This is a genomic window from Pseudoalteromonas sp. NGC95 (assembly GCF_015864705.1).
Classification (GTDB): domain Bacteria; phylum Pseudomonadota; class Gammaproteobacteria; order Enterobacterales; family Alteromonadaceae; genus Pseudoalteromonas; species Pseudoalteromonas arctica.
Genome location: NZ_JADYWR010000008.1, coordinates 57,672 through 173,014 on the forward strand (window position 1 = coordinate 57,672; position 115,343 = coordinate 173,014).

General features: G+C 39.2%; 99 protein-coding genes (2 of these 99 cut by a window edge). 65 read left to right on the forward strand and 34 right to left on the reverse strand.

Going from position 1 to position 115,343, the window contains the following annotated elements; translation table 11 throughout:
- The 3 genes in view from I6E70_RS09220 to I6E70_RS09230 are tightly spaced (at most 52 nt apart) and all read right to left on the reverse strand, a layout consistent with a single transcriptional unit that may run on beyond the window.
- A protein-coding gene (locus I6E70_RS09220; protein WP_197188571.1) for a vWA domain-containing protein crosses the window boundary here: on the reverse strand, positions 1-360 show its beginning. The gene continues 828 nt to the left of window position 1, outside the view; 360 of the gene's 1,188 nt are visible here — the first part of the coding sequence; it begins with the start codon at positions 358-360; its stop codon lies off the left edge, out of view.
- Between the two features lies 1 nt (position 361).
- Positions 362-1,210: an AAA family ATPase gene (locus I6E70_RS09225; protein ID WP_010554437.1), complete on the reverse strand. Its 849-nt coding sequence runs from the start codon at positions 1,208-1,210 to the stop codon at positions 362-364.
- A 52-nt stretch (positions 1,211-1,262) separates the two neighbouring features.
- Positions 1,263-1,502, reverse strand: coding sequence for a DUF1653 domain-containing protein (locus I6E70_RS09230; RefSeq protein ID WP_010554438.1), 240 nt, complete (start codon positions 1,500-1,502; stop codon positions 1,263-1,265).
- 60 nt (positions 1,503-1,562) lie between these two features.
- Here I6E70_RS09230 and I6E70_RS09235 point away from each other — a divergent pair, with 60 nt between their 5' ends.
- The 11 genes from I6E70_RS09235 (at position 1,563) to rpoS (ending at position 9,148) form a co-directional block, all read left to right on the forward strand.
- Positions 1,563-2,042 (forward strand): DUF2947 domain-containing protein, encoded by a 480-nt coding sequence (locus I6E70_RS09235; RefSeq protein ID WP_010554439.1) that lies wholly within the window; start codon positions 1,563-1,565, stop codon positions 2,040-2,042.
- A gap of 74 nt (positions 2,043-2,116) precedes the next feature.
- Entirely contained in the window at positions 2,117-2,752 is a 636-nt protein-coding gene (locus tag I6E70_RS09240; protein ID WP_197188572.1) for a hypothetical protein, read from the forward strand.
- A 37-nt stretch (positions 2,753-2,789) separates the two neighbouring features.
- Entirely contained in the window at positions 2,790-3,077 is a 288-nt protein-coding gene (gene ftsB / locus I6E70_RS09245; RefSeq protein WP_007584772.1) for a cell division protein FtsB, read from the forward strand.
- Positions 3,067-3,768, forward strand: a complete 702-nt coding sequence (ispD, locus tag I6E70_RS09250) for a 2-C-methyl-D-erythritol 4-phosphate cytidylyltransferase (protein ID WP_197188573.1) — start codon at positions 3,067-3,069, stop codon at positions 3,766-3,768. The genes ftsB and ispD overlap by 11 nt, the downstream gene beginning before the upstream one ends.
- On the forward strand, positions 3,765-4,262 hold the full coding sequence (gene ispF / locus I6E70_RS09255; protein ID WP_010554441.1) for a 2-C-methyl-D-erythritol 2,4-cyclodiphosphate synthase: 498 nt from the start codon (positions 3,765-3,767) through the stop codon (positions 4,260-4,262). Before ispD ends, ispF begins: the two co-directional genes overlap by 4 nt.
- The gene (gene truD, locus I6E70_RS09260) at positions 4,259-5,311 is read left to right on the forward strand and encodes a tRNA pseudouridine(13) synthase TruD (RefSeq protein ID WP_024591481.1); all 1,053 of its coding nucleotides are present in this window, start codon (positions 4,259-4,261) and stop codon (positions 5,309-5,311) included. Before ispF ends, truD begins: the two co-directional genes overlap by 4 nt.
- Positions 5,292-6,056 (forward strand): 5'/3'-nucleotidase SurE, encoded by a 765-nt coding sequence (surE, locus tag I6E70_RS09265; protein WP_007584778.1) that lies wholly within the window; start codon positions 5,292-5,294, stop codon positions 6,054-6,056. Before truD ends, surE begins: the two co-directional genes overlap by 20 nt.
- Positions 6,046-6,684: a protein-L-isoaspartate(D-aspartate) O-methyltransferase gene (locus I6E70_RS09270; RefSeq protein ID WP_197188574.1), complete on the forward strand. Its 639-nt coding sequence runs from the start codon at positions 6,046-6,048 to the stop codon at positions 6,682-6,684. The genes surE and I6E70_RS09270 overlap by 11 nt, the downstream gene beginning before the upstream one ends.
- Positions 6,685-6,693: 9 nt before the next feature.
- Complete coding sequence (locus I6E70_RS09275; protein ID WP_007584782.1) at positions 6,694-7,272, forward strand: YqaA family protein; 579 nt, start codon at positions 6,694-6,696, stop codon at positions 7,270-7,272.
- A 41-nt stretch (positions 7,273-7,313) separates the two neighbouring features.
- The gene (locus I6E70_RS09280) at positions 7,314-8,138 is read left to right on the forward strand and encodes a peptidoglycan DD-metalloendopeptidase family protein (RefSeq protein ID WP_197188575.1); all 825 of its coding nucleotides are present in this window, start codon (positions 7,314-7,316) and stop codon (positions 8,136-8,138) included.
- Between the two features lie 35 nt (positions 8,139-8,173).
- Positions 8,174-9,148 (forward strand): RNA polymerase sigma factor RpoS, encoded by a 975-nt coding sequence (rpoS, locus tag I6E70_RS09285; RefSeq protein ID WP_007584786.1) that lies wholly within the window; start codon positions 8,174-8,176, stop codon positions 9,146-9,148.
- A gap of 91 nt (positions 9,149-9,239) precedes the next feature.
- On the opposite strand, the gene mutS is transcribed toward rpoS, so the two are convergent.
- Positions 9,240-11,825, reverse strand: a complete 2,586-nt coding sequence (gene mutS, locus I6E70_RS09290; RefSeq protein ID WP_197188576.1) for a DNA mismatch repair protein MutS — start codon at positions 11,823-11,825, stop codon at positions 9,240-9,242.
- Positions 11,826-11,846: 21 nt separating this feature from the next.
- On the opposite strand from mutS, the gene I6E70_RS09295 reads away from it, so the two are divergent.
- Together I6E70_RS09295 and recA are read left to right on the forward strand one after the other, a co-directional pair.
- A complete protein-coding gene (locus I6E70_RS09295; RefSeq protein WP_197188577.1) occupies positions 11,847-12,335 on the forward strand; it encodes a CinA family protein in 489 nt (162 codons plus the stop codon).
- A gap of 68 nt (positions 12,336-12,403) precedes the next feature.
- The gene (recA, locus tag I6E70_RS09300; protein ID WP_007584792.1) at positions 12,404-13,447 is read left to right on the forward strand and encodes a recombinase RecA; all 1,044 of its coding nucleotides are present in this window, start codon (positions 12,404-12,406) and stop codon (positions 13,445-13,447) included.
- 564 nt (positions 13,448-14,011) lie between these two features.
- On the opposite strand, the gene I6E70_RS09305 is transcribed toward recA, so the two are convergent.
- Both I6E70_RS09305 and I6E70_RS09310 read right to left on the reverse strand, forming a co-directional pair.
- Positions 14,012-16,120 carry a TonB-dependent siderophore receptor gene (locus tag I6E70_RS09305; RefSeq protein ID WP_197188578.1) on the reverse strand — a complete coding sequence of 703 codons (2,109 nt, stop codon included), beginning with the start codon at positions 16,118-16,120 and terminating at the stop codon, positions 14,012-14,014.
- 269 nt (positions 16,121-16,389) lie between these two features.
- Positions 16,390-17,556: a DcaP family trimeric outer membrane transporter gene (locus tag I6E70_RS09310; protein ID WP_010554447.1), complete on the reverse strand. Its 1,167-nt coding sequence runs from the start codon at positions 17,554-17,556 to the stop codon at positions 16,390-16,392.
- 440 nt (positions 17,557-17,996) lie between these two features.
- Here I6E70_RS09310 and acs point away from each other — a divergent pair, with 440 nt between their 5' ends.
- The 3 genes from acs to I6E70_RS09325 all read left to right on the forward strand — a co-directional run bounded on the left by acs (position 17,997) and on the right by I6E70_RS09325 (position 22,218).
- Complete coding sequence (gene acs / locus I6E70_RS09315) at positions 17,997-19,937, forward strand: acetate--CoA ligase (RefSeq protein ID WP_197188579.1); 1,941 nt, start codon at positions 17,997-17,999, stop codon at positions 19,935-19,937.
- Positions 19,938-20,041: 104 nt separating this feature from the next.
- Positions 20,042-20,692 (forward strand): response regulator transcription factor, encoded by a 651-nt coding sequence (locus I6E70_RS09320; RefSeq protein WP_007584799.1) that lies wholly within the window; start codon positions 20,042-20,044, stop codon positions 20,690-20,692.
- Positions 20,693-20,844: 152 nt separating this feature from the next.
- On the forward strand, positions 20,845-22,218 hold the full coding sequence (locus I6E70_RS09325) for an amidohydrolase family protein (protein ID WP_197188580.1): 1,374 nt from the start codon (positions 20,845-20,847) through the stop codon (positions 22,216-22,218).
- Positions 22,219-22,355: 137 nt separating this feature from the next.
- On the opposite strand, the gene purU is transcribed toward I6E70_RS09325, so the two are convergent.
- Positions 22,356-23,186 carry a formyltetrahydrofolate deformylase gene (gene purU, locus I6E70_RS09330; RefSeq protein ID WP_197174148.1) on the reverse strand — a complete coding sequence of 277 codons (831 nt, stop codon included), beginning with the start codon at positions 23,184-23,186 and terminating at the stop codon, positions 22,356-22,358.
- Between the two features lie 213 nt (positions 23,187-23,399).
- Positions 23,400-25,286 (reverse strand): hypothetical protein, encoded by a 1,887-nt coding sequence (locus I6E70_RS09335; RefSeq protein WP_197174149.1) that lies wholly within the window; start codon positions 25,284-25,286, stop codon positions 23,400-23,402.
- Positions 25,287-25,503: 217 nt separating this feature from the next.
- Here I6E70_RS09335 and I6E70_RS09340 point away from each other — a divergent pair, with 217 nt between their 5' ends.
- Complete coding sequence (locus tag I6E70_RS09340) at positions 25,504-26,478, forward strand: DNA topoisomerase IB (protein ID WP_010554450.1); 975 nt, start codon at positions 25,504-25,506, stop codon at positions 26,476-26,478.
- A 48-nt stretch (positions 26,479-26,526) separates the two neighbouring features.
- Here I6E70_RS09340 and pelG read toward each other — a convergent pair whose 3' ends face one another.
- Genes pelG through I6E70_RS09375 form a run of 7 tightly spaced genes read right to left on the reverse strand, consistent with a single transcriptional unit; the run spans position 26,527 to position 38,183 of the window.
- Positions 26,527-27,891 carry an exopolysaccharide Pel transporter PelG gene (gene pelG / locus I6E70_RS09345; protein WP_197188581.1) on the reverse strand — a complete coding sequence of 455 codons (1,365 nt, stop codon included), beginning with the start codon at positions 27,889-27,891 and terminating at the stop codon, positions 26,527-26,529.
- Positions 27,879-29,396, reverse strand: coding sequence for a GT4 family glycosyltransferase PelF (pelF, locus tag I6E70_RS09350; protein ID WP_165722858.1), 1,518 nt, complete (start codon positions 29,394-29,396; stop codon positions 27,879-27,881). The genes pelG and pelF overlap by 13 nt, the downstream gene beginning before the upstream one ends.
- Positions 29,389-30,372, reverse strand: a complete 984-nt coding sequence (locus I6E70_RS09355; RefSeq protein ID WP_197188582.1) for a HEAT repeat domain-containing protein — start codon at positions 30,370-30,372, stop codon at positions 29,389-29,391. Before I6E70_RS09355 ends, pelF begins: the two co-directional genes overlap by 8 nt.
- On the reverse strand, positions 30,369-31,667 hold the full coding sequence (locus I6E70_RS20860) for a PelD GGDEF domain-containing protein (protein ID WP_007584806.1): 1,299 nt from the start codon (positions 31,665-31,667) through the stop codon (positions 30,369-30,371). The genes I6E70_RS09355 and I6E70_RS20860 overlap by 4 nt, the downstream gene beginning before the upstream one ends.
- Positions 31,664-32,179, reverse strand: a complete 516-nt coding sequence (locus I6E70_RS09365; protein WP_007584808.1) for a hypothetical protein — start codon at positions 32,177-32,179, stop codon at positions 31,664-31,666. The genes I6E70_RS20860 and I6E70_RS09365 overlap by 4 nt, the downstream gene beginning before the upstream one ends.
- 14 nt (positions 32,180-32,193) lie before the next feature.
- Positions 32,194-35,475: a tetratricopeptide repeat protein gene (locus I6E70_RS09370; protein WP_197188583.1), complete on the reverse strand. Its 3,282-nt coding sequence runs from the start codon at positions 35,473-35,475 to the stop codon at positions 32,194-32,196.
- Complete coding sequence (locus I6E70_RS09375; protein ID WP_024591498.1) at positions 35,475-38,183, reverse strand: endo alpha-1,4 polygalactosaminidase; 2,709 nt, start codon at positions 38,181-38,183, stop codon at positions 35,475-35,477. The genes I6E70_RS09370 and I6E70_RS09375 overlap by 1 nt, the downstream gene beginning before the upstream one ends.
- A gap of 487 nt (positions 38,184-38,670) precedes the next feature.
- Between I6E70_RS09375 and I6E70_RS09380 the strand changes: the two genes are divergently transcribed.
- From I6E70_RS09380 to I6E70_RS09400, 5 genes are all read left to right on the forward strand, one after another.
- The gene (locus I6E70_RS09380) at positions 38,671-40,338 is read left to right on the forward strand and encodes a methyl-accepting chemotaxis protein (RefSeq protein ID WP_010554456.1); all 1,668 of its coding nucleotides are present in this window, start codon (positions 38,671-38,673) and stop codon (positions 40,336-40,338) included.
- 120 nt (positions 40,339-40,458) lie between these two features.
- Complete coding sequence (locus I6E70_RS09385; RefSeq protein WP_231611873.1) at positions 40,459-40,992, forward strand: MarR family winged helix-turn-helix transcriptional regulator; 534 nt, start codon at positions 40,459-40,461, stop codon at positions 40,990-40,992.
- Positions 40,993-41,109: 117 nt separating this feature from the next.
- Positions 41,110-41,859: a hypothetical protein gene (locus tag I6E70_RS09390; protein ID WP_007584826.1), complete on the forward strand. Its 750-nt coding sequence runs from the start codon at positions 41,110-41,112 to the stop codon at positions 41,857-41,859.
- 314 nt (positions 41,860-42,173) lie between these two features.
- Entirely contained in the window at positions 42,174-43,526 is a 1,353-nt protein-coding gene (locus I6E70_RS09395; RefSeq protein ID WP_007584828.1) for a magnesium transporter, read from the forward strand.
- Positions 43,527-43,711: 185 nt separating this feature from the next.
- Positions 43,712-44,773, forward strand: a complete 1,062-nt coding sequence (locus tag I6E70_RS09400) for a DUF21 domain-containing protein (RefSeq protein WP_197188584.1) — start codon at positions 43,712-43,714, stop codon at positions 44,771-44,773.
- A gap of 33 nt (positions 44,774-44,806) precedes the next feature.
- On the opposite strand, the gene I6E70_RS09405 is transcribed toward I6E70_RS09400, so the two are convergent.
- On the reverse strand, positions 44,807-45,412 hold the full coding sequence (locus I6E70_RS09405) for a TIGR04211 family SH3 domain-containing protein (protein WP_007584830.1): 606 nt from the start codon (positions 45,410-45,412) through the stop codon (positions 44,807-44,809).
- A 294-nt stretch (positions 45,413-45,706) separates the two neighbouring features.
- Between I6E70_RS09405 and I6E70_RS09410 the strand changes: the two genes are divergently transcribed.
- The 4 genes from I6E70_RS09410 to I6E70_RS09425 all read left to right on the forward strand — a co-directional run bounded on the left by I6E70_RS09410 (position 45,707) and on the right by I6E70_RS09425 (position 50,681).
- Positions 45,707-47,230: a CYTH and CHAD domain-containing protein gene (locus tag I6E70_RS09410; protein WP_007584831.1), complete on the forward strand. Its 1,524-nt coding sequence runs from the start codon at positions 45,707-45,709 to the stop codon at positions 47,228-47,230.
- On the forward strand, positions 47,231-47,461 hold the full coding sequence (locus tag I6E70_RS09415) for a hypothetical protein (protein ID WP_231620089.1): 231 nt from the start codon (positions 47,231-47,233) through the stop codon (positions 47,459-47,461).
- Positions 47,462-47,653: 192 nt separating this feature from the next.
- Positions 47,654-48,463, forward strand: coding sequence for a phosphate/phosphite/phosphonate ABC transporter substrate-binding protein (locus I6E70_RS09420; RefSeq protein ID WP_197188585.1), 810 nt, complete (start codon positions 47,654-47,656; stop codon positions 48,461-48,463).
- Positions 48,450-50,681, forward strand: a complete 2,232-nt coding sequence (locus I6E70_RS09425) for an ATP-binding protein (protein ID WP_197188586.1) — start codon at positions 48,450-48,452, stop codon at positions 50,679-50,681. Before I6E70_RS09420 ends, I6E70_RS09425 begins: the two co-directional genes overlap by 14 nt.
- Positions 50,682-50,720: 39 nt before the next feature.
- On the opposite strand, the gene I6E70_RS09430 is transcribed toward I6E70_RS09425, so the two are convergent.
- The gene (locus I6E70_RS09430) at positions 50,721-52,238 is read right to left on the reverse strand and encodes a S10 family peptidase (RefSeq protein WP_197188587.1); all 1,518 of its coding nucleotides are present in this window, start codon (positions 52,236-52,238) and stop codon (positions 50,721-50,723) included.
- Between the two features lie 365 nt (positions 52,239-52,603).
- On the opposite strand from I6E70_RS09430, the gene I6E70_RS09435 reads away from it, so the two are divergent.
- From I6E70_RS09435 to mrcB, 4 genes are all read left to right on the forward strand, one after another.
- Positions 52,604-53,827 carry a diguanylate cyclase domain-containing protein gene (locus tag I6E70_RS09435; protein ID WP_007584842.1) on the forward strand — a complete coding sequence of 408 codons (1,224 nt, stop codon included), beginning with the start codon at positions 52,604-52,606 and terminating at the stop codon, positions 53,825-53,827.
- A 220-nt stretch (positions 53,828-54,047) separates the two neighbouring features.
- Positions 54,048-54,386: a P-II family nitrogen regulator gene (locus I6E70_RS09440; RefSeq protein ID WP_004587162.1), complete on the forward strand. Its 339-nt coding sequence runs from the start codon at positions 54,048-54,050 to the stop codon at positions 54,384-54,386.
- Between the two features lie 9 nt (positions 54,387-54,395).
- Entirely contained in the window at positions 54,396-55,625 is a 1,230-nt protein-coding gene (locus tag I6E70_RS09445) for an ammonium transporter (RefSeq protein ID WP_010555509.1), read from the forward strand.
- Positions 55,626-55,775: 150 nt separating this feature from the next.
- On the forward strand, positions 55,776-58,118 hold the full coding sequence (gene mrcB, locus I6E70_RS09450) for a penicillin-binding protein 1B (protein WP_010555510.1): 2,343 nt from the start codon (positions 55,776-55,778) through the stop codon (positions 58,116-58,118).
- A gap of 65 nt (positions 58,119-58,183) precedes the next feature.
- Here the strand turns inward: mrcB and I6E70_RS09455 are convergent, their stop codons facing one another.
- The 5 genes from I6E70_RS09455 to I6E70_RS09475 form a co-directional block, all read right to left on the reverse strand.
- Positions 58,184-60,025, reverse strand: coding sequence for a methyl-accepting chemotaxis protein (locus tag I6E70_RS09455; RefSeq protein ID WP_197188588.1), 1,842 nt, complete (start codon positions 60,023-60,025; stop codon positions 58,184-58,186).
- A gap of 178 nt (positions 60,026-60,203) precedes the next feature.
- Entirely contained in the window at positions 60,204-61,484 is a 1,281-nt protein-coding gene (hemL, locus tag I6E70_RS09460; RefSeq protein WP_024589288.1) for a glutamate-1-semialdehyde 2,1-aminomutase, read from the reverse strand.
- Positions 61,485-61,517: 33 nt separating this feature from the next.
- On the reverse strand, positions 61,518-62,534 hold the full coding sequence (locus tag I6E70_RS09465; protein WP_007584862.1) for an aspartate carbamoyltransferase: 1,017 nt from the start codon (positions 62,532-62,534) through the stop codon (positions 61,518-61,520).
- 114 nt (positions 62,535-62,648) lie between these two features.
- Positions 62,649-63,083: a CopD family protein gene (locus I6E70_RS09470; RefSeq protein WP_007584864.1), complete on the reverse strand. Its 435-nt coding sequence runs from the start codon at positions 63,081-63,083 to the stop codon at positions 62,649-62,651.
- Positions 63,084-63,098: 15 nt separating this feature from the next.
- Positions 63,099-64,781 carry a chloride channel protein gene (locus I6E70_RS09475; protein WP_007584866.1) on the reverse strand — a complete coding sequence of 561 codons (1,683 nt, stop codon included), beginning with the start codon at positions 64,779-64,781 and terminating at the stop codon, positions 63,099-63,101.
- Positions 64,782-65,103: 322 nt separating this feature from the next.
- On the opposite strand from I6E70_RS09475, the gene erpA reads away from it, so the two are divergent.
- Entirely contained in the window at positions 65,104-65,442 is a 339-nt protein-coding gene (gene erpA, locus I6E70_RS09480) for an iron-sulfur cluster insertion protein ErpA (protein WP_002958911.1), read from the forward strand.
- Positions 65,443-65,491: 49 nt separating this feature from the next.
- Here the strand turns inward: erpA and I6E70_RS09485 are convergent, their stop codons facing one another.
- A complete protein-coding gene (locus tag I6E70_RS09485) occupies positions 65,492-65,680 on the reverse strand; it encodes a hypothetical protein (protein WP_010555198.1) in 189 nt (62 codons plus the stop codon).
- A gap of 452 nt (positions 65,681-66,132) precedes the next feature.
- On the opposite strand from I6E70_RS09485, the gene I6E70_RS09490 reads away from it, so the two are divergent.
- On the forward strand, positions 66,133-66,372 hold the full coding sequence (locus tag I6E70_RS09490; protein ID WP_007584874.1) for a helix-turn-helix domain-containing protein: 240 nt from the start codon (positions 66,133-66,135) through the stop codon (positions 66,370-66,372).
- Positions 66,373-66,442: 70 nt separating this feature from the next.
- Here I6E70_RS09490 and I6E70_RS09495 read toward each other — a convergent pair whose 3' ends face one another.
- The 4 genes from I6E70_RS09495 to I6E70_RS09510 are packed head-to-tail and all read right to left on the reverse strand — an operon-like array spanning position 66,443 to position 70,199.
- Positions 66,443-67,822, reverse strand: a complete 1,380-nt coding sequence (locus I6E70_RS09495; protein WP_197188589.1) for an AmpG family muropeptide MFS transporter — start codon at positions 67,820-67,822, stop codon at positions 66,443-66,445.
- Positions 67,823-67,872: 50 nt separating this feature from the next.
- Entirely contained in the window at positions 67,873-68,493 is a 621-nt protein-coding gene (locus I6E70_RS09500; protein ID WP_007584880.1) for a peptidylprolyl isomerase, read from the reverse strand.
- A 2-nt stretch (positions 68,494-68,495) separates the two neighbouring features.
- Positions 68,496-69,056: a YajG family lipoprotein gene (locus I6E70_RS09505; RefSeq protein ID WP_024608761.1), complete on the reverse strand. Its 561-nt coding sequence runs from the start codon at positions 69,054-69,056 to the stop codon at positions 68,496-68,498.
- Positions 69,057-70,199: a methyltransferase gene (locus I6E70_RS09510; protein ID WP_010555194.1), complete on the reverse strand. Its 1,143-nt coding sequence runs from the start codon at positions 70,197-70,199 to the stop codon at positions 69,057-69,059.
- A 42-nt stretch (positions 70,200-70,241) separates the two neighbouring features.
- On the opposite strand from I6E70_RS09510, the gene I6E70_RS09515 reads away from it, so the two are divergent.
- The 17 genes from I6E70_RS09515 to cyoE all read left to right on the forward strand — a co-directional run bounded on the left by I6E70_RS09515 (position 70,242) and on the right by cyoE (position 87,035).
- Positions 70,242-70,853, forward strand: coding sequence for an alpha-ketoglutarate-dependent dioxygenase AlkB family protein (locus tag I6E70_RS09515; protein WP_024589283.1), 612 nt, complete (start codon positions 70,242-70,244; stop codon positions 70,851-70,853).
- A 62-nt stretch (positions 70,854-70,915) separates the two neighbouring features.
- The gene (locus I6E70_RS09520; protein ID WP_165721276.1) at positions 70,916-71,227 is read left to right on the forward strand and encodes a BolA family protein; all 312 of its coding nucleotides are present in this window, start codon (positions 70,916-70,918) and stop codon (positions 71,225-71,227) included.
- Between the two features lie 107 nt (positions 71,228-71,334).
- The gene (fabV, locus tag I6E70_RS09525; RefSeq protein ID WP_165726552.1) at positions 71,335-72,528 is read left to right on the forward strand and encodes an enoyl-ACP reductase FabV; all 1,194 of its coding nucleotides are present in this window, start codon (positions 71,335-71,337) and stop codon (positions 72,526-72,528) included.
- Positions 72,529-73,157: 629 nt separating this feature from the next.
- Complete coding sequence (locus tag I6E70_RS09530; RefSeq protein WP_197188590.1) at positions 73,158-74,501, forward strand: Na(+)-translocating NADH-quinone reductase subunit A; 1,344 nt, start codon at positions 73,158-73,160, stop codon at positions 74,499-74,501.
- 4 nt (positions 74,502-74,505) lie between these two features.
- A complete protein-coding gene (locus I6E70_RS09535) occupies positions 74,506-75,708 on the forward strand; it encodes an NADH:ubiquinone reductase (Na(+)-transporting) subunit B (RefSeq protein ID WP_007584889.1) in 1,203 nt (400 codons plus the stop codon).
- Positions 75,701-76,453 (forward strand): Na(+)-translocating NADH-quinone reductase subunit C, encoded by a 753-nt coding sequence (locus tag I6E70_RS09540; protein ID WP_007584890.1) that lies wholly within the window; start codon positions 75,701-75,703, stop codon positions 76,451-76,453. Before I6E70_RS09535 ends, I6E70_RS09540 begins: the two co-directional genes overlap by 8 nt.
- Complete coding sequence (locus I6E70_RS09545; RefSeq protein WP_007584891.1) at positions 76,453-77,085, forward strand: NADH:ubiquinone reductase (Na(+)-transporting) subunit D; 633 nt, start codon at positions 76,453-76,455, stop codon at positions 77,083-77,085. Before I6E70_RS09540 ends, I6E70_RS09545 begins: the two co-directional genes overlap by 1 nt.
- 10 nt (positions 77,086-77,095) lie before the next feature.
- Complete coding sequence (gene nqrE / locus I6E70_RS09550; RefSeq protein ID WP_007584892.1) at positions 77,096-77,704, forward strand: NADH:ubiquinone reductase (Na(+)-transporting) subunit E; 609 nt, start codon at positions 77,096-77,098, stop codon at positions 77,702-77,704.
- Between the two features lie 19 nt (positions 77,705-77,723).
- Positions 77,724-78,953: an NADH:ubiquinone reductase (Na(+)-transporting) subunit F gene (gene nqrF / locus I6E70_RS09555; protein ID WP_007584893.1), complete on the forward strand. Its 1,230-nt coding sequence runs from the start codon at positions 77,724-77,726 to the stop codon at positions 78,951-78,953.
- A 109-nt stretch (positions 78,954-79,062) separates the two neighbouring features.
- On the forward strand, positions 79,063-80,094 hold the full coding sequence (locus I6E70_RS09560; RefSeq protein WP_197188591.1) for an FAD:protein FMN transferase: 1,032 nt from the start codon (positions 79,063-79,065) through the stop codon (positions 80,092-80,094).
- Between the two features lie 101 nt (positions 80,095-80,195).
- Positions 80,196-80,408, forward strand: coding sequence for a (Na+)-NQR maturation NqrM (gene nqrM / locus I6E70_RS09565; RefSeq protein WP_007376137.1), 213 nt, complete (start codon positions 80,196-80,198; stop codon positions 80,406-80,408).
- Positions 80,409-81,472: 1,064 nt separating this feature from the next.
- Positions 81,473-81,892: a hypothetical protein gene (locus tag I6E70_RS09570; RefSeq protein WP_007581161.1), complete on the forward strand. Its 420-nt coding sequence runs from the start codon at positions 81,473-81,475 to the stop codon at positions 81,890-81,892.
- Between the two features lie 319 nt (positions 81,893-82,211).
- A complete protein-coding gene (gene cyoA / locus I6E70_RS09575; RefSeq protein ID WP_197188592.1) occupies positions 82,212-83,171 on the forward strand; it encodes a ubiquinol oxidase subunit II in 960 nt (319 codons plus the stop codon).
- A gap of 2 nt (positions 83,172-83,173) precedes the next feature.
- The gene (gene cyoB / locus I6E70_RS09580; protein ID WP_007581166.1) at positions 83,174-85,162 is read left to right on the forward strand and encodes a cytochrome o ubiquinol oxidase subunit I; all 1,989 of its coding nucleotides are present in this window, start codon (positions 83,174-83,176) and stop codon (positions 85,160-85,162) included.
- Positions 85,159-85,785 carry a cytochrome o ubiquinol oxidase subunit III gene (cyoC, locus tag I6E70_RS09585; RefSeq protein ID WP_007581168.1) on the forward strand — a complete coding sequence of 209 codons (627 nt, stop codon included), beginning with the start codon at positions 85,159-85,161 and terminating at the stop codon, positions 85,783-85,785. The genes cyoB and cyoC overlap by 4 nt, the downstream gene beginning before the upstream one ends.
- Positions 85,785-86,141 carry a cytochrome o ubiquinol oxidase subunit IV gene (cyoD, locus tag I6E70_RS09590; protein ID WP_024589276.1) on the forward strand — a complete coding sequence of 119 codons (357 nt, stop codon included), beginning with the start codon at positions 85,785-85,787 and terminating at the stop codon, positions 86,139-86,141. The genes cyoC and cyoD overlap by 1 nt, the downstream gene beginning before the upstream one ends.
- Before the next feature lie 9 nt (positions 86,142-86,150).
- Positions 86,151-87,035, forward strand: coding sequence for a heme o synthase (gene cyoE, locus I6E70_RS09595; protein ID WP_197188593.1), 885 nt, complete (start codon positions 86,151-86,153; stop codon positions 87,033-87,035).
- 100 nt (positions 87,036-87,135) lie between these two features.
- Here the strand turns inward: cyoE and I6E70_RS09600 are convergent, their stop codons facing one another.
- From I6E70_RS09600 to ettA, 5 genes are all read right to left on the reverse strand, one after another.
- Positions 87,136-87,801: a hypothetical protein gene (locus I6E70_RS09600; protein WP_010555183.1), complete on the reverse strand. Its 666-nt coding sequence runs from the start codon at positions 87,799-87,801 to the stop codon at positions 87,136-87,138.
- 82 nt (positions 87,802-87,883) lie between these two features.
- Positions 87,884-88,381, reverse strand: coding sequence for a TlpA family protein disulfide reductase (locus tag I6E70_RS09605; protein WP_197188594.1), 498 nt, complete (start codon positions 88,379-88,381; stop codon positions 87,884-87,886).
- A gap of 62 nt (positions 88,382-88,443) precedes the next feature.
- Positions 88,444-89,352, reverse strand: coding sequence for a histone deacetylase family protein (locus tag I6E70_RS09610; protein ID WP_197188595.1), 909 nt, complete (start codon positions 89,350-89,352; stop codon positions 88,444-88,446).
- 53 nt (positions 89,353-89,405) lie between these two features.
- The gene (locus I6E70_RS09615) at positions 89,406-89,774 is read right to left on the reverse strand and encodes a PilZ domain-containing protein (RefSeq protein WP_007581201.1); all 369 of its coding nucleotides are present in this window, start codon (positions 89,772-89,774) and stop codon (positions 89,406-89,408) included.
- A 156-nt stretch (positions 89,775-89,930) separates the two neighbouring features.
- Positions 89,931-91,604 (reverse strand): energy-dependent translational throttle protein EttA, encoded by a 1,674-nt coding sequence (gene ettA, locus I6E70_RS09620; protein WP_007581203.1) that lies wholly within the window; start codon positions 91,602-91,604, stop codon positions 89,931-89,933.
- A 174-nt stretch (positions 91,605-91,778) separates the two neighbouring features.
- Between ettA and I6E70_RS09625 the strand changes: the two genes are divergently transcribed.
- The 9 genes from I6E70_RS09625 (at position 91,779) to I6E70_RS09665 (ending at position 106,187) form a co-directional block, all read left to right on the forward strand.
- Positions 91,779-93,080, forward strand: a complete 1,302-nt coding sequence (locus tag I6E70_RS09625; protein ID WP_197188596.1) for a M24 family metallopeptidase — start codon at positions 91,779-91,781, stop codon at positions 93,078-93,080.
- A 189-nt stretch (positions 93,081-93,269) separates the two neighbouring features.
- Complete coding sequence (locus I6E70_RS09630) at positions 93,270-94,217, forward strand: homoserine O-succinyltransferase (RefSeq protein ID WP_007376156.1); 948 nt, start codon at positions 93,270-93,272, stop codon at positions 94,215-94,217.
- Positions 94,207-95,280, forward strand: a complete 1,074-nt coding sequence (locus I6E70_RS09635) for a homocysteine S-methyltransferase family protein (protein ID WP_197188597.1) — start codon at positions 94,207-94,209, stop codon at positions 95,278-95,280. Before I6E70_RS09630 ends, I6E70_RS09635 begins: the two co-directional genes overlap by 11 nt.
- Before the next feature lie 9 nt (positions 95,281-95,289).
- Complete coding sequence (gene metH, locus I6E70_RS09640) at positions 95,290-97,920, forward strand: methionine synthase (RefSeq protein ID WP_197188598.1); 2,631 nt, start codon at positions 95,290-95,292, stop codon at positions 97,918-97,920.
- 143 nt (positions 97,921-98,063) lie between these two features.
- On the forward strand, positions 98,064-98,822 hold the full coding sequence (locus I6E70_RS09645) for a HEPN domain-containing protein (RefSeq protein ID WP_101163018.1): 759 nt from the start codon (positions 98,064-98,066) through the stop codon (positions 98,820-98,822).
- Between the two features lie 2 nt (positions 98,823-98,824).
- Positions 98,825-99,580 carry a hypothetical protein gene (locus I6E70_RS09650; RefSeq protein WP_197188599.1) on the forward strand — a complete coding sequence of 252 codons (756 nt, stop codon included), beginning with the start codon at positions 98,825-98,827 and terminating at the stop codon, positions 99,578-99,580.
- Between the two features lie 209 nt (positions 99,581-99,789).
- Complete coding sequence (locus I6E70_RS09655; RefSeq protein WP_197188600.1) at positions 99,790-102,888, forward strand: Ig-like domain-containing protein; 3,099 nt, start codon at positions 99,790-99,792, stop codon at positions 102,886-102,888.
- Between the two features lie 543 nt (positions 102,889-103,431).
- A complete protein-coding gene (locus tag I6E70_RS09660; protein WP_197188601.1) occupies positions 103,432-103,929 on the forward strand; it encodes a (2Fe-2S)-binding protein in 498 nt (165 codons plus the stop codon).
- Positions 103,926-106,187 carry a xanthine dehydrogenase family protein molybdopterin-binding subunit gene (locus tag I6E70_RS09665; RefSeq protein WP_197188602.1) on the forward strand — a complete coding sequence of 754 codons (2,262 nt, stop codon included), beginning with the start codon at positions 103,926-103,928 and terminating at the stop codon, positions 106,185-106,187. Before I6E70_RS09660 ends, I6E70_RS09665 begins: the two co-directional genes overlap by 4 nt.
- A 68-nt stretch (positions 106,188-106,255) precedes the next feature.
- On the opposite strand, the gene I6E70_RS09670 is transcribed toward I6E70_RS09665, so the two are convergent.
- Positions 106,256-106,453 carry a CsbD family protein gene (locus I6E70_RS09670; RefSeq protein WP_007581220.1) on the reverse strand — a complete coding sequence of 66 codons (198 nt, stop codon included), beginning with the start codon at positions 106,451-106,453 and terminating at the stop codon, positions 106,256-106,258.
- A 280-nt stretch (positions 106,454-106,733) separates the two neighbouring features.
- On the opposite strand from I6E70_RS09670, the gene I6E70_RS09675 reads away from it, so the two are divergent.
- The 5 genes from I6E70_RS09675 to I6E70_RS09695 all read left to right on the forward strand — a co-directional run bounded on the left by I6E70_RS09675 (position 106,734) and on the right by I6E70_RS09695 (position 112,539).
- Positions 106,734-107,147 (forward strand): group II truncated hemoglobin, encoded by a 414-nt coding sequence (locus tag I6E70_RS09675; RefSeq protein ID WP_197188603.1) that lies wholly within the window; start codon positions 106,734-106,736, stop codon positions 107,145-107,147.
- Positions 107,148-107,230: 83 nt separating this feature from the next.
- Positions 107,231-109,657 (forward strand): ATP-dependent helicase HrpB, encoded by a 2,427-nt coding sequence (gene hrpB / locus I6E70_RS09680; RefSeq protein ID WP_197188604.1) that lies wholly within the window; start codon positions 107,231-107,233, stop codon positions 109,655-109,657.
- A 94-nt stretch (positions 109,658-109,751) separates the two neighbouring features.
- A complete protein-coding gene (locus I6E70_RS09685; protein WP_197188605.1) occupies positions 109,752-110,216 on the forward strand; it encodes a nuclear transport factor 2 family protein in 465 nt (154 codons plus the stop codon).
- Between the two features lie 15 nt (positions 110,217-110,231).
- The gene (locus tag I6E70_RS09690; RefSeq protein WP_197188606.1) at positions 110,232-110,576 is read left to right on the forward strand and encodes a DUF6694 family lipoprotein; all 345 of its coding nucleotides are present in this window, start codon (positions 110,232-110,234) and stop codon (positions 110,574-110,576) included.
- A 397-nt stretch (positions 110,577-110,973) separates the two neighbouring features.
- Positions 110,974-112,539 (forward strand): diguanylate cyclase domain-containing protein, encoded by a 1,566-nt coding sequence (locus I6E70_RS09695; protein WP_231620090.1) that lies wholly within the window; start codon positions 110,974-110,976, stop codon positions 112,537-112,539.
- Between the two features lie 48 nt (positions 112,540-112,587).
- Here I6E70_RS09695 and I6E70_RS09700 read toward each other — a convergent pair whose 3' ends face one another.
- Entirely contained in the window at positions 112,588-112,803 is a 216-nt protein-coding gene (locus I6E70_RS09700) for a hypothetical protein (protein WP_002958138.1), read from the reverse strand.
- 170 nt (positions 112,804-112,973) lie between these two features.
- On the opposite strand from I6E70_RS09700, the gene I6E70_RS09705 reads away from it, so the two are divergent.
- Positions 112,974-114,881: a DUF1800 domain-containing protein gene (locus I6E70_RS09705; protein WP_197188607.1), complete on the forward strand. Its 1,908-nt coding sequence runs from the start codon at positions 112,974-112,976 to the stop codon at positions 114,879-114,881.
- A gap of 9 nt (positions 114,882-114,890) precedes the next feature.
- On the forward strand, positions 114,891-115,343 hold the 5' portion of the coding sequence (locus tag I6E70_RS09710) for a DUF1501 domain-containing protein (protein ID WP_169059986.1). Its footprint extends 888 nt past the window's final position; the window shows 453 of its 1,341 coding nt (coding positions 1-453); it begins with the start codon at positions 114,891-114,893; the stop codon falls past the right edge of the window.

The following is a 115,343-nucleotide window of genomic DNA, read 5'->3' on the forward strand; positions in this document are numbered from 1 at the left end:
CTCTTTTAGGGTTTTCATAAGCTCGTCGAGTCCGCCCATAGCTTTAAGTTGGGCTTTTTCTTCCTCGCTTAGGTTTTTTTCGAATTCTTTACGTAGCCAGTCTTCAGGTAAGTTGTGCTGTTGCTTTAAGCTCTCGAGCAAATCGAGGTCAGCAATACCACTAAAATAGTCGCTAAAGGCTTTGTCAAATCGGTCAAAGTGCGTTTCATCTTTTACCATTATGGTGCGTGCTAAATGGTAAAAGGCGTCTACGTCGGCAAATATAACGCCTTTTTTTAAGGCGTTTATTAAATCGAGTAGCTCGCGCAGGCTTACAGGCAAGCGGTATTCACGCAGTTTGAAGAAAAACGCAATCAACATATTAACGGCGGCTCATAAAGGCGAGTTTTTCGATTAGGCTTATGTCTTGCTCATTTTTAAGTAATGCGCCAAACATGGGCATTAATCCGCCTTTTTTAGCTTTGTCGTGCAGTGTTTTAGCGTCTATGTCTTCTGCCATAAGTAGTTTAAGCCAGTCGAGTAATTCGCTGGTGGATGGCTTCTTTTTAAGGCCGTTAGCTTCGCGCAGGTTAAAAAACACTTCGAGTGCTTGGCGTACTAAATCTTGCTTAACGTTAGGGTAGTGCACGTCAATAATTTGCTGCATTTCGTCGCTGCTAGGAAAATCAATGTAATGAAAAAAGCAGCGGCGTAAAAATGCGTCCGGTAATTCTTTTTCGTTATTTGATGTGATGATCACAATAGGGCGCTCTTTTGCGACAATGCGTTCATTAGTTTCGTAAACATGAAACTCCATTTTATCAAGCTCAAGTAGTAAGTCGTTTGGGAACTCTATGTCGGCTTTGTCTATTTCATCAATTAAAAGCACTGGGCGTTTGCCGTTAAGCTCTGCATATGTAAACGCTTGCCAAAGCTTACCTTTAACGATGTAGTTGCCAATATTGTGTACACGCTCGTCACCTAATTGGCTGTCGCGCAGGCGCGAAACCGCGTCGTACTCGTATAAGCCTTGCTGTGCTTTAGTAGTCGATTTTATGTGCCACTGAATAAGCGTGGTATCTAGGCTTTTAGCCAACTCCTCAGCCAGCATAGTTTTACCTGTGCCAGGTTCGCCTTTAATTAAAAGTGGTTTTTCGAGCATAATGGCAGCATTTACAGCTTGTTTAAGCGCGCTACTCGCTATGTAATTGTCAGTTGAATTAAATTGCACGGTGTACCCTTGTCTGGTCTGAGGAGTAAGTTATTTTGTTATAATGCCATAGTTAAACGGCAGGTCCAAGGTAGGCAAAACGCGGTATGACCTCACCTTCTTTTTCAACAGTTTCTAAAAACATACTAAGTGGGCGCGCCCACATACCAAATTCACCATATAGCGCTTGATAAATCACAAGCTGCTCCTCGGTTTCGCTATGGGTGGCAACATGAACAACTTTGTATTGCGGCCCTTTGTAGTGTTGGTATATGCCTGGTTTGAGTGAAAGTGGTTTTATTGCTGTAGTCATGTTTTGATCTCTTGTATAATTTGGCTTTGCACTTTTAATGTTAACTAATTTGCCAATACTATGAACTATATTTCGCTAGATGATTACAAAAAAGCATGGGTTTTTCGTCATAAAGACTTACCTGTATCAGATGAAGACGCAGTAAAAATAAAGCCTATGGGAGATGAGCGCGCAGCCGTACTTTGGACAACCATGGTAAGCCGTGAGTTTGATCACCCAGATTTTTTTGAAGACACCGATTGGTGTGGCCAAGAAAAAAGCTTTAGCCAAGAAGTAGATTGGCAAGATGCGTGGGAAAATGGGGATGCGCAACCTCCAGAAGCAATCTTAACGTTTTTAGATTGGGAAGCTAACACCACTGTTTATTTTTGTATGGCACGCGATAATATTATCGAAACAACATTTGATGTATTTAAACGCAATTGGCAAAACTTTATGTTTTTAGCTGATGGCAGTTTACTAATTGGTAAAAAGCGTAATACGGTTGTGCAATTTTTAGAATCAGGTAAAGCAAAATTAGGTGAAAAGCCAAGCGCTTAATTAGTGCGCTGCGCTTAAAAAATATTCAATACTGTGTTATAAAACATTTATCTGAATATTTTTGAGTACAGCTTTTGGTCGCTAAAAATCAGTCACTTGGTGCTCAGCAGCAAGTTGAAATTTGGCAAACTGATGCACAAAAAGTGTTGTATGCACAATTGTGCAATGCGTTTTATCAGCGTGAGGTTCAGCGATTAGTTGCAGAGCCTAATGCCGATAAACTGCGCCGTCAGTTAAAAAGCCTACCTTATTATATTGAGCGAGCTGCAACGTTAGTTGCCAATGGTGACACGCCTTTTACGCTGGACGCGCAAAATGGTACGTGGCTTGAAAAGCAAAAACCGACCCCACCCGATGTGAATGTTCAAGCTAATGAACTTTTTTATCAAACGTATGCCAAAGTGGGGCTTATAGTGCCCGTTATATTACATGGCTACGATCAGGTGCATCTTAGAATAGACAGTATCGATCAGTTAGGCGAAAATAAGCTGCATTGTAACGAGCTTGGTTGGTTTGATTTTTTAGGAAATGGGCTAGAACAGCAAAATGCTCAGTTAATAAAGCCAAGTAAAGTGAGTTTAACCGCTGCATGTTGCGGGCATCAGTGGCAATTTTCGAAGCGTTGTATGCCACGGGTTTTATCACTACGCGAAATGCTTTTAGCGGGTAGTATTAATTGGCGCAATTTAAAGCGCCCCTTAGCGTATTAAAGTTAAGGTATTTGGAATTTAAAATAAGGAGTGTTAAATGCGTATTTTTCAAGTTGGCTTACTGTGCTTAGCACTGTTTGTACAATACAGATTATGGTTTGGTCATAATGGTTTACAAGACTACACACGGCTAAAAGGTGCTGTAGCGTCGCATCAAGAAACCAACGAAAAGCTCATTAAACGTAATAAAGTACTTAAAGCAGATATTGAAGACTTAAAGCTTGGCCAAGAAGGCATTGAAGAGCGTGCACGCAACGAATTGGGAATGATTAAACCGGACGAAACATTTATTCGTGTTTTACCGGGCAAACAATATGACAAATAAACAGACTATTGCAGCAATTGTACCTGCTGCGGGCGTTGGCAGTAGAATGCAGCACAATGCGCCTAAGCAATATATACAATTAGCCGGTAAAACCATTTTAGAACACACCTTAGCTAAACTTTCTCAATTATCTCAATTACGCACTATTGTTGTTGCCCTTAGCGACAGCGACCCCTATTTTGACGAACTCCCAACACTTGATAAGCGCATTGTTCGCGCCAGTGGCGGTAAAGAGCGTGCAGATTCAGTACTTAATAGCTTGCTTTTTTTAGCGCCTAACCCGCCTACATGGGTGTTGGTGCACGATGCTGCGCGTCCGCTAGTTAATATTAGTGATATAGAACGTTTAATTGATGAATGTATACGCGCTGATGAAGGCGGTATTTTAGCTAGCAAAGTAAAAGACACCATAAAGCGCGGCCACACTCATGCCCTACAAACTGTGTCACGAGACGATTTATGGCAAGCACTTACCCCCCAATTTTTTAAATATGACGAGCTTAAAAATGCACTTCAAGGCGCATTAGCAAGTGGGGCAACTATTACAGACGAAGCAAGTGCAATTGAATGGACGGGTAAGCCAGTAAAGCTTGTAGCAGGTCGCAGCGATAATATTAAAATAACCACGCCAGAGGATTTAGACTTGGCTGGGTTTTTATTACATAAACAACAAAACGAGAGTGCATTATGATACGAATTGGCCATGGTTTTGACGTACATAAATTTGGCGGCGAAGGCCCGTTAACTATTTGTGGTGAAAAAATTGATTATCCACAAGGCTTTTTAGCGCACTCAGATGGCGATGTTGCTATTCATGCATTATGTGATGCTATTTTAGGCTCGCTTGCAATGGGTGATATTGGTAAGCACTTTCCAGATACGGCTAGCGAGTATGAAAATATCGACAGCCGTATTTTACTTCGCCATGTGGTGAGCTTAGCTAAAGAGCAAGGTTATGTAATTGGCAATGGCGATGTGACTATTGTTGCACAAGCGCCAAAAATGCTGCCACACATTCAAGCTATGCGTGCTAATTTAGCCAGCGATTTAAATTGTGACCTTAGCCAAATTAACGTTAAAGCCACTACTACCGAAAAGCTAGGCTTTGAAGGGCGCAGGGAAGGCATTTCTAGCCATGCGGTGGTTATTATGAGTAAAGAGCTTGCGAGTACAAAAAACGCATGAGCGATTTAAATTATTTATACGGTGCACCGCTTTCTAAAGCTGATTTTAAAACCACTGCTGAAGACTTTATGGTTGATGAAGACCTAGGTATAGAATTTACCGGCAGTGGCGAACACGTGTGTTTACAGGTGGTTAAAAAAGGCGAAAATACGCAATACGTTGCAAAGCTAATTGCACAACGTGCGGGTGTTTCACCGCGAGACGTAAGTTACGCCGGCATGAAAGATCGCCACGGAGTGTGCTCACAGTGGTTTAGTGTAAAAGTACCGATTAAAAAGCCTATCGATTTTAGCGATTTAAATAGCGAGAGTATTTTTATTGTGTCGCAACAGCGCCACGACCGTAAATTACGTACGGGTTGCCACAAAGGTAATAGATTTACTATTACGCTTCGTAATGTAACCAAGCCCCTTGATATTTTATGCCGTATTAATGCAGTACGCGCAGGTGTGCCTAATTACTTTGGTGAACAACGCTTTGGGCATGGCGGTCATAACTTAGTAATGGCTGAAAAAATGTTTGCTGGGGAGCGCATTCGCGATAAAAAACTGCGCGGCATTATTATTTCAGCAGCGCGTTCTCATGTGTTTAATCAAATAGTAAATTTACGTGTTAAAGAGCATGGTTTAGCTAAAACAATGCACCGTGAAGTATTTATGCTCAGCGGCAGTAATGCATTTTTTGAAGATGCAATTAACGACGAAAACATAGAACGATTAGCCACTGGCGATATTATGATGTCGGCACCTATGGTGGGGAAAAGCGAAAAAGGTTTGACCGAACAAGAAAAAATATGGCTTGAACCTTTCCAAACATGGTGCGATGGCTTAGGTGAGCTAGGCCTTAAAAATGAGCGCAGAATGCTGCGTTTAATTCCGCAAAACTTAACGGTTGAGACCATAGATGAAACCAGTTTAAAACTGAGTTTTGGTTTGCCAAAAGGGTGTTTTGCAACTGCATTATTACGTGAGCTGGTGGATTATAAAGATGCTAGCCCTCGAGAGCGTAAAGAAAAGGATAATGACATAAATGAAGATACTGTTAAGTAACGATGATGGCGTAAATGCTAAAGGCATTGCGGTTTTATATCAGGCGCTTATACAAATTGCAGATGTAACCCTTGTTGCACCTGATCGCAACTGTAGTGGCGCAAGTAATTCTTTAACATTAATGAACCCGCTACGAGCGACTACACTCGAAAATGGTTTTATGTCGGTTAATGGCACACCTACTGATTGTGTGCATTTAGGTGTAAATCAGTTAGCTGATGAAAAACCAGACCTTGTTGTTGCAGGTATTAACCATGGTGCTAATTTAGGCGATGACACGCTTTATTCCGGTACTGTTGCCGCTGCAACTGAAGGTCGCCATTTGGGGCTGCCTGCAATTGCAGTATCGCTTTGCTCACATAAGGGCGAGCATTTTGAAACAGCCGCTGCTGTTACCGTAAATATTATTAAAGGTTTGGCTTCGCATCCGCTTCCAAAAGATCAAATAATAAATATAAATGTGCCAGATATTCCATTAAGTGAATTAAAAGGGGTGCAAGTAACACGTTTAGGTGCTCGTCATAAAGCAGAAACCATGACCAAACAAACCGATCCTTGGGGTCGAGATATTTATTGGTATGGGTCGCTGGGCATAGAAAGTGATGCAGGTGAGGGTACCGACTTTTATGCAATCAATAACGGTTATGCTTCAGTTACGCCATTAAGTGTTGATATGACAGCCAAAGACAGCCTAAAAGCAGTAGGAGACTGGTTAGCCGATTTGGAGATTAATCGTGCTCGCTAATTATACCCGCAGTGCAAAAGCGCTATCTGACTTACTAAAGCGCGAAGGCGTTGAAGATACACAAGTACTGAGTGCTATAGCTGATATTCCGCGACATATATTCGTAGACGATGTGCTAAAACACAAAGCTTATGAAAATACGGCGCTACCTATTGGGCAAGGGCAAACTATTTCCCAGCCTTATATAGTAGCGCGCATGACAGAGCTACTTCGCTTAGCTGGTGTACGCAATAAAGTGCTGGAAATTGGTACTGGCTCTGGATATCAAACTGCAATATTAGCCAAAACGTTTACAAAAGTTTATTCGGTAGAGCGTATTAAAACGCTTCAGTGGCAGGCAAAGCGTCGATTGCAACAACTCGATTTATATAATGTAACCATGAAGCATGGTGATGGTTGGCAAGGCTGGCAATCACAAGCACCTTTTGATGGTATTATAGTGACTGCTGCGGCTTCTAAAGTTCCGCAAGACTTACTTGCTCAGTTAGTCGATGGAGGCGTGTTATTAGCGCCCATTGGTGAGAGCGATCAAAAATTAGTAATGGTTATTCGCGAAGGCGATAATTATAAAGAGCATGTTATTGCTCCCGTTAGATTTGTGCCGTTAGTACCTGGCGATATTGAATAGGAATTCATTTTGAAGTTGTTTACCAAGTTATACGATATGGCCCTAGTGTGGGCAAAGCACCGCCATGCGGAACGTTATTTAGCTGCAATGAGCTTTGCAGAGTCAGTTTTTTTTCCGATACCACCCGATGTAATGCTTGCACCTATGTCGCTTGCACAGCCCAAAAAAGCGTGGCGTTTTGCAAGCTTTGCCACAATAGCATCGGTTGTTGGTGGAGTAGTTGGTTACTTGCTTGGGTTTTGGCTATTTGAACCCGTTGTTGAGCCATTGATTGCACAAATGCACTGGCAAGAAAAGTTTGATATCGCATTAAATTGGTTTAAAGATTACGGTGTTTGGGTTGTGTTTTTAGCTGGTTTTTCGCCTATACCATATAAAGTATTTACCATTGGCGCAGGTGTTTTACAAATGGCATTTTTGCCATTTTTACTCGCATCAGCGATTGGACGTGGTGCGCGATTCTTTTTAGTTTCAGCCTTAATGAAGTGGGGCGGGGCTAAAATGGAAGCAAAATTACGTCAATATATTGAAATACTTGGTTGGGGATTAGTGGTATTAATTGCGCTAGCGTACTTTTTATTGCGTTAAGCGTTAAAAATATCAATTGTCTAATTTGGGAGAAAAATACAATGAATAAACAGTTTTTACTGTATGTAACTATATTTGTTGGTGTTTTTCTTTCTGGTTGCTCTTCTCGCCATATTCCAGCGCCTGTTAGCAGCCTAAATAATAATGTTAATGATTTAGGTCACACCATTAACATAAATGGCGATATTTATAAGGTGCAAAAAGGTGATACGCTCTATTCGATAGCCTTTAGCGCCGGTAAAGATTTTAGATTACTTGCAAAAAACAATTCAATTCCATCACCTTACACAATTTTCCCTGGGCAAAACATCTCCTTAATCCCCAAGCCCGAAAAAACAAAAAGGGATGAAAAATATACGAATTCGAGTAAAAAGTCTACAAAAAACACACAAAAAAATAACATAATATTAAAGAAAGAGCTTGATCCTCCAAAACAACGAGAGTATGTTCAGAAACAAGCCAGTAACAAAGTTAGTAATGCTAAACGTTTGTCGAGCAGTAAAGTTAATTGGTTTTGGCCTGCAAAGGGCAAAATTACAAAACGCTTTTCTAATAAGGAAAACGGTTATAAAGGTTTACAGATTACTAATCGTAAAGGGGCTTCAGTCTTAGCTGCGGCACAAGGAACAGTGGTATACGCGGGTAACGCTCTACGAGGTTATGGTAGTTTAATCATATTGAAACATAATGATGATTACCTAAGTGCTTATGCACATAACTCGAAATTACTTGTTAAAGAAAAGCAGAAGGTTAAGGCAGGACAAAAAATAGCAGAAATTGGTAATTCAGAATCTCCGGTCACCGCGCTTCGTTTTGAAATTCGCTACCGAGGGCAAGCTGTCAATCCTGCTAAATACCTACCCTAATTTTCAGGTATTGATAATTGCTCGGGAGAAGGCTTATGGCTAGCGCAGCAAAACTTGACAAACACACTACGACTGACGAAAAATTCGATGACATCGCTGCTGATGAAAGCACAACTTTACTAGATAAAGTAGAAGACGATGAAATCTTTGCAAAAGAAGAAGTAACTAAAAACCTTGATGCAACCCAACTTTATTTAGGCGAAATTGGTTTTTCTCCTTTGCTTAGCGCAGAAGAAGAAGTGTTTTTTTCTCGCAAATCACTTCGAGGTTGTGAAGCCTCACGCAAACGTATGATTGAAAGTAACTTACGTTTAGTTGTTAAAATAGCACGCCGTTACAATAACCGTGGCCTTGCTCTACTCGATTTAATTGAAGAAGGTAACTTAGGCTTAATTCGCGCTGTTGAAAAATTTGACCCTGAACGTGGCTTTAGATTTTCTACTTACGCTACATGGTGGATACGTCAAACAATTGAACGTGCCATTATGAATCAAACTCGCACCATTCGCTTACCTATCCATGTAGTTAAAGAGCTTAATGTTTACTTACGTACAGCACGTGAATTAACTCAAAAGCTTGACCATGAGCCAACAGCTGACGAAATTGCAGCTTGCCTAGACAGACCCGTTGAAGACGTAACTAAAATGCTACGTTTAAACGAGAGAATAGCATCGGTTGATATGCCGATTGGTGGTGAAAACGACAGTGTACTGCTTGATATCATCCCAGATGAAAAAAGTGCAGGCCCTGAAGGCGAAGTACAAAATAATGATATTAATAAACATATTGTAGATTGGTTAGGTGAATTAAACCCTAAACAACGCGAAGTGTTAGCTCGTCGATTTGGATTACTTGGCTACGAGCCATCTACACTTGAAGATGTAGGTCGTGAAATAGGCTTAACACGTGAGCGTGTAAGACAAATTCAGGTAGAAGCATTACGTCGTTTGAAAGACATTTTGCAACAAGAAGGTTTAAGTACAGATAGCTTGTTTAATCAGTTTTCGTAACGGGTTAAATAGTTTAAGAGACTATGTGTGTTAAAAAGCCGAAGAATTTATTCTTCGGCTTTTTTTATGCTTGTAAATTAGATGATATAAATTACAACAATGCTTTTAGTTTATATAATAAATCGTGCGCTTGGCGTGGCGATAAATTATCAGGGTCAATTGCGCTTAATTGTTCTTCTACTTCTGAAGGTGTATTTTGAGCAACTTCATTATTAAAAGTAAAGGCTTGTTGCTCAGTATTTGGTGCAGTAACGCTTTGATGATTTTCAAGTAACTTAAGTTTTTGCTTTGCTTGTGCAATAACAGCTTTTGGCACACCCGCAAGAGCAGCTACCTGTAAGCCAAAGCTCTTGCTTGCTGCGCCATCAAGTACTGTATGCATAAAGGCGATTGTATCGTTATGCTCTATTGCATCAAGGTGCACGTTTACCAGGCCTGTTGTTTGTTCAGCAAGTTCTGTTAACTCAAAGTAGTGCGTAGCAAATAATGTTTTAGCTGATATTTTTGACGCTAAATGATCGGCTGTTGCATACGCAAGCGAGAGCCCATCGTAGGTACTTGTACCGCGACCAATTTCATCCATTAACACTAAAGACTGCGCCGTGGCATTATTTAAAATAGTCGCTGTTTCGGTCATTTCTACCATGAAGGTTGAGCGACCTGATGCTAAATCATCGCTAGCACCAATACGTGTAAATATGCGGTCAATATTACCTATTTTAGCGCTGTCTGCAGGTACATAACTGCCAATGTGAGCCATTAGTACAATAAGTGCTGTTTGGCGCATATAGGTTGATTTACCGCCCATGTTTGGACCCGTAATAATCAACATTTTACGTTGGCTGTTTAATTCAACAGGGTTAGCAATAAACGGTTCTTTCATTACTTGTTCAACAACAGGGTGACGACCTTGCTTAATGCTTATATTGTCGTTATCGCACAGTTCTGGTTTTGCATAATTGAGTGCAAATGCACGTTCGGCCAAGTTATTTAACACGTCTAAATCGGCCAGTGCTGCTGCCATCATTTGCAGCTGTTCAATATGTGGAGCGATAAATCTGAACAGCTCTTCGTATAGTTGCTTTTCAAGCGCTAAGGCTTTTGATTGGCTACCAAGTACCTTATCTTCGTGCTCTTTAAGCTCAGGAATAATATAGCGTTCGTTATTTTTGAGCGTTTGGCGACGAATGTAGTCGGCTGGCACTAAGTGGGCATTGGCGCGGCTTACTTCAATAAAAAAGCCATGTACGCGGTTATAACCAATTTTAAGCGTACTAATACCCGTGCGTTCGCGTTCACGTAACTCTAGTTGATCAAGTACATCGGTTGCACCTTTACTTAAGTTACGCCACTCATCTAGTTCGCTGTTGTAACCAGGGGCAATAACGCCACCGTCACGAATAAGTACCGGTGGGTTTTCTATCACTGCACGTTCTAATAACTCTTGTAAATCAGGGAGCTCAGGCGAGTGCTTGATAATACCTGTAATACGAGGATCGTTAGCATCACCTAACAAAGTATGCAGTGGCGCAAGTGCTTGTAATGCGCTGCGAAGGCGAGTTAAATCGCGCGGGCGAGCTGTGCATAAAGCTAGGCGTGCAATAACACGCTCTACATCACCAATCTCTTTTAATGATTCGTGTAATTCGCCGCACAGTTGTACATCTAAAATAGCGCTAATTGCATTTAAGCGAGAATTTAGCTCGTCTTTATTACGTACAGGTGTATGAATACGGCGCTTAAGTAAACGAGAGCCCATAGGTGTTGCTGTTTTATCAAGTACCTGGGCAAGTGTATTTTCAAACCCACCTGATAAATTAACGGTAAGTTCTAAGTTTTTACGAGTAGCGGCATCTAAAATAACAGCGTGTTCGTTGTGCTCAAGTGTAATTGCACGAATATGTGGCAGTGCAATACGTTGTGTATCTTTTACGTATTGCATTAAACAACCGGCAGCAACAAGCGCGCTGTGGGCTTTATCAACACCAAAACCAACTAAATCTTTAGTACCAAACTGATCGCATAATAAGTGCTCGGCCGTATCTAAGTCGAACTCCCACTCTGGGCGGCGGCGGGCACCTTTTATATGCTCAATTAAATGAAAGTTTTCAAAGCTTTCGCTATACAGAAGTTCTGCCGGAGCTAAGCGCTGAATAGTTGAGCTAAAGGCTTCGTCGGTGTTAACCTCTACAACGTTAAAGCGACCAGAGTTAATATCAAGGTACGCGATACCGTACAGACCTTTTTTACTTTGCCAAACGCTGGTAAGGAGGTTGTCTTGTCGTTCTTGTAAAAGCGCTTCGTCAGAAATTGTACCAGGTGTAACTATACGAACAACTTTACGATCGACAGGACCTTTACTAGTTGCAGGGTCACCAACTTGCTCACAAATAGCCACTGATTCACCCATTTGGACTAAGCGTGCTAGGTAGTTTTCTACTGCATGATAAGGCACGCCCGCCATAGGGATAGGATCGCCACCGGCTTTACCGCGATGTGTTTGCGAAATATCGAGTAATTGAGCGGCGCGTTTAGCGTCATCAAAAAAGAGTTCGTAAAAATCGCCCATACGATAAAACAATAAAATATCGCGATGCTCTGATTTTATTTTTAGATACTGCTGCATCATAGGGGTTTGTTGTTTTATAGTGTGTGGTGCATAAAGATCAAACGACATGTATTTACCCAAAGGCTGAATATGGAATTACATCAAGAGATTAAAACACTTGCTGCGCAATTAGGCGCTATTTTAACGGATAAATGCTTATGGATCACTAGTGCTGAGTCATGTACTGGTGGCGGAGTGAGTTATGCCCTTACAGATACGCCCGGAAGCTCGACTTATATTGACCGTGCATTTGTGACTTACAGCAACCAAGCAAAGCAAGATTTGCTAAATGTAAGTGCAAGCACATTAGCAAAGTACGGTGCTGTGAGCGAAGAAACAGTGCGTGAAATGGCATTAGGTGCTATTAAAGCAACAAATGCAAATATATCTATAGCTGTATCGGGTATTGCAGGACCTGGCGGGGCAACTGATGGCAAACCTGTGGGGCTTGTGTGGTTTGGCATACAAATTAATGACAAAGTACTGACCTTTAAACAAGTATTCTCTGGCGATAGGGCTCAAGTTAGACTGCAAGCTATTGTATTTGCATTGAAAAGTGTAATAGATGAGATAAAATAAAAAAATTAGCTTGATACTGTGATTTCATACAGTATACTTGATTCCATTAGCTGGATTTGGAGAATAAAATGAACGATAACAAACAAAAAGCGTTGGACGCAGCACTATCACAAATTGAACGTCAATTTGGTAAAGGCTCAATTATGAAATTGGGTGATAACAAAGCGTTAAACATTGAATCTGTATCTACAGGCTCATTAGGTATTGATATTGCTTTAGGCATAGGTGGTTTACCTATGGGACGTATTGTTGAAGTATACGGACCTGAGTCATCTGGTAAAACAACGCTTACTTTACAAGTTATCGCAGAAGCACAAAAAGAAGGCAAAACATGTGCCTTTATTGATGCTGAGCATGCTCTAGATCCAGTTTATGCACAAAAGCTTGGTGTTAACATTGATGAGCTTTTTGTATCGCAACCAGATACCGGTGAGCAAGCATTAGAAATTTGTGACATGTTAGTGCGCTCAAGCGCGGTAGACGTTGTTATTATTGACTCGGTTGCTGCACTTACACCAAAAGCTGAAATTGAAGGCGACATGGGCGACTCGCACATGGGCTTACAAGCACGTTTAATGTCACAAGCATTACGTAAGCTTACTGGTAACATTAAACGCTCTAACACGTTATGTATTTTCATTAACCAAATCCGTATGAAAATTGGTGTTATGTTTGGTAACCCAGAAACAACAACAGGTGGTAATGCACTTAAGTTTTACGCATCTGTTCGTATTGATATTCGTCGTATTGGTTCTGTTAAAGAAGGCGATGAAGTTGTTGGTAACGAAACACGCGTTAAAATTGTTAAAAACAAAGTTGCGCCGCCGTTTAAACAAGCTGAATTTATCATCATGTATGGTGAAGGTATTTCTAAGCAAGGCGAGTTAATTGACTTAGGTGTTAAGCACAAAATTGTTGAAAAAGCAGGTGCTTGGTATAGCTACTGTGGCAACAAAGTTGGCCAAGGTAAATCTAACTCAATTAAGTTTTTGAAAGAAAACCCAGAAATTGCAGATGAGATTGAAGGCAAGTTACGCGAAATGCTTTTACTAAAAGCAACTATTGAACCAGAAGATGGTGAAGATAAGTTAGGCGATGACGCTGACCTTTAACAGCATCAAAATGAGTTTTTAAGCTTGATTTGACCCGAGCTTTAAAAAGCGTTAATCAGTAATGATTAGCGTTTTTTTTGTTATTAAAAACTTAAAGCGGATAAAAATATACGGTTACATAGCGCATGAGTAGGCACTGCATTAGTAATTACTATACTAAATGAAGAGCAGAGCGATCATACGCTATACGTTTTAATCAGATAAAAGCATTCTTTAGGGCGTGTTGATCTTTGTGGATTAAAATTTGTTCAATCTAGGGGCGGTTAAATCGCGGCGTGAGATTTGTAACCTAGTGGACTAAGTAAAAATCGAGCAAAGCTTCCGCGTCCTGCTCACGCCCCTTACCTACATCCATGTAGGCAACAAAGAGTTAATCGTCCCTAGAAAGAACCCAAAGGGCAGCGCATATTTGGTATTTATGCTGCGTTATTGCCTATTTATGGGGAGTAACCACACTATATAGGCTCTGCCTTGCCTAAAAACCAAACATGCTGCTGCAAATTCAACCACCAAAGATAAGCACGCCCTAATAGTTAAAGAATGCGACCTAATTAAAATAGAACTTTAAAAGCGATAAGTTAAGCTAACTTTTCCGCTAATAGGAGAGCCATAAAAACCGACATTAGCTAAGCTAGTAATATGTTTTTCATCTGTGATGTTATCAATGTTAGCTTGAATTGATAAGTCTTCGCTAGCATCCCATCGAGCAAATGCGTTCATAAGTAAATAAGAATCCTGCTTAACATTGCTGGCTATATTTTCTGTTTTTGATTGCCATTTACCGGCTAAACCAAACTGAAACTCAGGTAGTTGAGGCAGCGTATAATCTAATGAAAAATTAACAACATTTTCAGGTTCCCATTCATGAGAACTGTCGCCTGCGTCATCATTTATATCTAAGTATGTATATGCAAATACAGCATTTAGATCATCAGTTATGTGTCCGGTTAATTCTAATTCAAAGCCTTGGGTATCTTGATCAGCTCCTTTATAGTAAGTAAATCCAGATGCGTTTAGCCCTGCATAAGTTGCAATATTATCTTGTTTTGCACTAAATACGGCAAAGGTTGCAAGTAGTTGATCATCAAACCATTGAGTTTTCACTCCAACTTCGTAATTAACACCTTTACTTGGATCTAAAAAGTTACCATCGTAATCGTACTGCTCTTGTGGCTGATAAATATCGGAATAGCTTACATATACATTAACATCATCATTAATTGCATACGTTGTTGCAAGGTAAGGGCTTACCTCACTTTCATCATTATCTATATCAACGCCTTGGCTAAAGCCTGTACGCTCATAATCGATAGCGTTAAAGCCCGCAATAACAAATAAGTCACTTGTTAGGTTTAATTTAGTAGAACCAAAAAAACGCTTCAAAGTAACATCAATATCAGCATACTTAGTCCGTTCACCCCAAATAGGTTCAGCAATCGCATCTAATGCGTATGGAAAAGCAGGCGCTAAACCATAAGCTTCAGTTGTTGCTTCATCGTAAGAGTTAGTAAAAGAGTAAGATGTACTTTGTGAAATACTACCACCAAGCATTAACTCATGCTCTTGACCAAACAAGCTGTACTCACCTTTAGCTGTTATATCAAATAAATCAGCTGAGAATTCTGTATCATATCGTCCAGGAATACTGACTAAGCCTAAATTAGTTTCACTATCAAACATTCCATAAGCGTCATAAAGGTAAAGTAATTTACTTTGATCTTCTGAGTCTTGGTAGTTGTAAGTTGTTTTAATTTCCCAGTTATTATCGAATACATAAGTATATTCAATAAAAGCTGTGGTATTGAGAGTATCCCATTTAGTCCACTCTTGGGTTGTACTTGTACTTACATCCCACTGCGCTTGTGTACCATCGGCATATGAAAGTGGTAATCCTCCCCACATGGTTCCATCTGTATTCGCATCTTGATGTGAAGCACCAAATGAAAGTGTTGAATTACCAGTAAGTTGTCCATCAACTACAGCAGAGAAGTAAGTACGATCGTTTTCTAAACCATCAAGGTATGAATCAGAGCTTTCTGCAGCCCCAACAACACGTGCAGCCCAGCTACCAGAATCTGTTAATAAAAATGAATAATCAGCTTGTAAGCGCTTTAAACCATAAGTACCTACAGAAATACCTACTTCACCTTCATTCTCATTTGTTGGGCGTTTTCGAACATAATTAATAGTACCAGCTGCATTACCAACGCCTGTTAATTGCCCATTAGCACCACGAATAACTTCTATTTTTTCATAACCGTAGCTTTCCATAGCACCAGTAACGAGGCCCCAGTTATTAGGTAGACCAACACCATCAACTTGAGTGCTTTTAATATCAAAACCACGAGACGTGTATCGTGTGCGGTTAGTTTCACCTTGTTCTACAGTAATACCCGTAGCCATTTTCAATGCGTCATTAATACTATTTGCTGCAAAGTTTTGAAGTTGCTCTGCGCCAATTACACTAATAGATTGTGGTGTTTCGTTAAGCTCCATAGTTAAACCGGTAGCACCTTGGCTAACTCGATCTTGGCGTACACCTACTATTAATATTTCTTCCATTTGTTCATTGTTATTTTCAACTGTGTTCTTAGTTGGTGTTTCTTGCGCTTGAGCTGAAAAACCCATAGCTAAAACTAATGAAGAAAGTGCAAAAGTGCGATTGAGTTTCATGTTTTCCCTTAATTAATATTTAATATTATTTGAGTTTATTTAAATAATTGGGACATTCTACTATTTAGAATTAACAAACTCAAACAAAAACTATTATCATTTGTAAACGCGTTTACGCTGTTTTAGGGAAAATTACTTAGTCTGTAAATAATATTCTGATTAGGATAAGCGATATGACTTATAAAAATATGGTTGTTTTTTTTAACTTAAATTGAATTATAAAAAAAGCGGCCTAGGCCGCTTTTTTAAAGTAGTTAGCTTTTTAGTTATTAAAAAGAGTATTTAACAGAGAATTGTAAACGATCTAAATCGCCATCTACGCCACTTTCAGTTTCACGCTCAGCATGTTTTAGCTCAGCTCCAAATGTTAGACGTTTAACAGGGGAATATAAAATGTTAGCGCTATAGCTTTGGCTTGATTCAGTTGGATCACCAGAAATAGCTAATAAATCAGTGTTGTTATCAGCAGAGAAGAAAGAGTATAAGAACGTTGAACGCCATTGGCTTGTCCACTTGTGCTGGTAAGCAACAAAACCAGAAGTCGAATCAATGGCATCTAGTTCATCGCCATTAAGTACTGCGCCGTGAGCAACGTTTAAGCCTACGTAACGGCCTAAGCCTTTACCTTGAGTAAGCATAAATTTAAGGTTGTCTTCACCAAGGTTTATTTTACCCGACGCACTAATACCAAAAGATGTTTCATCTGCATCAACACTGCCTACTTTATAAGTTAGTTGGCGAGCAAGCGCTGCAACAACAATGTTACCCCAATCAGCTTTGTGTGTGTAACGAGCTGTAAAGTCAGGCAATGATGCATCATCAGTTACTACCATACCGCTAGTAGTAGAAATTGTACTTTCTGGGTTTTCTAATGAGAAAGACCATGCGCCAGTGGTATATTTAATTTGCGATTGGCGAACAAATATAGTGCCTTCAGCTGGGCCTACAAAATCAAGCGTTTCAGCAAGGGCACCCACGTTTTGAAAGTTAGACCATGTTTGACCAAATAACCAACCGTCGTATGTCACAAACGCATGGCGAATACGTGGAGCATAAGAGTTTGATACACGTTCATTGCCGCCAGCAGCTGAGGCTAAAAAATCAATCTCAATTTTAGTGTTAACGGTCTTACCGTTATCCATAACAGTGGCTGTGCCAAAGTTAAAGCGTGACTCGCGAGCATGCATATCAAACACAGCATCTGAGCTGTTATCGTCGCCAACTGTTAGCGTACTTGGTACGTAAAAGTCACGACCTACGTTTGAACCTGCAGGCGCACCCGCTGAATAATCACTCCACATAGAGTCGAGTTTAATGTATCCACCGTAAGTAAATTCGGTATCACCAATTTTTGCAGCAGTTGCCGCGTATGCAGTACTTGATAGTGCACATAGTACAGCGCTTGCTGCCAATGTTTTTAATGGGGTAAATTTCATTGTGGTGTCCTTTAAAGGCTACTTGTTATTTATTACTTTTTTTTCATAGATATTTGTATTACTTGCTACGAGTATTACTTACGAATAAAAAGGGTTGTTAATTTGGCTTTCAATTCACTTTCTATTTTCATTCGTTAAATAAAGCATTTTAGTAAGTACAACAAAATATCTTTATTAGAGTACGACAACACTGTTGAATATGTGCAATATTTACTCAATTACCTATTGGTCTATAAGACTAAGGTTTGAGAGCAGATTAGTTTGTATTTACTTACATTTAACGCGTTGTATTATTTATGTAAAAAAATTGAAAGCAGAAGGATTATAAACTACAAATGAGGAAATTGAAGGGGTGTACAACTAAGGTCTAATACTTAATGTAGCACTGCTGAGTAATCCTTGATAAAAGCTTAAGGCAAGTAATTTAAATGGAGACTAAGATGTCACAAAGTATCTATCCAGTTCCTGCGCATATTAAAGATGCGACTCTTGTAGATAAAAATAAATATAATACGCTTTACAAGCAATCTATTGATGACCCAGAAAGTTTTTGGCGTGAGCATGGCAAACGTCTTGATTGGTCTACCCCTTATACAAAAGTTAAAAACACATCATTCGACAAAGGCCATATAAATATTAAATGGTATGAGGATGGCTACCTTAATGCTTCGTACAATTGTATCGATCGTCACTTAAAAACCAAAGCAGACAAAACTGCGCTTATTTGGGAAGGTGACAGCCCATCTCAAAGTGAGAATATCACTTATCAACAATTGCATGATGAAGTAGCCAAGTTTGCCAATGGTTTAAAAAAGCTAGGTGTTCAAAAAGGTGATCGTGTAGCGATTTATATGCCTATGACGCCTCAAGCTGTTTATGCAATGCAGGCTTGTGCACGTATTGGTGCTATTCATTCGGTTGTATTTGGTGGCTTTTCACCTTCTGCGATTGCAGATCGTATTCGAGATTCGGGTGCCAAAATTGTTATTACTTCAGATGAAGGGCGCAGAGCAGGTAATTGTGTTCCATTAAAAGCAAATGTAGATGAAGCGGTAGCGCAAGAAACTGTAACCTCAATTGAGCATGTTATTGTGCACCAATTAACCGGCGGTGAAGTTGATTGGAATGAGCACGATATATGGTGGCATGACCTAGTTGCTGATTTACCAGCAAAGTGTGAACCAGAGCCAATGAACGCTGAAGATCCATTGTTTATTTTATATACATCAGGTTCAACAGGTCAGCCGAAGGGTGTTGTGCATACTACTGGTGGCTACTTAGTTTACTCATCAATGACACATGAATACGTATTTGATTTAAAAGAAGACGATGTGTATTGGTGTAGTGCCGATGTAGGTTGGATCACAGGCCACAGTTATATTGCATACGGGCCATTAGTAAACGGTTGTACACAAGTATTATTTGAAGGTGTACCAACTTATCCAACTGCAGGACGTATGGGCGAAATTGTTGATAAACACGGTGTAACTATTTTATATACTGCGCCTACAGCAATTCGTGCGCTAATGGCGAAAGGTGATGAGCCAACAGCTTCGTCACATCGCGATAGTTTACGTATTTTAGGCTCGGTTGGTGAGCCAATAAATCCAGAAGCATGGACGTGGTATTACGAGAGTATTGGTAAATCTAATTGTCCGATTGTTGATACGTGGTGGCAAACAGAAACCGGTGGCATAATGATTACGCCTCTACCGGGTGCAACTGATACAAAGCCTGGCTCTGCGACCCATCCATTTTTTGGTATTGCGCCAGCATTATTTGATGCTGAGGGGAATAACCTTGAAGGTGCTGTGGACGGTAATTTAGTTATTTTAGATAGCTGGCCATCACAAGCGCGAACTGTTTACAACGACCATGAACGTTTTGAACAAACTTATTTTAGCGCCTACCCAGGTGTCTACTTTACAGGTGATGGTTGTCGTCGTGATGAAGACGGTTATTACTGGATCACAGGACGTGTGGACGATGTACTTAACGTATCAGGCCATCGCTTAGGTACTGCCGAAATTGAAAGTGCGTTAGTTGCACACGAAGCAGTAGCAGAAGCTGCAGTAGTGGGTTACCCGCATGATATTAAAGGCCAAGGTATTTATGTTTATATTACACCTAACGAAGGTGTAACAGTAAGCGATGAGTTAACCAAAGAGGTACGTAACTGGGTTCGTAAAGAGCTTAGCCCAATAGCATCGCCAGATATGATTCAATGGTCTCCAGGTTTACCTAAAACGCGCTCAGGTAAGATTATGCGTCGTATTTTACGTAAAATCGCTGCAAATGAGCACCAACAACTCGGTGATACGTCAACGCTTGCAGATCCATCTGTAGTCGATGAACTAATCGAGAACAGATTAAATCGTTAAATGTGCGTTAAAAACTTGATTACAAGTTGATTCTAAACGTAGTATATCGGCTGTCAGTAAGGGTTTTATACCTAACTGGCAGCCGAATTTATTAGGAGTGAACCATGAGTCAGTTTTTAATAGCGGACGACCATCCGTTATTTCGTGAAGCACTAAAGGGCGCACTGAGCGCAAAATTTGAAGGTTTAGAGGTTTTTGAATCATCCGATTTTGACAGCACACTGCAAGTGTTAAGCGAGCAAGAGGATCTTGATATATTACTGCTAGACCTTCACATGCCAGGTAATGGTGATTTATATGGTCTTATTCGTATTAGAGAAGAATACCCAAGCTTACCTATTGCCGTTGTTTCGGGTAGTGAAGACGCTAATATAGTTTCTAAAGTAATGGGTTACGGCGCTATGGGTTTTATTCCTAAATCGTCATCGTCTGATGATATTGCCAGTGCAATTAACCAAATACTTGAAGGCGATACATGGCTACCAAAAGAGTTAAAAAACAAAGTAGCTGAAATTGAAGGTGAAGACCGAGAAATAGCAGCGCAAGTTGCCTCATTAACACCTCAACAATACCGAGTGCTGCAATATCTGCACGAAGGTTTACTTAATAAGCAAATTGCTTATGAACTGCACATATCAGAAGCAACAGTAAAAGCACACATTACAGCCATATTTAGAAAACTCGGCGTGTACAATCGTACCCAAGCCGTTTTAATTGCCGCTAAATTAAAACTCGAGCCAATAGAGCAGGCATAATTTTTATACAAAAAGAGGCTAAGCCTCTTTTTTTGTCGTTTCATCCTTTTCTTTTCATTTTTATTCGACTAGCTTTTTTTTTGCATGTACTGTAAATAAATAGAGCAATAAGTAATCAAAAAGCAATCAAAAAAATACTTAAAGGGATTATTATGTCTAAAATTAGATTGGGTTATCTATTTTTAATTGCCAGTTTCGTTTCTTTTTCTACCTTAGCAGAGAAAACCGCTTTAGTTGGGGGGCGGTTAATTGATGGTTTTGGTAATCAACCAATCGCAAATAGTGTGATATTGATTGAAAATGGAATCATTCAACAGGTAGGAACTATTGAAAGCTTAGATGTGCCAAGCAGCTTTAAAATAATTTCAACTGAGGGAATGGATGTACTGCCAGGGCTTTGGGAAAATCATGCTCACTTAATGTTAAATGGTCATTCAGATTATGTACATTGGGATAAAACCTATCTAAATCGATTGTCAGATGAAATTATGCCAGCAAGTGCACTGCAATTATTACTCGCAGGTGTTACAAGTGCTCGGGATTTAGGCGCACCACTGGCAGATACCGTTAGCATAAAAAACAGAATAAATAATGGTGATATTCCAGGCCCAAACTTATATGTATCAGGGCCATTTTTACAGCATGAAGCATATTCAGGGGCTAAAGCATTTCGATGGGGTATAAATGGTGTTAGTGATGCAAAAAGAAAAGTTAATAAATTAGCAGACGCTGGAATGGATATAGTTAAGCTAATAGATCAAGATAAAATGACGCTTAAAGAGGCACAAGCGATCGTTGAGCAAGCACATAAGCGAGGCTTGAAAGTTGTAGCTCATTCACATAGGCCTGATGAAATAAGACGAGGGCTTGAAATCGGAGTTGATAACTTTGAGCACACAGGGTTAACTACTGCACCTGAGTACCCTGAAGATATTGTTAATATGCTGAAAGAGCGTACGGCCACAGGTAGAGTTGCCGGTGGTCCATTATTTTGGACTCCAACAGTTGAAGGTTTATGGAATTATCAGCAAACGGTTGCTAACCCGGAAAAGCTAGATAGTAAATGCTGGCAACGAGGTCTAAAATCAGACACGATAAGTGATATCCAGAACTCCCTTAAAAATGTTGGACAACTAGAATATATGCAATTAACCCCATTAAGAAAGCCAACATTAAAACGAAAAATTGCTCAATTAAAAGATGCTGGAGTTGTTTTTTTGATTGGAACAGACAGCGGTATTCCGACAAAGTTTCATTGTCAAAGTACTTGGAATGAAATGGCAGTTTGGGTTGAGCAAATGGATATAAGTGCTATGGATACAATTCGCGCAGCCACATACTGGCCTGCAGTAATGATGGGAGTTAGCAAGAAAACGGGTACAGTCTCTGTTGGTAAAACCGCTGATATCATTGCAGTAAAAGGTGATGTTTTGCGCTATATAAATTTATTGCAAAATGTTGACTTTGTTATGAAAAGTGGAATTATTTATAAAGAACAAGGTTTACCTGTAGAAACGAATTTATAAGCAGGCTCAGTGTCTAAATGAAAGTGATTGAATGCAGTTTTCGATTATTATAATTTAGATATAAGCTCAAACTGTAGTAAGTCTACTCAGGTTAGACATAAAACAGTTAGGGCTTATTTTCGAAGAAGGATATTAGGTTAACTAAACACTACAGTTTTATTACCATTAATAAATAGCTTATGCTCTGATGCAAGTTGGAGCGCTTTACAAAACACTGTTTTCTCTACATCTTTACCCATTTTAGCCATCATTTCGGCGGTATTAGCATGTGTAACGCTTGTTACATCCTGCAAAATAATAGGGCCTTCATCAAGCTCATTATTCACAAAGTGAGCGGTAGCACCAATAATTTTTACGCCGCGCTCAAATGCTTGATGATAAGGTTTAGCACCAATAAATGCGGGTAAAAATGAATGATGAATATTAATTATTTTGCCTTCGAAGCGACCCACAAATTCAGGGCTTAAAATACGCATGTATTTGGCAAGACCAATAATATCAGGGTGGTAGCTGGCAATTAAATCACCTACTTTTTGATCGTGCTCGCTACGAGTTAGTCCTTCGTGCGATACAACATGAAAGGGCACATCAAACCCTTTTGCTAAAGGCTCTAAATCAGCGTAGTTAGCAATAACTGCTAATACTTCAATATTAAGAGTTTGTTCAAATTGCTTTAGCAACATACCACCTAAACAATGGGCTTCTTTAGTTGCAAGTAAAACTACTTTAGTTTTTGCACCGCAATGTAGGGCAAGTTTAGCGCCTTGTGGCAACAGTGCGCGTAGTTGATCTAAAAAGTCGCTTTGTGGCTCGCCTGTAAGCTCTGTGCGCATAAAAAATCGCTGTGCGTCTTTATCTACAAACTCGTTGTTACGCGTAATATTTAAATTATTTTTATGACAAAGCCCTGTGATTTTAGCTATTAAGCCTACGTCGTCAGCACATTGGGTGGTTAGTATATAGCTCATTGTCCTCATTCTTACCCTGTGATTAATACTTCATTATTTGTGTTTTGGCACATAAAGCAAGGGCTTTGTGGACTAATCCAATATTAATCATGTTGTTGAGTATAAAAGAGGTAGTAAAGTTAAAAGGTATTGAATAGAGGTTAATAAAGGATAAAAAAATGCCACCTAATTTACAAGGTGGCATTAATACTAATAATCCAGAGTTTAAGTTAATTAACCCTTTGGCTCGGGAGATAAGTTTTCTTCTTGTCTTAAATACCCTGCAGCTTCTTCGTCATCTTTAGCTATCGCTTGCTGAGTAGGTATAGCACGCGTTTGCTGGTTTAATTGATGTATTTGTGACGCATTACCTAAATCACGCTCACTGGTGATTGAGGCGATAGATTCACGGTCTTTCAAGAACGCGATAACGTCTTTTTTGATTGCTTGTAATTGTCCTTCGTCTTTATGCATTTCCATAATATGGCGAGGATGTTCAAGATTTTTCATACCTGTTGCTGCAAACGTAGTAGAAATAACACGAGAAACAATAATCCAAGGCGTTATGCTACTGCGTACTAAAGTATTTTCTGAGCGAGTACTATCGTGAATACCAGTACCTGTTGATATTTTAGACTCAGTAAATGTGCCTTCGCATTTAAAGTACACTAGTAGTGATTCAAACTGCATTTCAGCAAAAAATAGATGAGCTGTATTTGTAAGCAATTGCGCAAATGCTTTAATAAGTATACCTATTAGCAATAAGTGAAAGCTTGTCATTAATAGCTCACTAAATTGAATAACATGTTGGTTATTAAATGCTTGTTTAAAGCTACTAATATTTGCAGCGTCAACGTAATGATAAATATTAATAAACGAATACGCTAAAAACACAGTAAATGCTAACGCTACAATATAAAGCAAGTTACCACTTACTAAAGCAAGTAACCTTGCTAGCGTAAAGTTTTTACCTAAGTCTATTGAGTGCAGTTTAGGTTGAATCTCTTGGATCATTTCACCTTTAAAACCGCCTTTACCTTCAATTTGTTCTTGAAGCTTAGGATCTAATTCGCGATAAACTCTGTTAGGTACTTCTTTATAACGACGGTTAGCCATTACTAGGTTGTCTAGGTTTATAAAAATTTCGTCTGGATGAACAGACTCTTGCCAGTTTTCACGTAGTTCTGATACTTCAGCAGAAGGGGTAACTGCATTTAAACGCGCTTTAATCATAATAAAAGCAATTGCGCAGCTCAGAGTGGCTAATACAATAATCGCAATTAAGTACATGCCAGCATGAAGACTAGGTAGTTGCTCAATCCAGCCATCTATTTCTTGTTTGCTAATGTGTTGTTCTTTCATCAGCCATGACATCGAAAGGCCAATAGCGATTGGTAGAATAAAAGATAAAGAAATAATTTTAGCGAGTGCACCGGTACCAAGTGCTTCAATATTTTTTTCAGCGTTCCTAGAAATAGGTTTACCCGTAGAGCGCCACGAAAAAAGCACGTAGAACATTAATATGGCACTATAAACAGGAAATGCTAATTCGCCTGCTTCACCGGTAAAACCCGATAAAGATACAAATGCCACAAGGCCATAAGCAATAAGTGCAACAAGGGTACTTACCCATGAGCCAAATAAGCGCTGAGCAACATTACGAATAGGATAAGGTAGGAATAATAACTTAGGGATTAAGCTGTGAAGTAAACGTGATAAAAAACCATTAGGCTCTTTAAACGTACTGTTTTTACGACCAACCAGCATTTCTTCGAGTGATTGCGCGGTGTAGGCTACTTCTTTTTGTTCTTCTTGGGCGGTTGATGCTTGTGATTTGCTGTAGTTATAAGCAAGTGAAGTAGGGTGGTTTCTGCCTACAAAATATTTAAGAGTTGCATAAATACCACTTGAAAGTGAGCGAATGCCGAATGCTAAAATAAGCATGCCAAACACCATTAAAATCCATCCAGCGGTTGTATCTTCTTTTACTGAGCCCGCAGCAATAACAAGTAAACTGATACCCGCTATAGACTCAATGAGTCCTCTTACAGCTGTTACTTTACCTTCAAGTTTGAAGGGGTTTTTTAGTCCAAGATCAATCGATCCATAATCAAAAGCCATTGAATGCTCCTTTTAAACAGCATGCCCAATTAAGGGAGAATATAAGCGTAGTTATAATAACCATTATATATATCGTATTTTTGTTTTTGCTCAATTTTTGATTATATATCAATAAAGTCGTTCAGTTTAAGGTTATTTTAAAGTGGTACATTCTATGCTTTGAAATATAAGCTTAAGCGAGTTAACAATATCTCTTTTAAATGCTTGAGGAGGAATGATGGAATTGATTTACGTTGATGATAGTTTGCCCGGAATTACCCGAAAGCAAAAAAACAAACATTGGCAGTATTTTGACCCAATAGGAAAAATAATTAAAGAGAAGGCCGTTATTGAGCGCTTAAATTCACTCGCGTTCCCGCCTGCTTATAAAAGTGTATGGTTTTGCCCTGAAGAAAATGGGCATATTTTAGCAACAGGTTACGACAGTAAAGGACGAAAACAGTACCGGTATCATCCACTATTTACACAACAACAAGATGCTAAAAAGTATCAAGCTTGTAGTGTGTTTGGACATAAGCTGCCGTTACTTAGGGCTCAATTAATGGAAGCATTGCAAGGTGATGAGCTCGATTATGAACGTACTTTAGCAGCCATTGTTAGATTAATGGATTTAGGTGCTTTACGGGTGGGGAATGAACGTAATGTAAAACAAAATAAAAGTTTCGGAGCGACAACCCTAAGATCAAGGCATGCAAAATTAACAGGTAAAAATATTAGATTAAAATACCGTGCAAAGTCAGGCAAAGAAAGGGAAGTAAATATAACGGATAAAGCATTGAGTAGTGTTATTAAGGAACTTCAGGACTTACCCGGCCAACACTTGTTTCAATATATAGAAGGGGGGGAGCGCTCTAACGTTACCTCTACTGAAATCAATCAGTATATTCAAAATATAATGGGTGAAGAATTTAGCGCAAAACACTTTAGAACATGGCGAGCAAGTGTGATTGCTTTTAAAGAAGTGTATGAAGCAAAAGGCGCTATTACATTAAAAACAATGCTTGATGAAGTGTCTTCAAAGCTTGGGAATACGCCAACAATAGCGCGTAATTCTTATATTCACCCTGATGTTATTGAGCTTTGTAAGAAAAATGAATCAGAACAAACTCATTGGCGCGACAATTTTAAATTACCCCGTAAAACAAAGTATCTTAGTCGGTTTGAGCGCGGTTTATTAGAGTTTTTAACGTAACGATAAAGGCTGTAGCTTACAGCCTTTATGCTAAGTTTTTATATTATGCTATTGCAGCATAAACGTTTCGTATTCTAAATCTTCAAATTGTTTTGAAAGCCAAAACAACCCTACTACCGAGGTAATAATAGTCGCTAATGCAAAGCCATAGCCATAAAACTGCGGTCCAAAAGCAATTGATAACAAAGTTAGAACAACATTGATTACTAAAAATAACCCCGCTAAAAATAGCACTGTTGAGCGTTTATCTAAATAAAACAAAATATTTAAAATAGATAAAAATATAACTTGTACCCCTACACCGACTACATCAATAAATAAAAGCGTTTTATAGTTTGGATCAATGCCAATAAAGGTAAGTATTTGCTCACCCCATAATAATAAGCAGGCAACGGTAATACCTTGAATTTTAAATATATCGTATAAACCGGCACGTGCAGTTTGGATCATATTGTCTTTTAATATGTAGATCTCTTCAAGAGATGAGCCACCACGAATAGCTGTGTAAAAACGGTCGTATTCTTCTACAAAGTCGGTTTCCATTTTTACTAAAAATACTGCCATACCGGGAATAATAGACAAATAGGCTAAAAATATAGGTAAGTCGTAAATTGGGCTAGCTCTTAACGTGCCAATAATTTGAATTGATGTGCTTGGCGAATACCAAAAAATGATTTTATCAGCCCACACACCAATGTTATAAAACAGACCACAAAAGAATAGGCTGTAATACACTTTTTTATTGCTTAAAAAGTCAAAGCTTATAAGTTTTTCACCAGGATAACGGCGAATAATCATAAACAAAAAGCTAAAAAAGAGCAGAGCTTCGCCTGCAAAAAACGCAAAAAATAAGCCATCTAACTGCCAGTCTCTTAATAAGTATGCAAGTAATACCATAAAGGCGTAACCACTTAGCATGGTTATTAAAATTAACCGGTATTCTTTCATACCCGATAGAAAAATAGCGCCAAGCCACTGATTACATAAGCTTACAAAGGCACCTAAAATTATAATCTTAGTAACAACGGGTATAGGGAGCATAGGCCATACAGCTAAGCCGACTAATAGAGCAGCTATTGTTGTTACAAGCTGTGCACCAAGTAAATTAGGGAGTACTTTTGCCTCTTCTTTTTGAAAAAACAAATCGGCAATAAACCGAGTTAGTAATAACTGCAAGCCACCCGTTAAAATAAGTGAGGCGGCCATCATGTAGGTAACAAGTGTTAAAAATTGAATAATAAGTACTTTAGGTAATACAATTCCTAAACTTAAAATACCAATTAGCATTAACGCTACAATAGAGAGCAGCCAGGGGCCTGAGCCTATTAAACCTGCGTAGCCGTATGCTTCAAAAACTGAGAGCAGGGTATTTTTTTTGAGAATTTTTCGTATCTCAAAACCTATTCCGGCCATGCCATTGTATCCTTATAAAGTTTATCGTAACGGGCAAACATGTGGCTCTCGTCATAAAATTTTTGTACGCGGTCTAAACCACTTTTTTGATACTCAAGCCAAGCTTGCTCATTTGTTAGCATGTTTGATATTTGTTGTGCTGTTTCGCTAGGTGAAGCAATTGAGACAACTTCACCGGCTTTACCTAATGCTTTATCTTCATCGGTTCCGCCTTCGATTATTTCGCGGCACGAGCCAACATCACTAGCAAGTACAGGCACACCGGCCGCCATTGCTTCTAAAAGTACTAAAGGCTGCGCTTCGGAAATCGAGGTTAAAGCAACAATTCCGAGCTTAGGCAAAATTTTGGTAATATCTTGCATACCTAAAAACTTAACACTGTTTTGTAAATCAAGGCTGCCTACAAGTAGTTCACACTCTTTGTAATATTGCGGATCTTCTTCATAAGGGCCGATGATCCAGCCTTCGACCTCTGGTAATATCGATTGCGCTTCTTTAATCGCACGTATAAAGGTTTTAATATCTTTTATAGGCACTACACGTCCAATTAACCCAACAACCGGTGGTATCTGTTTTGGACGCTGATCAAGCGCTTCAATAAAGCGCACTGTTTTAATACCATTAGGTACAACAAATGCTTTTTCTGGCGCTGCACCATCTTTTATTTGGCGCTGCCTATTACCGTCGTATAGCGAAATGATCTTATCTGCTTCTTGGTATGTTGTTCGGCCAATTTGCTCAAAAAAGCTGATCCACATACGGCGAATAAAGCCCATCTCGGTATTTAAGTTTTTACCTAGGCTTTGCTCAGACTCTTTGATCCAACTGGCTTGAATAAGATCTATTTTTCTCTCTTTGGTGTAAATACCATGTTCGGTCAACAAAAAGGGAGTATCGCTTATTACACTGGCACCAGATCCTAAAATACCAGCATACCCGGTAGATATTGAGTGAATAAGTTTAACTTTTGGAAGTCCACGTGCAATTTCGGCTATTTTAAATAGCGGTTTATATAAATTGCGGTATGACCAAAAAAAGTCAATAAAAGAGGATTCATCACAAAAAGTTGAATAGTAATTAGTGAGCACTTGCCACGATGATTCACTATATAAAAAGTCAGCTTCGTTAATACCGTCTTTTTTAGCCAAAGTTTCAAATGCAAATTTTAACAATTCAGTCGGGATAGGCTCGTTACAATCTCTAAAATAATTTTGTAGTTGTTGCCAGAAATCAAAGAGCTCTTTTTTATATTTAACGCCATGCTTAGCTTTTATTTCAGAAGTATCATTTTCCACTAAATAATGAACATGCAGCTTGGTAACGTTTTCAGGTAAAGTATATTGAATCTCGCCATAATGCTCTGGTGCTCCACCTATAAAAACAAGCTCAAAGTTATAATGAGGTAACCCTTCAATTATTTGATGAACCCAACTAGATACACCACCACGTACGTAAGGGTAGGTACCTTCCAAAAGCAGTAAAATGTCTGCATTTTTATTACTCATGCCAATACTCCTGCAAATGACGTAATTCACTGCCTTTAGGTTGTTCTGGGAGTTCTTTTAAATAGCGTTTACAGTCGTCAAACTTGTTCATACAAAAGGCAACTTCGGCTTTATAAGGGAGAACATGACGCCTTGCCATACCAAACTCAGTTGCTTTAAGTAAGTACTCATGGGCTATTTCGTATTTGTCTAAGGCTAAAGATATACGGCCTAAAAATATAAAGGTTGCAGGTGTTTTAACGTGTTCAACACTTTGCAATGCAAGTGCTTCGGCTTTTTCTAAAACGTATTTACGAAGTGCTCCTTGGGCTAAGCCCAAATAGCTTAGTTCCCAATACAGTTCTGCTAGTTGTTTTTGTAAATTACTCAATTTAGGCTGCTTAGTCGTAACGGCTATTTCTTGCTGATACAAACTGATTTTTTCGTTGAGTTTGGTTTCTTTACCATCAAGGGTTGAGTAGGCGAGTAGTCGAATATCATCTTCTAAATCTTTAAGTGCTAGCTTTAAAATAGGAATAGCTTGTGAGTCACTCATGTGACGAGCTGCCATTACAGCACTTAAACGTTTATTTGGTTCACTCGCGTGCTTCAAAATTGCTTTAAGTCCGCCAATAGAATAGGTCGGGTTTGCTGATATTGCTCTGGCTTCAAAAGGAAGCTCAGGTATTTTATGCTCTTCTATTTCTATCTCGTCGTTTTTGAGAGGTTTACAAAGAGCAAACGTAAGCGCTACTACAACACCTATAATTCCAAGTACTGGTAATGTAAACAATAATAAAAACATGAGTAGCAAAGAGCTATAAGGAGTCGTTTTGTATTTTTTAGGTATAAAAACATAACTAACAATAGCAAAAAGGATGCTAGCAATAGCATGCAATAATATAGCTAAAAACCAATTAGGTGTTTCCAGTACTTCTATTAGTGCAAAGTACTGGCAAATACACCCTAAAATAGCCGCTACAATAATTATAATCATGAAAGTGAAACCAATCTCTTTATATCATCTGAGCTTATTGGTAGTGCAAGTTGTTGCTCAATAACAATATCAAGCTCAGCTAAAGTGTTACCCGTACGCTCTTTACACCAGGTGTTCATTCGGGCAATAAAGCCTGCTTTTTCAAGTTCATCAGCTAATGGCATTAATAGCAGTAATACCTGATTTTGATTATCATACAAATAAATGTCTAAACCACGGCGTGCTTCACTTAAATAACTCATAAGTTGAGTCGATTTATCAGTAATATTATTGGCTTTTATTTTTAGCAGCTGCGATGGAATATTGTATCGTTTTGCTTCTTTATTCGCGCGTTTAACTTGGCGAATAAAGTATGGAGACTCTTCATACGTCATTACTGGGTTTGTTATTTCATGGCGCAGTAGGTCGCCAATATGCCCAGCCATAACAGCAAGTAGTGTAAGAGTGGTATTTTTAAGCGCAAAAAATTGTACTCTTTCAACTAAAATAGCGCCATAAATTGTATTATTTACGTCGATAAGTGGGATTGCCATATGGTATTTACTTATACCTAACGCAGTTTTTGCGTCTTTTACTGATACTAATTCTTTTTCTTCAATCATCGCTAATATAAGAGGATCATTTTCAGCTATTTGACCCATTTGGCCAATAGAGGCAAGTGGTGGCTCTAAAACAGTGTCGTTTTCAACTTTATATAAACCCGCTCTTTCTAATAAACCATATTCAACGAATAGGTCGATTATTTTTTGCGCTGCGCTATCAAGTCTTCTTTCTTTTAATAGCCCGATAGAGGTTCTTACTGCTTGTAGCGATTCACGCAAACTTAACGTATGGCCAGCAAGCATTTGCTCTATTCTATCGTGAGATGAATTAATTAAGTGATACTGACGAGTAAATGTTTCAAGGCGATCGGTTACGTACTCAAGCTGAATACTTTGTTGTTGATTAGTACGTTCCCACACATCCCTAAATTCGCCAGTGATCATAATTACAATAATGTAGCCAATCATGGCGTTAATATTGAAGTCGCTTTGTGGTGATAAAATATTTGCTTGAAGTAAAAAAAGTTGACCAACAAGCAAACATAAAATACTAATAAAGCCTTTTGAAAAGCCATAACGTAGAGAAACTAAAAGTGGGCCAAGTACAGGCCACGAAAACCCTCCCTCAGTCCAAAATGGGTCCTCTGCGTTAAATAATACAGGCAGCCCTAAAGCAAGCGCGGTAAATATAAATACCTCAGCCCATATTTGTAGCTCAGGAACGTCTCTTGGTCTAAGGAAATGTGTTTTCACTCACTAACCTCTATATAAGAAATTAAATCGGCAATCACATCTTGTGCTGTTGCTGCAATGCTATCGCGGCCCCAACCACTTTTAGCAATAGTACCCGTCCAAATCGGCGTTGTTTGTCCATTTTCAGTGAGTGATAATGTAAGTGCAACAACGGGTTCGCCGTCAAGCCCAGCTTTGTAGCGCCACTCTTCAATGCTGCCTGTTAGTACATAGTCAGCTTGTTGAGTGCTTAACCACTGCATAGCATTGTCTAAACGGTATTGATCGTCCAGTGGTGGAAGCTCTTTGGTGTTTACGCGAGGTGCGCGTATAAGAGTTGGTAATTTATTTTGTTGCCAAATACTGGCTAAAATATCTTCAGCACGCTCACCTGCAAGCGGTGTTTGAGCATGATTAACAAGTGGCATTAATGCCACAATTTTTGAAGGGCTAAGCTCTACATCATCAGCAACTCTGCTGGTGGTACATGCTGATAATAGTAATACCAAACACGGTATAATTAAACGAAACATACTCTCTCCTAACATTAAAAATGTACGTAATAACCTAATTGTAATTGTGTATCTGAGTTACCCACTTTATTACTACTTTGGTAACCCAGCTGTAATTTAAATAAATCATCGCCCAGTACAGACCAACCAGCGCCACTTGAAACTGATACATCTACTGTATCGTTAAGTGTTTGATAGCCAGTACTTATATCAAATAACCATGAAGGGCTTGCGCCTAAATAAGGAGGTTCTAAAGAACCAGTTGAAGCAAATGAGGTCCCTAGTGCAAAACGTCTAAATGGTTGAAGGTCAACTCTTAGCGGTCTTGATTCTGTATTTATTAATGCATTTACACGTTCAAAGTCTTGCCACTGTGCACTAAAATAAGCGTTCCAAATTGGGCGGTCTTTTAAAATGCTGTATTGGTAACGTGCATTATATTCTTGGCCATTTATTAGTGAGCTGCCATCGCTTCTTCGAGAAAAAGACATCGCTGCTGCTGATAGCTGTACGTTTTGTCTACCATCAATATTGTAGTTAACATAGGCCGTGGCTTTATCTAGCTGAGCATAGCTAAGTAGCGCTTCTGATTGGCGGTTTTCAACATTATATTCAAGCTTTAAACCTACCTGTGTACGCGAATCCCATTGATAACGAGAGTCCAAGCTAAAACCTTGACGGCTAACTAAGCTGCCTTGGTGAGAATCTATTTTTGCATCAAAATACCAACGACCAAATGTCATCTTATCTTCTATCGCAAACAGTAATCCGTTGTTATCAAGATTTTGCTGATTACTTAAACTTAATTTCCATTGCCCCTTAGCATAAGGAAAATAAACGTTTACATCGTACTGGCTACTGTTTAAACCAGCCTCTGGCGATAGGTTTATTTCAAGCGCTCTAAAATAGGATGCGCGTGCATTTCTGAGTAAACTCAATTGCGATTCATTTGCCTCGCCAGTGAGTTCTTCGTACCAACGTTGCATGGTGGCATAGGGTTGTTTTAAATAGAGTAGGGCGTTTAGCTCATCTAATTTGCTTAGTGAACCTTCAGCTATAAGCTGTTTCGCTTTATTAAATTCGCCGTTGGTCATATAAAGTTGTAGTTTTTGCCATGGCTCTAATTTTTGTGCAGCCCTGCGCGCTAACCACCAGTTTGTTTGGGGCTCACCAATAGTGTCGGGGGCAAGTTCTTCCATTGTGTTTAATTGCATTAAATGAGGAACAGCCATCGCGCCCGCCCAGCGGAACATTAAGCCTCTGTATGCATATTTATCTTTAGGTAAATGTTGCAGTAAATAGTGATTAAGTTCAGCAGCATTTGCATAATAACCAAGTTGCTTCATTACATCGGCTAAGTTAACCAGTGTTGTTAAGTCACTTGGATCTGCAATGGCTAATTTACGCAAATAAAAGTAAGCACTATTATATGATTTTTCGTGAATAGATAAGCTTGCTAATAGCTGGGTCCACGCATAGGAAGGATCGCTTTGAGAATAGCGAGCTAAAATGCGGCTAATCATCACAGTGTCGTGCATTTGCAGCGCTAACCAACCTTGTGCAAGCACAACATCAGAGTCATATTCACTTAATTTAGCGGCGCGGTTTAAAGTTGTATAAGCTGAATTTAAATCACTTTGGGTTTGATACCAATTAGAAAGAATTAACCAAGCAGGGTAGAGGGCTTTATTGTAGCGCTGCTTATCAAGTTCAGCATGAATACGTGCAACTGATTTAGCATCATTTACTTGTGTGCTTAATAATGCAATTTGAATCAATTGACGGTCAGTTTGCGACGCACTTTTCCATAAATAATCAAGAAGCTCCTGAGGCCGACCTTCAAAGCGTAATTGTTGGTAGTGCAACATGTCGCCTACGCTTAAAGGGCTTATTTTTTGTAACTGCTCTAATGCATATAGCTCATGAGCTTTGTCTTGGACTCGCATTGCCATGTCTACATTGGCGCTCCAAAACTCATCGTCAGAACTTTCTTGCTTGCTTTTTAGTACTTGCAGAGCTGTAGCAAAGTCATCTTCTAGCCAAAATGCGCGGGCAATCCAAAGTAAATCTTCTTCATTTTTAGGCCCTTTATATGTAGGCCACAAGACCCTTAAGGCTTTTAAATTACCAGTATCGTGAAGCACTTTTGCTTTCCAGTATTGTGATAATACACTTTTACCATTTATTTGCTCAAAGCGTTCAATATTGTTTAACTCTTGCTTTGTGTTACCAATAAATTCGTTAGCTTGCATCCAATTAGCAAAACCATTGCCTTTCAGACTTCTGTTTTGCGCCTTGTATTCGTATATATCATTAGCATCTTGGTATAAATATAAAGCGGTGGCATCGTTAATACTGTCGGTAAGCATCGCAGGAGTTACTGCTTTGTTAGACATTAGCCATTTAAATTCTCGAAGAGCTTCTTTAGGCTTGTTTTGCCAGCGCTTTATCTTCCAATTTAATAAATGTAGCTCTTTGTCATCTGGGCTCTGTAGTAATAACTGTGCGAGTAATTGTTCTGCCCCTTTTGCATTTCCATTTGCTAAACGCAGGTGCATAGCTTGTGTTAAGTAGTCGGTGTTATTTGGCTCAGCTTTTAATAAGCTTTCAATGGCCTGAGCTGCATCTTCTGTGTTGCCAGCTAAGTTAGCTAAATAAAGGGTGCGTTTAACATCGGCTTGGTCGCCATAGGTTTTCCACCATGCATAAGCTTGAATCGGGTTATTTGCGCCCAGTGCAGTTTCAATCGCTTTAGCTGCAATGCCAGCATTTATATTTATTTTATAAATTGCGAGTGCTTTGTCAGGTTCCCCTGCGCTTAACCAGTAATCGGCTGCAAGGAGTGGCTGTTTATTTTTTTGATAGTACTGAGCAACTTTTGCGTTTAACCCAACTGCTTTTGCAATAGTTAGTATTTGTTCGTTCCAATTTTTATGAGCACCTATTTTTAAAGATAGTTCTTCAAAGCGGTCGTCAATATTAGCCCCGCTTGCTAGCCATAGTGAGTAAAGCAGCTTTATTTCAAGCGTCGCTTTGCGCTCACCTCTAGGTAGTTTTTCAAGCTCGTTAGTGGCTTGTGAATACTCACTAAGCCCTATATGCAGCTCAACTAATTTTGCGCGTAGCTTTTCGTTGTCGGGCTCTGTGTTGAGCGCTGCATTAAGGTACGATTTTTCAAAGGTATAATCTTGTGAAAGTTCATCATCTTCAAAAAATAAGGTGTGAGGAAATAATGCATAAAGTGCAAAACAACTTACAGCTAATATTGCTAATATTGTTTTTACAGAAATTAACTGAGGGCGCTTTTTAACATTCATTATCGAGCGACTCCATTGCAGTTAAGATAACCATAAAATTGACCCTTTGGTAGATTAAAGTGTGTCACATTAGCGCGTGTTACACCTTTAAAGTGCTCACCCAAATTAGATACAAATTCGCAAGAGCGTGCATTCATTAAATCAAGTGAAGCGGGTACCCACGCTTTAAAACTAACAGGCCCGTTAACTTGCCAGTTATTAATAACAACATTTGCAGACGCTAAATAAGGTTTTTTACTATTTTGGCTGTGATCAAAGCTAAGGCGAGCTATGTTATTTATAATATGTATGTAGTCACCTTTTTCAGTTACACCCGATACACCTTCACTTTGAGCTATGTTTGGCACATCAAAATCGGTAGGTATCCGTAGAGTACGAATGTACTTTGAGCTAAATAACCATTCATTATTATTGTTTTTTGCAAGTGCAGAAAAGTAAAAATCTTTTGCTACTTTTGCATAATGGCTTAAATGCACAGGCGTATTTGGTCTTGCTAAAACATAATCTATGTTGTGTTTAAGAGCGTCTAAACCCGCAAGAACTTCGCCTGAGTAAAAGTGATAGTAAATAGTGTAAGGTTTTAACCTATATGGTTTTTCTGTTATTTCGAAAGTTTCAGTTAAACGTCTAAAGCCGTAATAAGGGCCATGCCATAGGTTTGTGTAAACATTTTCATTTAATATGGGGGCATAAATTTGATACAGCAAATCACGCTCAGGTCGGCCAATAGGTGATATATGTGTAAGGCTAGGATTATCGGCATTTACATCAGTGTTACCACCGTTGACATTTAACACACCTGCATCACGAGCAAGTTCAAGTGCTTTAGGACCAGGAGTTGCATCACCAGACCAAAGTATCATCACTGTTTTTTTATTTTTAGGTGTGAGCTTTTCATCAATGTACTTTATTGAATCTGTAATTTCTTTTTTAAGGCTGATAGTGTTGTAGCCAGGTACATCTAGATGAAAACCGTAATCGGTGTCGTCTTCATCTATTTTTTTTCGCCCAGACAGTGCTGTCCAAAAATAGGGGTGACTATAAGTATGCGAAGCAACTTCTACGTAAGGTAGGTTAAAAATACTACGTGCAATGCCTTCAAGTTTGGCACTTTGTTTAGAGTGAATACCGCCTTCTTCAATGTCAGCTTGGATCACAGATGACGTCAAAGGCAGTTTATAGCGTTTAATTATTTCATCTCGAATTACTTCTGCTGAATAAGGCTTACCTTCGTAATGGGCAACACTTGTAAATCCATCTCCATCGATATGCAGCGTTAGCATTCGCCTGCCACTTTCGGTGGTTGTATCTGGCACTAATATAGGCGGTAGTCCCATAGCCTGAGTTAGTAGTGTACGCGGATCAATAACCCATTTGCTGCCTTCCATCGGAAATGTATCAATTAGCCAAGGAGCAACTACGACTGCACCATATTTAGTTTTAGCAGCTTGTACAACTATTGTGTCATCCGATGATTTTATTGTAATTAAAGGAGTCGCATCAGTTGCTAATTTGAGTAAGTATGGTTTAACAATAGGGGGAGGTGTTGTGGATTCTCCTTTGAGCCAAGGTGCAAAGCTATCTTGTTTATATGGACCTTCAGGCAGTGTGTTTAACGACTCAATACCCAAGCTTAATAATAATTTAGTTGATTGTGGTAACTCGCCTAAAATAAGCTCTGGCACCACACCTAAATTAGCTTCAAGCCAATTGGTAAGTGTTGGAGTGTAAAATGCGTCGCTTGAGGTCCACGAAATAATACCAGCATGTAAGCTAGGGTCAACCAAAGGTAAATCGCGCTTTGCCATATCTATGTAATCAGGTATGTACCCCAAATACTCAATCATGGTCGCAAGCTTTAAATGGACGGTAGTGTAAATGAGTGGCTTTACGTTACTGTTGTACGGAATTAGGATGCGCCTAGGCACTGGTGTAATTGATGATGTTCCCCATGTTTGCAGGTGACCATCGGTTACCCATGGATTAAAACCAGCGTCTATAATATTTTGTGCCATAGCGAGGCGATTATCGGGCTTTGCATAATCAATAACTTGGACGTTGAGGCCTAAGTCTTGTGCTGTTTTTAATTGTGCGCTTAGCCAATCTTGGTCGTTTTTGTTGGTCAGTTTATAGCTATTGTCGGTCGGATTAAAGTGGCTATACAAACCCTCAGCAACTAAGTCTTTGGCTAAATTAGCGAGTTTAGGCAATAACTCAAAGCCCCGGTTAAGAATAAGGTGCTTATCAAAAGTCTCAGATAGTGAGCTTATTATGGTGACTAACCCAGCTTGTTGATCGGGTTTACTGTGTGTAGCATCTAATAGCTGATAGCTATCAAGGGTATCTAAAAATAAGCCGCTAAAGCCACGTGCTTTTAATGCCGCAGCGCTATTTGCAATATATTGTTGCCAATGTGCTGATGTTAAATCCGCAATGTGGCTATTCCAGTTGGGGTTTATGCTAAGTGATGACTCACTTTGATTAAACGACTCACCAACACTTAAATAAGCATAAACAGCAATATTACGCTGTTTAAACCAATTAAGTTCGTGCTCAGTCACAAGATCAGGCTGGACTACAACGCGAGAATAAAAGGTCATTTCGGCTAATGGCATCGGCGCTGAGTAGTAAAAAGCGATACTATTATTTACAGGTGCTGAGAATGCATGAGCAGACACTAAAAGTGCAAGGTATAAAATATATTTCATTAATAATTCATTTTTATTAGATTATAACTGTGGCTCAAAGTGATGCGTTCCGATTTTCTAGTTGTTTGGTATTAGTAATATAGGGTTATTATATGTTAATGGAAGTTTAATATCTATATGTTCATTATTTATATGAACCTAAAATCAATACTAACATGAGTCCTGCGTTAACTCATTACATAGCTGGTGATTAGTCGTCTTAGTACGCTATAAAATTAAGTTTAGATCAATGCAGCTGCTAGAACTTTAAATCTCTAATGAAAGAGTGGCAAATTATATATTAATTAATACGAAGGTCTCAGTGTTTTTAGTGTCCAAATACCTTCCTTGTGACTATAATATCTGCTAATTGAGCATAGTATGAGTTTACTCCCACCAATTTGTTTTTATTTACTATGCTTTTAAACCCAATAAAACAATGTAAACAGCCGTAATTTAATTTTTGGCTATTGTCGCTATATATGCATTTATATACCCCGGAGAAATAATGAGTAATTTAAGCTTGAAAAACAAACTGTTGTTATTAGCTATATTGCCCTTAATGCTACTTTTGATTAGCTTGATGCTGAGTTCTTATTATTTAGAGAATAAAAATCAGCAACAAAATTTTGAAGCATTTCAAACTAAACTAATAAGTGACAAACAAACGTTGCTAAGCACCGAGGTGGAAATTGCCAGTAAAATTGTGCGCTATCAAATAGCAAATGGCTCTGAGCAAGATGCTAAAAACGCTTTAAGAGATTTAACATTTGGTCAAGGTGGCTACTTTTTTATATACGACACAAATGGCGTTAGTGTTTTTCATGCATTATTAGGTGATGCTATTGAAGGGCAAAACAAAATAGGGATGACTGACCCTAACGGTAAAAAAATAATAGTGGGTTTATTAGATCAAGCTAGAAAAGGCGGTGGCGCTTTTAACTATCATTTTCAAAAACCAAATACCACAGGCTTAGTTGAAAAAATGGGCTATGCAGCAATGATCCCAGGTACAAACTGGATGATTGGTACTGGCGCATATATGGATGATATAGACGCAGAACTACTTAAATATCAAACAGCAATGCAAGAGCACATGAATGATAAGGTAGTGACCTTATTGCTAATTGCTTTATTTTGGGTTGTGTTAACTATTATATGTGCGTTAGTTGCCGCAAATACAATGGTAAAACCAATACAGCGTATGGCGCAAAGCCTTGACGACATTGCTAAAGGTGAGGGCGATTTAACCAAACGTTTAGACATTGATACTAACGATGAAATAGGCCAACTTGGCGAAGCATTTAATATGTTTGTAAGTAAGCTACATGGCATTATTGCCAATGTGGTTGATGTAACACACGATGTAAAAACAGCCTCTAGTGATATAAATACACAAACACGATTAATTGAAGACAAACTACTTAATCACAATCATGAAACAGACCTTGTTGCGACGGCTATTACCGAAATGTCGGCTACTTCTCATGAGGTGGCTCAAAATACGAATCAAGTGGCAGAGTCAACCCAAGCGGCAACGCAAGAAGTTGCTAAAGCTCAAGAGTGTGTTGATATTTCACTCAGTGAGGTGTCTAACCTAATGGGCGAGATAAACCTAGCCGCAGAACAAGTTGATTCACTCAGTGATCAATCTAAAAAGATTAATAGTGTACTAAGCGTAATTGGTGGAATTGCCGAGCAAACAAATTTACTTGCACTTAATGCTGCAATAGAAGCTGCACGAGCAGGTGAGCAAGGGCGAGGGTTTGCTGTTGTTGCTGATGAGGTAAGAAGCTTAGCAAGTCGTACTCAAGTTAGCACATTAGAGATTAGTGAAATGTTGAGTGAGTTACATAATTTAGTATCGGATGCTGTAGCCGCAATGCAAGCGAGTCAGAATAGTTGTAATCGCTCAGTAGAATCGTCTCGTGCTATTTCAGAAAGTTTAGGTGCGGTAACAACCTCAGTTAGATCAATTAACGACATGAGTACGCAAATTGCGACAGCGGCGCTGGAGCAAAGTAGCGTTACAGAAGAAATAAACCGTAATGTATTTGCCATTCAAGAAATCGTTAATGAACTAACTATTTCAAGCAAAACTACCTCTTCGGTAGGCCAGCATTTAGCTGCGCGTGGTGAAAACTTAGGCCAGCTTGTTGGCCAGTTTAAAATTTAACAAAGTTTAAAGCTTTACAGTAAAAGCCGCTAATAGCGGCTTTATTTTTGTGGCTTAGTTTTAGCTGCTTAGTTTTTATAAAAATTATTGAATTTTTTGTATGTGTTAAGGTCTATCAGCATGCAAATATACCTATACAGTGGAATAACCATGCAAAACATGCCATCAATTAAACGTTGTACTCGAGAAGAGTTAGCGCCAGAGCAAGACTTGGGGCGTTTAGTGTCTTTTTTACGCTCGAGATTAGCCATTCATGTTGATGCCAAGTTACTTCCTATGGACTTAACTTCTGCGCAATATATTGTGGTTGTACTACTTGCGAGAGAGTCGGTTAATACGCTTGCAGGACTTTGCGAGTATATGGTTTATGATCGTGGCGCTATGAGCCGCTTACTAAACCGACTTGAAGAAAAAGGACTCATTATTAAAACGCAATGTGAGCTTGATAAGCGCTCAACTATTTTGTGTTTAAGTGAAAAAGGTAAAGCTCTTTGTCCTGAAATTATGCCTGTAGTAAACGAAGTCTATGCTCAAGCATTAAATGGTTTTTCAGAGCCAGAAAAAAATCAAATAATAGACTTATTATTTAAAGCTATAAATAATCTAGATACATTACCCGAAATTCCCCCCACAAATAGATTATCAATAAAATAGCGATACTGTTTCAACAGAAAGTTAGCGTGCTAATTAGTTGATCTGATTGTGCGTAGAATCTAACTTTGATAATATAGTTGCCTAGGCAATTAAAGTTATCATCTTGTTAGGTTTGTTATGATTGAAAATAATTTGTTAGTACAATTACAGCAGCAATATCCAGAACATACTTTTATGCAACATCACTTAAGTGTTGTCCATAAGGGACGTTTTGCTAACGCGATTGTGTATCGATATAAAGATAATGAATTTGATTTAATTGTTAAAGATTTTAGCCAAAGCCCGTTATTTATCCGCAAAACATTTGCGCGACTATCTGTAAACCAAGAATATAAAGGATTGAGCCGTTTAGCTGAGCTTGATGCAGTCGCTAACCGCTTTTGTAGGTTATCGCCGATAGCCGTAGCTTATAACTATATTGAAGGCACGCCACTGCGCGCTTTAATTCATGAAGATAAAACGCTACCAGTAAGCTTTTTTAGCGAGCTTGAGCGTCAAGTAGCAAAAATGCATCGTAAAGGCATCGTGCATTTAGACTTGCGTAATATGGGTAACATTTTATGTGGCGCAGACGGTAAACCTTATTTTATTGATTTTCAGTCCACTATTAGCTTTTCACGTTTTCCGCGCTGGTTGCAACGCTTTATGCGAGGGTCTGACATGTCAGGTGTATATAAAGCATGGAATAAATTGGGTGAGCAACCTCTACCACAAAAAAAGCAAGACTATTTAGAGCGCTTTAATCACGTGCGTAAACGCTGGATTTTTAAAGGTTACCCAATACAGCGTGGCTATGCGTGGGGCGCTGCACTTATTACTCAATTTGTAGATTCAGACTTAGTACGAAATATTACTGATAGACTTTAATTTAAAGCACAAACCGTAATTTAAAAACACCTAATTCATTGTGTGATTTTGCCCATATTAGCCTAGCTAATATGGGATTTTTTTTATTATAAGTAATCCCTTTGGTTTGCTTACTTGTTGTTTAATCCCTCAAAAACAATTCCTTTTACTGTTTTTTTAATTTTTTAAAATAAATATTAGTACTGCATTTAGTTTGCCCATACAATGCGCAAAAATAGCTTGCGCATGCTTAATAAGTTCACGTTTTTTCTGCAATTTTTTATTGTTCAAGTAGACTATAAATAATGTGCGCTTTTAAATTTTAAGGTTTTAAGATGATTGAGTATCCGGTAGACCAACTTCCACAGCTCATAAATGATTTATTGCAATGCGATACAACAGAACGCAAAAATAAATTATTAGCAGATGCGCAGTTAACGCTTTCAACAGAGCACCTGTCATTACTTTTTGAGGCGATACCAAAAGAACAACGACTTGAAATTTGGCAGTTGCTTGACGAAGACACGCAACACGAAATTTTTGTTAATTTAAGTGAAGATAGTTGCTTGTGGTTGCTGCAAACACTAGAAGACACTGAGGCTTTTAAACTTCTTGATGAAGTTAATGTAGAAGAGCTACTGGAACTTGAAGAAGTTATACCAGAGCGATTTGTTGAGTATGCAAAAAAGCAACTCGATGAAGCGCAAACCAAACAATATGATTTAGCGCAGCAATACCCGCCAGAACAACTTGGTCACTGGTTAGGTTTTGACTTTTTAAAAGTATCGGAGAAGCTAACAGCCGGTGGTGCTAAAAAATTGCTACATAAAGGTTTACCGCAATACAGTGAAGTTATTTATTTAGTAAGCCGCAAGGGTAGTTTAATAGGTGAGGTTGCGGTAAATGATTTAATAAAAGCCAGCGACACCGATAACTTAATGACATTGGCAAATCATGACTTTTCATCGCTCCATGCTGATGATGATTTATATGAAGCGGCAGAGGTGGTGATTCACAGTGAAAAAATGGCACTGCCAGTGGTTAATGCTGATAACAAATTACTTGGGCGATTAACCATTGCCTCTGCTTATGAATTACGCCAAGAAATTGCTGATGAAGCAGCCGCTAAAGCCGGTGGTTTACGTGAAGACGAAGACCTGTTCGCAAGTGTGCGAAAAAGTGCTAAAAACCGTGGTATATGGTTAGGTATTAACTTAGCTACTGCCTTTTTAGCGTCTTGGTTCATCGGTTTATTTGGCGCAACTATAGAACAGGTTGTAGCACTAGCTGTATTAATGCCAGTGGTTGCTTCTATGGGCGGGATCGCAGGTAGTCAAACATTAACCGTTATTGTGCGTGGTTTAGCGCTTGGACAGGTTACAGATTCAAACCGCAATGCGTTACTTAAAAAAGAGCTACGTGTTGGCGCTGTAAATGGCTTGGTATGGGCGTTTGTAATAGGCCTGCTTACCTTCTTATGGTTTAACGATTTAATGCTCAGTATTACGATTACGGTAGCCATACTATTGAATTTAGTCGCTGCGTCACTAGCGGGTGTTGTTATTCCGTCTATTTTAGACAAAATGAAAATTGATCCTGCGTTATCTGGCTCGGTAATTTTAACTACCGTTACCGATATTGTTGGGTTTGTTACCTTTTTAGGTTTAGGCAGTTTATTGCTTTTATAAGCCTTATACCAATTCGCTTAATTAAGTGCTCTATTTTGAGGGAAGAAAATCGTGTCGATAACAAGGCAAAAATTTCGTTATTTAGTTGTTCTATATCAGAAATTTTTAACGTAGTTAGCGTCAGATTTAACCCCTCAAATTGATTAAGTATTATTGCGGATTGGTATTACTAACAGGAAAATACAATGACCTTTGAAGTCATGATTTGGTGTGCAATTGCTTTGTGTATTTCACAATCGGCAATATTTTCGGGCTTAAACTTAGCGTTTTTTTCACTAAGTAGGCTTCAGCTCGAAATGGAAAGTGCAAAAGGGAACGAGGCGGCCATAAAAGTGATGGCCCTTCGAAACGACTCTAACTTTTTATTATCGACTATTTTGTGGGGCAACGTAGGTATTAACGTACTACTTACACTACTTTCTGATTCGGTATTAATGGGCGCAAGTTCGTTTTTATTCTCAACTATCGCAATTACTATTATTGGTGAAATAACACCGCAGGCTTATTTTTCGCGTAATGCGCTAAAAATGGCGAGCCTACTTTCGCCGTTAATTAAGTTTTATCAGATTCTGTTTTATATAGTTGCTAAGCCAACGGCTTTAATTCTCGATGCATGGTTAGGTAAAGAGGGGATTACGTACTTTGCTGAAAGTGAGCTCAGAGGTATTATTCGCAAACACATAGAAGCAGAAGAGGCTGATGTTCAGCACGTTGAGGGAATAGGCGCGCTTAACTTTTTTAGCTTAGATGAAATAAGCGTAACCAAAGAGGGGGAGATAATTGATCCAGACTCTATTATTGCTTTGCCTACTAAGCTTGATTTGCCTATTTTCCCAGACCTTACATTAACGACTGATAATGAGTTTTTACGAAAACTACATAAGTCAGGTTATAACTGGGTGATCATTACCAATGAAGACGGTTGGCCTTTATTAGTGGTAGATGCTGACGGCTTTTTACGTTCGGCCTTGTTTGAACCAGAGACGTTCGATCCTTATCATTATTGTCATAGACCTATTATTGTTGCTGATGAAGCGATGCGCCTGAGTGAAGTTATTTTAAAAATACGGGCTAGTCATTCTTTAGATAAATCGTTTGATGGGGCCATTGATCACGATGTGGTGTTAGTGTGGAGTGATGTGAAGCGCATTATTACCGGCGCTGATATATTTGGTCGGTTACTCAAAGGTATGAGTGCACCAAAACTCGAACTGCATGAAAATACAGAGAATAAAAAGCCGCTATAAAGCGGCTTTTTTGTATTCTATAGAAAGAGGGGGTTATGCCCAACCTTCGTAGCGCTTACGACGTGACAACACTATCGTTAATATAATACCTAAAAACAGGCCTAAAAACGCAATAGCACCACCGTAAGTAAGTAGCTGACGTTTCTCTTTTGAGCTAGCAGCTTCTTTTTGGGTGCGCTCTTGTTCTAGCGTCGTTTTAAGCTTAGTAATTTGGGCCGATAACTGCAGGTTTTGATCAGTTAAAGTTTGGTTTTGCTCTTGTAGCTGCGGAAGTTCTATTTGAGCTTGGCGCAGGTTTTCTTGCATAGTGCTCATTTCGCTACTGAGTGTTTTGTACTGTTGGTGTAAACCTGCCGTTTTGGTAACAAACTTAGTTTCTATCCAACCTTCGCGGTCTTTATCATCTTTAATTTTTATAAAGCCGTTTTCTTCAGCAGATAACAAGGTTAACTTTGTTCCAGCATCTACAGAGCCGAGTAGTCGATAATTCTTACTCGCACCAGAGCGCATAAAAGTATATAAATTATCGATAATATAAGCGGTGTTTGCATTAGTTGAATTTGCAGGTTTTGCTTCTTCTGCATAACTCATAAATGTGGTGGCTGTTAAAAGTAGCCCTAATAAACAATGTTTTAGCATTTATCTACCTTGTTGATCTAACTGCGTCCGTTATGAACGTGATTTTCATTTCACATAAGTAGTTAGATAGTATGGATTAAATAGCTCAATAGCAAGACTGATATTGTAACCCAGTAGCAGTTACCTAGCCCACTAGGTTACAAACCTCGCCCCGCGATTAAATTGCCTCTAGATAGAACGAATTTTAATCCACAAAGGTCAACAGGCACTAAAATAAGGCTAAAAAATTTGCATTGTTAGTGTGCTTTGTTTATTTTGAGCACTTATTTATTTTAAAGGTAATCCGCAAACCGAATGGATACTGAGATAGAACTGAAATTTTTGGTATCAGATGCCGTTATTCCACTGATCCCCTCGTTAATTACTCAATTTGCAAAAACGGTGAAGAATAAACCGTCACGCAGCTTACAAAATGCATACTACGACACGCCAAGCCGAGAGCTTAGAGCGCTTGACATAGGCTTTAGAACTCGCTGTTCTGACAGCGAATGCGAGCAAACTATAAAGCTTGCAGGTGAAGTTGTAGGTGGTTTACACCAACGTCCAGAGTACAATTTACCAATTGAATCAAGTCGCCCTAATTTAATGGCGTTTGATGCTGATATTTGGCCTCATGGCATGCAAATAAGCGCAATCTCAAAAAACTTGTATCCAATATTTAGTACTAACTTTATTCGTCGTACTTGGTTAATTGAAACCGAAAGTGGCGCTAAAATTGAAGTTGTACTCGATAAAGGTGAAATTGCGGCTTCGGGTAAAATTGAAATTATTAGCGAGCTTGAAATTGAGCTTGTTGAGGGCAGTCGTAATGAGTTGTTTGCGTTTGCAGATGTACTGGTTAGCCAGAACTGTATCCGTTTAGGATTATACTCTAAGGCCGCGCGTGGTTATCGCCTTGCAGATGAAAAACCTTTAACACCAAGCAAATCTATTGGTTTTGTTCAATTACCAAAGTCGACTACCCAAGAGCGTGCTTTAGTTGAAGCCATGAACTTTGGCATTCGCTTTGTGCAAAAGCATGAGCAATGCTATTTCGATAAGCCAAGTTTAAAAACGCTTAAACGCGTAACTGACGGCATTAGCCTAATACGCCATACTTTTTGGCTGTACGACGATATAGTATCCAAAGAAAGTACAGAACATTTACGTACAGAGCTTAAATGGTTATTAAGCGAATTAGCGTGGGTAGAAAACGCGATTCAATTAAAAACGTACACGTCTAAACGCCATGCTTTTTATAAAAAAATTAATGCTGCTCCAGCACTTACTCAAGTCATTGGTGATTTAAAAGAGTTACAGCCAAGCATTGACGATATAAATGCACTGTTTCATAGCGCGCGTTATAATCGTTTATTACTGTCGTTAACTACGTGGTTAATTGATAAACAGTGGCGTAAAGATTGGGGGCAAATAGAGCTTCAAGCGGCTGAGCAAAACGTGTCGTCCATTGCGAGTAGGCTTTTTAATAAAGACTGGAAAAATCTGCACGAATTACTCCCTAAAGAACAAACACTCGATGTCGCTTCGTATTTAAACCTGCGCACTCAACTTGAAAATAGTTTACTGAGCGGTAACTGCTTAGGATCGTTATTTGATAAAGAAGAACGCCTAGAGTTTAGATTGCCTTGGCTTGATATTTCTCATGGTATTTATGAGTTAAGTACGCTTGAGTATTTAAAGCAGTTATGTGCTGGGCAAGAAGACGAACAGCTTGCTAAAATCCAGTCATGGCTTGAACAAAAGTCTGAATATTTGGTTAGTGCGATGGAGCAAAGTCGCCTTGCTTCATTTGACATAGAACCTTACTGGCAAAAATAAATGATGCGCTTTTGTAATGAAATTCAGTTACAAAAGTGCTTATTCGTTATTCTTTTATTAGTTAGTTTTAACACTTACGCTGAGCCAACATGGCATTTGTATAAAAACAAAAATGGCGTAAGTGTGTATTATCAAAGCCACAGTGATAATATTTTTGAAGTAAAAGCGCAGATGAGCGAAATACCAACCAGCTTTGCCTCATGGATCAATCCCTGCTTGGCTAATCAATAAAGCCGGCCTAAAAAGTACTTACGACATCTTTATTAATTTACATCATATGCTCACACATAAAAATACACTCCAAAACTACCTGTAATCAAAGTGGGTCAGTGCTAAATATCGAATATATAATAATTTTATGGTGTGTTGAGTAGTCTTTAACTACGCTTAAACAATAATGACACGCTATTATTTGGAGAATTGATGAAGTATTTAGTGGCTATATTATGTTTGATGCACAGCTCACTCTTATTGGCTCAAGAATATACCTTTGGTGTAGTGCCGCAATATGAGCCGCAAAAGCTAAATGCTATTTGGCAACCTTTGTTAAAGCAAGTAAGTAAGCAAACAGGGGTATCAATAAAGCTAATTACAGTTGAGTCTATTCCGGTATTTGAAAAAGCCTTTGCTAATGGCGACTACGACTTTGCATACATGAATCCATGGCACAGTGTTGTAGCATATGGAAAACAGGGATATTTGCCACTAATAAAAGATGCAGGGCGAAAGCTGCAAGGTATTTTGCTCGTAAACAAAGACAGTGGTATTGATAATTTAAGCCAACTAGAGGGCGCCGAAATAGCATTCCCTGCACCTAATGCATTAGGTGCGTCATTATTAATGAGAGCCGACTTAGCGTTGTTGTATGGGCTAACAATAAAGCCTGTATATGTACAAACCCACCCTTCGGTATATTTAAATGTAGCACTGCATTCAACAATGGCGGGCGGTGGTGTAATGGGCACATTTAAACAACAACCAGAAAGCCTGCAAAATAAGCTTAAAATTCTTTATAAAACGCGTGAAATTAGTCGCCATCCAATTGTAGCCCACCCAAGGGTTGACCCTGCAATACAGTTAAAAGTGCAACAAGCTATTTTAGATATTGGGCAAAGCTCAGAGCATAAACATTTACTTGCAGGTATCCCAATTATTAAACCTAGTATTGCAACTTTAGCAGAGTATCAGCAGTTAACTCAGTGGGGCTTGCGCTCATTTTATGTTGAAAATTAGAGGGTTTCGTAGTCTAAGGGCACAAAGCTTTATTGTTGTATTGCTTTGTGGCTTGCTTATGGCCTGTCTTTTTATGTTTTACGCCTTACCTGAGCAAGCGCGTTGGGTAAACGATGGGCTTTCAAAGGCTGCTCAGCGTTCTTTAGCGCAGTTATCGACTTCTATAACGACTCCGTTGTTAACTAGGCAGTATGCAGAGCTGTATGAAGAAATAGACAGCCAACTCCAAACTCGCCCTAATTGGAAAAGTATTAAAATTGTTGATGTGGATTCAAATAACCAATTATACCCGCTTGAAAACTGGGTTGGAGCAAATGAAAACGGCGACATGTTGTTATCTCAGCAGGTGGTGTTTTTAGATAAACCGCTGGCTAATATTAGCTTGGTTGTTAATTTTACGAATGAGATAAACGAATCTTCAAAACTTCATTACATCCTAATATATATACAATTTATTATTTTAGTTATCGTTTTTATAGGTTTAGCTTGGCTGGTGGATTACAGGGTTACATCGCCTTTGAGGACGTTAAAACGGGGGTTTTCACGTTTAGCCAAAGGTGACTTTGACTGCCACATAGATAAACAACAACAAAACGAAGTGGGCAGTGTAATAAGTGCATTTAATAACATGGTTGATGAGGTTGCTAATAACCATCAAAAATTAAATGTATTACGAATTCAAGCTGAGTCAGCAAGTAAAGCAAAGTCAGATTTTATGGCCAGTATGAGCCACGAATTAAGAACCCCATTAAATGCAATTTTAGGCTTAGCCCAGCTGTATGGATATGATGAGAGTGCTAATAAAGTACAAAAAGAAAACGCGAAAAGCATTTATCAAGCTGGAGAACATTTACTATTACTTATAGACGATGTACTTGATTTAACCGCTATTGAGTCGGGTAATATGCAGTTTAGTTTTTCTTATGTGCCTATTAAAAGCATATTAGAGGAGTCAGTAGAGCTTGTCACTGAGCTTGTTAAAGGGCAATCAATAACACTGCATACCCAAGGTTTCGAGTCCTTAGAAGGGTTGAGTATTTATATTGATCAGCGCCGCTTTAAACAAGTGATGCTTAACTTGCTTTCAAATGCGATTAAATACAACAAACCAAATGGCAGCATTAATATAAATTGCCGGGTGTTAAGTAATAAACAATGCGAAATAGATGTAACAGACACCGGATGTGGATTTGCTCCAGATGATATTTCTCGCTTATTTAAACCTTTTGACCGTTTAGGAGCTGAAACCAGTAAAGTGAACGGTACGGGTATTGGTTTAGTGATAACTAAGCAGCTGGTAGAGCGTATGCAGGGTTCTTTAAGCGCGCAAAGTGAGCAGCACAAAGGTTCTTGTTTTACACTAAACTTTAACAGCTTTGAGCAAACTGACTTGCCAGCACAAGTGCAATCTCCTCAAATAACACTTCAAAGTTTAGATACAGTAACTCTTCCTACGCTTGAGGTTTTAGTAGCAGAGGATCAGGTTACAAATCAGCAAGTATTAAGGCAGCAATTAACCATGCTTGGAGTGTGTTCTACTTTTGTAAGTAATGGGGAACAAGCTTGGGAAACTCTGCAAAATAAGCACTTCGATATTTTACTAACCGACATTCAAATGCCTTTACTCGATGGGTTAGGGTTAGCCAAAAAAATACGCGAAAACACTCATTTTGATAAACTGATTATAATTGCAATTACGGCCAACATTACCAAAAACAATATAGATAATTGTTATGATTGTGGAATGAACGGCTTTTTAACCAAGCCCATTGAGCTTGTTAAATTAAAGTCGTTATTGATGGAGCACTCTCAAACAGTGGTCAACACGCGATCAGAAAAATCTGATGGTGAAAATATAGCTTCAGATAGTTTTGATCAACTAGATATCACGTTATTAAAAGCAATGCTTGGTGATGATCCTACTGTGCACTGCATGGTGTTTAATGCGTTTTTACAAACGGCAGGGGAGCAAATTAAATTAGCTAATGCGTATGCTAAGAGTAAAAATTATGTTGATTTGGCTTTTCAGGCCCATGCCTTAAAGTCGTCGTCAAAATCGGTAGGGGCTATTAAACTGGCTGATATATGCCAGCAGATCGAAACGTATGCAGAAAATGACTCTATTGATAACAATGAAATGCAAAGTCTCGAGACCTGCTTCAACGATGTAGTAACGCAACTTAAAAGCTATTGTTTACGATATGAAAAACGCACATAAAAAATGGCTCATAAAGAGCCATTTTATGTTTTAAATATTTTAGTATTTAGCCGCTTCTCCTTTCTTAGGTAAAGCGTCCTGTATAAAGTCACGTAAATCGTTATTAGAGCTTTCTAAGTCAGCGTGGCGAAGGTACATCATATGCCCACTTCTGTAGCCTTTAAAGCTCAAACGGTCTTTCATTTTACCGCTTGGGTCTAATTGCCATAACGTATATTTAGCGTCAAAGTAATTGGTTGCACCATCAAAGTATCCTGATTGAATCATCACGTTTAAGTAAGGGTTTTGCGCCATTGCCAAACGTAGATTTTCGCCCGTATTATTACCGGTTCTATCCCATGGGTGAACATTACCAAATAAATTATATTTTACATCTGTTTTATAGTTTAGCTCTTCACGTAAGTAGTGATTAATTGCAGGAGTGAAAGAGTGTAACCAAGAGGTAAGTTCAGCCCAGTAGTCTGGGGATTCACCTGCGTCGCGTTTATCTATTCCTAAATAACGAGAATCTAAGCGACCCACAGTTTGACCACGTTCACGTAGTAGCTCTTTCCAGAAAAATTGAGTTGGAATATCCAAGTTATTTTGTTCAACAAACTTTTCTGATAAGCCAGCGTAGTGTGCCATTTTTGTAATAATTCGACGTTTTTCTTCAGCATTAATAAAGCCACCCTTAGCAAGCGCTGGGATTAACTCGTTTACAGTAAACTCTTCAACTTCAGGTAATAACTCATCTAGATCTTTAGCTTGTAAATCGGCTTTAAGTGCTTTGTGATACCAAGCAGTCGCTGCAAAGTAAGGTAGGCGGTTAGCGGCTTTAATCGGGCCGTCGCGCTTAATACCAATATCAGTAGGTGATACGAGAACAACACCGTTTATGTACATCCATTGACTATTTTGAAGCTCATGAGCAAGACCCGATACACGTGTTGTACCGTAGCTTTCACCAATTAAAAATTTAGGCGATCGCCAGCGCTGTGCTCTATTTACAAAAGTATTTAACCACTCAGCAAGGTATTTAATATCGGCATTAACACCAAAAAATAGCTCTTTTTGTTTTGCTTTAGAAGGAAGTTCGCCTTTTTCGTTTTCAAGTACGCGAGAGTAGCCTGTATTTACAGGGTTTACGTAAACAATGTCGGCAATATCAAGTACAGAATATGGGTTGTCTTTTACGCCATAAGGTTGAATTGGATAGCCTTCGTCATCAATTTTTAATACGCGAGGGCCAGTATAAGCAAGGTGCATCCATACAGAAGCCGAACCTGGCCCGCCATTAAACGAAATAAGTAATGGACGAGTTGTCCTGTCGTCAACTTTGTCGCGTGTATAGTAGGTGTATTGCAATGTCGCAACCGCGTCGCCTTTATCATCCCATACAGGTTGTGTGCCTGTGGCAACGGTGTAATTAAAGCGTTGACCGTTGATTTTAGCTTTATGTTGAGTAACAACTTTGCTGTCTACATCAATACGACGTTGGTTATCGGCAAGCGTGCTTGTACTGATTATTAATGCAATAACGGTTATCGGTAAACTGATAATACGACTAAGCTTCATTAGGTGTCCTTATTATTGTTGATACACCATTAAAGACATTAATGAGTTAAATAACAAAAGTATTGAGACTAGTGGCCGATAATACTAGTTAAGTAAGGTATTAATGCGCTTAGAGACGCGTGCTAACCACTTTTATAGTTATTTGGGATTTGGTTTCTTTATTTAGTTAATCACAGAATTCAGGTATATTGCGGGCCTACTTGTATTGATTTTATATACAAGCTATCACCAAAAAAATCTAATGGATTACGCTTTCAAGCACATAAGTGCACTCTACACCGGATGTTTATGACTAATGCTATTGCAGTAATAGCGTTGTATTTGTCGTTTTGTTACAAAATTAATTAAAGGTAAAGAGAAGCTTTATGCAAAGAGTATTAGTGGTTGAAGACAGTAAAGTAGTGCAGCAGGTGCTTCGCCACTTAACTGCACAATACCTTGATGTAGCAATTGATTTTGCTTGGTCTTTAGCAGAATGCGCTACGTTCGTAGAAAAATACGACTATACGCTTGCGTTAGTTGATTTAACTTTGCCAGATGCTCCGCACGGTGAAGTTGCAAAATATACTTTATCTAAAAAAATTCCTACGGTTGTTTTAACCTCAAAAATAGATGAGTACAAGCGCCAACAAATGCTTGAATTGGGCGTAGTTGATTATGTTATTAAAGATAATCGCGATTCTTACCATTATGCCGTTAAGCTCGTTGCGCAATTACTCAGAAATCAAGGCTGTAAAGCACTAATAGCAGATGACTCATTACTAAGTCGCTCGTTAATGAAGCAAATGCTAGAAAAGCAATTGTTTGATGTAACAGATGCCCACGATGGACAACAAGCACTCGAAATATTAAAAGCTAATCCTGATATAAAGCTACTTATGACCGACTACGCTATGCCCTCTATGGATGGCTTTGAACTTGTCAAAGCGGTACGTAATTTTAGAGGCCGAGACGACTTAGCAATTATTGGCTTGTCGGGCGCGGGGAAGCATGGCCTATCAGCACGATTTATTAAATATGGCGCCAATGACTTTTTAACAAAGCCATTTATGAATGAAGAGTTTCATTGTCGAGTACTTCAAACAATGGAGCAACTGTCGTTAATTTCAGATATTAAAGAAAGCGCACATAGGGATCACTTAACAGGGCTTCATAACCGACGCTACTTTTATCAATATGCAGAAAAGCTCCTTAAAAGTAAAAACCAGAAAAATACTTTGGCATTGCTTGATATCGATTTTTTCAAAAACATTAACGATACATTAGGCCATGAAGGCGGCGATCAGGCTTTAAAACAGGTTGGTTCATTAATACGATCTACGTTTTCAAAGTTTACGGTTGCACGGGTTGGCGGGGAAGAGTTTGCCATAATATTACCTGAAATAGAGCTAGAACGCGGTCGTGAATACTTTGAAGCATTTAGGAAAAAGATGGCTAGTTACGATTTTTCTATTAGCGATAAATCAATTAAAATTACCACGAGTATAGGCTTGGCTGACTTTCAAGACACTAGCTTAACACAGGCAATGCGTGTTGCTGACAAAGCATTATACGAAGCTAAAAACCAAGGCAGAAACTGCGTGGTATAACCCTTCTTAAACAAAGCTAGATACGTGATAAATATATAGAGATATAGCACGCACCAATGTAGCTGACTTGTTAAATTAACGCACCTAATTGGTGCGTTTTTTTTGATCTTGAGTTTGTGTTTTTTACTAAGTGGCTGTTTTTAATTGATATAAAATAGTGGCACAAAGGTTGGATTGTTTAACCCAATAGGATAACAATAAAGAGTCCGAGGGGGCCGCTATGAAAATGATTAGTGCAATCATAAAACCATTTAAATTAGACGACGTGCGTGAAGCACTCGCTGATTTAGGAATTGAGGGGATGACAGTAGTTGATGTTAAAGGTTTTGGACGTCAACGAGGTCATACTGAGTTATATCGTGGTGCAGAATACCAAGTAGATTTTATTCCTAAGATCAAACTTGAAATTGCAACTCGTACTGAAAATTGTCAACGCGTTGTTGAAGCAATCACTAAAATTGCATCAACAGGTAAAATTGGTGACGGTAAAATTTTCGTGTACGACTTGGATCAAATTGTTCGTATCCGTACTGGCGAACTTGACGAAGAAGCAATTTAAGGGGGTCTCATGGAAAATACAATAATAGAACTAAAGTTTTCACTCGATACCTTTTATTTTTTAATATCAGGTATATTAGTAATGTGGATGGCAGCAGGTTTTGCCATGCTAGAGGCTGGCTTAGTTCGCTCTAAAAACACAGCTGAAATTTTAACTAAAAATGTCGCGCTATATTCAATTGCATGTACGATGTTTTTATTAGTTGGCTACAACATTATGTATGTAGACAATGCCGAAGGTGGTTTTATTCCTTCAATAGGCGCTTTAATTGGTACACAAGCTGCCGATGCTGACCATTCTTTAGAATCTGACTTTTTCTTCCAAGTAGTATTTGTTGCAACCGCTATGTCGATTGTATCGGGTGCTGTTGCTGAGCGTATGAAACTGTGGGCTTTCCTAGGTTTTGCTGTAGTACTAACTGGTTTTATTTACCCTATTGAAGGTTACTGGACATGGGGTGGTGGTTTCTTATCTGAAATGGGCTTTGTTGATTTTGCAGGTTCTGCAATTGTGCATGGCGCAGGTGCAGCAGCTGCACTAGCTGGTGTATTAATCCTAGGTGCTCGTAAAGGTAAATATGGTAAGAACGGTGAAATATACCCAATTCCAGGTTCAAACTTACCACTTGCTACACTAGGTACATTTATTTTATGGATGGGTTGGTTTGGCTTTAACGGTGGTTCTCAATTACTACTTTCGGATAAAGAAAACGCAACTGCAGTAGGCCAAATATTACTTAACACCAATGCAGCAGCTGCAATGGGTGCTATTGCAGCACTGTTTGTATGTAAAGTACTTTGGGGTAAATCAGATTTAACAATGGTCTTAAATGGTGCATTAGCTGGCTTAGTTGTTATAACAGCAGACCCTCTATCTCCATCACCATTAATGGCATGTCTACTTGGTCTACTTGGTGGTGCACTTGTTATATTTAGTATCATAGCACTTGATAAAGTTAAGATTGACGATCCAGTGGGTGCTATCTCTGTTCATGGTACGTGTGGCGCATTAGGTATTATGTTAGTACCGCTAACCAATGGTGACGCAAGCTTTGTTAATCAGTTAACGGGTCTAGTATGTATTCTTGCCTTTGTATTTGTAGCATCATTTATTGTTTGGACTGTGCTTAACAAAACAATGGGTATACGAGTAACCGAAGAAGAAGAACTAAACGGTATGGATCAACACGATTGTGGTATTGAAGCCTACCCAGAGTTTGTTTCTGTTCGAAATAGCTAATAGTTTATTTAAATAATAGTGTGTTTACACAAAGCCCTACTTCGGTAGGGCTTTTTTTGTTTCAGGGGGGGTTAACTTTTCGGATGTTAGGATATATCCAATATGCTAAGCTCACACTCGTGAATAACCCTTGGAATAAATTACACTTAAATGGCCGACAATAAAAAAACACCTACCAGTAAACCTGCAGTTAAACGTGCAAGTAAATCGTCAAGCAAGACAAAAAAAAGCACCTCAAAGGGCAGTAAAAAAACAGTGGAAACCACTGTTAAACGCTCTTTTATGAGAAAAACATGGTCAGTGTTTTGGAAACTAAGCTTGGCTGTTTTTATTGCAATGGCAATGTATTTCATTTATTTAGATTCAAAAACAACGCGTATATTTGAAGGTAATAAATGGCAACTTCCAGCGCAAGTGTATGCTCGTTCTATGGAGTTTTATCCGGGGCAATTTTTATCAAGTCAGGAAGTAGTGTTTGAGCTAGAGCGTTTAAATTATTCATCGGTTAATAGATTAAGCCGCACAGGGCAGTTTGTTAAAACAGCAGATAGCATCAAGATTTATCGTCGTGATTTTGAATTTTATGATGGCCTTGAAGAATCACATATTATTGAACTTCGCTTTGCAGGGCAAAAAGTTGCGACCATTAAAGATAAATTTGGCAGGCGTTTAAATTCTGCTCGTCTAGAGCCTGTGCAAATAGCACGTATTGGTAATGACTCTAAACAAGATAGAGAATTTGTACCACTAGATAAGTTTCCAGCAATGCTAAAAGATACGCTATTGGTGGTTGAAGACCGTGATTTTTACGAACATCATGGTGTATCAGTGTTTTCTATTTTACGCGCGCTTTATTCTAATATTAAAGCGGGGCGCACCGTTCAAGGTGGTAGTACGCTTACTCAGCAGTTAGCTAAAAATATTTACCTAACACGTGAGCGCTCTTTAGTACGAAAAATAAATGAGGCCTTTATTGCCCTTATTTTAGATTATCGTTATTCAAAAGATCAGATATTAGAAGCTTACTTAAATGAAGTATACCTAGGGCAGTCATACAACCAAGGTGTGCACGGTATGGGGCTTGCTGCTGACTTTTACTTTTCAAAGCCGGTAGATGAGCTTGAGTACGATCAAATTGCTTTGCTGGTGGCAATGGTTAAAGGTCCATCTTATTACAATCCACGTCGCTATAAAGAGCGCACAATGGAGCGCCGAGACTTAGTGCTTCGCCTTATGGTTGAAAACAAGCTACTTAGCACAAAAGAGTACCGTGCATCGCTTAATCGCCCAATTGATATTGCGCCAATGAAAGCGAGTTTACAAAAATCATATCCAGGCTATTTAGAGTTAGTAAACAGAGAACTAAATGAATTATTGCCAGATCAGCAAACACTTGATGCAGGCGTAAGAGTATTTACTTATTTTGACTTACAAAAGCAAACAGCAATGGAAGAGTCTATTGAAAAGAGCTTACCGTACCTGGAAAATCGTCCTAGAACCGAAAAACTAGAAGCAGCCATGATCTCTGTTAATGTAGAAAAGGGCGGTGTATCTGCACTTGTTGCAGGGCGCGATGTTCGTTATTCAGGGTTTAACCGTGTTTTAGATACAAAGCGTAATATTGGCTCGCTGGTAAAACCGGCTGTGTATTTAAGCGCATTGCAATTACCACATTATAATTTAGCTACTTTGCTTGATGACTCGCCAGTACAGGTTACAAATGAGCAGGGAAAAGTGTGGCAACCAGAAAATTTTGATCATAAATACCGTGGAGCAATCCCTCTTTATAAAGCATTTAGTAACAGTATTAATATTCCAGCGGTTAATTTAGGCCTCGATGTAGGTGTTGATAAAGTCGCGAAAACACTAAAAGGATTAGGCGCTAAAGGGGCGATAAACGAATACCCATCGTTGCTTTTAGGGGCTGTTGAAATGTCGAGTTTTGAAGTTGCTCAGCTTTATACGACAATTGCTGCAGATGGCGAATATAAAAAGCTCACTGCAATTTCGGCATTAACTGACTCGGTTGGTAAAGTACTTTATAAGCATAAAGTAAATGCAGAGCCTCGTTTTGATAAATCTGCAATGTATATGACTAAATACGCGATGAAACGCGTAACGAAAGACGGCACTGCTAAACGCTTAAATTTACACTTCCCATCAATCCAACTAGCAGGTAAAACAGGAACTAGTAACGATTTACGTGATAGTTGGTTTGCAGGCTTTGATCAAAATACTGTGACTGTTGCGTGGCTTGGTCGAGACGACAACAAAAGCACGGGTTTAACAGGCAGCGTGGGCGCATTAGAAGCATATATTCGTTACTTAAAGCCACTTAATCCACAAGCAATAGCTGATACGCGTCCTCCATCAATACGCTGGGCATTTGTAAATGAGCAAACGGGTAAGCAGGCACCACCAGGATGTGGCAAGGTGATTCAGCTACCGCTTAGAGCGAGTGAGTTCGAGCCAAGACCACAATGTATTCGTTAATTTAAGATTACTTTAAACAACAAAGCCGCTTATTTAGCGGCTTTGTTGTAAGTTGTAGTTAACGCTTAAGATTTAAAAAACTGCATTGATTTGGTTAAATCATTAGATAAGCGACTTAGCTGTTGTGCATCTTGCAGCGTTGATTGAGCTGATGTTAGCGTTTGATCTGCTAAATTGCTCACCTCTTGCGAATCATTCAATGCCTGTGTTGTCGCATTTGACTGCTGTTTAACACGCTCTGCAATAACTTCACCTTGATGTTTAATGTCGCCCATACTTTGCTCTGCGCTTTGCAATACTTCATTGGTTTGATTGGCTGCTTTTACTGATTGCTCCATTTTTTCAACACTTGAGCGCATTTTTTGCTGAGTGTCGTCAGATGCTTGTTGTAAGGAGCTAATAATTTGATGTATTTCTTGGGTTTGTGTTTGTGTACGCTGAGCAAGAGTTCTTACTTCATCAGCTACAACGGCAAAGCCTCGACCATGTTCGCCAGCTCGTGCAGCTTCAATAGCGGCATTGAGTGCAAGCAAGTTTGTCTGATCGGCTATCTCACTAATACCTTTACTTACTTTGCTAATTTCTTGGCTATCTTGTGCTAGCTTATCGAGCGCTTGTTGGCTCTCTGCAAATTCAATTTGTAGATCTTGCATATATTTAGCAAGCTCCATTGTATTGTCAGAACCTTGCTTTACATGCGCAGCAGCATCTTGCGCAGTAAGCGTTGCTTGATGCGCTGACTCTTCAACAGCAAGTGCGTTTTGAGCCATTTCGCTGAGTGCATTATAAATGGCATTTACTCGAATTTGCTGTTTTGAAACATCATTGCTTGTTTGGCTACTCGCATGTGATAGCGATTTAGTTGCGCCGCATAGCTCTTCTGTACTTGCTTTAACATCAAATAATAAATGTGAAAATGCATTAAGTAATGCATTGTAGCGCGATGCAATAATTCCCATTTCATCATTAGTACTCGAATCGATAGTGGCATTTAAGTCGCCATTCGAGGCTCTGTTAGCGGCATCAGCAAAGCGATTAATAGTATCAACAACTGCAAAATAAAAACCAATCATTAAATAAAATGCAAATAACAAACTAATCAATGAAGCGGCTAAAACAAGATTTCGAGTCCACTGTTGAGTTTGCAGTTTTGCTTCAATAAGGCTCTCAAGCGTTGGAATACTCTTACTAACAAGTTGATTAATACTGCTGTGAACATTGTTTGTTAGTTTAGTAAATTCTGATTGAGTTAATAAAATATCGTCTGGCTCAAGTAGTTTTTCATCTATCGCTTTTTTAAATGCGCCAACAGCACTGTGTAAATTATCTAACGAGGGCATGAGCGCTTTATTTACTGATTTGTCTGCATTGGTGGCTACATTGAGTATTTTATCGAGTTGTTTTTCGTATAAAGGAAGTGACTTACTAAAATTTGAAAGTGCTATAAACGTATCTGGCGTAAAACGATTACTTGCCAAAACAGTATTTGCGCTTTGCGCTGTCGAGTTTATTTGCATTATAAGTGCAGGAATTGGCGTGACTAAAGAGCGGTTTACGTAAGCACTAGCTAACTGGCTATCTAATGCTAAGTTAGACTGAATAGAAACAAGTTCAAGTACATCATTTGCTTGATCGTCTTTTATATCAAAACCGAGTGAGCGAGCTATTTTTATATTTTGATTTGCTTCCCCCTGCATTTGATTTGAGAGTATTGACCTGTAGCCTTTTAAACCTTGTTGCTGCATTTTTGAAACAGCGATACTTTCACTTAATAATGAGACTAAAAAAAACAAGCTAAGTGCGAGAGGAACGAGTAAAATTCCAAACATTAAGCTGATTTTAGTTTTGTATTTTAAATTTGCCATTAGCTGGATAGCGGGAAAAGAAAATTGGCGTAATCCTGACATAAGGCTCTCTTGTATTTTTGTAATTAGGGTAAAGGTGAATAGACCTTGTTATGCTTAATTATCATTCATTTATAGTACTTTACAAATAAAAAAAGCCCTTTCGGGCTTTTTTCAATCTTTAGTCTTAATTACACACTGTAAAAACAAGCGCTTATAAAATATAAAAAGTAATTTTAACTTAAAGTTTAGCAAACGAGCGTTCTGCTGCCGCTATTGTTTCTTTTACTTCTTGCTCAGTATGCGCAGCACATACAAAACCAGCTTCAAATGCTGATGGAGCAAGGTACACACCTTCTTCAAGCATAAGGTGGAAAAAACGCTTGAAGCGCTCTAGGTCGCATTCAGTAGCTTGTTTGTAGGTTGTTACTTTTTCAGCATCAGTAAAAAAGAATCCATACATGCCGCCAGCATAATTAGTTGTTAATGCAATGCCTGCTTTTTTAGCGCCAGCTTCAAAGCCTTCACAAATTGCTTTAGACGTTGCTTCTAACTTATCGTGTAGACCTGGCTCACATAATAGCTCAAGTGATTTTAAACCTGCAGCCATCGCAATAGGGTTACCAGAAAGAGTACCCGCTTGGTAAACAGGGCCCACAGGCGCAATGTAATCCATTATTTCGGTTTTACCACCAAACGCGCCAACGGGCATGCCGCCGCCAATGACTTTACCTAAACACGTAAGGTCTGGTTTAATGTTGTAATACGCTTGAGCGCCGCCAAGTGCAACACGAAAACCCGTCATTACTTCATCAAAAATAAGTACTGATTTATATTCGTCACACACATCACGCAAACCTTCTAAAAAGCCAGGTACTGGTGGAATGCAGTTCATGTTACCGGCTACTGGCTCTACAATAATACAGGCAATTTCGTCAGCGTATTTTGCAAAAATAGCTTTTACTTCATCTAGGTTATTAAACGATACAGTAAGTGTATGCTTAGCAAAGTCCTCAGGAATACCAGGAGAATTAGGTACGCCCATTGTTAGTGCACCAGAGCCTGCCTTAACTAATAACGAGTCAGCATGGCCGTGGTAACAACCTTCAAATTTTAATATTTTATCGCGGCCGGTAAAGCCACGCGCTAAACGAATTGCACTCATTGTTGCTTCAGTGCCTGAGCTAACCATGCGTACTTTTTCGATTGATGGAACCAGCTCTTTTACTTTTTCAGCCATTAGTATTTCGGCTTCAGTTGGCGCGCCATAGCTAAGGCCATTTTCTACTGCTTCGTGCACGGCTTGTTTAATTGCAGGGTGGTTATGGCCCATGATCATAGGCCCCCAAGAGCCAACATAATCAATGTAACGATTACCGTCGGCATCAAATGTAAACGCGCCTTCTGCTTTTGTAATAAATAGCGGCGTACCGCCTACACCGTTAAAAGCACGAACTGGCGAGTTTACGCCACCTGGAATAGAGGCTTGAGCGCGTTCAAATAAGTCTTGGCTAATTGTCATGAAAAATCCTATAAATTGTCACTTAAAGAGGGCTTAGCTGTCGCGTTTGCGGCTAAACCAAGGTACGTCCACTTCATACTTATCGACTTTATTTTCTACGCCGAGTGTTAAAGCAAACAGTGCCATACGAATTAATACGCCATTTTGTACCTGGCGGAATATTGCTAAATTGTCGTTACTGTTTAAGTCGTTATCAAGCTCGTTGGCTTCTAAGCGACTATCACGTGGTAACGGATGCATTAATACAGAGTTAGGTTTGCAATGAGCGCTGTAAATAGATTGGCTAATTCTAAAACCGCCACGGTATTTATTTGCTTCTTCTTGTGAAGGAAAACGCTCTTCTTGAATACGTGTTTGGTAAACAATATCGGCGGCTAAATTACCTTCCATCTTGTTCACTAGCTCAATTTTGTGTCCTGCATTTTCTACGGCATCTAAAATGCTCGTTGGCATTTGTAGGCCATCAGGCGCGACCATCGAAAACTTTACGTTTTTATAATGGCACAATAGCTTTGATAGAGAATGCACTGTGCGACCATATTTTAAATCACCCACAAGCGCTATATGCATGCCATCAATATTTTGATCAAAACGGTGTAATTCACGCTCAATGGTTAATAAATCAAGTAATGCTTGAGTCGGGTGCTCATTTGGGCCGTCGCCGCCATTAATAACTGGCACAGTACAGCCATCAGCAAATTCACTTACTGAGCCTGCATCGGGGTGGCGCATAGCAACAGCATCGGCGTAAGCTGAAATAACGCGCGCGGTATCGTAAAGTGATTCACCTTTTGCAAGCGCTGAGCTTTGCATACCTGTAGTTTCACGTACACCACCGCCTAGTAAGTTAAAGGCTGTACCAAAGCTAACTCGCGTGCGAGTACTTGGTTCAAAAAACAAATTAGCTAAAATAGCGCCTTTAAGCACCGTTGTTTGCTTTTGTTTTTTAGCATAAGGCTCCATTTTTTTAGCTACTGCAAAAATACGTTCAATGCAGTCTCTGTCTAGCTGATTTACAGACAGTATATGTTCGCCTTGGAAACTTAACATGGGGTAATTCCTAATCAATCAAATGGGCGCGATAATCCATAAATGGAGCACGCAATCGCGCGTGTTATAGCAAGTATTGTAAATTGCAGCGCAGTTTAACATGCACCGAAACGCTTATAAATTAGGTTTTATTACCGCAAGTGCCACTATGATGAGCAGCGCAATAACAGGGAGCTCATTAAAAATACGGTAAAAGCGGTCTGTTTTAGTGTTTCGGTCATGTTTAAAGTCACTTAATAACTTAAAACAGTAGCCGTGGTATAGGTATAAAATAATTACCAGTACAAGTTTGTAATGTAGCCACATACTGTATTTAAACCAATCACGACCATATTCAACAATGGTTAACACACCAAATACAGCCGTTAAAACAGCAAATGGGGTTACGAAATAAAGTAACCTGCGCTCCATAACTTTAAGCATAGAGTTACATGATCTTTCTTCGCTCATTGCGTGATATACAAATAATCGAGGCAAGTAAAAAATACCGGCAAACCACGCAATCATAAAAAATATGTGGAGTGTTTTATAAATCAATAATGCGCTCATAATAGTCCTTATTGCTTAAAGTAAGCTGTTACGAATGGTTAAAATATGATGAATTTGATCCCAGCGTAATAGCCCCATAATTTGTTGATTATCTAAAAGGTTATAAACGTAAAGCGCGCCACTTCTTTTATCTTTTAGTATATCGAATGCATCGGCTAGAGTGGCTTGGCTGCTGATGCCCTGCAAGCTAATGTAATTTATATTTATTGCTTCATCAGACATTAGCGTTAAATCGTATTCAGCGAGGCGATAGCCATTTTCTTCGTCAAAAACAATCAAGGGTGTTTGGCTATCCATGGCATCAAGCGTATTTTTTATTTGCTCTTTATCGTCTGAGTAAAGCAATTTAAAGTCTTCATCCATATCATCCATTATTCCCACTTTTTGTAATGCTTCGGTAGCGGGAGATACATGGTACGGCAATCCCTGAAAATCTAATTGCTGCAAAAATATGGAGCGATTTCCAAAAAATTGTAATGCAGTTACATATGCAGTGGTTATAACTATCATCGCAGGAACGATTATTTCAGGTGATGATGTAAGCTCCATTACTGTTGTTAATGCAGCAAGTGGTGCATGCAGTGTAGCCGCTAATAATCCAGCCATACCTAAAACCCCATACGTACCCGCAATATCAGTACCCGGGCTAATATATTGAGCAAAAAAGGCCATTAATGTCCCAATTAATACACCAAGCCCAATTACCGGACCAATTAAACCACCAGGAATACCCAAACCAATAGCAAACAATGTGGCAAGTAGTTTAGCTATTAAAATGGTAGTAAGCAGCTTTACGTTATCAGGCGATTCAACCGCGATAGTAATCGCACTCATACCAGAACCCATAGCATGAGGCACCGCGTAAGCTATCAAGCTGGCAATACAACCTGCGATTAGTAAACGAGGAAACATACTTAAAGGTTTAAATGTTTTAATAATTAGCATTAAGTTTTGATTAAAGCTAAATGCTATAGCGCCCAGCGCCATACCGCATAATATTAAATAAGGGTAATGCCAACCACTTAATGGCGCTATTGTAATGAGTGCAAGTTCAGAGCCTTCACCAAAAACAAACTGCGTAGCGAGTGCACCAGTAACAGCAGCAAGCATGATTGGCACAAATATGTGTACTTTATATTCTCGAAGTACCACTTCCATTACAAAAATAACGGCTGCAAGTGGGGTATTAAACGAAGCGGCTATACCTGCTGCAACGCCGCAACCACTTAAAGTACGCATGGCGTTATGCGGTAAATGTAGTTTATCCGCTAAAATACTCGCACCTGTTGCGCCCATATGTACGGAAGGCCCTTCTCGGCCAACCGAAAAACCGCTAATGAGTGCAAGTGCGCCACCAACAAATTGATTAACCGTATTGTATAAAGGCATTTGCCCGTAATGGCGTTTAATACGATGAATAACAAAAGGAATGCCTAAACGGTAATGTTTAAAGCCAGTAAATGCAGCAAAGCACGCAATTAAAAATGCGGCTATTAATGGCATTAAAACGCGTTCAAGAGTCGGTAGGGTAGTAAAGTCGTCAGGTGTTTCCAAAAATAAGCTTTGAAAAAACAAAATAGTTAAGCGAAATAAAATAATAAAAAATGCAGCAATTAATCCGGCAACTACGCCTAATAAGCATAATTGTACAGATGTTTTAGGTTTTGCCAGTCGACGCCTGAGTTGCTCAAGCCACATGCATTATTTCCTCGCCGCATTTTTCAGCAGCATTTTAGCAAAAGAGTTTAGTTAAGTCCTTGTGATTTTGAATTTTTCGTAACTTATATTAGCAATTTTCAGTAAAGATTAAGACCTATTTTTTATAACTAAAATTTTTAATGAATTTATAGTTTACAAGGGTCGCTTTTAGTTTGCTTAAGTATTATTTTAGTGAGCTAATGTTTAACCACTTTTTTACTAATTTATAGGTATAACTTAGAGTAAAGAGTTGTTTTACTATACTTGATTAAAACACTCGGGTATTAGATAATCACGCCATTGCGATATTGAGGGTTTTAAAATGTCTGAAGAATTACCAATTAAGTTCAGCGATGCAGCTGCTGTTCGCGTTAAACAGTTAATCGACGAAGAAGAAAATCCAGATTTAAAACTGCGTGTTTATGTAACAGGTGGTGGTTGTTCTGGTTTTCAATATGGTTTTACTTTTGATGAAAAAGCGAATCCTGGCGATTTAGAAATTGTAAAAAATGGTGTAACACTCGTTATCGATCCAATGAGCATTCAATATTTGGTTGACGGTGAAGTTGATTACACTGAAGGATTAGAAGGCGCACGCTTTTTTGTATCTAATCCTAATGCAACAACAACCTGTGGTTGTGGTGCAAGCTTTAGCGTTTAACAGCCAAACGCTAAATAGAATGAAGCCGCTTTTGCGGCTTTTTTAATGCCTACAAATCGGTTGGGGCATATTCGGTTATTTGCATTATCAATACAAAAAAGCCAAGTACAAAAGCAGAAAACGCTAAAATGTATATGAAGCCTTTTTTGCCTTGCTTAATTGGTACGCCGTTGTGGCGCAAAAAAAAGTACCAACCCAAGCACAACACAATCGGTAATAAAAAAAGAAGTCTGAACATTATTCGGCCTTTTTGGTGCTAATTATTGCTTAATCATAAACATGTGACGATAAATTGGAACAACATTGTTATAAAAATTCATTTAAATATTTTATAACTAGAAATTAATTTATTAATACTTTTTGAGTACTTAGGTCAATATTCAGCGTTTATAAATATTCACTCGTGTTCATATTTGTACCGAGTATGTAATTAGTTATTTAACCAAAGTGTTAATAGTATATAATGTATCCAAGAATGAGACGGGCAAAATTTCATTCTCAATAAAAACAAATCTTTACCACATTATTAGCGTAGTTTTTTAGCTATATTGGTGGAGTGAGTAGCAACACATGCTTTGTTAAGCAATAGCTTGCTATTGAAAATATGGTATGACTGCTTACTTGCCTACAGCTATTGATAGAGACTACTGCTTTAATAGGTACGTCAAATCATCTAGTAGGAGATGTAAAATGATGGGCAAAACAGTTTCTTCTGAAGAAAATGCAAAGCTAACAAAGTGGCTTAAAAGTAAGCGCCACGAAAAGGGTCATACAATGCGAAGCCTAGCACAAGTGCTGGGAACGCCTCATTCGTTTATCGGCAAGATTGAAAATCAAGAACGCCGTTTAGATGTGATTGAGTTTGTTCGTTATTGTACAGCTCTAGAAGTTGATCCACATGAAGCACTTAGCTTGCTAAAAGTAGATTAACTCAAACATTGCTTAGTACACTTTAAGGGGCACTTGATAGTGCTAAGCAATATGTTAATGCAGGGATGCATTAAATATTTTTATGATAATTTTTCTCAAGCTCATATAGTTTATGCCTAATCAGGTATAAAAATATCAGCGAAGGTATAACCATCAAGGCTGTTAAAACAAAGAACAGCGACCAATTTCCCATTAACCAATCATCAATTACTACACCACTGTAGCTCGAAAGTAACGTTCGTCCTAAATTCCCTAATGACGCCAGTAATGCATAGTGTGTTGCACTAAATGCTCTATCGCATAACATCGATATAAAGGCCACCATAGCGACCAGCGACCATGCTTGCGTAAACCCATCAATAACAATAGCAAAGGCATACAGTCTTAAATCAGGGCCAACTAAAGCAATCCACGAAAAGGCTAAGTTTGAGGCCGCCATCGCAATGCCACTAACAAACAAACCCTTAACAATGCCATATTTTTGATTAAATAAACTGCCAACAAAGGTAAATATGATTGTAAGTACGGCAGTACCTACCTTTGAAAATGTAGCTATATCGCTATTGCTAAAACCAATTTCTTTATAAAAAACAATCGACATTCGCCCTAAAAACGCTTCGCCTATTTTAAATAAGAAAATAAACGCAAGTAATGCCAGTGCCGTTTTAACGCCATTTTTAGTAAAAAAAGCTCTAAAGGGATCAATAACGGTTACCGCGAGCCACGCAACAGTTTTTGTAAGAGGGGTTTGTTTTGCTGAAGAGAGTTTTTCAAGGTACACACGTTCAAGCTCTGCATGTACCGCTTCTCTATTTGATTCAGGTTCTTTTGCAAACAATGCTCCAGTCATTAGCAGCAGCATTACAGCAGCTAAAAAGTAATAAATTTGTGGCCAGTCGAGCGAGGGGATATCAGCCATATAAAATGGAATTGCACCTAAAAGCGCATAACCTGTCCACCAACCAGACGTTGCCATAGCGGCTGCCGCTGTTGCTTTGTGAGATTCGTTTGCTTTAAGTGTGTCTATTCTGAATGCATCAATAGCAATGTCTTGCGTTGCAGAAGCAATGGCAATTAACAAACAAATTGCAGCAACAATTGCTAAATTAGCTTTTAAATCAAGCCCAGCTAATAATAAGGTGCCAATAAAAATAAAGCTCTGGCAAAATAGTATCCAACTACGACGTTGGCCTAGCCATTTATATAAAATAGGGAGTTTTGTACGATCGATTAAAGGCGACCATAAAAAATTTATACTGTAAGCGCCAAATACAATGCCGAATAGGCCAATCATGCTGCGGCTTAGCCCTTCATCCTTTAGCCAAGCCGACATAACAGAGCCAATTAATACCCACGGAAAACCGCTACTCATACCAAATATAAAAATATGGATTAAGCGTTTGTCTTTAAAGTAAGAAAAATATTCGCTAATAGAGAGAGATTTGCTCATAGGGCCTTCATTGGCTTTGATGCAGAGCAGCTAAGCTGCTCTTAAATAAATTACAGTGGAACTTGTTCAAGCATTTTAATATTTAAGATGATCACCGGTTTTTTAGGAACAAAATCGTAACCAATCTTTTCATTAAACCCTGTTTCAACAGCCATGATCTTATCAAGGGTATCGTAGCCATCCATTACATTACCAAATACTGCAAAACCCCAATCTTTCCCTGGATTTAAGTGATCATTATTATCCATGTTAAAAAAGAATTGGCGTGTTCCCGAGTGCGGTTCACGGTCCTGATACGCCATAGCAATGCTATACATATCGTTTTTCATACCGTTACCGCTTTCATTAAAAATAGGGTCATTTTCGTGTAAGCCATCGTAATCTTTATCGTAGCCGCCACCTTGAATAACAAAGTCGCGGTCATTTTCCACATCGCGCTCAATACGATGAAAAACACTGCCTTGATAGCTCTTATCTGACACGTAAGTTAAAAAGTTATTGACCGTAATGGGTGCTTTTGAACGGTCCAGTTCAACAACAATACTGCCCATCGTCGTTACGATTTCGACGCGTGGAAAAATATTGTCTTTTTGCACAAAGCGGCCTTCTTGGGCTGCCAAGCTACTTACACTAAAAAATAGGCCTAAGCAGATTAAAAAAAGTCGTTTCATAGTTAACCTTCTAAAAATTCTATTAATTCAGGGTCAGATACAATGCGGGTAATAATTTGCTCAGTCAACTTATTGAGCTGACCTTCTATTTTTACTCGCTCGTGACTAAACGGACCTTCTAAATTAGCACTGCCTCTATACACTTTACTAAAATTACTTGAGGCGCGAATAACGCGCACGCCAAGCTCTATATGGGCTTCGCTGGTATGGCTCACAAGTTTTTCGGTCACAACAGCCTGCAGTGCATGAATATCTACTTCAAAGCGAACAGTTGCCAAGTTAGAAATGCTGGCACCATTGCGGCTAAGGGCGCTGTCTAAAACACTTTTAACAGATTCAGTAAGACCTTGGCTTGCAAAGGTTTTAGTTTTGTCTGATTCAATAAGTTTAAGTGTTGATGAGTCGCCACGTAAATCAATTACACTGGTGCTTAAGCTACTATTTATAGTACTTATTTGACCACTTTTATAAACAGGATTGAGTATTACTTGGCTAGGCTGATTCGCACAGCCACCAAGTATTAGTAATACACAACACCCAATTATAATGTTTGTTAATTTCATTTATAGCATTCCACTATTTTTAGTTGCACTTAGAACGACAAACTTTTTGTTTGAGCCTAACAACTTACAGTTTCCGAACATACGGTTTAATTTATCGTGATAATCTAAATGACGATTACCAATAATACGCAGCTCGCCGCCTTCTTTTAAAGTATCTTTTGCTTGTTTAAACATTTGCCAAGCAATGTGATCGGTAACAGCTTGAGCTTGGTGAAATGGAGGATTACAAAGCACCATATCCACACTGTCTCTTTCAAAGCCTGTTAAACAATCGTTTTCGATGAACTCACAGTTATCAAACTTATCGCCTAGGTTAATTTCTACATTTAACCGGGCTGACTCTACTGCCATGTAAGACTCATCAACAAAGGTAATTGATGCATTAGGGCAACGAGCAAGCGTCATTAATCCAACAACGCCGTTACCACAGCCTAAATCAATAATGCTTTTAGCTTTTGGTGTTTCTGGTAAGTAGTTAAAAAAGAAGCGCGCACCAATATCCAACGAATCACGCGAAAACACATTTGCATGATTTGTTATATTAAACTCAGTACCTTCAAGCTCCCATGTTATAGGGAAGTCTGCTGCTTTATATCCGCCTTTAGCTGTGCTTAATATAAGACGAGACTTTTTAACTGCTAGGCTTGTTGTTGTTTCACCAATAAATTGCTCAAATGATTTTATTGTTGAATTATGAATTTCTTTTGTTTTACCTGCGGCAATTACTGGCGTACCAGGTGCAAGTACTTCACTAAGTTCACTTAATTGGAACTGTAAAAAACCCACATTACGAGGGATTTTAATAAGTACTAAATCAACATCCTCTGGTAATGCCGATAAACTATCTACTTGCGTAAACTCTGCTGTAGGTAGCTTGTTTTCTTGTAAGTTATAAGCCGCAGCTTGGTGGCTAATATAAGAATCATTAACTGAACAAACCGTTAACTTATTAAAATAACAAGCAAGTGCACCAAAGCTATCGTTTAAAATAAGCAATGAGCGACAATCTGGGTGATGTTCGTTAACATAATTGATAAGGTACTCATCTGCCGAATCCCACGCTTGTAAGCTGCGGTTTTTTTGATCCAATGGAAAGCGTTCAAGAGTAAAGGTTTTATCGCCTAGCTGGGCTTGCGTCGTCATAATGGTTCGTTGATCAGTAATCTAATGTAGGTAAATTCTAACATGCAACGGCAAAACGCCAACCCCCAACAGTTACCAAATGGCTTTTCTTATCAAAGTAGGGCACTTAGTGCACAAAAAAGCCTCGATCTATTTTATTATTTGCAAAAAAACTTACGTTGGCAGCAACCCGATGTAACCGTTTATGGCAAAACGGGGCCTATTCCACGACTGCAATGTTTCATGAGTGATTTAAATATTGAATACGGCTATTCAAGTAGTAAGCAAATAGTAGAACCATGGGATGAATTGTTACTCAATATGCGAAAGCGTTTAGAAGCACATTTAAACCAGCCTCTAAACTCATTGCTCGTTAATTATTACCGAGATGGTAATGATACGATGGGATGGCACAGTGATGATGAAATAGAGCTTGGTGATAAACCAACAATTGTGTGTGTCTCTCTAGGAGCTGATCGGGTTTTAAAGTTAAAGCACAAGGCGAGTAATAAAGTAACCGACTTAAAATTACAAAGTGGCAGCTGTTTAATAATGAATGGACATAGCCAACGAGATTATCAACATGCAATACCTAAGCAAACCACGCTTGCGCATCCGCGAATAAGTTTAACTTACCGATTTATAAAGCACATTAAGCAAAAGCAATTTAGTTAGCCAATCGCTGCGTTAAATTGTTATAGTAAGTGTATAAATTAGCTAATTAAAACGGTCTTTTTATGTCAATGCAGCAACAGATCCAAGAAAAAATAAGCAACGCCATTGCGTGTAAACATTTAAACGTGATTAACGAAAGCCATATGCACAGTGCGGGCACTGAATCACACTTTAAAGTAGTAGTGGTTAGCGAAGATTTTGCGGGTAAGCGTTTATTACAACGTCATCGCGAAATTAATGAAATTTTAAAAGATGAGTTAGCAAATCATATTCATGCACTCGCTATTCATACATATACACCCGATGAGTATGCAGAGCAGGGCGGCGAAGCGCCTGATTCACCCAATTGTATGGGTGGCTCTAAAGTTAGCTAAGTAATGTTTTAGAGTATTTGATGAGTGTTTAACTGATCAGATCAGTGTTTTTAGTATTAGCCTTTAAACTAGCGCTAATTTTTATTGTAAAAGATATAGGATGATCAATGGTCATTAAGCCTAAAATTCGTGGATTTATCTGCACAAACGCACACCCAGCTGGTTGTGCGGAGCATGTTCAAGAACAAATTAACTATGTAAAACAACAAGGCGCATTAAAAAGTGCACCAAAAAATGTATTAGTTATTGGCGCATCAACAGGCTACGGCTTGGCATCGCGCATTACTGCTGCGTTTGGTGGTGGTGCTAAAACATTAGGTATTTTCTTTGAAAAAGAAGGTACAGATCGTAAAACAGGTTCTGCTGGTTGGTACAATACCGCTGCTTTTCAAGAAGCTGCAGACGAAGCGGGTCTTTGGTCTAAAAATATTAATGGCGATGCGTTTTCTAACGAAATCAAGCAAAAAGCAATCGACACTATTAAAGCAGATTTGGGTAAAGTAGATTGTATTATTTACAGCCTAGCGTCTCCTCGTCGTACTGATCCAAATACAGGCGAAGTGTTCTCATCTACACTTAAGCCAATAGGTAATGCAGTAACCACTAAAAATTTAAATACATCAAAGCGTGAAATTGATGAAATTACTGTTGAAGCTGCAAATCAAGACGATATCGACAACACTATTAAAGTAATGGGTGGTGAAGATTGGGAAATGTGGATTGACGCATTAAAAGAAGCGGATGTATTAGCCGATAACTTTAAAACTACAGCGTATACTTATATTGGTAAAGAGCTAACATGGCCAATATACGGACACGCTACTATTGGTAAAGCTAAAGAAGATTTAGACCGTGCAACGGCTGCTATTAAAGAATCAACAAAAGATTTAAATGGTGAGGCGTATGTTTCATCACTTAATGCAGTAGTGACACAAGCAAGTTCTGCTATTCCTATTATGCCGTTATATATTTCTGCTTTATTTAAAGTTATGAAAGCAGATGGCACGTATGAAGGCACCATTGAGCAAATTCACGCATTATTTAGTGAAAACCTATATGGTGAATCGCCTCGCTTTGACGACGGTGGGCATTTATTCCAAAACTATAAAGAGCTAGAAGATGATGTGCAAGCACGCGTTCAAGCTGTATGGGATAGTGTTGATACAAGCAGCATTGATGAGCTAACAGACTATGTTGGTTACCATAATGAGTTTTTACGCTTATTTGGTTTTGGTATAGACGGTGTTGACTACGATCAAGACATAGATTCAGTTAAGCCAATTGCTAATATGATTGACTAACAGAACTTAGGGCCTGTTTATCTTTCGAGTTTAAATTTGCAGCAGTCTGTTTGGTATTTAGGCAAGGCAGAGCCTATGTAGTGTGGTTATTCCCCATAAATGGGCGATAACGTAGCATTAATGCCAAACAGGCGCTGCCCAAAGGGTTCTGCCTAGGGGCTATTTACTCTTTGTTGCTCGGTTTTTACTTAGCCCACTAGGTTACAAACCTCACGCCGCGATTAAATAGCCCCTAGATTGAACAAATTTTAATCCTGAAAGGTCAACAGGCCCTAGTTATTAAAAGCCGCAATAGCGGCTTTTTTTGTATTATGCGATTTGTTTAATTTGCGATGAAATCAGGAACGATAATTGCTTAGGCTACCACTTTGGTCTACCTTGATTTTTATTTAAATCACTTAACAAAACTAAATAAGTGTTTCTGTCGTATAATTTTCATAAATACACTCGCATAGTCATCTAAAATGATGTTAAAATCTCGACAATATGTGATGAGTTTTACTACGTTGCTTGTTTGATATTTCTAGCAAGCTGCTCTTTTGTACCTTGATATAACTTGGAATAACTCAAATGGCGACGTGGTTGATACGATTTTTCAGTTTCTTTCCTTTAATGTAATGCAAGTGCGTATGATCAATATAAAAAAAGGTCTGGATTTACCCTTAGAGGGCGCGCCACAGCAAGTTATACATGACGGTTCTGCTGTCAAACGTGTAGCTGTGCTTGGCGAAGAGTTTATCGGTATGCGTCCAACCATGCATGTTCGTGTGGATGACCAAGTCAAAAAAGGCCAGGTACTTTTTGAAGATAAAAAGAACCCAGGCGTCTTATTTACTGCTCCAGCTTCTGGCACAGTAAAAGAAATAAATCGTGGTGCTAAACGTGTGCTGCAATCTGTTGTTATTGAAGTAACAGGCAGTGAGCAAATCACCTTTGACTCTTTCAAAGCAGACGAGCTTGCGAGCTTAGAGCGTGAAAAAGCCAAAGAAGTACTTATCCAGTCTGGTCAATGGACAGCACTTCGTGTTCGCCCATTCAGTAAAGTAGCGGCTGTGGATGCAAATCCTAGTTCTATTTTCGTGACCGCAACTGACACAAACCCATTAGCTGCAGATCCTGCAGTGATAATTGCCGAAAATGCGCAAGCATTTGAAGCGGGTCTTGCTGTTATTTCGCGTTTGACCGATGGCAAAGTATTTGTGTGTAAAAAAGCAGGTAGCCAAGTTCCTAGCTCATCTATAGCTCAAGTAGAAGTACATGAGTTTGGTGGTGTGCATCCGGCTGGCCTCGTTGGCACTCATATCCATCATCTTGATGCAGTTTCTGTTAGCAAACAAGTTTGGCATATTGGTTACCAAGACGTTATTGCGTATGGTCACCTATTCCTTACTGGTGAAATTTACACAGATCGTGTTATTTCGCTTGCAGGTCCTCGCGTTAAAAACCCACGTTTAGTGAAAACACAATTAGGTGCTTCATTGGATGATTTAGTGGCTGGTGAGCTAGAAGACGGAGATAACCGCGTTATTTCTGGTTCTGTTCTATCAGGTTCTATTTCAAACGGTGTTCATGCATTCTTAGGTCGTTACCACGTTCAAGTATCTGTTTTACTTGAGGGTCGCGAAAAAGAATTGTTTGGCTGGATTGCACCAGGTAGTGATAAATTCTCTGTAACGCGTACATTCCTTTCTCACCTTGCGCCGAGTCGTTTATTTAAAATGACAACGTCAACAGGTGGTTCAAAACGTGCCATGGTACCAATTGGTAGCTACGAGCGCGTAATGCCGCTAGATATTTTGCCTACTCTATTATTACGTGACTTAATTGCACGCGATTTAGACAGTGCAATTTCATTGGGCGCGCTTGAACTTGATGAAGAAGATTTAGCGTTATGTACCTTCGTTTGTCCAGGCAAATACGAGTATGGTTCTATCCTACGCGATTGCTTAACTACGATCGAGAAGGAAGGCTAGAGAGATGGGTTTAAAAAAATATCTAGAAGATATCGAGCCGAATTTTGAAGCCGGTGGTAAATATGAGAAGTTTTATGCACTGTATGAAGCAGCTGCAACTATTTTTTATACACCAGGCTACGTAAATAAAGGCGCGACACACGTACGCGATAATATCGACCTAAAACGCATGATGATTTTAGTGTGGATGGCGACGTTCCCAGCTATGTTTTTTGGTATGTTCAATATCGGTCATCAGGCCGCAGGTGCTTTAGCACAAGGTTTTGAACTAGCAAACACGTGGCAAGTTGGTTTGTTCCAGTTATTCGGTGGTGAATTAACCGCTGATGCAGGCTGGGGCGCTAAGATGTTCTATGGAGCATGTTTCTTCCTACCTATCTACGCGGTAACATTTGCAGTAGGTGGTTTTTGGGAAGTAATATTTGCTTCTGTGCGTAAGCATGAAATTAACGAAGGTTTCTTCGTTACTTCAGTATTATTCGCACTTATTTTGCCTGCAACGATTCCTTTATGGCAAGTTGCGTTAGGTATTACGTTTGGTGTAGTAATCGCTAAAGAAATCTTTGGTGGTACTGGCCGTAACTTCTTAAACCCTGCTTTAGCCGGTCGTGCGTTCTTATTCTTCGCATACCCAGCTCAAATCTCGGGTGACACAGTATGGACAGCAGTAGATTCTTTCTCTGGTGCAACTATGCTAGGCCAAGCTTTCATCGGGCAACTAGACTTTGCAAACATGGAGTTATGGTGGAATGCGTTTTACGGTTTCATTCAAGGTTCTGTAGGTGAAACATCTACACTTGCATTGTTAGTAGGTGGTTTGTTCTTAATTTACGTTCGTATCGCTTCTTGGCGCATCGTACTAGGTGTATTCCTAGGTATGGTAGCAACTGCATTTTTACTAAATGCTGTTGGCTCAGAAACTAACCCTGTATTTGCAATGCCTTGGTATTGGCATTTAGTACTAGGTGGCTTTGCGTTTGGTATGTTCTTTATGGCTACTGACCCTGTATCAGCTGCATTTACTGACAAAGGTAAATTGGCATATGGTCTATTAATTGGCTTTATGGTGGTTATGATACGTGTTGTGAATCCTGCTTTCCCAGAAGGTATGATGCTAGCAATCTTATTTGCTAACTTATTCGCTCCACTGTTCGATCACTTTGTAGTGCAGGCTAATATTAAGCGGAGGTTGGCACGTAATGTCTAGTAATAACGAATCAATCGGTAAAACGTTATCAGTTGTTGTAGCACTATGTTTAGTGTGTGCAATCATTGTATCGTTTGCTTCTGTACAGCTTCGTCCTTTACAGCAAGCTAATAAAAACAAAGATATTCAAAGCAATATCTTGGCTGCTGCGGGTATCGATAAAGTTGAAAATGTTTTAGAAACATTTGATGCAAAAATCGAAGCGCGCGTTGTAAACATGACTACAGGTGAGTTTGTAGATACAGACCCAACAATTTTTGATTTTGAAAAAAGCAAATATGATGCAGCGCTAAGTGTTTCTCTTCAAGAGAAAGGCGTTAAAGATATTGCTGGTATTCAACGTGTGACTAAAGAGTCGCCGGTGTATATCTCTAAAAAAGAAGATGGCTCAGTTGATGCAATTATTCTTCCTATCCAAGGCTACGGCTTATGGGGCTTAATGTACGGTTTTATCTCGCTTGAAAGCGACGCTGAAACAGTTAAGAGCATTATCTTTTACAAGCATAATGAAACCCCAGGTCTAGGTGGCGAAATCCAAAATCCACAGTGGACTGCTACATGGGAAGGTAAAGAACTTCCAATTCAAATTGTTAAAGGTACTGCGGGCAATGATGAGCATAAGATCGATGGTCTTTCAGGTGCTACATTAACGTCTAACGGTGTTGATCATGCAGTTGACTTTTGGACTGGCGAAAATGGCTTTGGCCCTTTCCTTGCGAAAGTACGTAAAGGAGCGTTGAAATAATGGCTGATACTAAAGAAATGAAGGCGGTCCTATTTGGTCCGGTTTTAGCTAACAACCCAATCGCACTACAAGTACTTGGTATTTGTTCTGCGCTAGCGGTAACGTCTAGCTTAAAAAATGCGTTAATCATGTCAATCGCATTGACATTAGTAACTGCATTTTCGAGCTTCTTTATCTCGCTTATTCGTAACCAGATCCCATCATCTGTTCGTATCATCGTACAAATGACAATTATTGCATCGTTGGTAATCGTTGTTGACCAAGTATTACAGGCATTCTCTTACGCTACGGCAAAAGAGCTTTCTGTATTCGTTGGTCTAATTATTACTAACTGTATTGTAATGGGTCGTGCTGAAGCATATGCGATGAAGTCGCCACCAATTATGTCTTTCCTTGACGGTATTGGTAATGGCTTAGGTTACTCTGTAGTACTACTTACTGTTGGTTTCATTCGTGAGCTATTCGGTAAGGGTTCACTATTCGGTGTTGATATTATCCCATTAGTACAAGATGGCGGTTGGTATCAGCCTATGGGTCTATTGATCTTACCACCGAGTGCATTCTTCATCATTGGTTTATTCATATGGGTACTTCGTACTTATAAGAAAGACCAAGTAGAAGCTAAAGCGTAAGGGGCAAATAGTGGAACATTATATTAGTTTATTTGTAAAAGCCGTTTTTATTGAGAACTTAGCGTTGTCATTCTTCTTAGGCATGTGTACTTTTTTAGCAGTATCTAAAAAAGTAACTACATCAATTGGCCTAGGTATAGCGGTTATAGTTGTATTGGGTATTTCTGTACCTGTTAACAACTTGGTTTACCATGCGGTACTTGCACCAGGTTCACTTACTTGGTTAGGTTATCCAGATGCGGATCTTAGCTTTTTACGTTTTTTAACTTTCATTGGTGTTATTGCAGCACTTGTGCAAATTCTTGAAATGGCATTAGATAAGTTTTTCCCTGCACTATACAACGCATTAGGTATCTTCTTGCCACTTATCACAGTTAACTGTGCAATATTTGGTGCGGTATCTTTCATGGTTGAGCGTAACTATGACTTCGGCGAGTCTGTTGTCTATGGTATTGGCGCTGGTGTTGGTTGGGCGCTTGCAATTACATTACTTGCAGGTATCCGTGAGAAACTGAAATATTCAGACGTACCAGATGGCTTACGTGGTTTAGGTATTACCTTCATCACTGTTGGTTTAATGGGACTTGGCTTTATGTCATTCTCTGGTATTTCACTGTAAAGGGTAGCGAGGATAAATCATGGATTATCAGATTTTCTTAGGCGTTGGTGTTTTTATCGCTATCGTTGTACTACTAGTTTTAGTGATCATTGGTGCTAAATCTCAGTTAGTTGCAAGTGGTGACATCATCATCGGTATTAATGGCGATAAAGACAAAGCCATTACTACATCAGCAGGTAATAAGCTTTTAAGTGCATTATCTGAGTCAGGTATATTTGTATCATCTGCTTGTGGTGGCGGTGGCTCTTGTGGTCAATGTCGTGTACACATTAAAGAAGGTGGTGGTGATATTCTGCCAACTGAGCTTGATCACATTTCTAAAGGTGAAGCCCGTGAAGGCTGTCGTTTAGCGTGTCAGGTAAATGTTAAAAACGACATGGAAATTGAACTTGAAGAGTCAATTTTCGGTGTTAAGAAGTGGGACTGTGAAGTTATCTCTAACGATAACAAAGCAACGTTCATTAAAGAACTTAAACTGCAAATCCCTGGTGATGAGTCAGTGCCTTTCCGTGCGGGTGGTTACATCCAAATCGAAGCGCCACCTCATCATGTTAAATATGCAGATTTCGATGTTCCTGAAGAATATCGTGGCGATTGGAACCATTTTGGTTTCTTCGATCTGGAGTCAAAAGTAGACGAAGAAACAATTCGTGCATACTCAATGGCTAACTACCCAGAAGAAGAAGGCATCATTATGCTTAACGTGCGTATTGCTGCTCCGCCTCCAAGAAACCTAAGCTTGCCATGTGGTAAAATGTCTTCGTACATTTGGTCACTTACAAAAGGCGACAAGGTAACTATTTCAGGTCCATTTGGTGAGTTCTTTGCTAAAGACACAGATGCAGAAATGATCTTTGTTGGCGGTGGTGCTGGTATGGCGCCAATGCGTTCACATATCTTTGACCAACTTAAACGTTTGAACTCTAAACGTAAGATGAGCTTTTGGTATGGTGCACGTTCTGAACGTGAAATGTTCTACGTAGAAGATTTTGACGGCCTAGCCGCTGAAAATCCTAATTTCGTATGGCATACAGCACTTTCAGATCCACAACCTGAAGATAACTGGGAAGGCTATACTGGCTTTATCCACAACGTGTTATTTGAGAACTATCTTAAAGATCACGAAGCGCCGGAAGATTGTGAGTACTACATGTGTGGTCCTCCAATGATGAACGCGGCAGTTATTACTATGCTTAAAGATTTAGGTGTTGAAGACGAAAATATCTTACTAGATGACTTCGGTGGCTAACACTAATACCAAAACAGTTTAGTTTTGGTTAAAATACCAGCCTCGTAGCACTTGTGTTACGAGGCTTTTTTTATTCTTTAATTTTATCAATCTATTAAGTAGAGCTGTTATGAATCGAGTAAGTACTTCACAAGGCATAATGGCCTTTTTACTAATCACACTGACCTTATTACTGTCTGGGTGTGGTGAAAAACCAGAGTCGAGGGAAACCTTTTTAGAAGGTAAGACTATGGGCACCACTTATCATATTAAATATTACGATGAGCAGGGCCAGCTATCAGCTTCACAATTACAGCTGCAAATAGACGCTGTTTTAAAAGATGTGAATCAGTCTATGTCTACTTACATAGAAGACTCTGAAATAAATACATTTAACAGATTACCAGCAAATCAAGTTATGCCAATTAGCGAAGATTTTAGGGCTGTTATCAGCGAGTCTATTCGCTTAGGCGAATCAACTAAAACACTCGATGTAACTATGGGGCCTTTAATTGATTTATGGGGCTTTGGTCCTGATAAAAAACCAACCAATCGCCCAAGTGATGAAGAGCTTGCAACTATGGTCGAAAAAATAGGTATTGATAAACTTATTTTAGATGAGCAAGGACTGTCTAAAACAGTTAATGGGTTAGAGCTTTCGTTTTCGGCAACGGCTAAAGGCTATGGTATTGATAAAGTAGCGCAGTTATTAGAAAGCCATAGTATTACCAATTACATGGTTGAGATTGGTGGAGAGCTGCGTATAGCAGGTGAAAAGCCAAATAATCAGGATTGGAAAATTGCGATTGAGCAACCAGATGCTCAACCTGGAGAGCGAAAGGTACACCGTGTTTTATCGCCAGGTACAAACGGTATTGCTACGTCAGGTGATTACCGTATTTTTTATAAAATGGATGGCGAGATCTATACTCATTTAATTGATCCCGTGACCGGCATGCCTATTAAGCACGACTTAGTGTCGGTAACTGTGCTTCATCCAAGCGTTATGACGGCAGATGGTTTAGCGACTGCACTTACTGTGATGGGTATGGAAAAAGCGCAAGCATACGCTCAGCAGCACGATTTACCGGTATACTTAATAGGTAAATCAAATAAGGGTTTAGTTACTTATTCAAGCCCTGCATTTAAACCTTATTTGTAGTATGGTGCTGGCTTGTTTATTTTCGCGTTATTTGGGTATATAATAGCAGTCGCTCAAAAATGTTTGAGTTTAATTAATTGCTGATCAATAGGGGCTAAGCAATGTCACTTTTTCTTCTTACTTTTGGCTTACTAATTTTGATAGTTTCGGCTATGGCCGTTGGTATGATCGTGCAAAAAAAATCTATGGCAAGCAGCTGTGGTGGTTTAGGTTCGGTTGGTATTGATAAAGCCTGTGATTGCGATGATCCATGTGATAAACGCAAAAACCGTTTAGCAAAAGAGCAAGCCTGGAAAGAAAACCAAATTATTTAAGCCCGCCTTAAATATTAAAAAGCGCTTTATAGCGCTTTTTTTGTGTCTGTAAAACTGCTTAACTCGATAGCTTCTAAAGTAATCCAATCTTAATGTATTAGACAAACGTCTATAGTTTAGTTTTTTTCACCTATTAGGTTTATTTTTCTCGTTTGTCAAATTGGAGCTAACACTCTAAAGTTTAACCATAGACACAGAGCAAGGCTCTCGTCATAAGCTTGAGGCAAGTTAGCCTCGCTTAAAAGAATCTTTATATTGTGTGTGAAGATGTTGTCAGTGTGAAAGGCAACTCAAGTTCGGTGGATTCACTTCCATAAAGAACGAGTTTGAGTTGTTTTTATTTCCTTTCAATGCCACGTAATGTAAGCCATGAATCTTTATATTGTGTGTGAAGATGTTGTCAGTGTGAAAGGCGGCTCAATTTCGGTGGTGACTGAATTTGAGCTGTTTTTATTTCCTTGCAATTGCCACGCAGTGTAAACAAAAAATCTTTATATTGTGTGTGAAGATGTTGTCAGTGTGAAAGGCAACTCAAATTCGGTGGTGACTGTATTTGAGTTGTTTTTATTTCCCTACAATGCCACGTAATGTAAACCAAAAATCTTTATATTGTGTGTGAAGATGTTGTCAGTGTGAAAGGCGGCTCAATTTCGGTGGTGACTGAATTTGAGCTGTTTTTATTTGTGCCACACAATTATTATTCCTTCCAAAAAACCTATATTTTTATTAAATATTCTGCTTTAAATCATTTTTAATTCAAGCCAACTCAATGTTTTTTATATTGTTATTTTTTATTAACAAAATAGCTTCGAAAGCTTAACCCAAATTAATTGATTTTTAGTTGAACAGAAAATTCTCTTTGTTATACTCACGTTCGAACTTTCAGTAAGTTTTGAAAGTTTGATTGATACGGATCAATTTTCGCTAGGTAAATATGTGCTAGCTGGATTTGATTGTATTTAGCACCTGGTTTTAGGGCTTACAACAGCAATGTTTTTTAAATTTTTCCATTGCAAACTGTATTCCTCTAATTTTGTTATAGTCATTTTAGTAGGTTAATGTTTTTGAACACACTTTCTTTGCATCATACAAATACGGATCTTGCCTCTGGCGAGCCGCAGACGTGTGAGCGCTTGAATAAAGCAGGCAAGGGCGTGTGTGTAGCTATAACTTTATTAGTGTTTAATACTGTAATGTTGCTAAGTGGTGCACTAGAGGATGCCTTCAAGCTTGAAGCGCTATTAAGTGATGGGTTTATTGTAGAGCCGCTGTTACTTACTATTGTGCAATTTTTAGCTCATCCGATCATATCAAGTCAGTTACTTATTGGCCTTTGCTGGCTATTGTTCCATATTTTTCCAGCGCGTCGTGCTGGAATTATCCTCCGTAAAGCAGCCTTTGCTTTTAGCGAGGCTAAAGTTCTTCAGCCAGTGCAAGTTGCACACGGTTGTCGTGCTCCACCTAGCTTTACAGGTTGTCTGTAAGGCTGCATTTTGTTGCTGGTTTTAATTATTTGTTCTTGCTGTAAATAATTAAGGTTAGCTAAAACAAAGTAGCTCAGTGTTTTTTAAACACATTTCAGCCAACCACCACTCACCCAAGTTAACTTTTATTACGTTATATAAATGCGTTTAGAAAGCTGGGTTTGTTGCTAGGTCATTATTGGCATGAGCTTTAGGTTTTGAATAGCCCCCTTATTTTTTATAATTTAATTCCAGTTAACTTGGGTTTTACCGAAAAATCGTTGCTTTGTTTTTTATTTAAAGCAGCAAATTAGAACTTTTAGGTTTGTAGGATACTCCCTTGTTAATTCGTAACCTTTGTAATATTGCTTTAGCTAGTACAGTGCTGGCGTTGTCAGGCTGTAAAGGCGGGATACTCGATCCAAAAGGGCAGATAGGCATAGATGAGAAAAATTTAATCATCATCGCAACCGTGCTTATGTTGCTTGTAGTCGTTCCCGTTATTGTGATGACTTTGTATTTCGCATGGAAATATAGAGACACGCAAACTCATGAAATTTACGCTCCAAAATGGGCTCATTCAAATAAAATTGAAGCCGCAGTTTGGGCTGTCCCTATTGTTATTGTGATTATTTTAGGTGTTATTACCTGGGTGTCTACCCAAGAGCTAGACCCTTACAAACCAATTGAAGGTAAAGGTAAGCATCTTACTGTTGAAGTGGTTTCATTAAACTGGAAGTGGCTATTTATTTATCCTGAGCAAGGTATTGCTACGGTTAATGAATTAGTGTTTCCGGCTAATGTACCTGTTGAATACAAAATCACTTCAGAGAGCACAATGAACTCGTTTTTCATTCCGCAATTGGGTAGTCAAATATACTCAATGGCCGGTATGGAAACCAAGCTTCACTTAATTGCTAATGAGCCAGGTACATTTAAAGGCTTTTCGGCAAATTACAGTGGTGCAGGCTTTACTGGTATGAAGTTTAATGCCATTGCTACACCTACTCAAGCTGGTTTTGATAAGTGGGTGAGTGATGTAAAAGCGAATTCAAGCGCTAGTAATCTTACTCATGCAAATTATGTTGAACTTGCAAAAGCAAGCGAAAATAACCCAGTTGCTTATTACGGTAAAGTTGATGACGGCTTATTTCATACCATCGTTATGAAATACATGCAGGCACATGGCGATATGAACAAAAAGCAACATGCAATGGGCGAACATGGGCAAATGAGTAAGAAGCATCAAACAATGGATGAACACTCAATGCCATCATCTCACAGCCAGGGCGAGGAATAATAATGTCGTTATTAGGTAAACTAACAATAGACGCAATTCCGTTTCATGAGCCAATTCTTGTGTTCACGATGTCGGTTATTGCGATAGCTGGGCTTATTATTGCCGGGCTTATTACAAAGTATAAAAAATGGGGCGTGCTTTGGCGCGACTGGATCACGTCTGTTGATCATAAACGCTTAGGCGTAATGTATATTCTTTTAGCACTAATAATGCTGTTCCGTGGTTTTTCTGATGCCATTATGATGCGTGCTCAGTTAGCGCTTGCTACCAGTGGTGCGCCCGGTTATTTACCACCTGAACACTACGACCAAATATTTACTGCCCACGGCGTAATTATGATCATATTTATGGCTATGCCATTTATGATTGGTTTAATGAACATTGTTTTACCACTGCAAATTGGTGCTCGCGATGTTGCATTCCCATTTTTAAATAACTTAAGCTTTTGGTTTACAGCCAGCGGTGCCATTTTAATTAATATGTCGCTAGTGTTTGGTGAGTTTGCTAAAACAGGTTGGGTGGCCTATCCACCGCTTTCGGAGTTGACCTTTAGCCCTGGAGTGGGGGTAGATTATTATATTTGGGCCTTGCAAATATCCGGGCTCGGTACACTTCTAACAGCAGTAAACTTTTTAGCAACCGTGTTTAAAATGCGTGCACCAGGTATGACCCTAATGAAAATGCCAATTTTCACATGGACATGTACGTGGGCAAACATTTTAATTGCAGCATCATTCCCAATTTTAACTGCTGTACTTGCAATGCTAACGCTTGACCGTTATCTCGATTTCCACTTTTTTACCAATGAATTGGGCGGTAACGCCATGATGTACATCAACCTGTTTTGGGCATGGGGTCATCCTGAGGTATACATATTAGTATTACCAGCGTTTGGTATTTTCTCTGAAATTATTTCTACCTTTGCCGGTAAACGTTTATTTGGTTACAAATCGATGGTTTACGCCAGCGGTGCAATCTCAATTTTAGGCTTTATTGTTTGGTTACATCACTTCTTTACGATGGGGTCGAGTGCTAACGTTAACGCGTTCTTTGGGGTAATGACCATGGTTATTGCTGTACCAACTGGGGTTAAGTTGTTTAACTGGTTATTTACCATTTACCGAGGTCGCTTACGTATTAGCGTACCGGTACTTTGGACACTTGGCTTTATGGTTACCTTTACCGTAGGCGGTATGACCGGTGTATTACTTGCTATTCCTGGTGCCGATTACGTACTGCATAACAGCTTATTCTTAATTGCACATTTTCATAACACCATTATTGGTGGTGCTGTATTTGGCTACCTTGCTGGTTTTGTATTTTGGTTCCCTAAAGCAATGGGCTTTAAACTTAACGAAAAATGGGGCAAAGCATCATTCTGGTGTTGGATTATCGGTTTCTTCGTTGCATTTATGCCGTTGTACGTACTTGGTTTCTTAGGTATGACACGTCGTTTAAACCACACTAACAACCCAGATTGGAACATTTGGTTATACATTGCCGCAGGCGGTGCTGTAATTATTATGTTTGGTATTGTTAGCCAAGTAATTCAATTATATGTGAGCTTTAGAGACCGTGAAGCGCTTGACGATACAACAGGCGATCCGTGGAACGGCCACACACTTGAGTGGGCTACAAGTTCACCTCCGCAAATTTATAACTTTGCAACAATTCCACACATCGATGATATTGATGCATGGACCGACATGAAAGAAAAAGGCCAAGCATACCAAGATAAAGCAAACTATAGCCCTATTCATATGCCTAAAAACACATCAGCTGGCGTGTTAATGGCAGCAAGCTTAACAGTATTCTGTTTTGCAATGATTTGGCATATTTGGTGGTTAGCTGTTGTTGGGCTAGTAGGCGCAATTGCCATCTTTATCAAACGTTGTTACACCAGCGATGTTGATTACTATATTCAACCTGATGAAATTGCACGCACTGAAGCTGCGTATAATTCAAGTGGCATTAAGGAGCTAAAAGCGTGAGTACACTTTCTGCAAATTTAGAATCAGTATCGCACGATGATCACGCCCACGCGCATGATCATCACGATACATCGGGTGACACCATATTCGGTTTTTGGTTATACCTAATGACCGATTGCCTATTGTTTGCCTCGTTTTTTGCCACTTACGCTGTGTTATTTATGAACACAGCGGGTGGTGTATCGGGTAAAGATATTTTTGAACTCGACTTTGTAGCAGTAGAAACTGCTGCACTACTTATTAGTAGTATTACCTTTGGCTTTGCCATGATTGCCGCTCAAGGGCAAAAAAAGGCACTAACACTGACGTGGTTATTTGTTACGTTTTGTTTAGGTGCTGTGTTTATTGGTATGGAAGTATACGAATTTCATCACCTAATTGTGCACGGTAATGGCCCACAACAAAGTGCCTTTTTAACATCGTTTTTCTCATTAGTTGGCTTACATGGATTACATGTAACGGCTGGACTAATTTGGATGACCATAATGATGATTGAAGTTGCTAAACGTGGTCTAGGCAAAGCAACCGTAACGCGTTTAAGCTGCTTAAGCCTATTTTGGCACTTCTTAGACATTGTTTGGATTTGTGTATTTACCGTTGTTTATTTGATGGGAGCAATGTAATGAGCCACAGCGAAACGCATGCGTTAAAACAAGCGCAAAGTGATCATCATGATGAATCTCATGGAAGTGTTAAAACTTACTTAATTGGCTTTGTGCTGTCGGTAATTTTAACTGCTATACCGTTTTATATGGTTATGGAAGGTGACTTCTCAAAAGCAACAACGCTTTGGAGCATTGTTACTTTTGCAATCGTACAAATTTGGGTGCATTTAAAGTACTTTTTACACCTTAATTTTACCACCGAAAATGGCCGTGCAAGTACTTTTTCATTCCTATTCAGTGCTCTGATCATCGTAATGGTTGTTGGGTTATCTGTTTGGATCATTTATGAATCTAACGCAATGATGATGTACTAGGAGTTGAAGATGTTTCGTCGTTATTTATCAGTGACAAAGCCGGGTATTATTATGGGCAATTTGATCAGCGTAGCGGGCGGGTTTTTACTTGCCTCGCGCGGTGATATAGATCCATGGTTAATGATTGCCACATTAATTGGCTTGTCGCTAGTGGTTGCATCGGGCTGTGCTATCAACAATGTTATAGATAGAGACATAGATGTAGCCATGGCACGAACTCGTACGCGGGTAACAGTAACAGGCGAAATGTCGGCCTTTGCTGCACTTAGCCACGGTGTTTTATTGGGCGTTATTGGCTTTGGTTTACTTATCGCCTATACCACTCAAGCCGCGGTATTTTTTGCAGCCTTTGGCTACGTAATTTATGTGGGGGTTTATAGCCTCTACATGAAACGCAACTCAGTATATGGCACTTTTGTAGGCAGCCTTTCTGGCGCTGTACCGCCAGTAGTAGGTTACTGCGCCGTAACAGGGCAGTTCGATATGGGCGCATTAATACTGCTAGTTATGTTTAGCTTGTGGCAAATGCCGCACTCTTACGCCATCGCTATTTTTCGCTTTAAAGATTACAAAGCTGCAGGTATTCCAGTATTACCTGTGGCGCAAGGTATCGACAAAGCAAAACGCCACATTGTGCTTTATATTGCTGTATACGCATTAGTGGTGATGTTACTGCCAATTACTGGCTACACAGGTGCTGCTTTTATGGCTGTTGCTTGTATTACCAGCTTTTGGTGGTTGCTAATGGCGCTGCGCGGGTATCGTCGTAATATTGATATGAGTAGCTGGGCACGTAAAGTGTTCGCATTTTCAATTATTAATATTACAGCGTTAAGCATTGCTATGGCTGTTGATTATCATAGTGTTGCTCCACAGCTATTAACGCTGACCTAATTTAAAATTTTTAACTATTCCAAAGTTAATCCAAAGGCTCGAAAGAGCCTTTTTTTATGCTCGAATATTAAAATAATTGAACATTCGTATACTCGCTCTTTTACTTTTTAAAATCATCAGCATTGTAATAAAGTGGTTTAAGCGTGCCGCAATTAATAAATTTATAGGTAAGCTCATTTTCAGCTGGGACACGTTTTGAGGTACGAAGTTTTTGCATACACGCATTAACTAAATCTACAAAAATAAGATGGTTATAGCTCGGTGCTTTTTGAATTTTATGAATATAAATACGCTCAGTACCGCTTAGTGTAATCATGTCGTAGTCTTGCCATTGCGATGATTCACTTAAATCTTTTAGTTCTCTGGCATACAGCTGCTTACTCAAGACCAACTCTTTTTTTGAATAAATTAAACTGCCACCTTGTTGATAATCACCCTCGTAAATATCGGCAATAATTGTAATTTCTTCACCACGCATTAAATGCTGAATATTAAACGCTTGTGGCTTTACGGTGATTAACTCGGCATTTCTAACAAAGCCTAAAAATGGAACATCGGGGTTTCCTATTTTATAAACAACTTGCACATCATTGGGTAAATTATAGGTGGGTAAATTCATTGCAATAATAGACGAGCCTTGATTAACCAAAGCCATAGGGTGCTCAGCATTGTAAGCGGGGTCTACTGGTGGAAGTTCTGCTTTTTCTTCTTCAGCTGCGGCAAAGCCACTTAAAGTGATTAGTAATAAAGTAAGTAGTAAGCGCATTATAATCTCAATTAATTTATGAGCTTAAATTGTAGTATAAAGTTTATATTACTTATATTTTTAAACTAAATTTAGACCTATATTATTGTTCAGATATGGAGTGCAACAATGTTCGTGCCTTTAAATGTAGGTTTGCGTCCTCTGGATTTGACGTATTAGTCAGCCAAATTACATTGCCTTCTTTATTTACAAACAATGTAGTAGGTGTGCCTCGTATACCTAATTGCTGTGCTATTGCATCGGCTTTTACAGCTGTTTTAAAAGTATAACCTCTTTCGCTAAGTGCTTTAGCGGGAGTAGCATCGTCATCTTCTTTAAAGCTCACGGCAATAACTTGTAAGCCCATATCATCAATTTTTTGAAGTGCTGGCTGCAGCTTTTTACAGTACGGACACCACGTTGCCCAAAAGTGTAAAACGTAAGGTTGACCTAATAAATCTTGAGTATTGAGCGACGACCCATCAGCCATTTGTAAATTTAATGTAGGTAGCTTAGGGTATGTTTCTTGCGTGCTTTCTTCTTGCGAATAGCTTGTAAAGCTTATAAAAATTAGTGCGATGGCAATAAATAGTTGTTTCATAATATGTTCGTTCTTATTTTACATATTAAATAAGAACGAGAATTTAACATTTTTATTTCAAACTAAAAGCGAGCGGCTTGCTCAACAACAATAGCATGGCGTTTAGCGAGGCGAAGGTGGTCTTTATCGTAGCCACCACCTATTACTGTAGCAACGGGTGTATTGTGTTCAAGGCAGCGTTTTAGCACTAAATGGTCGCGCTTAACTATGCCATCCCAGCTGATATCTAATTTACCCAAGCCATCGCCTTGCCAAATATCAACGCCAGCATCGTAAAGTACCAAGCTTGGGTTTAGCTCTTTAAGTAAATAACTCAAGGTGTCGTCAACTACGGCAAGGTATTCGTCGTCTTTCATATTATCGGCTAAGCCAATATCTAAATCGCTAGCGGACTTTCTAAAGGGGAAGTTTTTTTCACAATGGATAGAACAAGTATAAGCGTATGCTTGATGCTCTAACATTGCGGCTGTGCCATCACCTTGGTGCACGTCTAAATCAAAAATAAGTACGTTAGTTACTTCACCCGATTCAATTAAAGTTTGCGTGGTAAAGGCTAAATCGTTAACCATGCAGTAGCCCGAGCCAAAATCGGTATGCGCATGGTGTGTACCACCGGCTAAGTGACACGCTATACCATGTTTAAGTGCTAAACGGGCTGTTTGTAACGTACCTTGAGGAGCAGTAAAGGTACGTGCCATCAGCTCTTTTGACCAAGGTAGGCCAATGCGACGCATTGCTTTTTCATCTAAGCGGTTATTCCACAAATCGTGTATGTAATTTTCGCAGTGTATTAGCTCAAGTGGCTCTGGCGTGCCTAATGTTGGCTCAACCAGGTTATCGCCAATCAAACCAAGCTTTGCTACATGCTGATATAAATGTGCAAACTTACTCATTGCAAAACGATGCTTTGGATCGAAATTAAACGAGTAGTTAGGGTGATACACCAAAGGTAAATGTGGATTTAAAGTCATGTTTTCACAAGTTAAAAAGTTTGCACTATGGTAATCAACTAATCCAAATGAGTCTATTCTTGCGTGTCGTGAATCAACATAGCGAGTTCGCGATGTAATAGTTCGTCATCAGCTAAGTTTAGCTCTATTAAACGCTTTAAATAAGTAATGCTGTCTATATCAATATGGTGGCATTTTAAACCAATATGATCTGCTTCTATATGGCACACCACAACCTCCATTTTTATTTCTATTTCGCTTTGAGGCAGCGAAAAACGCAGAACAGCTTGGCTATTTTGGTTGCCAATAAAAGCATCACATTTAGTGATTAATGCGCCATGTAAAGATACATCAAGTAACTTACATGGGTATTGGTGATCATTAAAAATTACTTGTGCATCGGTTGAAAATAAAACACGAGAAAACTGACGACGATTTTGCATAACCTAATTTAGCCTTACTGTTTTTATAATAAATTAAGCATAGCGGGTAATTCTCTACATGCTAGCAGGATATGCTCCTGTAATGCTGGTGGCATAAAAAAGCCCCGCATAAATGCAGGGCTTAGTATTACTGTAATAAATTAGCTACAGTAAATATTAACCAATTTTTTTGTACTTAATGCGTTTAGGTTCAGTTGCTGCTGCACCTAGTGTCTTTTTAAGCCACTCTTCGTATTCAGTATAGTTACCATCAAAGAAGTTAATTTGACCTTCGTCGCGGTAATCTAAAATGTGCGTAGCAATACGGTCAAGGAACCAACGGTCATGCGAGATACACATTACACAACCAGGGAACTCTAAAATAGCGTTCTCTAGCGCACGTAGTGTTTCAACGTCCAAGTCATTGGTTGGCTCATCGAGTAGTAACACATTGCCGCCAGCTTTTAATAACTTAGCAAGGTGTAAACGGTTACGCTCACCACCTGATAGGTCTTTAACAAACTTTTGCTGATCGTTACCTTTAAAGTTAAAGCGACTTACATACGCACGGCTTTGGAACTCAAAGTTACCAATTTTTAGTACGTCTTGGCCGTCTGATATTTCTTGGAAAACAGTTTTGCTTTCGTCCATACCGTCGCGGAACTGATCAACAGTAGCAAGGTGTACGCTTTCGCCAACGGTAATGCTACCGCTGTCTTGCTTTTGCTCACCACTGATCATTTTAAACAGCGTTGATTTACCCGCGCCATTAGCACCAATAATGCCCACAATGGCACCTTTTGGCATGCTAAAGCTTAAATCGTCAATTAAAACGCGATCGCCAAAACTCTTACGAAGGTTAGTTACTTCAAGCACTTGGTCGCCTAAACGCGGGCCAGGTGGAATAAACATCTCGTTAGTTTCGTTACGTTTTTGGTAATCAGACTGCTGCATTTCAGTAAACTGAGCCATACGTGCTTTTGACTTAGCTTGACGACCTTTAGGATTTGAACGAACCCATTCAAGTTCTTGCGCAATTGATTTTTGACGTGCTTTTTCAGATTTTTGTTCTTGCTGTAAGCGCGCATCTTTTTGTTCAAGCCAAGAAGAGTAGTTACCTTCCCATGGAATACCTTCACCACGGTCAAGCTCCAATATCCAACCCGCTACATTATCAAGGAAGTAACGGTCATGCGTTACCGCCACAACAGTGCCTTCGTAATCGTGTAAAAAGCGCTCTAACCATGCAACCGACTCAGCATCCAAGTGGTTAGTTGGTTCATCGAGAATAAGCATGTCTGGTTTTTCAAGCAATAATCGACATATAGCAACACGACGACGCTCACCACCTGAAAGGTGCTCAATTTTAGCATCCCATTCTGGTAGGCGAAGTGCATCAGCAGCACGTTCTAAAACGTTGTCTATGTTGTGACCATCGTGCGCTTGAATAACAGCTTCAAGCTCGCCTTGCTCTTTTGCAAGTGCGTCAAAGTCAGCGTCTTCCATGGCGTATTCGTTATACACTTCGTCAAGACGTTTAAGTGCGTGTTTAACTTCGCCAACAGCTTCTTCAACAATTTCACGAACTGTTTTGCTTTCGTCTAAAACAGGCTCTTGCGGTAAATAACCAATTTTTGTACCAGGCTGAGGATGTGCATCACCTTCAAAATCTTGGTCAACACCGGCCATAATACGTAGTAACGTAGATTTACCAGAACCGTTTAAACCAAGCACACCAATTTTAGCGCCAGGAAAAAAGTGTAACGAAATATCTTTTAAGATAGTGCGCTTAGGTGGCACAACCTTAGATACTCGACTCATCGAGAATATAAATTTATCAGGTAAAACCATGGAGGAAAGCCTTCAAATAATAATAAAAATTCAATGTTGTATTGTAGTGGCTGACAGGTGAAACAGTCAACGAATGGCGAGGAGGAATATATCTTAATCGTTTTTATCTTGTTAAATGTATAGTTTTATTTGAGTGTGCTAACGTATTTAAACCACAGCAAAATAAGAAAAAATATGACTATACAAAAATTTGCAACAACCATGGCTTTACTCACTCTATTTGCAAGTAATTCTGAGGTAAAAGCAGAAAGTTCGCCTTGGCCTGAAATAAGAAAACAAAGAATCAGTCAACTACTTCCACAAGCATTAAAAGCTGCAGATGTAGATGCTTGGCTGATAGTATGTAGAGAAAATAATAATGACCCATTAGCTGATCATATTGGCTGTGAAAACGCAGGGTCGCCAGCAGCTTATTTATTTTATTTTGACAGAGATAAGTTTCATTCTGTTGCTTACTCACCTTCAAGTGAAGCAAAAGCGTTAGATGAACTCGATATACATGAAAAAGTTATATCTGTTCCCCGTAGCGTGTCAGCATTAAAATACGCTGCTGATTTTATAAAAAAACAATTATTCCGTAACATTGCAATTAATGTATCTGACCTTAACGCGCAGGCTGATGGGTTGTCGCATTCGCAGTATAAACAGTTAGCCAGTTTATTAGGGCCTGAACAAACAGCTAAGCTAATATCCTCTGAAGAACTGGTTTATCAATGGCTTTCAATTAAATTACCGGCTGAAGTTGAAATAATGAAAGAAGCGGCAGCGCTCTCTGCAAAGTGGCAGCTAGAGGCATATGAAACTATTATTCCGGGCAAAACTACCGATGCAGACGTAGCCAAGTTTTTAAAAGCTAAAATGAAAGCGCGAGGCGTGACCGATGCATGGGCTGCAGAGCAAAACCCCAATGTAAACTCAGGCCCTGACCGAGGGCATTCACACTCTACAAATAAAGTGATTATGCCTGGTGATGTGATACAAATTGATTTTGGTGTAAAGCTTTACAACCGCTGGGTAAGTGACATTCAGCGTTTTGCTTATGTGCTTAAAGAAGGAGAAACCTCAGCACCGGCCAATATTCAGCAATATTGGATTAACGCAAGAGACAGCGGTTTTGCCGCATTTAATGCAATGAAGCCCGGCGCAAAAGGCATCGACGTGGATCAAGCTCAAACCGTATTAATGAATAAATACAACTCAGAGCCTGTGCCATGGAGCACCGGCCATCCAGTAGGGTATGTTGCACACGACACCGGCCCTAACTTGGGTGGCTCTCGTAGTGCGCAAGTAAGGCCTGCGTCACAACGTGAACTTAAAGAAGGGATGGTGTTTGCCTTTGATGGTTTTTTTAGTTGGCCTTTGAATAACACCGAGTTTAAAACCATTTCGGTTGAAGAAATGGCTGTAATAACAGCCAGCGGGGCTGAGTACTTGATACCACCTCAACAAAACTTAATTTTAGTGGGTAAAAATTAACAGGTAGTGCTAGGTGTATTTATGTTCAGTACGATAAGTTAAGTGTTTATAGGTAGGCTTAACTTATCATTCATCAAACAGTTTATTCACAGTGAATAAATTTCATTTAGACATCTATACATCTAGAGGTTGATATTTTTTACTTTCAGTTCATAATTAAGCTTCGGTTTTTATGAGCAGGAGTAAAGTATGCCAATTACAGTAAAAGACGAGTTGCCGGCAATTGCACGTTTACGTCAAGAAAACGTATTTGTAATGCCAAAAACACGTGCAAAAACGCAAGAGATACGCCCAATGCGTTTGGCTATTTTAAACTTAATGCCTAATAAAGTAGAAACCGAAGTTCAGTTTATTCGCTTGCTTGCCAACTCGCCTTTGCAAGTAAACGTAGAACTACTGCGCCTCGACACTCACCGCAGTAGCAGTAATTCAGAAGAGCACCTTGATACCTTTTATCGTTATTTTTCTGAGGTTAAAGACAACAATTACGATGCGTTAATTGTAACCGGTGCGCCACTTGCCCATTTAGAATACGACGATGTAGCGTATTGGGATGAGCTAAAGGTTATTATTGATTGGGCTGAGCAACATGTTACCTCTACGTTATTTTCGTGCTGGGCAGCACATGCAGCGCTATATCACCGTTACAATTTAAAGCGCGATTTAAAAGACGACAAACTGTGTGGCGTATTTACCCACCAATGTTACTTTGATCACGGCGCACTGACTCGCGGATTCGACGACACCTTTTTGGTACCGCACTCACGCTACGGCCACATTGATATAAATAAAATAAACGCCTGTGATGAGCTAGTTGTACTGGCAGGTTCTGAGCGAGTAGGGGCTTACTTACTTAAAAATAAATCGGGTAGCCAAGTGTTTATAACCGGCCACCCAGAGTACGACGCCGACTCGCTAAAAGCAGAATACGAGCGCGATTGTAAAAAAAGCCCTAATGCACCAAAGCCCGAAAATTACTTTCCGGATGACGATGCAACTAAACAACCTTCAAAAACGTGGCAAAGCCATGCTTTTTTACTTTTTTCGAACTGGTTAAATTACTACGTGTACCAAACCACACCGTATGATATTAATTTAGTTAGCCAAGACGTGAGGACTAACAACTATGCCGAATAACGCTCCTACAAATAATAAGCAAGCCGAAATAAGCGCCGCATTAAAAGAACGCATTTTAATTTTAGATGGCGCTATGGGCACCATGATCCAAGATCATAAGCTAGAAGAAGAAGACTATCGCGGAGAGCGTTTTAAAGACTGGCATGTATTAATTAAAGGCAATAACGATTTATTAAGCCTAACCAAGCCCGATTTAATCACTGATATTCATCGTGGTTTTTTATCAGCGGGCGCCGATATTATCGAAACCAATACGTTTAACTCGACCACTATTTCGATGGAAGATTACGACATGGCAAACCTAAGTCGTGAAATAAATCTAGAGTCGGCTAAATTAGCACGCGCCATTTGTGATGAATTTACGGCTAAAACGCCAGAAAAACCGCGCTATGTAGCCGGTGTTTTAGGGCCGACAGCTAAAACGTGTTCAATTTCGCCAGACGTAAACGATCCGGGTTACCGAAATGTCACCTTTGATAAGCTGGTTGCTGCGTATATTGAATCAACACTTGCATTAATGGAGGGCGGCGCCGATTTAATACTAATCGAAACTATATTCGACACCCTTAACGCAAAAGCGGCCTCGTTTGGCGTAGAAGAAGCCTTTGAGCAAGCAGGGCGCACATTACCAGTTATGATCTCGGGGACTATTACCGACGCCTCTGGTCGTACGCTTTCGGGACAAACAACTGAAGCATTTTATAATTCTATTCGCCATATTAAGCCTATATCAATCGGCCTAAACTGTGCGCTTGGTCCTGATTTACTGCGCCAGTATGTAGAAGAGTTGTCGCGCGTGTGCGAAACGTTTACATCGGTACACCCTAATGCGGGCTTACCAAATGAGTTTGGTGAATACGACTTAGAAGCGGACGATATGGCAACCGAAATTATCGATTGGGGTAAATCGGGCTTTATTAATATAGTAGGCGGATGCTGTGGCACCACGCCTGCGCATATTCGCGCTTTTGCAAAAGGTTTAGAGGGCGTTAAACCACGCCAACTACCAGAGCTTGAAGTACGCATGCGTTTATCAGGCCTTGAAGCCTGTAACTTAAATTAAGGAGCCAGCATGACCCAACAAATAGCAGTATTTACTAATGTCGGCGAACGTACCAATGTAACGGGTTCTGCCATGTTTAAACGTTTAATCATGGAAGAAGACTTTGAAGCCGCACTAACAGTGGCCCGCGAACAAGTAGAAAATGGCGCACAGGTTATTGATATAAACATGGACGAAGCCATGTTGGACTCAAAAGCCGCCATGGTTAAGTTTTTAAACTTAATAGCCTCAGAGCCTGATATTTCTCGCGTACCAATTATGGTCGACTCCTCAAAATGGGAAGTAATAGAAGCAGGCTTAAAGTGTATTCAAGGCAAGGCAATTGTTAACTCAATATCGTTAAAAGAGGGTGAAGAGCCGTTTATTCGCCAAGCTAAAATAATAAAACGCTTTGGTGCAGCCGCTGTTGTAATGGCGTTTGATACCGACGGGCAAGCCGACACGGCAGACCGTAAGTTCGCAATATGTGCGCGCAGTTATAAAATATTGGTAGAAGACATTGGCTTTGCGCCAGAAGATATTATATTCGATCCTAATATATTTGCCGTAGCCACCGGTATTGAAGAGCACGACAACTACGCCGTAGAATTTATTGAAGGCACTCGCCGTATTAAACAAAATTTGCCGCACTGTAAAGTGTCGGGCGGTGTATCAAATGTATCGTTTTCGTTTAGGGGTAATAACCCCGTACGTGAAGCCATTCACTCGGTGTTTTTATATCACGCTATTCAAGCTGGTATGGACATGGGTATTGTAAATGCGGGGCAACTAGCCGTTTACGATGATATACCAGAAGAACTACGCAAAGCCGTTACAGACGTAATACTTAACACCGACTCAGGCGCAGGCGAGCGTTTAGTAGAGCTTGCACCTAAGTATTCAGGTATGGCGCAAGCCGAGCGAGTAGAAGATTTAGAGTGGCGCACATGGCCTGTTGCAAAACGCCTTGAGCACGCGCTTGTTAAAGGTATTACAACCTTTATAGATGAAGATACCGAAGAATGCCGCGCCGCAGCAGCTAAACCTATTCACGTAATTGAAGGGCCGTTAATGGACGGCATGAACGTAGTAGGCGACTTATTTGGTGCAGGTAAAATGTTTTTACCACAAGTTGTTAAATCGGCGCGCGTAATGAAGCGAGCCGTAGCCTACCTAGACCCATACATTGAGCTTGAAAAAGAAGAAGGCTCAACTAACGGTAAAATAGTAATGGCGACCGTAAAAGGCGACGTACACGACATAGGTAAAAATATTGTAGGCGTGGTACTACAATGTAATAACTACGAAGTTATTGATTTAGGCGTAATGGTACCTGCTGATAAAATACTGCAAACCGCAATCGACGAAAAAGCTGATATTATTGGGTTGTCGGGCTTAATTACCCCATCGCTTGACGAAATGGTACACGTAGCAAAAGAAATGAAACGCCGTGGTTTTGAACTTCCGCTACTAATTGGTGGTGCTACTACTTCTAAAGCGCACACCGCAGTAAAAATTGAGCCGCAATATGACAAAGGCGTAGTGTATGTAAGTAATGCCAGCCGTGCGGTAGGTGTAGTATCTAATTTATTATCAAAAGAGCATAAGCCTAGTTTTTTAGAAAAAACCCAAGCTGAATATGTAAAAGTACGCGAGCAACAAGCGCGTAAAAAACCTCGCTCTAAGCCTGTTACTATTCAGCGTGCCCGCGATAACGCAGCAAAGCTTGATTGGGATAACTACACGCCACCAGTGCCTAAAAAGCTCGGCGTGATCGAGTTTAAAAACGTATCAATTGCTACTTTGCGTAAATACATAGATTGGACGCCATACTTTATGACGTGGTCAATCGCTGGTAAATACCCGCGCATAATGACCGACGAAGTAGTAGGCGAGCAAGCGCAAAGCTTATTTAAAGACGCTAACGACATGTTAGACGACCTTGAAAAAGCAGGTAGTTTGCAACCACTTGGCGTAATAGGTTTATTCCCTGCTAACCGCGTTGGGGACGACATAGAAATATACACCGACGAAACACGCAAAGAGCTATTAACGACCTCATGCCATTTACGTCAGCAAACCGAAAAAACCGACTTTGCTAATTACTGCCTAGCCGACTACATAGCACCCAAAGGTACACCAGACTATTTTGGCGCGTTTGCAGTAACGGGCGGTTTAGAAGAAGACGACTTAGCAAATGCGTTTGACGCACAGCAAGACGACTACAATAAAATAATGATTAAAGCGGTTGCCGACAGGCTTGCCGAAGCGTTTGCAGAATACTTACACGAAAAAGTACGTAAAGAGTATTGGGGTTTTGCACCAGACGAAAACCTAGCAAACGATGAGCTAATACGCGAAAATTACCAAGGTATCCGCCCTGCGCCAGGTTACCCAGCGTGCCCAGAGCACACCGAGAAAAAGAAAATTTGGCAGTTGCTCGATACCGAAAAACGCATTGGCATGCAGCTAACTAGCTCGTACGCCATGTGGCCAGGTGCTGCTGTTTCAGGTTGGTACTTTTCACACCCAGAAGCTAAATACTACGCAGTAGCAGCAGTGCAAAAAGACCAAGTTGAAGACTACGCTAAACGAACAAATATGACGCTTGAAGAAGCTGAAAGATGGTTATCACCTAACTTGGGGTATGATCCGGAGTAAAAGCGCAGCGGTCAACTATCAGTTAAAACAAAAAACGAGCCTAATTTGGCTCGTTTTTTATTTTTTATTAAGAAAACTTATTTTTAAAGTATTAAAAATAGTTAATATATTCATTATTTAAACATAAATTATAAGGAAATATTTTGAGCTCTATAAAAGAAGTTTTATTTGGTGAACAAGAGAAACAGGCTGAAAAATGGGTTCGCGAAAGGCTTACTGATCAAAATTTAACAGTTGAATCTGAGGAGTGGCAAAGTTTACTCAATGACTACTCAGCTTATCAAGATTATTTAAATGATGAATATGAATGGATTTCAGAGATAAAATGGTTAAAAGAAAATGGCTCAGTTGATATCTATCAAAATTTTGTGACTGAGTTAACCAATATCAAAAAACTTGCTGAAAATTCACTTTCTGAACCTATACCTCTTAATGAAAATTTAATAATTAAGATGTGTTATTCATACTCAGTAACACTTCTAGAAGCTTTCTTAGGGGACTCAATAAAAGCTTTAATATCTGAAAATAAAGTTTATCTCAATAATGCGATAGAGCGTTTGGAACAAATAAGAAATACGAAATATTCATTGTTTGATTTATCTAAATCAGGAATGGATTTAAGTGGGTTGGCAATTAAGTGCGTTAGTGAAGTATTATTTCACAAAATTGATAAAACCATGGAAATGTATGAAAAAGTACTTGGTTGTAAAATAAATATAGACACTTCTAAAGTGAAATTAATCATCGACATAAGACATGATATTGTTCATAGAAATGGGTATACCAAAGAAAACGAGGTAATTGATATTCTTCCTCATGATTTATATCAGGCTATTACTGATATAAAACATCTGGTTAATAAGTTGCAGAAAATAATAGCGAATCAAAAACTAAAGGACTAAAAATGAAGTATCTAAATTTCATCTTACTTTGCTTATCTCTACTTTTCACATCTAGCACATTTGCTCTTGAGCAAAAATATCACGAGTTCGTTTTACCTGTTATTGCTGCTTTTAAAACGCATGATAAGCCTGCGATTGCAGCACTTATTCGCTACCCGCTAAAACGACGATACCCCATACCTGACATTAAAAGTGAAGCTGAGCTTATTAACCGCTTTGATGAAGTGTTTAATGATGAGTTAGTAGCAGTTATTGCCAGTTCAAACATTGATACTGATTGGGATAAAGTAGGTTGGCGCGGCATTATGCTAAATAACGGCGTTATGTGGGTCGATACTGACGGTAAAATTATTGCTGTAAATACCCAAAATACTAAAGAGCAGGCACTTGCTAAAAGCTTAATCGAACAAGGTAAGCAATCCTTGCACGCAAGTATTAATACTTTTGAAAAACCAGTACTCGATTGGAAAACGGCTAACTATCATGTTCGCGTTGATGATTTAGGCGAGCATAATTTTCGGTATGCAGTGTGGGGTATTAATAAAAAACCAAGCGACAAGCCTGATATGGTTTTGCTAAATGGCGATATTACATTTGAGGGTAGCGGTGGGAATCATCACTATACGTTTAAAAATGGTCGCTATAGTTATGTGCTACAAGTAACCATTATTGGCTGCGATACATCACCACCAGGTTGGCTTGAAGTTTATAAAGACGATGAGCGATTGTTGTCTGAAGATGTTATAAGCACTCATTAATCGCTTTTTATTAGTAAGCATGCGGCTAAAATTTCTATAAAAGTAGCTTTAGCTGCAAGTTAAATGTTATTACTTTATTCTTCTATCCCTTTGTAAAACTTTGTTAATCGCCTCTTTATTTCCGGTTTTTACTCTATATAATGCCGTGTTAATGGAACGTTGCAGTTGTAGTGACGTGATTAAATAAAGAAATACAAAGGATTATGGAATTGATTAAACTATCTTGCCTTACGTTGCTCATGATGAGCGCGTATTCAGTGAATGCCAATACTCACGCTCAGCCTATAAAAAACACTCAAGAAAATACTTACGGTGATGCTGTTTTAATTAACGATCAAAAAATAAATTTTGATAAAGCTCATTTTGAAAGTTTATCTAAAAAACCTCTATTCGCGCCAATTATAAAAAATAATAGCTTTACTCAAGCTGCCTCAGACGAGGAAAGCATAGAGCTTAGCAGCGTATTTCGTGAATTTTCGTTAGGCAACTCAACAGGTCGAAAAGGCTTGTACGTGGCACCTTTGTCGGGTGTGGGTAGTAAGCACATTATATCCGCCCAAGAGAGCAATTTTAATATTATAGAATATGTGAAAGGTGCGTATGAAGTAACTGCTCGCTACGACTTTGATGACTATATTGAAGATACCACGCTAATTAAAGATACAGTGGCAGATACATACTACTTATATGTTTTAGAAAATAACGCAGTACATAAAGTTAATTTAGTCACTCAAGAGATAGAACTAAGTAAAGAGTTTTATTACCCAAGAGCAGCAGATAAGTTTGATATAAATAATGATGGGCAAGATGAGCTTTTTGTTTATCAAAGCAGTAAGCTTTTTGTTCTTAACTCGCTCGATTTATCTGAAATTGCGGTACTTGAAAACGTACCACAAAACTTTGTGACAGGCTCATTTACTGAGGCTAATGCAAAAGAAGTTTTATTTAGTGATGGTGCGGTATATAGATTCGAAAATTCAGAATTTGTACTGCACAAACAACTTAGTGTAAGTATTAATGGCGAGCATTTAATTGCTGTTGATATTAATAACGACGGCTTAGATGAAGTGATTAATGGGCAAAGTTGGTACAGCATAGAAATGCTAAGCCCAAGCACTGAAAGCATTTTATGGACAGCCCAAAGCGACTTAGATATTGATAAAGTAATAGTTGCAGACATCGATAATGATGGTACCGACGATTTAGTTTACGGCGATGGTCAGTGGGGAAGTTTATACGCGCTTTCACTCACAACAGGCGTTGAGTTTTGGAGTATTAATAATCCAGAGCATGGTGTATCGGGTATTGTTGTAGATGACCTTAACGGTGATGGTAAGCAAAATATTGCTTGGGGCTCAGGTTATTCTTCGTCAGGTGAAGATGGTTTTTATATTCACAACACGGATGACAAAACTCAACAGTGGGCTAAAGGCATTAAGTACTACTCAAATAAAGCGTTAGCACTTGCTGATATTAATAACAACGGAAGCTTAGATATACTTTATTCCGAGCGTGACAGTAACGCTTTGCATATAGTAGATACACAAACTAATGAAAAAATATTTACAAATATAAGCGTTAATAACGATTGGGATAATAATAATTTAGTTACTACTGCTCAGCTGTTTGATGATGGTAAGAATTATATTATTGCTGGCAGCTCTGCTATATACGATGCGAATGTACAGGTGTTTTCACCTGAAACGGGTGAAGAGCTATTTCAAACATATCTTGGCGACGGAGACTACATTAGTACCTTAACAACGTTAGATATTAATAATGATGGCAAGCTAGAAATAATAGTAGGTAATGGTGCTGAGCATACAGGAAGTGAAGGTACCTTTTTTAAAGTATTAAATGGGCAAACTGGAGAGTTATTAAAGACATCGCCTCGTTTAGGATTTTATTGGGGCGGTATGAGTTCAATAGTAACTGGAAGCTTTCTTAATAACGAAAATATAGATGTGGTTAGTCTCGTTAGTGATTACCTTATTAGTTATGACTACTCTGAAAACACTATATCTAAAGTTGCTTTGGAGCAAAGCTTTAACGGTTTGGTTAACACTGTTATTAATGGAGAAGAAACTTTAGTTGCATCTACCTATAACGGCTCACTTTATAAAGTGGCTTTAAATGGGCAGACAACATTAATTAGTGAAGTGTGCCAAAACTCTTTAAATAACATTGTGTCTGTAAGAGCTGGGTTTGTGCAGTATTCGTGTTCAGATCAGTTTGGTGAATATAACCTAGATAGCAATGTTGTTTCATACACTGTTGAGCGTAATAATAATGACAGTTGGTTAGCAACTTCTACGTATAATAATGTTGATTATACCTTGTTGGCAGGTCAGTCATTGGAGGTGTTTTCTAATCAAGTTGCTGAGCCTTTAGCTAAACCTGAAGCTGTAAGCTACTCTGATCATGTTTTAAAAAGCATACAAATAGATTTACCTGTATCAGATGATATTGATTATGTAGTTTTAAATAAGAGACCAACTCTGGGTAGGGTCGAGTTTACCGACAGACAGGCGGGTCTACTAACTTATATACCTTCGGGGACTGTAGGCATTGACGAGCTTAGTTACTACACAGTAAAAGATCGTTCACGTTCAGCGTTATCAAGCTTAACGTTAGAGCTCACAAATACAGCACCAACAGCAAATAATATGACACTGCAAACTCATTGGAGTACACCGCTTAACTTTAATCTAGAAGGTATGGATGAAGACGCTGAGCAATTAGTATTTCAAATTAAAAATTCGCCTGCTCATGGGCAAATTCAGTTAATGGATTCTGCTTTAGGTAGCGTGACCTTTTCACCAAGTGGTGACTCGGTTGAGCCAGTATCAGTTAGCTTTACAGTGAAAGATTCTTTAGTTGAATCTGAGCTTCATAATGTTGTTATTGAACTTACAAATACAGCCCCACAAGCTCAAAATGTAACATATAACACCTCTTATAAGAGTGAAGTGAATGGTCGCTTTTCAGCATTAGATAGCGACAACGATACACTTGAATTTGAAGTGGTAACCGAGCCAAACTCAGGAACTTTAACATTTGAGCCTGATACTGGATTGTTTAAACTAACTCCTACGAGCGAATCCGATCATGTAGTAACGTTTAGCTATGTAGCTAAAGATAAATTTGATAGTTCAGCAGTTCAAACTGTGACTATAAACGTTGAAGGTAAGCAAGCTGCTGCGCTAGCGACTCCTTCATCTGATTCAGGCTCTAGCTCAGGTGGCAGTATTTATTACTTACTTACGCTGCTATCAGTGGTTTTATTTGGTAGACGCCGTTTTAATTAGTAGTTAAAAGCTTATTTACACTATCTAAAACCGCCAAATGGCGGTTTTTTATTTATTAATAATCTTTTTAAACTCAACGATTTATTGCTCACTTTTGTCATAGGTGTTCGTATAACCCTACACTTTGCTAATAACGGTGTGGTTACTTAATACGATTTTTGCTTAAATATATTGTAAGTTTTAACTTGGATGTTTTTAGGCTTTTATTTAGGGCTGTTTATCTTTCGAGGTTTAACATGCACTGCCTCGAGGATTCTGCATAGGGGCAATTTACGCTTTGTTGTTTACAAACCTCCCGCCGCGATTAAATCTCCCCTAGATTGAGTGAATTTTAATCTAAAAAGGTCAGCAGGGCCTAGTTATAATACTAATAATCAGACGTTAATATTTTCAATGTGGTTTAAACGTTCTAATAATTAGTATTTTTATAAAACAGATCTAAGTGGTAGGCTAAAAGTAGTAAGTATAAAATAGTAAGTAATTAAAAATAGTTCTCGCGCAACAAGGAACCCTCCTGTAAAGCGCTTTGCCAAGGAGTTTAGTATGATCACGCTTACCATTAATGGTAATAAACATGAGTTTTCTGGCGATCCGTCAACGCCAGTATTATGGTATCTCCGAGACGAATTGAATTTAACTGGGCCTAAATTTGGCTGTGGTATGGCACAGTGCGGTGCGTGTACCGTGCATATTGATGGGGTAGCTCAGCGCTCGTGTGTATTACCTGTAGCGGCAGTAGCGGGTCTTTCAATTACTACAATTGAAGGGTTAAGCGAGCAGGGCGACCATCCAGTACAACAAGCATGGGTTGAGCATAAAGTACCGCAGTGTGGTTTTTGCCAGTGCGGCCAAATGATGCAAGCGGCGAGTTTATTAGCTGCAAATCCAAACCCAAGCGATGATGAAATAGTAAGTAATATGTCGGGCAATATTTGCCGTTGTGGTACCTACCCGCGTATTCATAAAGCGATTAAGTCGGCTGCTAAAACAATGGCGAGTGTTCAGTATTTTGACCCAAATGAACAAGGGGAAGAAGTATGAACCAAGATAACAAATACTTTGATTTAAACCGCCGTAAGTTTTTAAAAACCAGTGCAATAGGTGCGTTAGTACTCGGTACTTATTTTGTAGGCAGTGCGCCAAGAGCATTTGCGGGTGTGTTAGAGCAACCATCTGAGCTGGCAAAACGCGCAAACTTATTTATTGCACTGCGACCTGACGGCATGGTTGAAATAACCTGCCATCGCTCTGAAATGGGTCAGCAAATTCGCACCGCGATTGCACAAATTGTTGCCGATGAAATGGAAGCCGCATGGGATAAGGTTATTGTTATTCAGGGTAAGGGCGATCCTAAATACGGCGATCAAAATACCGATGGCTCGCGCAGTATCCGCTACAACATGCAGCGCCTGCGTGAAATGGGCGCAAGTGTACGTTACATGATGCAGCATGCTGCCGCTAAGTATTGGAAAGTTGACCCACAAACCTGTACTGCTAATCAACACGTTGTTACACACAGCTCAGGTAAGTCGCTTAGTTATAAAGATTTAATCGACTTAGCGCTTACAATAACGCCACCAGAAGCTGACAAACTAACGCTTAAAACACGCAAAGAATGGCGTTATATTAATACTGGCATGGCGCATATAGATTTAGCCGATTTAGTAACAGGTAAAGCAATATTTGCAGCCGATGTACGCGAACCACAAGCGCTGGTGGCTATAATTGAACGCCCGCCGGTAGTAGGCGGTGTTGTTAAGTCATTTGATGCTAGTGCTACAAAAGCGATAAACGGCGTTATAGATGTTATTGAAATTCCTGCACCAAAAGGCGCGCCGCAGTTTCAGCCAAAAGGCGGAATTGCGATTATAGCTAAAAACACATGGGCTGCATGGCAAGGGCGTAAAGCATTAAAAGTAGTGTGGGATGATGGCAAAAATGGCGATTACAATTCAAAAGAATTTAAAAAGTCATTACTAAAAACAGTACAAACTCCACAGGCAAACATACGTGATAAAGGCGATGCCATGGGCGTGTTGGCTAAATCGAGCAATAAACTCGTAGCTGATTATTACGCACCGCACCTTGCTCAAGCACCAATGGAGCCGCCTTGTGCAACAGCTATGTACAACAAAGATAGTGTTGATATATGGGCTGCTACGCAAAATCCACAAGCCGATATGAAAACAGTGGCTACAATGCTTGGCATGGACGAGAGCAAAATTAACGTTAACGTTACCATGTTAGGAGGCGGCTTTGGGCGTAAGTCAAAACCTGACTTTTCAGCAGAGGCAGCTTACCTTTCAATGAAAGTAGGCAAGCCTATTCGTGTGCAATGGACGCGTGAAGACGACATACAACATGGTTTTTACCATGCAGTTTCGGCTCAGCACATTGAAGCATCACTAGATAAAAATGGCGCAATAGAATCGTATTTACATCGCACCGCGTTTTCACCTATTACCTCTACCTTTTCAGAAGGGGCGACTACGCCAGGGAGCTTTGAACTGCGGTTAGGATTTACCGATAACCCTATTAACACACCTAACATGAAGTTAGAAAACGGTGATGCGCAAGCCAAAGCACGAATTGGTTGGATGCGTTCTGTATCAAATATTTTTCATGCCTTTGCTATTCAGTCATTTATTGGCGAAGCAGCGCACAAAGCCGGTCGCGACCAAAAAGACTATTTACTAGACACTATAGGTCCGAGTCGTATTGTTGATGTAACAGAGCAAAATGCTACATACGATAATTACGGTGGCGATAAAGCGGTTTATCCTCTAGATATTGGCAGACTGCGCCATGTTATTGAAAAAGTAGCTGACATGAGTAAATGGGGGCGAGAGCTTCCTAAAGGTCGAGGTTTAGGCATAGCAGCACACAGAAGCTTTTTAACTTACGTAGCTACGGTAGTTGAAGTAGAAGTGTCGGATGCTGGTGATTTAAAAGTAATTAAATCGTGGGTTGCCATTGACGCAGGTACGGTTGTAAACACCGACACCGTTAAAAACCAAACCCAAGGTGGCTCTATTTACGGTATTACAACTGCAATCAGCGATGGTATTACCTTTGATAAAGGGCGCGTACAGCAAAGTAATTTTCATGATTATCGCGTACCGCGTATGAGCGACGCACCTCTTGAGATTGACGTTGAAATTGTACAAAGTGATGCACCACCAGCAGGGGTAGGCGAGCCGTCTACACCAGTTTATGCGCCAGCATTATGTAATGCTATTTTTGCAGCGTGCGGAAAGCGTATTAGGCAGTTACCGATTGGTAACCAATTAAAAGCGTAGCTAAATAACCTACAGCTTAAACAAAAAAACCGCCAAATGGCGGTTTTTTTAAAAGCGGTTAACGCGGTTTAACGACCTTTTTCAAACTCATCAACTTCACGCTCTGCTTCTTCTTTAGATTTACCGTATTGCTGCTGAATTTTACCAACTAGCTCTGTACGGCTACCTTCAATTTTATCTAAATCGTCGTTGGTAAGATCGCCCCATTTTTGTTGAGCCTTACCTTTAAGTTCTTTCCAATTACCTTCGATACGATCGCTGTTCATAAGTTTATCCTTACTTTAGGTTAGTGAATTAACTGTCAGTTATAAAGTAGCAAGCCTTGTACCAATGAATAATAATGGTTTTATTGTTTTTATTATCAGTTGGTTATATTTTTATGTTGAGCGATTTTGTTTTTAATATTGAGCTTTTTATTAAAAAATATACATAGCAGCCTGTAATTATTGCTGACATAAGTTACGCCGCTTTTATGTAACTCATTCTTAAATTTTTGTTTTAAGCTAATATGCAGGTATTAAACAAAGTAGTTAACCTGAGTGAGTTATGAATACAAAAACGTGTGAATACGGAGTGGGTGACTGCTCATACAAAATGGCAGGTGAGTTAGCAGGTATTACACAATTGGTGAATGCGTTTTACGACAATATGGACGCTTTAAAAGAGGCTGAACATATAAGGAGTATGCATTCAAAAGATTTATCAGCATCACGTAAAAAGCTCGCTTACTTTTTGTCGGGCTGGTTAGGTGGTCCTAAATTATACGCTGAACATTTTGGCAGTATTAACATACCTCAAGCGCATAAACATTTACATGTAGGAGTTGAGCAAAGTGATGCATGGCTTTTATGCATGCAAAAAGCGGTTGATGGGCAACCTTACGAAGCACCATTTAAAATTTACTTAATGCAGCAATTACGAGTGCCTGCAGATCGAATTAGAATGGTGTCGGGTAGTTAATAGCAATTATTAATAAACATCTACCGCGGTGTCGCTGCGGTTTTTTGTTACAATGCCTGCAAAGCAATTTAGGGTAAATAGCTGTGCTGCCGGTTCAAGACATATATCAACAACTCGTTACTACATTACAAAGTAATCCTATTACGTTATTACAAGCGCCGCCTGGTGCGGGTAAATCTACGTGGTTGCCGCTGCAACTAATGCGCGATGGGTATTTTAAACGTATTGTAATGCTAGAGCCTCGCCGTTTAGCTGCTCGTAATATTGCCAGCTACCTAGCAAAGTGCCAAAACGAAAGTGTTGGGCAAAGTGTGGGCTTGCGGATTAGGGGTGAGAGTAAAGTAAGCGCTAATACGCGCCTCGAAATAGTCACCGAAGGCATGTTAACGCGCATGCTGCAAAACGACCCTGAATTAAGCGATATAGATTTACTGATATTTGATGAATTTCATGAGCGTTCAATTGCAGCCGATACCTCACTTGCCTTTGCGCTCGAGACCCAAAGTGCGCTGCGTGAAGATTTAACCATTATGCTTATGTCGGCAACGCTAGATACTGAGCGTTATACAGCGTTTTTTGACTGCCCTGTAATTCAATCAAGCGGTCGCAGCTACCCAATAGACGAAATATACATACCCATAAAAGATGAAAGTCGCTGGCTTGATGCAATTCCTAACATAATAAAACAAGCACTTAATGAGCAAACAGGCAGCGCATTGGTGTTTTTACCTGGGCAGTTTGAGATACTACGCGTGCAACAAGCACTGAGCGATTTACCCAGTAACTGCCAAGTTGCAACGCTATTTGGCGAGCAAAATAAAGCCAATCAGCAAGCTGCTATTGCGCCTGCACCAAACGGTATGCGCAAAGTGGTGCTTACCACCAATGTAGCCGAAACCAGTTTAACTATTGAAGGCATACGCATTGTAATTGACAGCGGCAAGCGCCGTGCAGCGACCTTTAATTTAAAAACAGGGGTTACTGAGCTTACAACACAAAGTATATCGCGCTCGTCTGCTGTGCAGCGTGCAGGGCGTGCAGGACGAATAGAGCCGGGCATTGTTTATCTAATTGGCTCAAAGCAAACCTTTGAGAGACGTAATAGCCACGACAATCCCGAAATACTCACATCAGACATAAGCCAACTTATGCTTGAGGCAAAGCAATGGGGAGCCAGTATTGATGAGCTAACCTTGCTCGATAAGCCCACTGAGCAGCAATGCGAACAAGCAAGTAACCTGCTTAACATGCTAGAAGCTATTGATAGCAAAGGTAAGCTCACACCGCTTGGCAGTAAAATGTTAGGTTTTGGTGCTGATATTCGTTTGGCGCATATGCTATTAAAAGCACAAATACTTGATGACCAACTCCTTGGTATTTTTAGGCTCGCTATTTATTTAGTGGCATTACTTGAGAGCCGAGTAAACAGTGCAAACGAGTTGAGTTTAGCGCTGCATAGCCAACAGCAACGTCCGCATCCGGTGTTTAAACAACAGTTAAAGTATTGGCAAAGCCGCTTAAAAGTAAAAGACGAAAACAGCGAATTAAATACGCATTATATAAGTTTGCTAGTGGCATTGGCATACCCCGATCGCATCGCTAAAAAACGCGGTAATGGTTACCTACTTGCCAATGGTGCAGGTGCTGAGTTAAATGCCGATTACTGGCACAACGACGATTACTTAGCTATAGCAACCATGGGCGGGCACAAAGGTGGGCGTATATTTGCAGCCACAGCGCTTAACCCATTTGAGCTACAAGAGTTTTTACCGCATTTATTTAGTGAACTTACTCGTTGTGAGTTTGATGAAAAATCAGCGCGCTTTATTCACCAAGATGAAGTGAAACTCGGGGCTATAACACTCACCAGCCAACCTAGTAAACAAAAACTAGATAAGGGCGAGCGCGCTAAAGCGTGGCTTAACTTATTTGCTAAACACGGTTTTGCATTATTTAACGAGCAACCTGATGCGCAGCAATTGCTGATACGTATGAGCTTAGCAAGTAATTTAATGCCTGATAAATTCCCAAAAATAAATGAGCAACAACTCATTCAAAATGCAGCGCAGTGGCTAGGTGTGTTTTTAGAAGATATTAAAACGCTCACGCAGCTTAAAAAGTTTAACTACTTTGAAGCATTACAAAACTGTTTTGATTGGCAACAACAAACCGCTTTAAAAGCACTGTTACCACTGCGCTTAACGGTGCCAAGTGGCTCAAATATAAAAATAGAATACCAGCTTGATGGCCCCGCAAAGCTAAGCGTGCGTATGCAAGAAGTTTACGGCTTGACCAGTACGCCTATGCTTGCCAACGGTAAACTGCCACTGCTTATGGAGTTGTTATCGCCAGGTAAACGCTCACTGCAACTTACTCAAGATTTAGCGCACTTTTGGGCTAGCAGTTACCGCGATGTGCAAAAGGAAATGAAGGGTCGTTACCCTAAGCATTTTTGGCCAGACGACCCTGCCAACAGCGTTGCAACCAACAGAGTAAAGAGCAAAATGTAGGTGTTAGTACTTAAAACTATTTGTTTTATTGTTGAACATATTAATATAGTGTTCCTATAAATGAATCAATATTTTTAACTACAGGGAATAAGTGATGAAGCTACTTTTAACGTTAGGTTTGGCTCTAGTAACTGCTTTTTCGGCTTATGCTGAAAAGCCACTCGACTTAAATGCGTTTGCGCAGCAGTACTATAAAACAATGACCGCCACACAAGCACCTAACGCAGGTGCTAAAGAGCTTGAGGCTTACCTTGCATTGTTAACCGATGATATTGGCAATCAGCATATTCCGTATCAACCGGATGACTCACGTACTCCAGATGGTAAAAAGCAGATGCGCAAAGGTATGAGTTTTTACTTAGGTGCGCACACATTGTTTGAAAGCACACTGCTTAATACATTTGTGTTTAACGATACAGGCTTTGCTATTCGTTATAAAAACTATGTAAAAGGTATTCATCCGCAAAATAAGCAGCCAATAGAATACACCTCCACAATGATGGAAGTAATAGAAGTTGAAAACGGTAAAGTGGCGATGATCCGCAAGTATCACGAATAACAAATAAGGATATATATGAAACATTTACTTATCGCATTATCAATATTAATGCTTAGTGCATGCGTTAGCACAAAAAATGATTTTAGATTTGATGGCTCTACACCTGAGTCAACTCAAGTGGGAGTTAATAAAGTTTTAAAAGCATTAAAGCCTCAAGATTCCATGCGTTTTTTAGGCGCTTTAATCGCAATTCAATTTTCTGACGTGCAAAGCTTAGACGATATTATGGGCGACCCGACCATGATGGGGGAAATGAATTACTTTATTATAGGCAAAAAAATAGATGGTTTAAATTATTACGAAGTACTGGAGCTTGCGAGTTCGTCTCCATCAAAAGTTGAATTTTCTGTCGTGGAATAATTTCAGCTTTTTGTACTACTTTAAATGTGTAATACCAATCCGCAATAATACTTAATCATTTTGCGGGGTTAAACGTGTCGCTACCTGCGTTAAAAAATTCTCATTTAGAACAACTAAATAGCGAATTTTTTGCCTAGCTATCAACACGTTTTTCCGCCCTCAAAATAGACCACTTAATTAAGCGAATTGGTATAATTTTATGTCTATATTAAATATATTATTGAAAGGGCTAAAGTTTTAACGCTATAAAATTTAATAGTAAACTTTGTTTATTCCTGCTCATGAATTTATACTACGCTTTAGTAAGAAGCTAATTATTTATTATTTAGGTACAGGGAGTCTAAAATATAAAAATGTAAGCTACTTTGACTTAATTTTACACGATTAGATAGAGACTATGACATTAAGATTTTTTGTAATAATAGGTACTTTGATTTTAATGTGCTTTGTAACAAGTCTATTAGTAGGGTACCGCTATTTCTTTAGCCTGCCGACCATAAACACTAGTATTGAAGATTATCAAAATCGTGAATTATTAAGTCTTAAAATTGCGCTTGATAGAGAGTTTATATTTTTAGAAACACTCAATTATGACTACGCCGTATGGGATGATACCTATAATTACATGGCTGATTTTGACGTAGAATATGTAGATTCAAACTTTGTAGGTGACACCTTCTACTCTCTCAAAATTGATGGTGTGTTTATTTACGATATAAACTTTAATATGGTTTTCGGGCAAGCGTATAATTATATTAAACATACTGAGTTTGATGCACCTGATTTAGATTTACAGGTTAATAAATTAAACCGCGCAATTATTCCTAATTCAAAAGCCTCTGAAGACGACAACAGTTTAAGCCATTCTGGTTTTTTGCAAACAGCGGACGGCCCTGTCATGTTTGCATCGCATGTAATAAAGCGAACAGATAAAACAGGTGAGCCTGTTGGTAGTATTGTTTTTATAAAAAAAGTAAGACCGTCGTTGATCAAGTCCTTAGCTGAGATTGCACAAGTGGAGCTTAGCTACTCACAAATAGAACAGGCTAGTTCTTTAAACGATATTGCGACGCTTAAAGGGAGCCTCCAAGGAGAGGACATTGCCACTCAAAGGAAAAGGGTGATTCTAGATATAAACGGTAATCCACTTATTGCTTTGAACATTAAGCACCACCATCAAACACTGCCAGTTTTATTTGATCACTATTTAAAACTTATTTTGTTAATGTTTTTTGTAATGTCACTTTTGAGTTTCTATATTGTAAATCGTTACTTTATTGAACCACTTATTAACGGTGCGTCCGCTATCAATTCAATGTTGGTTAAAAACGATTTACAGCCTCTGAGATTCAGTAATAAATTTTTAGAAATGCGCGTTTTAATTAGCGGGTTTAATGCATTAATTAAACAAGTTAAAGATCAAAATTTTAAGCTTGAAAAAATAAGTAAAATTGATGGGTTAACCCAAATTTACAACAGGCGTGCCTTTGACGAAATTATTGTGGCGCAATGGGAACAGGCTCAACAGCAAAAAAATGCCTTTGGAATAATATTACTTGATGTAGACCATTTCAAAAATTATAACGATTTTTATGGTCACCAAGGCGGAGACAACGTTTTACAAGCTCTTGCCCAAAAGCTAAAACAAGTAGCTAAGCAAAACACAGGTACAGTGGCGCGCTATGGCGGCGAAGAGTTCATATTATTCTTTAAACAGCTTTCTTATGAAGAGTTTGTAGATATATCTCAGCAATTGCTTTTGGCGGTTAGGGAATTAAATCTACCTCATGAAGCGTCGCCTGTACGTGAGTATTTAACAATTAGTGCTGGGTGTGTATTTGCTACAAAAGAAACCTTAAGTAGTAATAATGTGTCTATGCAATCACTAATTAAAGAAGCTGACATAATGCTTTACGAAGCGAAAAACTCAGGTAGAGATAAAACATCTATCAAATCTATATAATTCAAGTGAATTATATAGATGCATCAGCTGTTTTTTATTATAAAACGCTTAAACCTCTTTCCCGCCATGGCTCTGTGCTAGGTCGTCAAGTTCGGCGCAAGTGTAATCAAAACCACTTTCGTCGTATTCGTATGTCACTTTTACACTATCGCCGCCATTAAAAAGTCGTGTTTTTACATCGTTAACCGGCCAGTCTTTCAGCTCGTGTAAAAACCGGTTAGCAACTTGTGAAGATTCAAAACAATAGCGAATTTCTGTTTTCATAAATAATAAAGCTCTGGCTGTTTACCCCTGCAGCTAGTGCATTATTAATGGGGCGTTCATGATTCGGTTACAAAAAATAAAGAGTTAAATTGTAAATTTTGTGTTTCAATAAATGCATCAAACTCGGTACACACTAACGTACTTTAATTAACAAATGATGACGACTTTACATGCATTATAAATTTGCTCTGATCGCAAGCTCGGTTTTTATACTAAGCGCTTGCGGTGGTTCAGGCTCAGATGATACGCCAACCGTTAACGGAAATAAAATCCCCATTTTGTCAGTCGCTGATATTCCTAGTGAATTAAGTAAGGGCCAAACAATTGAGCTAACAGCAACAGCCAGTGATAAAGACGGCACTATTACATCGATTGTATGGCAACAAACGCAAGGGCCTGAACTAATTAGCGGGCCTTCAGAGGCAGTAACCACCTCAGTAACACTGCTAAATGCGCAAAGTTATAAGCCTGTTAATTACGCTTTTTCGGTCACAGCAACCGACAATGAAGGAGCAAGCAGTGTAAAAACGCTGAGCTTTATAGCGCGCAATAATATGGATGAGATCAGCGCCGCACGGTTACTACACCAAGCAACAATGGGGCCTAAGTTTAGTGAAATACAAAACGCACAAGGTTTAAGCGAGCAGCAATGGCTTGATAAACAAATAGCGCTACCTATTAATTATCACCGTGATTATTTAGTAAAGCTAAATGACGATGACGACTTTAAATACATAAGCCGCATAGATGCATGGTGGAAAGCAGTAATGCAAAGTGACGATCAACTTCGTCAACGTGTTGCGTTTGCGTTAAGTGAAATATTAGTGGTGTCGGATGAAAATAGTGCCTTAAGAGGCCAACCTGAGGGCATGATCACTTATTACGATTTATTACTAAAGCATGCCTTTGGTAATTATCGTGACTTACTCGAAGATGTGACGCTTTCGCCTATTATGGGGACTTACTTAAGCCATTTGGGTAACGAAAAAGCAGACGATACACTCAATATTCGCCCAGACGAAAATTACGCACGTGAAGTAATGCAGTTATTTACTATTGGCCTTGAAGAGCTAAACCTAGATGGCAGCGCCAAGCTTGATGCACAAGGTAATACCATTGCCACTTACGGACAGGTAGAAATAGAGAGTTTTGCACGCGTATTTACTGGTTGGACGTTTGCCGATAGTGAAACATTTAAGCGTAAAAGTCGTGATTATATTAAGCCAATGGAAGCATTTGACGAGTACCATTCTAGTAAACAAAAAACCTTACTAAACGGTGAGGTTATACCACAAGGTTATGTAGCAGAAGAGTCATTGCAAATAGCCCTCGATAACTTATTTAACCATCAAAATGTTGCGCCATTTATTACTAAGCAGCTTATTCAGCGATTAATTACCTCAAACCCAACACCCCAATACGTTGAGCGAGTAGCTAATATATTTATTGATAACGGCGCTGGTGTACGCGGCGATTTAGCGGCGGTAGTAAAGGCTATATATTTAGATGATGAAGCACGGCATTTTGGCTCAGTGCTTGATTACCAAGGTAAAATTAAAGAGCCTATTTTAAAAACTGTACAGTTTTGGCGAAATCTCGATGCTAAATCGCCAGCGGGTTATTATAAAACATGGAATTTAATAAATAGCTACGGACAAGGACCCATGCAATCGGCTTCAGTATTTAACTTTTTTAGGCCTGATTATCAAACCGCAGCTTTGCGAAATGAAGGTATTGTTGCACCAGAATTACAAATAGCAAACGACGCAACACTGATTGGCACCATGAACGCGCTTTACGCAAGCTTAGTATGGAGTACCGCAGAAGCGCGCAGTGATTTAAATTCAAATAGTATTTATATTTATGTTCAAGACGACATGAATTTTTTAGAGAAAAACGGTGTTAGCGCGCTATTAGCTCAGTACAACACGTTATATTTTGCAGGCGCAATGAGCAGTGACACGCGCCAAGCGTTACTTGATTTAGATGCCTATTTTAATGAAGAGCAATACCGTGAACGGGTTTCGTATTTATTATATATGATTGCTATTTCACCTGAATTTAACGTGCAGTATTAGGAGCGCATAATGAGCATTAATAGAAGAGAGTTTTTGTCGTTATGTGTAAAAGGCAGTGTATCGGCTGCCGCGCTAACGAGCCTGCAATTACAAGCATTAACTGGAGCGACTAATGCAGTTGAGCTAGGAGATTACAAAGCATTAGTGTGTGTGTATTTATACGGAGGGAATGATTCGTTAAATATGCTAGTTCCGCTTGAAGGCGAGCAACGTAGTGTTTACGAGCAAAGTAGGCAGAACCTGGCGGTAGAGAGCCCACTTGAGTTAAGTATTAAAAGCCAGTTTGCCGGTGGAGTCGGTATTCATCCCTCACTTGAACCTATACAAAATGTGTTTGAATCTCAAAATTTAGCATTTGTAGGCGGGGTAGGTACTTTACTCGCTCCCACAACATTGAATGACTATAAAAATAAAGCAATAGGTTTGCCTAAGCATTTGTTTTCGCATAACGATCAGCAAGCT

What these genes read in the sequence shown, in the direction of transcription:
- I6E70_RS09230 (WP_010554438.1), bottom strand. Translation starts at nt 1,502, where the DNA reads ATGACTACAGCAATAAAACCACTTTCACTCAAACCAGGCATATACCAA.
- I6E70_RS09235 (WP_010554439.1), top strand. Translation starts at nt 1,563, where the DNA reads ATGAACTATATTTCGCTAGATGATTACAAAAAAGCATGGGTTTTTCGT.
- ftsB (WP_007584772.1), top strand. Translation starts at nt 2,790, where the DNA reads ATGCGTATTTTTCAAGTTGGCTTACTGTGCTTAGCACTGTTTGTACAA.
- ispD (WP_197188573.1), top strand. Translation starts at nt 3,067, where the DNA reads ATGACAAATAAACAGACTATTGCAGCAATTGTACCTGCTGCGGGCGTT.
- ispF (WP_010554441.1), top strand. Translation starts at nt 3,765, where the DNA reads ATGATACGAATTGGCCATGGTTTTGACGTACATAAATTTGGCGGCGAA.
- truD (WP_024591481.1), top strand. Translation starts at nt 4,259, where the DNA reads ATGAGCGATTTAAATTATTTATACGGTGCACCGCTTTCTAAAGCTGAT.
- surE (WP_007584778.1), top strand. Translation starts at nt 5,292, where the DNA reads ATGAAGATACTGTTAAGTAACGATGATGGCGTAAATGCTAAAGGCATT.
- I6E70_RS09280 (WP_197188575.1), top strand. Translation starts at nt 7,314, where the DNA reads ATGAATAAACAGTTTTTACTGTATGTAACTATATTTGTTGGTGTTTTT.
- rpoS (WP_007584786.1), top strand. Translation starts at nt 8,174, where the DNA reads ATGGCTAGCGCAGCAAAACTTGACAAACACACTACGACTGACGAAAAA.
- mutS (WP_197188576.1), bottom strand. Translation starts at nt 11,825, where the DNA reads ATGTCGTTTGATCTTTATGCACCACACACTATAAAACAACAAACCCCT.
- I6E70_RS09295 (WP_197188577.1), top strand. Translation starts at nt 11,847, where the DNA reads ATGGAATTACATCAAGAGATTAAAACACTTGCTGCGCAATTAGGCGCT.
- recA (WP_007584792.1), top strand. Translation starts at nt 12,404, where the DNA reads ATGAACGATAACAAACAAAAAGCGTTGGACGCAGCACTATCACAAATT.
- I6E70_RS09305 (WP_197188578.1), bottom strand. Translation starts at nt 16,120, where the DNA reads ATGAAACTCAATCGCACTTTTGCACTTTCTTCATTAGTTTTAGCTATG.
- I6E70_RS09310 (WP_010554447.1), bottom strand. Translation starts at nt 17,556, where the DNA reads ATGAAATTTACCCCATTAAAAACATTGGCAGCAAGCGCTGTACTATGT.
- acs (WP_197188579.1), top strand. Translation starts at nt 17,997, where the DNA reads ATGTCACAAAGTATCTATCCAGTTCCTGCGCATATTAAAGATGCGACT.
- I6E70_RS09320 (WP_007584799.1), top strand. Translation starts at nt 20,042, where the DNA reads ATGAGTCAGTTTTTAATAGCGGACGACCATCCGTTATTTCGTGAAGCA.
- I6E70_RS09325 (WP_197188580.1), top strand. Translation starts at nt 20,845, where the DNA reads ATGTCTAAAATTAGATTGGGTTATCTATTTTTAATTGCCAGTTTCGTT.
- purU (WP_197174148.1), bottom strand. Translation starts at nt 23,186, where the DNA reads ATGAGCTATATACTAACCACCCAATGTGCTGACGACGTAGGCTTAATA.
- I6E70_RS09335 (WP_197174149.1), bottom strand. Translation starts at nt 25,286, where the DNA reads ATGGCTTTTGATTATGGATCGATTGATCTTGGACTAAAAAACCCCTTC.
- I6E70_RS09340 (WP_010554450.1), top strand. Translation starts at nt 25,504, where the DNA reads ATGGAATTGATTTACGTTGATGATAGTTTGCCCGGAATTACCCGAAAG.
- pelG (WP_197188581.1), bottom strand. Translation starts at nt 27,891, where the DNA reads ATGGCCGGAATAGGTTTTGAGATACGAAAAATTCTCAAAAAAAATACC.
- pelF (WP_165722858.1), bottom strand. Translation starts at nt 29,396, where the DNA reads ATGAGTAATAAAAATGCAGACATTTTACTGCTTTTGGAAGGTACCTAC.
- I6E70_RS09355 (WP_197188582.1), bottom strand. Translation starts at nt 30,372, where the DNA reads ATGATTATAATTATTGTAGCGGCTATTTTAGGGTGTATTTGCCAGTAC.
- I6E70_RS09365 (WP_007584808.1), bottom strand. Translation starts at nt 32,179, where the DNA reads ATGTTTCGTTTAATTATACCGTGTTTGGTATTACTATTATCAGCATGT.
- I6E70_RS09370 (WP_197188583.1), bottom strand. Translation starts at nt 35,475, where the DNA reads ATGAATGTTAAAAAGCGCCCTCAGTTAATTTCTGTAAAAACAATATTA.
- I6E70_RS09375 (WP_024591498.1), bottom strand. Translation starts at nt 38,183, where the DNA reads ATGAAATATATTTTATACCTTGCACTTTTAGTGTCTGCTCATGCATTC.
- I6E70_RS09380 (WP_010554456.1), top strand. Translation starts at nt 38,671, where the DNA reads ATGAGTAATTTAAGCTTGAAAAACAAACTGTTGTTATTAGCTATATTG.
- I6E70_RS09385 (WP_231611873.1), top strand. Translation starts at nt 40,459, where the DNA reads ATGCAAATATACCTATACAGTGGAATAACCATGCAAAACATGCCATCA.
- I6E70_RS09390 (WP_007584826.1), top strand. Translation starts at nt 41,110, where the DNA reads ATGATTGAAAATAATTTGTTAGTACAATTACAGCAGCAATATCCAGAA.
- I6E70_RS09395 (WP_007584828.1), top strand. Translation starts at nt 42,174, where the DNA reads ATGATTGAGTATCCGGTAGACCAACTTCCACAGCTCATAAATGATTTA.
- I6E70_RS09400 (WP_197188584.1), top strand. Translation starts at nt 43,712, where the DNA reads ATGACCTTTGAAGTCATGATTTGGTGTGCAATTGCTTTGTGTATTTCA.
- I6E70_RS09405 (WP_007584830.1), bottom strand. Translation starts at nt 45,412, where the DNA reads ATGCTAAAACATTGTTTATTAGGGCTACTTTTAACAGCCACCACATTT.
- I6E70_RS09410 (WP_007584831.1), top strand. Translation starts at nt 45,707, where the DNA reads ATGGATACTGAGATAGAACTGAAATTTTTGGTATCAGATGCCGTTATT.
- I6E70_RS09415 (WP_231620089.1), top strand. Translation starts at nt 47,231, where the DNA reads ATGATGCGCTTTTGTAATGAAATTCAGTTACAAAAGTGCTTATTCGTT.
- I6E70_RS09420 (WP_197188585.1), top strand. Translation starts at nt 47,654, where the DNA reads ATGAAGTATTTAGTGGCTATATTATGTTTGATGCACAGCTCACTCTTA.
- I6E70_RS09425 (WP_197188586.1), top strand. Translation starts at nt 48,450, where the DNA reads ATGTTGAAAATTAGAGGGTTTCGTAGTCTAAGGGCACAAAGCTTTATT.
- I6E70_RS09430 (WP_197188587.1), bottom strand. Translation starts at nt 52,238, where the DNA reads ATGAAGCTTAGTCGTATTATCAGTTTACCGATAACCGTTATTGCATTA.
- I6E70_RS09435 (WP_007584842.1), top strand. Translation starts at nt 52,604, where the DNA reads ATGCAAAGAGTATTAGTGGTTGAAGACAGTAAAGTAGTGCAGCAGGTG.
- I6E70_RS09440 (WP_004587162.1), top strand. Translation starts at nt 54,048, where the DNA reads ATGAAAATGATTAGTGCAATCATAAAACCATTTAAATTAGACGACGTG.
- I6E70_RS09445 (WP_010555509.1), top strand. Translation starts at nt 54,396, where the DNA reads ATGGAAAATACAATAATAGAACTAAAGTTTTCACTCGATACCTTTTAT.
- mrcB (WP_010555510.1), top strand. Translation starts at nt 55,776, where the DNA reads ATGGCCGACAATAAAAAAACACCTACCAGTAAACCTGCAGTTAAACGT.
- I6E70_RS09455 (WP_197188588.1), bottom strand. Translation starts at nt 60,025, where the DNA reads ATGTCAGGATTACGCCAATTTTCTTTTCCCGCTATCCAGCTAATGGCA.
- hemL (WP_024589288.1), bottom strand. Translation starts at nt 61,484, where the DNA reads ATGACAATTAGCCAAGACTTATTTGAACGCGCTCAAGCCTCTATTCCA.
- I6E70_RS09465 (WP_007584862.1), bottom strand. Translation starts at nt 62,534, where the DNA reads ATGTTAAGTTTCCAAGGCGAACATATACTGTCTGTAAATCAGCTAGAC.
- I6E70_RS09470 (WP_007584864.1), bottom strand. Translation starts at nt 63,083, where the DNA reads ATGAGCGCATTATTGATTTATAAAACACTCCACATATTTTTTATGATT.
- I6E70_RS09475 (WP_007584866.1), bottom strand. Translation starts at nt 64,781, where the DNA reads ATGTGGCTTGAGCAACTCAGGCGTCGACTGGCAAAACCTAAAACATCT.
- erpA (WP_002958911.1), top strand. Translation starts at nt 65,104, where the DNA reads ATGTCTGAAGAATTACCAATTAAGTTCAGCGATGCAGCTGCTGTTCGC.
- I6E70_RS09485 (WP_010555198.1), bottom strand. Translation starts at nt 65,680, where the DNA reads ATGTTCAGACTTCTTTTTTTATTACCGATTGTGTTGTGCTTGGGTTGG.
- I6E70_RS09490 (WP_007584874.1), top strand. Translation starts at nt 66,133, where the DNA reads ATGATGGGCAAAACAGTTTCTTCTGAAGAAAATGCAAAGCTAACAAAG.
- I6E70_RS09495 (WP_197188589.1), bottom strand. Translation starts at nt 67,822, where the DNA reads ATGAGCAAATCTCTCTCTATTAGCGAATATTTTTCTTACTTTAAAGAC.
- I6E70_RS09500 (WP_007584880.1), bottom strand. Translation starts at nt 68,493, where the DNA reads ATGAAACGACTTTTTTTAATCTGCTTAGGCCTATTTTTTAGTGTAAGT.
- I6E70_RS09505 (WP_024608761.1), bottom strand. Translation starts at nt 69,056, where the DNA reads ATGAAATTAACAAACATTATAATTGGGTGTTGTGTATTACTAATACTT.
- I6E70_RS09510 (WP_010555194.1), bottom strand. Translation starts at nt 70,199, where the DNA reads ATGACGACGCAAGCCCAGCTAGGCGATAAAACCTTTACTCTTGAACGC.
- I6E70_RS09515 (WP_024589283.1), top strand. Translation starts at nt 70,242, where the DNA reads ATGCAACGGCAAAACGCCAACCCCCAACAGTTACCAAATGGCTTTTCT.
- I6E70_RS09520 (WP_165721276.1), top strand. Translation starts at nt 70,916, where the DNA reads ATGTCAATGCAGCAACAGATCCAAGAAAAAATAAGCAACGCCATTGCG.
- fabV (WP_165726552.1), top strand. Translation starts at nt 71,335, where the DNA reads ATGGTCATTAAGCCTAAAATTCGTGGATTTATCTGCACAAACGCACAC.
- I6E70_RS09530 (WP_197188590.1), top strand. Translation starts at nt 73,158, where the DNA reads ATGATCAATATAAAAAAAGGTCTGGATTTACCCTTAGAGGGCGCGCCA.
- I6E70_RS09535 (WP_007584889.1), top strand. Translation starts at nt 74,506, where the DNA reads ATGGGTTTAAAAAAATATCTAGAAGATATCGAGCCGAATTTTGAAGCC.
- I6E70_RS09540 (WP_007584890.1), top strand. Translation starts at nt 75,701, where the DNA reads ATGTCTAGTAATAACGAATCAATCGGTAAAACGTTATCAGTTGTTGTA.
- I6E70_RS09545 (WP_007584891.1), top strand. Translation starts at nt 76,453, where the DNA reads ATGGCTGATACTAAAGAAATGAAGGCGGTCCTATTTGGTCCGGTTTTA.
- nqrF (WP_007584893.1), top strand. Translation starts at nt 77,724, where the DNA reads ATGGATTATCAGATTTTCTTAGGCGTTGGTGTTTTTATCGCTATCGTT.
- I6E70_RS09560 (WP_197188591.1), top strand. Translation starts at nt 79,063, where the DNA reads ATGAATCGAGTAAGTACTTCACAAGGCATAATGGCCTTTTTACTAATC.
- nqrM (WP_007376137.1), top strand. Translation starts at nt 80,196, where the DNA reads ATGTCACTTTTTCTTCTTACTTTTGGCTTACTAATTTTGATAGTTTCG.
- cyoB (WP_007581166.1), top strand. Translation starts at nt 83,174, where the DNA reads ATGTCGTTATTAGGTAAACTAACAATAGACGCAATTCCGTTTCATGAG.
- cyoD (WP_024589276.1), top strand. Translation starts at nt 85,785, where the DNA reads ATGAGCCACAGCGAAACGCATGCGTTAAAACAAGCGCAAAGTGATCAT.
- cyoE (WP_197188593.1), top strand. Translation starts at nt 86,151, where the DNA reads ATGTTTCGTCGTTATTTATCAGTGACAAAGCCGGGTATTATTATGGGC.
- I6E70_RS09600 (WP_010555183.1), bottom strand. Translation starts at nt 87,801, where the DNA reads ATGCGCTTACTACTTACTTTATTACTAATCACTTTAAGTGGCTTTGCC.
- I6E70_RS09605 (WP_197188594.1), bottom strand. Translation starts at nt 88,381, where the DNA reads ATGAAACAACTATTTATTGCCATCGCACTAATTTTTATAAGCTTTACA.
- I6E70_RS09610 (WP_197188595.1), bottom strand. Translation starts at nt 89,352, where the DNA reads ATGACTTTAAATCCACATTTACCTTTGGTGTATCACCCTAACTACTCG.
- I6E70_RS09615 (WP_007581201.1), bottom strand. Translation starts at nt 89,774, where the DNA reads ATGCAAAATCGTCGTCAGTTTTCTCGTGTTTTATTTTCAACCGATGCA.
- ettA (WP_007581203.1), bottom strand. Translation starts at nt 91,604, where the DNA reads ATGGTTTTACCTGATAAATTTATATTCTCGATGAGTCGAGTATCTAAG.
- I6E70_RS09625 (WP_197188596.1), top strand. Translation starts at nt 91,779, where the DNA reads ATGACTATACAAAAATTTGCAACAACCATGGCTTTACTCACTCTATTT.
- I6E70_RS09630 (WP_007376156.1), top strand. Translation starts at nt 93,270, where the DNA reads ATGCCAATTACAGTAAAAGACGAGTTGCCGGCAATTGCACGTTTACGT.
- I6E70_RS09635 (WP_197188597.1), top strand. Translation starts at nt 94,207, where the DNA reads ATGCCGAATAACGCTCCTACAAATAATAAGCAAGCCGAAATAAGCGCC.
- metH (WP_197188598.1), top strand. Translation starts at nt 95,290, where the DNA reads ATGACCCAACAAATAGCAGTATTTACTAATGTCGGCGAACGTACCAAT.
- I6E70_RS09650 (WP_197188599.1), top strand. Translation starts at nt 98,825, where the DNA reads ATGAAGTATCTAAATTTCATCTTACTTTGCTTATCTCTACTTTTCACA.
- I6E70_RS09660 (WP_197188601.1), top strand. Translation starts at nt 103,432, where the DNA reads ATGATCACGCTTACCATTAATGGTAATAAACATGAGTTTTCTGGCGAT.
- I6E70_RS09665 (WP_197188602.1), top strand. Translation starts at nt 103,926, where the DNA reads ATGAACCAAGATAACAAATACTTTGATTTAAACCGCCGTAAGTTTTTA.
- I6E70_RS09670 (WP_007581220.1), bottom strand. Translation starts at nt 106,453, where the DNA reads ATGAACAGCGATCGTATCGAAGGTAATTGGAAAGAACTTAAAGGTAAG.
- I6E70_RS09675 (WP_197188603.1), top strand. Translation starts at nt 106,734, where the DNA reads ATGAATACAAAAACGTGTGAATACGGAGTGGGTGACTGCTCATACAAA.
- I6E70_RS09685 (WP_197188605.1), top strand. Translation starts at nt 109,752, where the DNA reads ATGAAGCTACTTTTAACGTTAGGTTTGGCTCTAGTAACTGCTTTTTCG.
- I6E70_RS09690 (WP_197188606.1), top strand. Translation starts at nt 110,232, where the DNA reads ATGAAACATTTACTTATCGCATTATCAATATTAATGCTTAGTGCATGC.
- I6E70_RS09695 (WP_231620090.1), top strand. Translation starts at nt 110,974, where the DNA reads ATGACATTAAGATTTTTTGTAATAATAGGTACTTTGATTTTAATGTGC.
- I6E70_RS09700 (WP_002958138.1), bottom strand. Translation starts at nt 112,803, where the DNA reads ATGAAAACAGAAATTCGCTATTGTTTTGAATCTTCACAAGTTGCTAAC.
- I6E70_RS09705 (WP_197188607.1), top strand. Translation starts at nt 112,974, where the DNA reads ATGCATTATAAATTTGCTCTGATCGCAAGCTCGGTTTTTATACTAAGC.